The organism is Pseudoalteromonas sp. XMcav1-K (assembly GCF_044005875.1).
GTDB classification, from domain to species: domain Bacteria; phylum Pseudomonadota; class Gammaproteobacteria; order Enterobacterales; family Alteromonadaceae; genus Pseudoalteromonas; species Pseudoalteromonas spongiae.
Genome location: NZ_JBIPJE010000050.1, coordinates 288,357 through 403,699, shown reverse-complemented (window position 1 = coordinate 403,699; position 115,343 = coordinate 288,357). Strand labels below are relative to the sequence as shown.

At 40.9% G+C, this 115,343-nt stretch carries 123 protein-coding genes and 1 pseudogene (2 of these 124 cut by a window edge); 60 read left to right on the top strand and 64 right to left on the bottom strand.

Going from position 1 to position 115,343, the window contains the following annotated elements; genetic code table 11:
* Positions 1-834: the 5' portion of a flavin reductase family protein gene (locus ACHSBP_RS18715; protein WP_395390077.1), read on the bottom strand. The gene continues 219 nt to the left of window position 1, outside the view; only the first 834 of its 1,053 coding nucleotides appear in the window; its start codon is at positions 832-834; the stop codon falls past the left edge of the window.
* A gap of 958 nt (positions 835-1,792) precedes the next feature.
* Between ACHSBP_RS18715 and ACHSBP_RS18710 the strand changes: the two genes are divergently transcribed.
* From ACHSBP_RS18710 to ACHSBP_RS18695, 4 genes are all read left to right on the top strand, one after another.
* The gene (locus tag ACHSBP_RS18710; protein ID WP_010558569.1) at positions 1,793-2,104 is read left to right on the top strand and encodes a hypothetical protein; all 312 of its coding nucleotides are present in this window, start codon (positions 1,793-1,795) and stop codon (positions 2,102-2,104) included.
* A gap of 100 nt (positions 2,105-2,204) precedes the next feature.
* Positions 2,205-2,669 (top strand): GNAT family N-acetyltransferase, encoded by a 465-nt coding sequence (locus ACHSBP_RS18705; RefSeq protein WP_010558568.1) that lies wholly within the window; start codon positions 2,205-2,207, stop codon positions 2,667-2,669.
* Positions 2,670-2,849: 180 nt separating this feature from the next.
* A complete protein-coding gene (locus ACHSBP_RS18700) occupies positions 2,850-3,167 on the top strand; it encodes a hypothetical protein (RefSeq protein WP_010558567.1) in 318 nt (105 codons plus the stop codon).
* Positions 3,168-3,324: 157 nt separating this feature from the next.
* Positions 3,325-3,486, top strand: coding sequence for a hypothetical protein (locus tag ACHSBP_RS18695; RefSeq protein ID WP_158523477.1), 162 nt, complete (start codon positions 3,325-3,327; stop codon positions 3,484-3,486).
* A gap of 291 nt (positions 3,487-3,777) precedes the next feature.
* Here the strand turns inward: ACHSBP_RS18695 and ACHSBP_RS18690 are convergent, their stop codons facing one another.
* Positions 3,778-4,452 carry an ArsR/SmtB family transcription factor gene (locus ACHSBP_RS18690; protein WP_395390076.1) on the bottom strand — a complete coding sequence of 225 codons (675 nt, stop codon included), beginning with the start codon at positions 4,450-4,452 and terminating at the stop codon, positions 3,778-3,780.
* Positions 4,453-4,765: 313 nt separating this feature from the next.
* On the opposite strand from ACHSBP_RS18690, the gene ACHSBP_RS18685 reads away from it, so the two are divergent.
* The 12 genes from ACHSBP_RS18685 to ACHSBP_RS18630 all read left to right on the top strand — a co-directional run bounded on the left by ACHSBP_RS18685 (position 4,766) and on the right by ACHSBP_RS18630 (position 14,268).
* Positions 4,766-5,086: an antibiotic biosynthesis monooxygenase family protein gene (locus ACHSBP_RS18685; protein WP_395390075.1), complete on the top strand. Its 321-nt coding sequence runs from the start codon at positions 4,766-4,768 to the stop codon at positions 5,084-5,086.
* Between the two features lie 12 nt (positions 5,087-5,098).
* Positions 5,099-5,731, top strand: coding sequence for a LysE family translocator (locus ACHSBP_RS18680; RefSeq protein WP_395390074.1), 633 nt, complete (start codon positions 5,099-5,101; stop codon positions 5,729-5,731).
* Positions 5,732-6,189: 458 nt separating this feature from the next.
* On the top strand, positions 6,190-6,621 hold the full coding sequence (locus ACHSBP_RS18675) for a BLUF domain-containing protein (protein ID WP_010558562.1): 432 nt from the start codon (positions 6,190-6,192) through the stop codon (positions 6,619-6,621).
* A 330-nt stretch (positions 6,622-6,951) separates the two neighbouring features.
* Positions 6,952-8,841 (top strand): TonB-dependent receptor plug domain-containing protein, encoded by a 1,890-nt coding sequence (locus tag ACHSBP_RS18670; RefSeq protein WP_395390073.1) that lies wholly within the window; start codon positions 6,952-6,954, stop codon positions 8,839-8,841.
* A gap of 168 nt (positions 8,842-9,009) precedes the next feature.
* Positions 9,010-9,348, top strand: a complete 339-nt coding sequence (locus ACHSBP_RS18665; protein WP_010558560.1) for a multidrug efflux SMR transporter — start codon at positions 9,010-9,012, stop codon at positions 9,346-9,348.
* Positions 9,348-10,034: a hypothetical protein gene (locus ACHSBP_RS18660; RefSeq protein WP_395390072.1), complete on the top strand. Its 687-nt coding sequence runs from the start codon at positions 9,348-9,350 to the stop codon at positions 10,032-10,034. Before ACHSBP_RS18665 ends, ACHSBP_RS18660 begins: the two co-directional genes overlap by 1 nt.
* 161 nt (positions 10,035-10,195) lie before the next feature.
* Complete coding sequence (locus tag ACHSBP_RS18655; protein WP_395390071.1) at positions 10,196-10,600, top strand: DUF1801 domain-containing protein; 405 nt, start codon at positions 10,196-10,198, stop codon at positions 10,598-10,600.
* A gap of 85 nt (positions 10,601-10,685) precedes the next feature.
* The gene (locus ACHSBP_RS18650; protein WP_395390070.1) at positions 10,686-11,030 is read left to right on the top strand and encodes a hypothetical protein; all 345 of its coding nucleotides are present in this window, start codon (positions 10,686-10,688) and stop codon (positions 11,028-11,030) included.
* 78 nt (positions 11,031-11,108) lie between these two features.
* The gene (locus tag ACHSBP_RS18645; protein WP_395390069.1) at positions 11,109-11,915 is read left to right on the top strand and encodes an alpha/beta fold hydrolase; all 807 of its coding nucleotides are present in this window, start codon (positions 11,109-11,111) and stop codon (positions 11,913-11,915) included.
* Between the two features lie 23 nt (positions 11,916-11,938).
* A complete protein-coding gene (locus ACHSBP_RS18640; RefSeq protein WP_395390068.1) occupies positions 11,939-12,520 on the top strand; it encodes a class I SAM-dependent DNA methyltransferase in 582 nt (193 codons plus the stop codon).
* 60 nt (positions 12,521-12,580) lie between these two features.
* On the top strand, positions 12,581-12,868 hold the full coding sequence (locus ACHSBP_RS18635) for a YciI family protein (RefSeq protein ID WP_395390067.1): 288 nt from the start codon (positions 12,581-12,583) through the stop codon (positions 12,866-12,868).
* A 170-nt stretch (positions 12,869-13,038) separates the two neighbouring features.
* Positions 13,039-14,268 carry a glycerophosphodiester phosphodiesterase family protein gene (locus tag ACHSBP_RS18630; RefSeq protein ID WP_395390066.1) on the top strand — a complete coding sequence of 410 codons (1,230 nt, stop codon included), beginning with the start codon at positions 13,039-13,041 and terminating at the stop codon, positions 14,266-14,268.
* Positions 14,269-14,398: 130 nt separating this feature from the next.
* Here ACHSBP_RS18630 and ACHSBP_RS18625 read toward each other — a convergent pair whose 3' ends face one another.
* The 5 genes from ACHSBP_RS18625 to ACHSBP_RS18605 all read right to left on the bottom strand — a co-directional run bounded on the left by ACHSBP_RS18625 (position 14,399) and on the right by ACHSBP_RS18605 (position 18,467).
* Entirely contained in the window at positions 14,399-15,088 is a 690-nt protein-coding gene (locus ACHSBP_RS18625; protein WP_395390065.1) for a hypothetical protein, read from the bottom strand.
* Between the two features lie 235 nt (positions 15,089-15,323).
* Entirely contained in the window at positions 15,324-15,620 is a 297-nt protein-coding gene (locus tag ACHSBP_RS18620; protein ID WP_395390064.1) for a hypothetical protein, read from the bottom strand.
* Positions 15,621-15,706: 86 nt separating this feature from the next.
* A complete protein-coding gene (locus ACHSBP_RS18615; RefSeq protein WP_100915781.1) occupies positions 15,707-16,147 on the bottom strand; it encodes a GyrI-like domain-containing protein in 441 nt (146 codons plus the stop codon).
* Between the two features lie 95 nt (positions 16,148-16,242).
* Positions 16,243-17,571, bottom strand: coding sequence for an ATP-binding protein (locus ACHSBP_RS18610; protein WP_395390063.1), 1,329 nt, complete (start codon positions 17,569-17,571; stop codon positions 16,243-16,245).
* On the bottom strand, positions 17,571-18,467 hold the full coding sequence (locus tag ACHSBP_RS18605) for a DUF3369 domain-containing protein (protein ID WP_105172393.1): 897 nt from the start codon (positions 18,465-18,467) through the stop codon (positions 17,571-17,573). Before ACHSBP_RS18605 ends, ACHSBP_RS18610 begins: the two co-directional genes overlap by 1 nt.
* A gap of 355 nt (positions 18,468-18,822) precedes the next feature.
* On the opposite strand from ACHSBP_RS18605, the gene ACHSBP_RS18600 reads away from it, so the two are divergent.
* The 3 genes from ACHSBP_RS18600 (at position 18,823) to ACHSBP_RS18590 (ending at position 22,346) form a co-directional block, all read left to right on the top strand.
* The gene (locus ACHSBP_RS18600) at positions 18,823-19,800 is read left to right on the top strand and encodes a helix-turn-helix domain-containing protein (protein ID WP_395390062.1); all 978 of its coding nucleotides are present in this window, start codon (positions 18,823-18,825) and stop codon (positions 19,798-19,800) included.
* Positions 19,801-19,933: 133 nt separating this feature from the next.
* A complete protein-coding gene (locus ACHSBP_RS18595; protein WP_395390061.1) occupies positions 19,934-20,290 on the top strand; it encodes a hypothetical protein in 357 nt (118 codons plus the stop codon).
* A gap of 79 nt (positions 20,291-20,369) precedes the next feature.
* Positions 20,370-22,346 (top strand): TonB-dependent receptor plug domain-containing protein, encoded by a 1,977-nt coding sequence (locus tag ACHSBP_RS18590; protein ID WP_395390060.1) that lies wholly within the window; start codon positions 20,370-20,372, stop codon positions 22,344-22,346.
* 46 nt (positions 22,347-22,392) lie between these two features.
* On the opposite strand, the gene ACHSBP_RS18585 is transcribed toward ACHSBP_RS18590, so the two are convergent.
* The 7 genes and pseudogenes from ACHSBP_RS18585 to ACHSBP_RS18555 all read right to left on the bottom strand — a co-directional run bounded on the left by ACHSBP_RS18585 (position 22,393) and on the right by ACHSBP_RS18555 (position 26,191).
* Positions 22,393-22,806: a GNAT family N-acetyltransferase gene (locus tag ACHSBP_RS18585; RefSeq protein WP_395390059.1), complete on the bottom strand. Its 414-nt coding sequence runs from the start codon at positions 22,804-22,806 to the stop codon at positions 22,393-22,395.
* 11 nt (positions 22,807-22,817) lie between these two features.
* Positions 22,818-23,459 (bottom strand): glutathione S-transferase family protein, encoded by a 642-nt coding sequence (locus ACHSBP_RS18580; RefSeq protein ID WP_395390058.1) that lies wholly within the window; start codon positions 23,457-23,459, stop codon positions 22,818-22,820.
* Positions 23,460-23,502: 43 nt separating this feature from the next.
* Positions 23,503-23,775: a glutathione S-transferase family protein gene (locus tag ACHSBP_RS18575; protein WP_395390243.1), complete on the bottom strand. Its 273-nt coding sequence runs from the start codon at positions 23,773-23,775 to the stop codon at positions 23,503-23,505.
* Positions 23,776-23,919: 144 nt separating this feature from the next.
* Positions 23,920-24,123: pseudogene (locus ACHSBP_RS18570) on the bottom strand (glutathione S-transferase N-terminal domain-containing protein); the annotation flags it as partial.
* A 59-nt stretch (positions 24,124-24,182) separates the two neighbouring features.
* Positions 24,183-24,602, bottom strand: coding sequence for a hypothetical protein (locus ACHSBP_RS18565; protein ID WP_138632288.1), 420 nt, complete (start codon positions 24,600-24,602; stop codon positions 24,183-24,185).
* A 51-nt stretch (positions 24,603-24,653) separates the two neighbouring features.
* Positions 24,654-24,956 carry a hypothetical protein gene (locus ACHSBP_RS18560; RefSeq protein WP_395390242.1) on the bottom strand — a complete coding sequence of 101 codons (303 nt, stop codon included), beginning with the start codon at positions 24,954-24,956 and terminating at the stop codon, positions 24,654-24,656.
* 164 nt (positions 24,957-25,120) lie between these two features.
* Positions 25,121-26,191, bottom strand: coding sequence for a DUF1254 domain-containing protein (locus tag ACHSBP_RS18555; RefSeq protein WP_395390057.1), 1,071 nt, complete (start codon positions 26,189-26,191; stop codon positions 25,121-25,123).
* 191 nt (positions 26,192-26,382) lie between these two features.
* Here ACHSBP_RS18555 and ACHSBP_RS18550 point away from each other — a divergent pair, with 191 nt between their 5' ends.
* Positions 26,383-26,850 carry a hypothetical protein gene (locus ACHSBP_RS18550; protein ID WP_010558537.1) on the top strand — a complete coding sequence of 156 codons (468 nt, stop codon included), beginning with the start codon at positions 26,383-26,385 and terminating at the stop codon, positions 26,848-26,850.
* A gap of 470 nt (positions 26,851-27,320) precedes the next feature.
* Positions 27,321-28,940 (top strand): diguanylate cyclase, encoded by a 1,620-nt coding sequence (locus ACHSBP_RS18545; RefSeq protein ID WP_395390056.1) that lies wholly within the window; start codon positions 27,321-27,323, stop codon positions 28,938-28,940.
* 21 nt (positions 28,941-28,961) lie between these two features.
* Here the strand turns inward: ACHSBP_RS18545 and ACHSBP_RS18540 are convergent, their stop codons facing one another.
* Genes ACHSBP_RS18540 through ACHSBP_RS18530 form a run of 3 tightly spaced genes read right to left on the bottom strand, consistent with a single transcriptional unit; the run spans position 28,962 to position 30,830 of the window.
* Positions 28,962-29,627 (bottom strand): TVP38/TMEM64 family protein, encoded by a 666-nt coding sequence (locus ACHSBP_RS18540; protein WP_395390055.1) that lies wholly within the window; start codon positions 29,625-29,627, stop codon positions 28,962-28,964.
* An 8-nt stretch (positions 29,628-29,635) separates the two neighbouring features.
* Complete coding sequence (locus ACHSBP_RS18535; protein ID WP_395390054.1) at positions 29,636-30,094, bottom strand: DUF2141 domain-containing protein; 459 nt, start codon at positions 30,092-30,094, stop codon at positions 29,636-29,638.
* A gap of 1 nt (position 30,095) precedes the next feature.
* On the bottom strand, positions 30,096-30,830 hold the full coding sequence (locus ACHSBP_RS18530; RefSeq protein ID WP_395390053.1) for an SDR family oxidoreductase: 735 nt from the start codon (positions 30,828-30,830) through the stop codon (positions 30,096-30,098).
* A 198-nt stretch (positions 30,831-31,028) separates the two neighbouring features.
* On the opposite strand from ACHSBP_RS18530, the gene ACHSBP_RS18525 reads away from it, so the two are divergent.
* Positions 31,029-31,559 (top strand): Crp/Fnr family transcriptional regulator, encoded by a 531-nt coding sequence (locus ACHSBP_RS18525; protein WP_395390052.1) that lies wholly within the window; start codon positions 31,029-31,031, stop codon positions 31,557-31,559.
* A gap of 157 nt (positions 31,560-31,716) precedes the next feature.
* Here ACHSBP_RS18525 and ACHSBP_RS18520 read toward each other — a convergent pair whose 3' ends face one another.
* From ACHSBP_RS18520 to ACHSBP_RS18505, 4 genes are all read right to left on the bottom strand, one after another.
* Complete coding sequence (locus tag ACHSBP_RS18520; protein ID WP_395390051.1) at positions 31,717-32,619, bottom strand: DUF4350 domain-containing protein; 903 nt, start codon at positions 32,617-32,619, stop codon at positions 31,717-31,719.
* A 68-nt stretch (positions 32,620-32,687) separates the two neighbouring features.
* A complete protein-coding gene (locus ACHSBP_RS18515) occupies positions 32,688-33,407 on the bottom strand; it encodes a hypothetical protein (protein ID WP_395390050.1) in 720 nt (239 codons plus the stop codon).
* A gap of 425 nt (positions 33,408-33,832) precedes the next feature.
* The gene (locus ACHSBP_RS18510; RefSeq protein ID WP_395390049.1) at positions 33,833-34,411 is read right to left on the bottom strand and encodes a hypothetical protein; all 579 of its coding nucleotides are present in this window, start codon (positions 34,409-34,411) and stop codon (positions 33,833-33,835) included.
* Between the two features lie 113 nt (positions 34,412-34,524).
* Complete coding sequence (locus ACHSBP_RS18505; protein WP_395390048.1) at positions 34,525-34,842, bottom strand: hypothetical protein; 318 nt, start codon at positions 34,840-34,842, stop codon at positions 34,525-34,527.
* A gap of 123 nt (positions 34,843-34,965) precedes the next feature.
* Between ACHSBP_RS18505 and ACHSBP_RS18500 the strand changes: the two genes are divergently transcribed.
* Positions 34,966-36,120, top strand: coding sequence for an IS110 family transposase (locus ACHSBP_RS18500; RefSeq protein WP_395390047.1), 1,155 nt, complete (start codon positions 34,966-34,968; stop codon positions 36,118-36,120).
* Positions 36,121-36,519: 399 nt separating this feature from the next.
* On the opposite strand, the gene ACHSBP_RS18495 is transcribed toward ACHSBP_RS18500, so the two are convergent.
* From ACHSBP_RS18495 to ACHSBP_RS18475, 5 genes are all read right to left on the bottom strand, one after another.
* Positions 36,520-36,915: a cupin domain-containing protein gene (locus tag ACHSBP_RS18495; RefSeq protein WP_395390046.1), complete on the bottom strand. Its 396-nt coding sequence runs from the start codon at positions 36,913-36,915 to the stop codon at positions 36,520-36,522.
* A gap of 124 nt (positions 36,916-37,039) precedes the next feature.
* Positions 37,040-37,357 carry a hypothetical protein gene (locus ACHSBP_RS18490; protein ID WP_395390045.1) on the bottom strand — a complete coding sequence of 106 codons (318 nt, stop codon included), beginning with the start codon at positions 37,355-37,357 and terminating at the stop codon, positions 37,040-37,042.
* A gap of 70 nt (positions 37,358-37,427) precedes the next feature.
* Complete coding sequence (locus ACHSBP_RS18485; RefSeq protein ID WP_395390044.1) at positions 37,428-37,895, bottom strand: hypothetical protein; 468 nt, start codon at positions 37,893-37,895, stop codon at positions 37,428-37,430.
* A gap of 134 nt (positions 37,896-38,029) precedes the next feature.
* Positions 38,030-38,707, bottom strand: a complete 678-nt coding sequence (locus tag ACHSBP_RS18480) for a hypothetical protein (RefSeq protein WP_395390043.1) — start codon at positions 38,705-38,707, stop codon at positions 38,030-38,032.
* Between the two features lie 564 nt (positions 38,708-39,271).
* Positions 39,272-40,099, bottom strand: a complete 828-nt coding sequence (locus ACHSBP_RS18475; RefSeq protein WP_395390042.1) for a TIGR02285 family protein — start codon at positions 40,097-40,099, stop codon at positions 39,272-39,274.
* Positions 40,100-40,327: 228 nt separating this feature from the next.
* Between ACHSBP_RS18475 and ACHSBP_RS18470 the strand changes: the two genes are divergently transcribed.
* The 6 genes from ACHSBP_RS18470 to ACHSBP_RS18445 all read left to right on the top strand — a co-directional run bounded on the left by ACHSBP_RS18470 (position 40,328) and on the right by ACHSBP_RS18445 (position 43,720).
* The gene (locus ACHSBP_RS18470) at positions 40,328-40,765 is read left to right on the top strand and encodes a GNAT family N-acetyltransferase (protein ID WP_395390041.1); all 438 of its coding nucleotides are present in this window, start codon (positions 40,328-40,330) and stop codon (positions 40,763-40,765) included.
* 164 nt (positions 40,766-40,929) lie between these two features.
* Positions 40,930-41,451, top strand: a complete 522-nt coding sequence (locus ACHSBP_RS18465; RefSeq protein WP_395390040.1) for a GrpB family protein — start codon at positions 40,930-40,932, stop codon at positions 41,449-41,451.
* Between the two features lie 43 nt (positions 41,452-41,494).
* Positions 41,495-41,899 (top strand): MAPEG family protein, encoded by a 405-nt coding sequence (locus ACHSBP_RS18460; RefSeq protein WP_395390039.1) that lies wholly within the window; start codon positions 41,495-41,497, stop codon positions 41,897-41,899.
* Positions 41,900-41,907: 8 nt separating this feature from the next.
* The gene (locus ACHSBP_RS18455; protein WP_395390038.1) at positions 41,908-42,546 is read left to right on the top strand and encodes a class I SAM-dependent methyltransferase; all 639 of its coding nucleotides are present in this window, start codon (positions 41,908-41,910) and stop codon (positions 42,544-42,546) included.
* Positions 42,547-42,554: 8 nt separating this feature from the next.
* Positions 42,555-42,926: a hypothetical protein gene (locus tag ACHSBP_RS18450; protein WP_395390037.1), complete on the top strand. Its 372-nt coding sequence runs from the start codon at positions 42,555-42,557 to the stop codon at positions 42,924-42,926.
* The gene (locus tag ACHSBP_RS18445) at positions 42,923-43,720 is read left to right on the top strand and encodes a PhzF family phenazine biosynthesis protein (RefSeq protein WP_395390036.1); all 798 of its coding nucleotides are present in this window, start codon (positions 42,923-42,925) and stop codon (positions 43,718-43,720) included. The genes ACHSBP_RS18450 and ACHSBP_RS18445 overlap by 4 nt, the downstream gene beginning before the upstream one ends.
* An 18-nt stretch (positions 43,721-43,738) precedes the next feature.
* Here the strand turns inward: ACHSBP_RS18445 and ACHSBP_RS18440 are convergent, their stop codons facing one another.
* The gene (locus tag ACHSBP_RS18440) at positions 43,739-44,146 is read right to left on the bottom strand and encodes a helix-turn-helix domain-containing protein (protein ID WP_010558517.1); all 408 of its coding nucleotides are present in this window, start codon (positions 44,144-44,146) and stop codon (positions 43,739-43,741) included.
* A gap of 81 nt (positions 44,147-44,227) precedes the next feature.
* Between ACHSBP_RS18440 and ACHSBP_RS18435 the strand changes: the two genes are divergently transcribed.
* From ACHSBP_RS18435 to ACHSBP_RS18395, 9 genes are all read left to right on the top strand, one after another.
* Positions 44,228-44,833, top strand: coding sequence for a class I SAM-dependent methyltransferase (locus ACHSBP_RS18435; RefSeq protein WP_395390035.1), 606 nt, complete (start codon positions 44,228-44,230; stop codon positions 44,831-44,833).
* A gap of 73 nt (positions 44,834-44,906) precedes the next feature.
* Entirely contained in the window at positions 44,907-45,662 is a 756-nt protein-coding gene (locus ACHSBP_RS18430; RefSeq protein ID WP_395390034.1) for an alpha/beta hydrolase, read from the top strand.
* Between the two features lies 1 nt (position 45,663).
* Positions 45,664-46,158, top strand: a complete 495-nt coding sequence (locus ACHSBP_RS18425) for a GNAT family N-acetyltransferase (RefSeq protein ID WP_395390033.1) — start codon at positions 45,664-45,666, stop codon at positions 46,156-46,158.
* A gap of 7 nt (positions 46,159-46,165) precedes the next feature.
* Entirely contained in the window at positions 46,166-46,624 is a 459-nt protein-coding gene (locus ACHSBP_RS18420) for a DUF523 domain-containing protein (protein WP_395390032.1), read from the top strand.
* Between the two features lie 330 nt (positions 46,625-46,954).
* On the top strand, positions 46,955-47,497 hold the full coding sequence (locus ACHSBP_RS18415; RefSeq protein ID WP_395390031.1) for a GNAT family N-acetyltransferase: 543 nt from the start codon (positions 46,955-46,957) through the stop codon (positions 47,495-47,497).
* A gap of 142 nt (positions 47,498-47,639) precedes the next feature.
* Positions 47,640-48,125, top strand: coding sequence for a helix-turn-helix domain-containing protein (locus tag ACHSBP_RS18410; RefSeq protein WP_395390030.1), 486 nt, complete (start codon positions 47,640-47,642; stop codon positions 48,123-48,125).
* Positions 48,126-48,133: 8 nt separating this feature from the next.
* A complete protein-coding gene (locus ACHSBP_RS18405) occupies positions 48,134-48,544 on the top strand; it encodes a GFA family protein (RefSeq protein ID WP_395390029.1) in 411 nt (136 codons plus the stop codon).
* Positions 48,545-48,548: 4 nt separating this feature from the next.
* A complete protein-coding gene (locus tag ACHSBP_RS18400; RefSeq protein WP_395390028.1) occupies positions 48,549-49,295 on the top strand; it encodes an SDR family oxidoreductase in 747 nt (248 codons plus the stop codon).
* A gap of 2 nt (positions 49,296-49,297) precedes the next feature.
* Complete coding sequence (locus tag ACHSBP_RS18395) at positions 49,298-49,717, top strand: GNAT family N-acetyltransferase (protein ID WP_395390027.1); 420 nt, start codon at positions 49,298-49,300, stop codon at positions 49,715-49,717.
* Positions 49,718-49,753: 36 nt separating this feature from the next.
* Here ACHSBP_RS18395 and ACHSBP_RS18390 read toward each other — a convergent pair whose 3' ends face one another.
* Positions 49,754-50,365: a TetR/AcrR family transcriptional regulator C-terminal domain-containing protein gene (locus tag ACHSBP_RS18390; RefSeq protein WP_395390026.1), complete on the bottom strand. Its 612-nt coding sequence runs from the start codon at positions 50,363-50,365 to the stop codon at positions 49,754-49,756.
* A gap of 221 nt (positions 50,366-50,586) precedes the next feature.
* Here ACHSBP_RS18390 and ACHSBP_RS18385 point away from each other — a divergent pair, with 221 nt between their 5' ends.
* Both ACHSBP_RS18385 and ACHSBP_RS18380 read left to right on the top strand, forming a co-directional pair.
* Positions 50,587-51,669: an efflux RND transporter periplasmic adaptor subunit gene (locus ACHSBP_RS18385; protein WP_100915819.1), complete on the top strand. Its 1,083-nt coding sequence runs from the start codon at positions 50,587-50,589 to the stop codon at positions 51,667-51,669.
* A 2-nt stretch (positions 51,670-51,671) separates the two neighbouring features.
* Positions 51,672-54,722 (top strand): efflux RND transporter permease subunit, encoded by a 3,051-nt coding sequence (locus ACHSBP_RS18380; RefSeq protein WP_395390024.1) that lies wholly within the window; start codon positions 51,672-51,674, stop codon positions 54,720-54,722.
* A gap of 90 nt (positions 54,723-54,812) precedes the next feature.
* Here ACHSBP_RS18380 and ACHSBP_RS18375 read toward each other — a convergent pair whose 3' ends face one another.
* Together ACHSBP_RS18375 and ACHSBP_RS18370 are read right to left on the bottom strand one after the other, a co-directional pair.
* Entirely contained in the window at positions 54,813-55,331 is a 519-nt protein-coding gene (locus ACHSBP_RS18375) for a cytochrome b (protein WP_395390022.1), read from the bottom strand.
* Positions 55,328-56,296, bottom strand: a complete 969-nt coding sequence (locus ACHSBP_RS18370) for a catalase family peroxidase (protein ID WP_395390021.1) — start codon at positions 56,294-56,296, stop codon at positions 55,328-55,330. Before ACHSBP_RS18370 ends, ACHSBP_RS18375 begins: the two co-directional genes overlap by 4 nt.
* 353 nt (positions 56,297-56,649) lie before the next feature.
* Here ACHSBP_RS18370 and ACHSBP_RS18365 point away from each other — a divergent pair, with 353 nt between their 5' ends.
* The 3 genes from ACHSBP_RS18365 to proB are packed head-to-tail and all read left to right on the top strand — an operon-like array spanning position 56,650 to position 59,410.
* Positions 56,650-56,793: a hypothetical protein gene (locus ACHSBP_RS18365; RefSeq protein WP_161805647.1), complete on the top strand. Its 144-nt coding sequence runs from the start codon at positions 56,650-56,652 to the stop codon at positions 56,791-56,793.
* A 25-nt stretch (positions 56,794-56,818) separates the two neighbouring features.
* Positions 56,819-58,297 carry a sodium/proline symporter PutP gene (putP, locus tag ACHSBP_RS18360; protein ID WP_021033044.1) on the top strand — a complete coding sequence of 493 codons (1,479 nt, stop codon included), beginning with the start codon at positions 56,819-56,821 and terminating at the stop codon, positions 58,295-58,297.
* Between the two features lie 3 nt (positions 58,298-58,300).
* A complete protein-coding gene (gene proB, locus ACHSBP_RS18355) occupies positions 58,301-59,410 on the top strand; it encodes a glutamate 5-kinase (RefSeq protein ID WP_395390019.1) in 1,110 nt (369 codons plus the stop codon).
* 102 nt (positions 59,411-59,512) lie between these two features.
* Here the strand turns inward: proB and ACHSBP_RS18350 are convergent, their stop codons facing one another.
* From ACHSBP_RS18350 to ACHSBP_RS18330, 5 genes are read right to left on the bottom strand one after another with little or no spacing between them, the layout of a single operon-like run.
* Positions 59,513-60,748, bottom strand: coding sequence for an ABC transporter permease (locus tag ACHSBP_RS18350; protein WP_010558500.1), 1,236 nt, complete (start codon positions 60,746-60,748; stop codon positions 59,513-59,515).
* Entirely contained in the window at positions 60,745-61,935 is a 1,191-nt protein-coding gene (locus tag ACHSBP_RS18345) for an efflux RND transporter periplasmic adaptor subunit (protein ID WP_395390017.1), read from the bottom strand. The genes ACHSBP_RS18350 and ACHSBP_RS18345 overlap by 4 nt, the downstream gene beginning before the upstream one ends.
* Positions 61,932-63,098, bottom strand: a complete 1,167-nt coding sequence (locus ACHSBP_RS18340; protein WP_395390016.1) for an efflux RND transporter periplasmic adaptor subunit — start codon at positions 63,096-63,098, stop codon at positions 61,932-61,934. Before ACHSBP_RS18340 ends, ACHSBP_RS18345 begins: the two co-directional genes overlap by 4 nt.
* A complete protein-coding gene (locus tag ACHSBP_RS18335; protein ID WP_395390015.1) occupies positions 63,091-64,065 on the bottom strand; it encodes an HlyD family secretion protein in 975 nt (324 codons plus the stop codon). The genes ACHSBP_RS18340 and ACHSBP_RS18335 overlap by 8 nt, the downstream gene beginning before the upstream one ends.
* On the bottom strand, positions 64,062-64,736 hold the full coding sequence (locus ACHSBP_RS18330) for an ABC transporter ATP-binding protein (RefSeq protein ID WP_100915825.1): 675 nt from the start codon (positions 64,734-64,736) through the stop codon (positions 64,062-64,064). Before ACHSBP_RS18330 ends, ACHSBP_RS18335 begins: the two co-directional genes overlap by 4 nt.
* 1,081 nt (positions 64,737-65,817) lie before the next feature.
* Here ACHSBP_RS18330 and ACHSBP_RS18325 point away from each other — a divergent pair.
* Together ACHSBP_RS18325 and ACHSBP_RS18320 are read left to right on the top strand one after the other, a co-directional pair.
* Positions 65,818-66,237, top strand: coding sequence for a helix-turn-helix domain-containing protein (locus tag ACHSBP_RS18325; RefSeq protein ID WP_395390013.1), 420 nt, complete (start codon positions 65,818-65,820; stop codon positions 66,235-66,237).
* A 71-nt stretch (positions 66,238-66,308) separates the two neighbouring features.
* Positions 66,309-66,716, top strand: coding sequence for a VOC family protein (locus ACHSBP_RS18320; protein ID WP_100915829.1), 408 nt, complete (start codon positions 66,309-66,311; stop codon positions 66,714-66,716).
* Between the two features lie 149 nt (positions 66,717-66,865).
* On the opposite strand, the gene ACHSBP_RS18315 is transcribed toward ACHSBP_RS18320, so the two are convergent.
* Entirely contained in the window at positions 66,866-67,834 is a 969-nt protein-coding gene (locus ACHSBP_RS18315; RefSeq protein WP_395390012.1) for a dihydrodipicolinate synthase family protein, read from the bottom strand.
* A gap of 373 nt (positions 67,835-68,207) precedes the next feature.
* On the opposite strand from ACHSBP_RS18315, the gene ACHSBP_RS18310 reads away from it, so the two are divergent.
* The 5 genes from ACHSBP_RS18310 to ACHSBP_RS18290 all read left to right on the top strand — a co-directional run bounded on the left by ACHSBP_RS18310 (position 68,208) and on the right by ACHSBP_RS18290 (position 70,727).
* A complete protein-coding gene (locus ACHSBP_RS18310; RefSeq protein WP_010558490.1) occupies positions 68,208-68,552 on the top strand; it encodes a lactoylglutathione lyase in 345 nt (114 codons plus the stop codon).
* Between the two features lie 10 nt (positions 68,553-68,562).
* The gene (locus tag ACHSBP_RS18305; protein WP_395390010.1) at positions 68,563-69,012 is read left to right on the top strand and encodes a GNAT family N-acetyltransferase; all 450 of its coding nucleotides are present in this window, start codon (positions 68,563-68,565) and stop codon (positions 69,010-69,012) included.
* Positions 69,013-69,032: 20 nt separating this feature from the next.
* On the top strand, positions 69,033-69,521 hold the full coding sequence (locus ACHSBP_RS18300; protein ID WP_395390009.1) for a GNAT family N-acetyltransferase: 489 nt from the start codon (positions 69,033-69,035) through the stop codon (positions 69,519-69,521).
* Positions 69,522-69,622: 101 nt separating this feature from the next.
* On the top strand, positions 69,623-70,126 hold the full coding sequence (def, locus tag ACHSBP_RS18295; RefSeq protein WP_395390007.1) for a peptide deformylase: 504 nt from the start codon (positions 69,623-69,625) through the stop codon (positions 70,124-70,126).
* 139 nt (positions 70,127-70,265) lie between these two features.
* The gene (locus tag ACHSBP_RS18290; RefSeq protein ID WP_395390006.1) at positions 70,266-70,727 is read left to right on the top strand and encodes an SRPBCC family protein; all 462 of its coding nucleotides are present in this window, start codon (positions 70,266-70,268) and stop codon (positions 70,725-70,727) included.
* 51 nt (positions 70,728-70,778) lie between these two features.
* Here the strand turns inward: ACHSBP_RS18290 and iadA are convergent, their stop codons facing one another.
* Genes iadA through ACHSBP_RS18275 form a run of 3 tightly spaced genes read right to left on the bottom strand, consistent with a single transcriptional unit; the run spans position 70,779 to position 76,320 of the window.
* Positions 70,779-71,954, bottom strand: a complete 1,176-nt coding sequence (iadA, locus tag ACHSBP_RS18285; RefSeq protein WP_395390005.1) for a beta-aspartyl-peptidase — start codon at positions 71,952-71,954, stop codon at positions 70,779-70,781.
* Between the two features lie 6 nt (positions 71,955-71,960).
* Entirely contained in the window at positions 71,961-73,361 is a 1,401-nt protein-coding gene (yfcC, locus tag ACHSBP_RS18280; RefSeq protein ID WP_395390004.1) for a putative basic amino acid antiporter YfcC, read from the bottom strand.
* Between the two features lie 37 nt (positions 73,362-73,398).
* Positions 73,399-76,320 carry a TonB-dependent receptor gene (locus tag ACHSBP_RS18275; protein ID WP_395390003.1) on the bottom strand — a complete coding sequence of 974 codons (2,922 nt, stop codon included), beginning with the start codon at positions 76,318-76,320 and terminating at the stop codon, positions 73,399-73,401.
* A 431-nt stretch (positions 76,321-76,751) separates the two neighbouring features.
* Here ACHSBP_RS18275 and ACHSBP_RS18270 point away from each other — a divergent pair, with 431 nt between their 5' ends.
* Together ACHSBP_RS18270 and ACHSBP_RS18265 are read left to right on the top strand one after the other, a co-directional pair.
* The gene (locus ACHSBP_RS18270) at positions 76,752-78,371 is read left to right on the top strand and encodes a cyanophycinase (protein ID WP_010558482.1); all 1,620 of its coding nucleotides are present in this window, start codon (positions 76,752-76,754) and stop codon (positions 78,369-78,371) included.
* 132 nt (positions 78,372-78,503) lie between these two features.
* Positions 78,504-78,881 (top strand): hypothetical protein, encoded by a 378-nt coding sequence (locus tag ACHSBP_RS18265; RefSeq protein WP_010558481.1) that lies wholly within the window; start codon positions 78,504-78,506, stop codon positions 78,879-78,881.
* A 36-nt stretch (positions 78,882-78,917) separates the two neighbouring features.
* Here ACHSBP_RS18265 and ACHSBP_RS18260 read toward each other — a convergent pair whose 3' ends face one another.
* Positions 78,918-80,090 (bottom strand): benzoate/H(+) symporter BenE family transporter, encoded by a 1,173-nt coding sequence (locus tag ACHSBP_RS18260; RefSeq protein WP_395390001.1) that lies wholly within the window; start codon positions 80,088-80,090, stop codon positions 78,918-78,920.
* Between the two features lie 101 nt (positions 80,091-80,191).
* Here ACHSBP_RS18260 and ACHSBP_RS18255 point away from each other — a divergent pair, with 101 nt between their 5' ends.
* On the top strand, positions 80,192-80,731 hold the full coding sequence (locus tag ACHSBP_RS18255; RefSeq protein ID WP_395389999.1) for a helix-turn-helix domain-containing protein: 540 nt from the start codon (positions 80,192-80,194) through the stop codon (positions 80,729-80,731).
* Between the two features lie 62 nt (positions 80,732-80,793).
* On the opposite strand, the gene cueR is transcribed toward ACHSBP_RS18255, so the two are convergent.
* The gene (gene cueR / locus ACHSBP_RS18250) at positions 80,794-81,204 is read right to left on the bottom strand and encodes a Cu(I)-responsive transcriptional regulator (protein WP_395389998.1); all 411 of its coding nucleotides are present in this window, start codon (positions 81,202-81,204) and stop codon (positions 80,794-80,796) included.
* A gap of 5 nt (positions 81,205-81,209) precedes the next feature.
* On the bottom strand, positions 81,210-83,591 hold the full coding sequence (locus ACHSBP_RS18245) for a heavy metal translocating P-type ATPase (RefSeq protein ID WP_395389997.1): 2,382 nt from the start codon (positions 83,589-83,591) through the stop codon (positions 81,210-81,212).
* A 75-nt stretch (positions 83,592-83,666) separates the two neighbouring features.
* Here ACHSBP_RS18245 and ACHSBP_RS18240 point away from each other — a divergent pair, with 75 nt between their 5' ends.
* On the top strand, positions 83,667-83,975 hold the full coding sequence (locus ACHSBP_RS18240; RefSeq protein WP_395389995.1) for a heavy-metal-associated domain-containing protein: 309 nt from the start codon (positions 83,667-83,669) through the stop codon (positions 83,973-83,975).
* Positions 83,976-84,130: 155 nt separating this feature from the next.
* Here the strand turns inward: ACHSBP_RS18240 and ACHSBP_RS18235 are convergent, their stop codons facing one another.
* The 3 genes from ACHSBP_RS18235 to ACHSBP_RS18225 form a co-directional block, all read right to left on the bottom strand.
* The gene (locus tag ACHSBP_RS18235; RefSeq protein WP_395389994.1) at positions 84,131-86,431 is read right to left on the bottom strand and encodes a response regulator; all 2,301 of its coding nucleotides are present in this window, start codon (positions 86,429-86,431) and stop codon (positions 84,131-84,133) included.
* Positions 86,428-87,441, bottom strand: coding sequence for a cytochrome-c peroxidase (locus tag ACHSBP_RS18230; RefSeq protein WP_395389993.1), 1,014 nt, complete (start codon positions 87,439-87,441; stop codon positions 86,428-86,430). The genes ACHSBP_RS18235 and ACHSBP_RS18230 overlap by 4 nt, the downstream gene beginning before the upstream one ends.
* Before the next feature lie 316 nt (positions 87,442-87,757).
* Entirely contained in the window at positions 87,758-88,984 is a 1,227-nt protein-coding gene (locus ACHSBP_RS18225; protein WP_395389992.1) for an endonuclease/exonuclease/phosphatase family protein, read from the bottom strand.
* A 493-nt stretch (positions 88,985-89,477) separates the two neighbouring features.
* Between ACHSBP_RS18225 and ACHSBP_RS18220 the strand changes: the two genes are divergently transcribed.
* Both ACHSBP_RS18220 and ACHSBP_RS18215 read left to right on the top strand, forming a co-directional pair.
* Positions 89,478-89,930: a hypothetical protein gene (locus ACHSBP_RS18220; RefSeq protein ID WP_395389991.1), complete on the top strand. Its 453-nt coding sequence runs from the start codon at positions 89,478-89,480 to the stop codon at positions 89,928-89,930.
* Positions 89,931-89,941: 11 nt separating this feature from the next.
* Positions 89,942-90,265, top strand: coding sequence for a hypothetical protein (locus ACHSBP_RS18215; RefSeq protein ID WP_395389990.1), 324 nt, complete (start codon positions 89,942-89,944; stop codon positions 90,263-90,265).
* Positions 90,266-90,331: 66 nt separating this feature from the next.
* Here ACHSBP_RS18215 and ACHSBP_RS18210 read toward each other — a convergent pair whose 3' ends face one another.
* A complete protein-coding gene (locus tag ACHSBP_RS18210; RefSeq protein WP_395389988.1) occupies positions 90,332-91,438 on the bottom strand; it encodes an FAD-dependent oxidoreductase in 1,107 nt (368 codons plus the stop codon).
* A 101-nt stretch (positions 91,439-91,539) separates the two neighbouring features.
* On the opposite strand from ACHSBP_RS18210, the gene ACHSBP_RS18205 reads away from it, so the two are divergent.
* A complete protein-coding gene (locus ACHSBP_RS18205) occupies positions 91,540-92,439 on the top strand; it encodes a LysR family transcriptional regulator (RefSeq protein ID WP_395389987.1) in 900 nt (299 codons plus the stop codon).
* Between the two features lie 242 nt (positions 92,440-92,681).
* On the opposite strand, the gene ACHSBP_RS18200 is transcribed toward ACHSBP_RS18205, so the two are convergent.
* The 5 genes from ACHSBP_RS18200 to ACHSBP_RS18180 all read right to left on the bottom strand — a co-directional run bounded on the left by ACHSBP_RS18200 (position 92,682) and on the right by ACHSBP_RS18180 (position 96,834).
* Complete coding sequence (locus ACHSBP_RS18200) at positions 92,682-93,146, bottom strand: Sbal_3080 family lipoprotein (RefSeq protein WP_010558467.1); 465 nt, start codon at positions 93,144-93,146, stop codon at positions 92,682-92,684.
* 402 nt (positions 93,147-93,548) lie between these two features.
* On the bottom strand, positions 93,549-95,021 hold the full coding sequence (locus ACHSBP_RS18195) for a diguanylate cyclase (protein ID WP_395389986.1): 1,473 nt from the start codon (positions 95,019-95,021) through the stop codon (positions 93,549-93,551).
* Positions 95,022-95,193: 172 nt separating this feature from the next.
* Positions 95,194-95,412 carry a DUF6500 family protein gene (locus ACHSBP_RS18190; protein ID WP_395389983.1) on the bottom strand — a complete coding sequence of 73 codons (219 nt, stop codon included), beginning with the start codon at positions 95,410-95,412 and terminating at the stop codon, positions 95,194-95,196.
* Between the two features lie 62 nt (positions 95,413-95,474).
* Positions 95,475-96,455 (bottom strand): nucleotidyltransferase family protein, encoded by a 981-nt coding sequence (locus ACHSBP_RS18185; RefSeq protein ID WP_395389980.1) that lies wholly within the window; start codon positions 96,453-96,455, stop codon positions 95,475-95,477.
* The gene (locus ACHSBP_RS18180; RefSeq protein ID WP_395389978.1) at positions 96,448-96,834 is read right to left on the bottom strand and encodes a GFA family protein; all 387 of its coding nucleotides are present in this window, start codon (positions 96,832-96,834) and stop codon (positions 96,448-96,450) included. Before ACHSBP_RS18180 ends, ACHSBP_RS18185 begins: the two co-directional genes overlap by 8 nt.
* 169 nt (positions 96,835-97,003) lie before the next feature.
* Here ACHSBP_RS18180 and ACHSBP_RS18175 point away from each other — a divergent pair, with 169 nt between their 5' ends.
* Entirely contained in the window at positions 97,004-98,233 is a 1,230-nt protein-coding gene (locus ACHSBP_RS18175) for an alpha/beta hydrolase-fold protein (protein ID WP_395389976.1), read from the top strand.
* A 516-nt stretch (positions 98,234-98,749) separates the two neighbouring features.
* Here ACHSBP_RS18175 and ACHSBP_RS18170 read toward each other — a convergent pair.
* From ACHSBP_RS18170 to ACHSBP_RS18120, 11 genes are all read right to left on the bottom strand, one after another.
* Positions 98,750-100,048 (bottom strand): MFS transporter, encoded by a 1,299-nt coding sequence (locus ACHSBP_RS18170; protein WP_395389973.1) that lies wholly within the window; start codon positions 100,046-100,048, stop codon positions 98,750-98,752.
* A 203-nt stretch (positions 100,049-100,251) separates the two neighbouring features.
* Complete coding sequence (locus ACHSBP_RS18165) at positions 100,252-100,653, bottom strand: GFA family protein (protein ID WP_395389970.1); 402 nt, start codon at positions 100,651-100,653, stop codon at positions 100,252-100,254.
* A 36-nt stretch (positions 100,654-100,689) separates the two neighbouring features.
* Positions 100,690-101,112, bottom strand: a complete 423-nt coding sequence (locus ACHSBP_RS18160; protein WP_010558456.1) for a VOC family protein — start codon at positions 101,110-101,112, stop codon at positions 100,690-100,692.
* A 117-nt stretch (positions 101,113-101,229) separates the two neighbouring features.
* Positions 101,230-102,039, bottom strand: coding sequence for an arylamine N-acetyltransferase (locus ACHSBP_RS18155; protein ID WP_395389967.1), 810 nt, complete (start codon positions 102,037-102,039; stop codon positions 101,230-101,232).
* A 10-nt stretch (positions 102,040-102,049) separates the two neighbouring features.
* Positions 102,050-102,553, bottom strand: a complete 504-nt coding sequence (locus ACHSBP_RS18150) for a flavodoxin family protein (RefSeq protein WP_395389964.1) — start codon at positions 102,551-102,553, stop codon at positions 102,050-102,052.
* 103 nt (positions 102,554-102,656) lie between these two features.
* A complete protein-coding gene (locus ACHSBP_RS18145) occupies positions 102,657-105,344 on the bottom strand; it encodes a TonB-dependent receptor (RefSeq protein ID WP_395389962.1) in 2,688 nt (895 codons plus the stop codon).
* Positions 105,345-105,354: 10 nt separating this feature from the next.
* On the bottom strand, positions 105,355-106,362 hold the full coding sequence (locus ACHSBP_RS18140; protein ID WP_395389959.1) for a FecR family protein: 1,008 nt from the start codon (positions 106,360-106,362) through the stop codon (positions 105,355-105,357).
* A 12-nt stretch (positions 106,363-106,374) separates the two neighbouring features.
* Positions 106,375-106,914 (bottom strand): RNA polymerase sigma factor, encoded by a 540-nt coding sequence (locus ACHSBP_RS18135; RefSeq protein ID WP_336436363.1) that lies wholly within the window; start codon positions 106,912-106,914, stop codon positions 106,375-106,377.
* Between the two features lie 139 nt (positions 106,915-107,053).
* On the bottom strand, positions 107,054-109,327 hold the full coding sequence (locus ACHSBP_RS18130; protein WP_395389956.1) for a beta-N-acetylhexosaminidase: 2,274 nt from the start codon (positions 109,325-109,327) through the stop codon (positions 107,054-107,056).
* A 97-nt stretch (positions 109,328-109,424) separates the two neighbouring features.
* A complete protein-coding gene (locus tag ACHSBP_RS18125) occupies positions 109,425-111,926 on the bottom strand; it encodes a TonB-dependent receptor (protein ID WP_395389954.1) in 2,502 nt (833 codons plus the stop codon).
* A gap of 99 nt (positions 111,927-112,025) precedes the next feature.
* Positions 112,026-113,012 carry an AraC family transcriptional regulator ligand-binding domain-containing protein gene (locus ACHSBP_RS18120; RefSeq protein ID WP_395389952.1) on the bottom strand — a complete coding sequence of 329 codons (987 nt, stop codon included), beginning with the start codon at positions 113,010-113,012 and terminating at the stop codon, positions 112,026-112,028.
* A 100-nt stretch (positions 113,013-113,112) separates the two neighbouring features.
* Between ACHSBP_RS18120 and ACHSBP_RS18115 the strand changes: the two genes are divergently transcribed.
* Positions 113,113-113,541 carry an SRPBCC family protein gene (locus ACHSBP_RS18115; protein WP_395389949.1) on the top strand — a complete coding sequence of 143 codons (429 nt, stop codon included), beginning with the start codon at positions 113,113-113,115 and terminating at the stop codon, positions 113,539-113,541.
* Positions 113,528-114,337 (top strand): sterol desaturase family protein, encoded by an 810-nt coding sequence (locus tag ACHSBP_RS18110; protein WP_395389946.1) that lies wholly within the window; start codon positions 113,528-113,530, stop codon positions 114,335-114,337. Before ACHSBP_RS18115 ends, ACHSBP_RS18110 begins: the two co-directional genes overlap by 14 nt.
* On the opposite strand, the gene ACHSBP_RS18105 is transcribed toward ACHSBP_RS18110, so the two are convergent.
* On the bottom strand, positions 114,334-115,056 hold the full coding sequence (locus ACHSBP_RS18105; RefSeq protein WP_138629249.1) for an ABC transporter substrate-binding protein: 723 nt from the start codon (positions 115,054-115,056) through the stop codon (positions 114,334-114,336). The two genes, ACHSBP_RS18110 and ACHSBP_RS18105, sit on opposite strands and share 4 nt — an antisense overlap.
* Before the next feature lie 203 nt (positions 115,057-115,259).
* Positions 115,260-115,343 carry the 3' end of a class II 3-deoxy-7-phosphoheptulonate synthase gene (locus ACHSBP_RS18100; protein ID WP_010558449.1) on the bottom strand. Its footprint extends 1,266 nt past the window's final position, so the window shows 84 of its 1,350 coding nt (coding positions 1,267-1,350); its start codon lies beyond the right edge, outside the window; it ends in the stop codon at positions 115,260-115,262.

The window sequence follows — 115,343 nt, the reverse complement described above, 5'->3', positions numbered from 1 at the left end:
TTTAATGCCGCCATGATCCACCTGAAAATGCGCTTTTTCATCACCGTGTACATGCAAATCAACTAGGGAAAAATGCTCACTTGAAATTGATATCTGATAGGATTCTGCATAATTTTGAATAGTTTTATAAAAATCATTTGGACCACACACCAGCCATTTTGAATTATGAAACTCCGATAGCTTTTCAATAACATCGCCGTCACAACTTCGATTAAGTAAGGTAAAGGTAAAATTTGCTAAGCGATTGCTTAAGCTCTCAAGTTCCGCCACCAGTAGATGCTCATTTGCTTTTGCGTAGTACACTAAATGGATAGGATCCACCTGTTCGTGTAGGTTTTGATGCAGCATCCCAATAAATGGCGTAATGCCAGAGCCAGCAGCGAAAAAAGTAACCGCACCGCTTTGCGGTAATAAAAACGTTCCCTTGGGTTTTGAAATATTAACCCACGAATTAACCTGTAAGCGCGATAAAAAAGGGGTAAATGCCCCCGCATCTTGCTGCTTCACCACTAAACGGATCACCCCTTCGTGCATTGCCTGATTTGGGCTTGAAGCAATAGTAAATACACGCGTAACTAATCGGCCGTTAATTTCTAACGTTAGTTCAATATGCTGCCCCGCTTTATGCGTTGGCCAACGGGATTCTGTTTTTAACTCAATCGCAAGTGTTCGATTAGCAATAGCCTGAACCGCAACCACCTTGGCTCGATAATAACCATCGCGCCAACTTGGCTTAAATAATTGAATTACAGGCTCAATATATCCCGCCATCGATGTGTGATGGAAAAACTGTTTACTGAACCAGTTAGAAAGTGGGTTTAACAAAACATTCATAGTTTAGGCTTACACATGTACGCTCAATTAGCGCACAAGTGTAAGCTGAACAGGTGTTTTTTTTCAAGCCCCTTAATAGGTGAAAATAGAGTTTTTACTTTATAAACCTAAGCGAGCACTCTTTTAACCTAGCTGCTAACACATGCCTTTTATGAGTTTAAAACCAAATAAAACAATAAGTTAAAACTTTCACAGCTTAATAAATCAGCTCTTTCAAATAGCCTTTTTATTTAGGATTATTTTTTAAAAAATTTGATGGGTTTGGTTTGAAAAAAATCTTTAACGTGGGAGTTTAAGTAAATGATTTGAGTTCAATTTGTAATATCTGAGTATATAAAGTCACCTAATTCCAAAATTCCAATTTTAAGATTTGATCGAGTTTCAATAGCTTGAATAATGAACTTGTTTTTGTGGAAATCAGGTATGTATAAACTCAGCTAATTCCAGAATCTGAACTTAGATTAATTTCATTAAAACAGTTGGTTAGGCTAATTAAACCGAAAAAATGGCAGCTTTTTTTCTGAATTAGCGTTATTTTTATCGATTATTTTTTCTGTCCGTTAGTAATTTTTTGAGATTTCAATCTGGAGAAGGTGGGAGTTTTGAACATTCAAACGACTCTCAATGGTCGTCTAATCGCTATTAACCAAGTTCTCAAAAATAGACGTTCACCTATACACGTTTTTGCCCCAAGACGTGTTTATTCGAATGCCGCAAAAGAGCGAACAGCGGTCTTTAAAAATTACTTTTCTATTTCGTCAGAGTATATTGCTTGCATAGTCAGGAAAACAATCCAATCGCACGTTTTTGTCCTGAGATAAAAGCCATCATTGCTGCATTTTGTTAGTACTGGCAAATAGTTAAGAAGTTTGTTACAAATGAGTCATTCATAAAAACGAGCGACGCTGTGGTAGAAAAATGCGCGATTCGCTCGCTATAAACATGTTAAATGGCAATCATGGATATCGAAGCTATCAAACAAGTTCTGAGATCTTGGTTAGAGGAAGGCTACCTAGAAGGTGAACTATCAGTAGAGCCAGAATGGTATGTCTTGTGGCAGCCTGAAGAACTGAAAGAATTCAATCGCGACTATCAGATCGCCGAGTACGCTCCTGGCTTTTTAACATTCGGCGGTAATGGTGGCGGTGAGCTTTTGGTTGTGAATGAAGCCGAAGAGGTGTTTTACATGCCAAGCATTGGTATGGCACCAGAATCGGCCATTAAGATTGCAAATAGTCTGCAAGAATTTAAAGGCTACATGCAGCAATGAACAAGCCATTTAACAAGGCCAAGCAGCATCGCGCACTCCGTGCGCTGGACCTCGCTACGCTCGGCCGCTGTTGGCGGCGTTATGTGCTAGGAGAGTAAACGTGGACAAAATCGTTATTTCACAATTAGTTGATAGTGATCGAAGTGCTGTTTTTGACTTGCTTCAAAACGAGCAAACTATGAGGTTTTTGGGACCTAGAAGACCTTTGACTGATGCAGAAGCTGAAGTTTGGTTTGCTAATGAGCAACAGGCAAAAACTAGGTTTGCGTTCAGGTCTGTTGAAACTAACGAAATTGTTGGGTTTTGTGGAATTACGCTACTTGATGCTGAGCTCGACTTTGGGTATTTCATTCGACAGAAGTTTTGGGGGAAAGGGCTGGCGTGGCTAATGTGCAAGTCAGCAATATTCAAACTGGCTCAATCCATCGACTTAACCCAAGTTAAAGTTTTCATTGCTTCAGATAATGTGGGTAGCCAAAAAGTGGCGCATAAACTTGGTTGGCAAATAAAGTGCGTAGCTAAGAATGAATTTGAGTCAGGGCACTTATATCAAATACGTGCATAACAAAGCATTTCAGAGTGATTCGCAACGCTTAGCTGTATATGGAAGATTGGCATGTTAAGCATTTCGAGCATTTAACACCCACAGTAATAAGTGATTTTAATGGCAAGCCTGTAATTAAAATTAATGAACTAAAGGCATGGTATACAGATAACAAACCAACTAAAAGTACGGAGAAAATAAATGGACTTTAACCAAACTAAACAAATTCTTGAAACTGTCGCATCCCATGGTAAATCTGGATGCGGTATCATAACTTTGGCAAATCAAACTAATATTAGCCAATCACAACTGAGAGAGTTTCTCGATTCTAATAATGATTTTTTCTGCCAACTAAACAATAAACCCACTTATACACTTAACGCATTTGGTAAATACAAAGGCTCTGTTGAAGCTATGTTGCAATCTGTTTCAGAGCGCAATGAAAAAACAAAGTTAAATCAATTGATTTTGGTTGCATGTGTCGCTTTTGCTTTTGGGTATATTTTAGGCGGCATATAACCAGTTGCTACAGCATCATTTCGGCCAAAAATACTGCCGGACTAAGCTATGGCGACACTATTTAGCAAATCGGAATTGCATTTAATTAAACCAAACAAGAAAGTAAAACATGATTAAAAAGATAATCTCTATCTTAATAGCAATACTAGGTGCTTGGATGTACCTGCATGATGACCCCATTTTTGGCGTTATTCTTGTCTTTACCGCGCTTCTAATTTATCGACATGCTGACTTTGGAGTAAGTGTTTATTCCGAATTTGATTCGTCGACTGATTCTAGCTCTAGCTCGGGCAGCGATGGTGACTCAGGCGGAGATTAATTTCCGCCGCAACAAGCTGGATAAATGAGATAAATAATAGTTGGCTGTTGCTTAAATTTTGCGAATTTAAGCCAACTATTTTATTTCAGTAAAACACGGCGCAGCATTGGTAAAGAATCAGCATTAAACGTCTAACAAATATTCCAGCTTTAAGTGATTTTAAAGAAAAAATTCCAGAGTTAGGTGATTTTGAACATGCAAAGTGTGTGTTATATCCGTTTGAAAATAAGTGAAATTCTTAAATTGGAATTCTGGAATAAAGTGAGTTTGTACAATGCGTGCAGTTAACGTTCAAATACCATACCTTTTCGTAAAGGCGTTTAACCCTTGCGGTGTAAATTGAATCACTCTGGAATCTAAGTCTTGGCTTGCCCAATTACGATTCATCGCATCGTCTAACACCCATTTCCCAATACTACCCGCAAGGTGGCTTCTCCTTTCGCTCCAATCTAGACATGCTTTACACAACGGTCGGCGGCGCTTGCTAAGTACGTTAAAATCAACACCTATCTTGCAAAAAAAATCGTATCCTGCTTCTGTCAACGTAAGCTCTGAAGAATCCTCATTAAGCAAACCTTGATTCACTAACGCATCAAGTAACCTTACTCCTAGTTCTCCCGCTAAATGGTCGTAACAAATACGCGATTTTCTTAGCCTTTCGTTTGCGGGTCCCGTAATAGTTTTGCTCTTTGATAGCGTTGCGCTGATATTTAGCATTTGCTCAATCAGTTCAGCAACTTGCAAGTTTTTAAGCTGAAAATATTTATGACGCCCCTGCTTTCTTTCGATTAATAGCTCGCCTTCAACTAATTTCATCAAATGACTGCTGGCGGTTTGAGGGGTAATGTCGGCTTCAAGTGATAACTCTGTTGCAGTCAACGCTTTACCACTCATCAAAGCAGTCAACATTTTTGACCTGGCTTTATCGCCTATTAGACTTCCAATGTAAGCAATATTAGGTTCCACTTATTTATTCCTTCACAGTTCGACCACCGTCGAAGCATCACTATTTAAGACCGGTAGACTGCCAAAAAACAGACACGGAAACAATAAGTATGAAAATAATCAACTTTTACAAAATCTTTTTAAATTAGATGCACGTGTATTAATCAGCTTTAGCCGGCTGGCAAATGATGAAAACTCTCGGAGCAGGTTACATCTGTTAGAGCAAGATAAAAGCAATACTCACTTGGCTAAAACTAAAAAATTTATTGTTAATGAAAACGTACGTTTTTGTAGACCCCCGTAACGTACATGCGAGTTCCTAAGGAGAAAATATATGATCGCAGTAATATTTGAAGTAACTCCAAAAGCTAACGGAAAGGCACGTTATTTTGAAATGGCGCAGGAATTAAAAAGTTCGCTAAATCAAATTGATGGCTTTATTTCTGTCGAACGCTTTCAAAGCCTTTCAAACCCAGACACATTTTTATCGTTATCATTTTGGCAAAACGAAGCGGCGGTAACACAGTGGAAAGCACATTTTAAGCACCAAACCGCGCAGAAAAAAGGAAAAGAAGAGCTTTTTAGTCATTTCAGAATAAAAGTTGGCAATATAGTTCGCGATTATGGCAGTGACAACCAAACACCAAAGCAATAGTCAGAGAAGAAAATGAATCTAGATCAATATGCTACGTATACAATAATAGTTACGATGCTTTTGGCATCCCCAGGCCCATCCGTATTACTTTCAATTAATAACGGTTTAAACTTCGGCAAAAAGCTCGCAGCGTTCGGCGTTTTAGGGAATGTAATTGCATTTCAACTCTTATTACTTATCAGCGCTACAAGTTTAGCAACGATTATTTTGGCGTTTGAAGAATTATTAGCCGTAATAAAATTTTTTGGCGCTAGTTATTTATGTTATTTAGGAATTAAGATTTATCGCTCAGCTGTATTTCAACTAAGTACGGGTGTGTCTCTACCTTCTATACACTCCCAACCTTGGCTAATCTTCAAACAAGCTTTTTGGGTGACATCTTTAAACCCGAAAGCCCTAATTTTTGTATCAGCCTTATTACCTCAATTTATTTACTCAAAAACACCATTGATACCTCAAGTAACTGTGCTTTGTATTATCAGTGCATTGATTCATTTTACAATTTATTTCAGCTATGCCGCACTGGCTGATAAGGCAAAGCACCTAATTAGTGGTAATAAAAACCGTCAACGATTCAATAAAATAAGTGGTGTAACGTTTTTATTGTTTGGTATCGCGTTGATAATACCGAGCTTTAGTACTTAAACATATTAGTGTTACCCTTATTTTTACAACTCTTTTAATTTATCGACATGCTGACTTTGGAGTAAGTGTTTATTCCGAATTTGATTCGTCGACTGATTCTAGCTCTAGCTCGGGAAGTGACGGTGATTCGGGCGGAGATTAACTTCCGCAGCAACAAGCTGGATAAATGAGATAAATAATAGTTGGCTTATGCGCAAGCCATAGCAATTTAAGCCAACTATTTTATTTCATTAAAACACGGCGCAGCATTGGTAAAGAATCAGGCATAAAATGTCTAACAAATATTTCAGCTTTGAGTGATTTTAAAGAAAAAATTCCCTAGTTAGGTGAGTAAGTAGAGTTAAAAACAATAAATCCATTATTAATCAACATACTTTTGAGTAATAAATTCTTAGCTCTACATGGTAAAACATTAGAATTACGCTAAGCTCTGCTAATATAATAGGAAGGAGTTTAGCGTGATTACAGGATTAGTGTATCTCAGTGAAGCAACAACGTTTTTTGATGAATTGGACCTAAATTGTCTGTTAATCAATGCCGCAAATACCAATCAAAAACATTCAATTACCGGCTTTCTTTATTTTAAAAATAGCCAGTTTGTCCAATACATTGAGGGCCCAGCCAATACATTGGATGAATTATTTTTGAAAATAAAATCAGACAAACGCCATAGAGTTAAGATGGTTATTGACCAAATAGAACTTGATAGCAGATTATTCCCAGAATGGTCAATGGCGTATTTTGCTTCTCCTGATGATTGTGAGTCGTTTGGTGGTCAAATCTTTTTAAATATGACCCGCTTTATTAGCAATTACGACATGACCAAAGGCGCTAAGAAAAATGCACTAATAAATCTACTCGGAACGGTAAAACAGCTCAATCATGCGTAACCTTTTAAAGTCAATATGTGAAGTTTCAGTATGCTTTCCTGCTATTGCTATCTTAATTCATGTTGTTTGATCGACAAATTTAAAAGTATAACCTTGCCCGTTTAAATGCCAAATTAGCATAAAGCACTACTCTAATTAGTTGATAAAAAGAGCAATGCTTCTAAACTATAAATATGCCCTGCTCACCATTAATTTTGTATGATTTTCAAATACCTTATCACCTATATATTCTGTGCTTTGTTAATTTTTTTGAGTGGGTTTTCGTTTAAAACATCCGCACAAACACCGAGCTCTGAGACTGACCTTTTCTCCCTATCCATTCAAGAATTAATGGACATCGAAATTGATATCGCGTCCAACGATAAAAAAGGCGTTAATGAACAACCAAGTGTCATAACATTGATCACTCGCAGTGCCATTGAAAGCTCTGGTGCACGTTATTTAAAAGATTTATTAAAACAAGTACCTGGTTTTTGGATTGGCACCGATACCTTGGGCACATTCTCGGTAAGCTTTCGTGGCATTTGGGGCATGGAAGCTAAAATATTACTGATTATTGACGGCATTGAACAAAATGAAATGGCATTTGGCTCACTTGTTTTGGGAAACCGCTATCCTGTAAGTAATATCTCTCAGGTAGAGATCATTCGTGGTCCTGGGTCTGTTAAATATGGCGGCCAAGCTGCTTTAGCAGTAATTCGCGTCACCACACTCAACCAAGCTACCGGCGACAATAAACTCAACCTGATGACAGATATTGGTAAATCGGGTTTTCATAATGGCATTGTTGGTTTTACTCACTCAGGTGAAGTAACACTTAACTCTTCCCAATTGGAATATGGGCTATCTGGTAGTTTAGGCTATGGTGATTACAGTAATGCCACTTGGCAAGCACTGGACGGTTATCAATTTAACCTGCAAAACAATAGCAACTCGCAACCGACTAACCTAAGTATGAATCTGCGCTATAACGGTTGGGATTTAAATGCACAATATGAAAAGTTAAAACAAGAAGACCGCCTATTGTTTGGTGACTCGGGATTATTTTTTTCGCCAAACCAGCGTTATACGCAAGCCAATGAGTTAACTTTTTTACATCAAGCGATTAGTTTAGGTAAAGAGTGGCAGCTTAATGATAAGCTCGCGTTAAGCAGTAAATTAACTTACACCAATCAAAAACCATGGAATAGCCAAGGGCAATATGGTCATGATCTTTCACGTAAAATAAACCGCTCTCGTGTCGATGTACAAGGTTTGTATGCATTAGCTGATAACAGCAGCCTATTGATTGGCTCACATTATTATTATGAAAAAGCCGAAGTGAACCAATCTTACATTTTCGACCCAACAGTACGATATTTTGGCAGTAATAATGCGTCAAATAATGATTATTCCTTATACGCCCAATACGAATCTGATTGGGATTTTGCCAACGTACTTGCCGGTATCCGCTACGAAAACCACGACTTAGCTGGGCCTGAGCTGGTACCTAGGCTGTCACTTACCAAAACTTGGGATAAACTTCATACAAAATTAATCTACAACGAGGCATTTAAAATACCGCAATTTGATACTGTTGCCAGTGCACATAATGCAGGCACCCCCATATTAGATCCCGAAACCAGTAAAAGTTGGGAAATGGAAACCGGTTATCAATTAACCGAAACGGCGTCGCTCGTCGGTAATTTGTACCTATTACAAGTAGATAATTTTATTGGTTTTAATCCGCAATCAGCCAGTAATACAACACTCGGTGACTTTAGAACCATGGGTATGGAGCTGCAACTTAAGTGGCAATTAGATAAGCTCCACGTCAATGCTAATTATTCATACTTTACAGTTGAAAAAAGTAATATTGACTCCTTTACTATTCCATCAAATAAAGATGCGGTTTTGGGTATTCCAAACCATATGTTTAAGGCTGATTTACACTATCGTTTCACTGCCAATTCGCGCTTTCATCTGCTAGGTAGGATTGTATCGGGTCAATATGCTTGTACTAATGATCCAAACTTTATCTGCGGCGAGCCAGAAAAATTAGATACGATTTATGATGTTGATGCTTTCTATCAATATAGAACCACTCATACGTTATGGAATTTTGGCATCAAAAATCTCTTCAATAGCAATGTGTATGCGGTACAACCCTTTAAAGGGGGGCAATCACCTATAAACTACGAAAGTACACGCGTAATGTTGGATTTTCAGTATTCGTTTTAACAAAAGCGTACGAGTTACTAATATACACACGCGACTTGTTCAACCGTTAAAAGGGTGTTGCAGATGCGCTTTGCTTTTGCTATTTTTAGCATCCGTTAGGAAGTAAGGACGACCTTACCGCTCCATTTTCATCGGGGACGGCCCCACCCAATTTAATTAGGTGGCGTTATGTTTCTGAGTTATCTCGCCCTTTTTGGTGCATCACTTTTCGAAATTTTATGGGTTGCGCTACTCGGCGCTCACACATCCGCAAAATCTCATTTTTATGTTCTTATGCTATGCGCTTGCATGGGTTTGAGCTTGTATCTGCTTGGCGTTGCCAGTAAAACAATCCCAATAACGGTATCGTATGCTATTTGGGTTGGCCTTGGCATTTTAGGGCAAGCAATTATTCAACATTTCGTGTTTAAAAACACCCTGTCGATTACTGCTTGGGTATTTACATGCACCCTCACTATCAGTGTTTTCGGGTTACTTTTTTCACAAACAAAGCATGGAGTTATATAATGAAATTCATATTGCCACTCATTTTATCCATTTTACTTGGTGTTGCTAATGCAGCCTCTGCGAAAAACAGCAACCATCTGCACAACGCGCGAGTTGGTTTACATGGCATGCTGCTTTTTTCAGATGGGCAATCACTTTATGCGTCGCATTTACCTATGTTTCATGCTCCTCACGACATGCAGTTAATTGTGCGTTTTGAGCTCGCCAACAGTGTAAATCACAATAAGCTGCGAAATACGCTAGTAAATAACTCAAATTATTGGACGCTATCGCCAGAACGATTTGACCTAACCAAGCTAGCCCAAAATGAAAAAGGAATATGGCAGTTTAAGGCTGATCTATACTCAGATCATTTTGAACGCGGTGGAACGCTTGAATTACCTCAACAAAACATCATTGTGAAAGACGTTATTTTTAGGCAACAGCTTAATCCGGATATGCCAAAAACTGCGGAATACATTCGCCTCACTCCCAATGGCGTAGCAAGGCAATTCTATGCTCGTATTATTGAAGGTAAACCTGGAGTTGATCACTTGTTTTGGATTAACAGCGCATCATCGCTAATGCAAAAATTTAGCATAGAAGGTGCCAATACAAGCCTTAGTAATGAGGAAATTGCACACCAACTCAATGTTAATCCAATCAAAGTTAACGCATACTACCTAGAGCATGGCGATTTAAAATAGTGTTTAAGGTAGTTAATACCATTTTTAGCAAAGAGTGTAACTCGCCCGCGGTATAAATAAACTTGATTAAGTACCAGAGCGTATTAGCCTCTTTACTCTAATTATTTGTGACCAAAACATAAATAAGATTTATAGAACCCTAATCGATAGCAGGAAGCAACATGAACAATGAAGTACAACAGCGATTGCGCACTTACCCTCTTCACGTACAGCAACGTTTAGAAGAATTGCGCAGCCTAATATTTTCACTAGCAACAGAATTAAACTTAGGCGATGTTGACGAGTGTTTAAAATGGGGCGAGCCAAGTTACAGTGTGAAATCAGGTACGCCAATACGCATGGACTGGAAGCCCAAAACCCCTCAATACTATGCATTGTATTTTAACTGCCGCACCAAGCTTGTCGATACGTTTCGAGAACTCTATCGCGATACACTTGAATTTCAAGCAAACAGAGCAATTATATTGCCGCTCAATAAGCCTTTACCGCATCATGTTATTCGCCAATGTTTAACACTCGCATTAACCTATCAGCGGTGTAAACACCTGCCGTTACTAGGCGCTTAGCAATTTAATTAATACAGTTATTTACAATACATGTACCTAAAATTAAGTCATAATCGTGCAAATACGTTAATCAGAACATTGCCACATGAATAAGCTTAAGATTTTAAAATGGTGTATCGCAACGTCTCTTGTTGTTAGCGCATTAATTTTTGTGAACACCGCATTTTTTAATTATTGGACTATAAGCTTGCCCGATAAAAGCGAGTTTGCTTGGAATGAGCACAGTAAACACAATTTAATGTGGGCCGCATCGTGCACATTATTTGCTGTCATTATTATCAAAAAGTCACACAACAAATTTAAAGCCTGGCTAGCAGTTGCTGCAATCACCCTCTCTGTTACGCCGTTCTTAAACGAATTTTTACACTCAGACACCTGCTTAGATTCAGGTGGAAGTTGGAATTACAGTAAATACACCTGTGACTATTAGGCTTTTTGGCTAAGGGCAAACTGGTATTAGTTTTTGCCTTAAAATATTCACCTCCCACCACCATAACAAGGAGTTATTTTGAAATTTTGGTTGTTATTAGCAAGTTCACTGCTCACTTTTAATGTTTTCGCTACCGCTCAATTTACAAAAGTAAAAGGGATTACCGTCGAATACCAAATGGCTGGTAGCGGTGAGCATACCATTTTATTAGAAGCCGGAGGGTCGGCAGGTTTATCCGATTGGGACCCTATTTTCAATACGCTAACTCAGCATGCACGTGTTATTCGCTATTCGCGTATTGGCAATGGCGGTTCGCAAAAAATAACTAAAAACTACAGCTCTGAAGAATACGCAGAAGAAGCGCGCTTGCTACTTGCGGCACTAAAAATTAAAAAGCCCGTGGTGTTAATTGCCCATTCTTACGGCGCTTACATCGCAAGACGATTTGCAGCAACTTACCCAACACAAGTAAGCGCATTAATGCTGATTGAGCCAGCCTCAGAGCACGATGTCGATATCATGCGCCAAATTAACTTAGCACAGGCAGAAAAAGAAATTGCGCAAGTAAAACTCGACGACCAAGCAAATGGGCTTTCTAACCAATATTTAGATTTTTGGTCTAAGCGCCCGTTGCCCGACTACCCGCAAATTCCAGATATTCCTGTTACCGTCATTGCCTCAATAAAACACTACCCCGAGCCAGCACTCTTATTTTTTACCGACAAAGCCCGTGAACTGTGGGGTAAACTGCATACCGATTGGGCCAATGATTTTCCACGAGGAAAAGCTGTATTAACCGATAAAAGCTACCATTACCCACAAAACGATGAACCCGAAATGGTTGTAAGCGAAATACGTGCTCTACTTGCGCGCATTAAACCTTAAAAACTTTTTAAACAGGAACAAATATGAGCAACAGTTGGGATGAATATGCCGATGGTTGGGACAACAACCAAGATGTCGTCCTCTACGCCGAAAACGCGTTCAAATCACTTACACAATATACAGAACTAAATGGCCTGCGTGTACTCGATTTTGGCTGTGGCACGGGCTTGCTTACAGAAAAAATAGCGAAACAAGCCACAGAGGTCATAGCCATTGATACATCAGCAAAAATGATTGATGTGTTAAACGCCAAATCGCTTACCAATGTCAAAACACTTTGTTGTGAACTATCAGAACACGAAATTAAAAATAACCCATTGTTAACAGACGGTTTTGACTTAATTATTGCATCATCAGTGTGTGCGTTTGTGCCAAATTACCTGCAGTTATTAACCTTGTTTAAACGCTTGTTAAAACAAAACGGTACGTTTTTACAGTGGGATTGGCTGCGCAATGAGCACGATGATTTTGGTTTTACACCAGAGATGATCACCCAAGGCTATGAAAACGCAAACTTACTTGTTGAAAGTGTGACTAACGCATTTTCATTAACCAGCAACAATAGCACGATGCAGGTATTAATGGGCATCGCTAAAAACAACTAAAGCATATTGGCGTTTTCGCGCTAATAATCAGACTTTGCTTTTATAAATCAAGGACGACATATGTTTATTGTTTCACTCACCTATCAAGTGCCCCTTAACAAGGTTGATAAATTTATACCTGAGCACATTGAATACCTAAATGCCCAATATGAAAAAGGGCATTTCATTTTATCGGGCCGAAAAGAACCAAGAACAGGTGGCGTGATCATTTCAACCATTAACGATCGCAAAACACTTGAGCGCGAACTAGCACATGACCCTTTTTATCGTGAAAACATAGCTAGCTACGAGATAACAGAAGTTACACCGACTAAAGCAGCCACCGAGCTCAAGTTTTTGATTGATTAGCCAATGTCATTTAGGCAAGGCCGTAAAGTAACAAAATCACACTGCTAGTGCTCAAGTATTAAAACATCAACAGCAAGGTTAATATGCGCATCGCCAAAAATTATGTGTTGTTTCTCATTTTGTCATTTTATTGTGCTGTAATGGGTAAATCATAACCATAAGGGCGATGTATGCGCGCGATAATTTTCTTGATAATCTTGCTTCTTAGCGGCTGCCAAAGCATGTCACAAACACATAATGAAAAAGTTGAAGTGGGTGTGCGCCCATATTATCTCGTCTCGCAAATGGACAACTCACCACTTAAAACTCAGCTTGAAAGTTGTAATACAAAAACCTTTGAAAAATCCGATTTTTCAATAGGTCACCGCGGAGCGCCACTGCAATTTCCAGAACATACCAAAGAGTCTTACCTTGCTGCAGCAAAAATGGGCGCAGGTCTTTTAGAATGTGATGTTGCTTTTACTAAAGACCAAGCCCTAGTATGTCGCCATTCGCAATGTGATTTGCACCAAACAACAAACGTGTTAGCAAAGCCAAAGCTTGCTAAAAAATGCCGAATACCTTTTACTCCAGGCGATAAAGCGCTTGGCAAAAAAGTACAAGTAGAATGCTGCACATCAGATTTTACACTCGCAGAATTTTTGCAGTTATCAGGCAAAATGGACGGCGCTAATGTGTACGCTAAAACGCCGCAAGACTACCTAACTGGCACACCTAATTGGCGCACTGATTTATATGCTGCTAGCGGCACTTTAATGACTCACCGACAAAGCGTAGAACTGTTTAAAAGCCTAGGTGTAAAAATGACACCTGAGCTTAAAAAGCCCCAAGTAACAATGCCATTTGATGGGCTTTCTCAAAGTGCATACGCAAAAAAACTGATTAGCGAATATAAACAAGCGGGCATTTCTTCAAGTGATGTTTTTGTGCAATCGTTTGAGCTTGACGATTTACAGTATTGGATTAAACACTACCCCGATTTTGCCACGCAAGCTGTGTATTTAGACGATGGCTATGAACAAGATAATTTTGATCACAATAACCCCGCAACGTGGCAACACAGCATGAGCGAATTAAAAGCCATGGGTATCAATATTATTGCGCCACCACTTTGGGTGTTGGTAAGTTTAGATGAAAATAATCAACTGATTGAATCAGCCTATGCGCTAGAGGCAAAAAAAGCCGGACTAAAAATAATTACATGGACGTTAGAGCGTTCAGGGCTAATCACGCAAGGTGGCGGTTTTTATTATCAATCAGTTAAACCGGCAATTAAAAATGAAGGTTTTACCTTAGAGTTGCTCGACTTTCTCGCTAAAACAGTGGGTGTAATTGGAGTATTTAGTGATTGGCCCGCCACCACTACTTTTTACAGCAACTGCGCGCTATCGCGCAGTTGACGCATAGCTTAAAGTGTCATGACACAACACAGTAATTTTGGCAGTTATATACTGCCAACGCAGTGAAAAAGCACTACAAGTAATCACCAACCAAACAGTAATTAGGCTTAAATATCATACTGTTTTCAGTTTAAGCAGCCTTTACGCGACGTGCTTTTGCTATGGGGCTTAACTTAACCCAGCGAAACAAATACATAATAATGAGTTTGGTTATGCCGCTGGTGATTGCTAAAACAAGCAACGGCCACCCTTGTTTCAGTCCCATACTAAAGGCAAACGCAATGGTGGAGATATCCATCATCAAAATAAACTGGCTCATTTTTAAATCCACCGCACCTGTAGAACCAGAACGTATAATCACATAAATTTGATGTGCGTAACCCTGCGCAATTAACGCCGATACCAACAAAATAATCGCTGTCGAAATTAGCTTACCTTTATCAGCAAACGTTTCGCCCACAAACAACCCTAAAATTGAGCCCACTAAACACACGCATGCCAAACTCATGCTAATAAATGCTAAATGTGTTTTTCGGTCTCGCCATATTTCTATCAAAATGCCCAAAACAAGTAGCGATGCCACAAGCCTAGGCCATACAATGTAATGATTAAATGGCGCTATGGAATAGCCATAAATAAAAAACGATAAATACGCTAAAAAACTCACCGAAAATTGATTCAGCGACAAAAGTGCAGTTGGCGAATCGCTGCATTGCGCAGCCTGTTTACGTTCAAAAATGGTTTTAAGCTGTGAAAAAACACCATACAAACTAACGACAATAAACAGCGTATTAATAGTGCCAAACAGATTATAAAGCATGACTAGCAATCTTTCTTAAATTTAAATTGTCGACAAATATAAAGTAAAAATTCAAATTATGATCATTTTTTATATTTATAAGTGCAATATTGTCGACAATATTAAAAAGAAAACCAATGTGTCTTTGCATTTCAACGTAAAAAGATAGGGCTGAGGAAGGTAAAACGCCGCACAAAAAGCCGCACATAAAACACATAAATGTTCGCGCACAACCGCTTAAGGTGGCATAAATAACTTACTTATAAATCGCGATGTTTTCTTGTCTTAATAGGTAGTTAGCTAAGAAATAATAAAGCACAAATGCGCCAGCAATCATCACTGGCAGACCAAGGTTATGGTTATTAATAAACGGTGTATGAACCACAATTGGCAAAATAATGACGCTATAAAGCAAATAAGTAAGCCAAAAGGCCTTTACCCGTTTTAGCGTTAGCCGTGTTTTACAGCCATTACATTTAAAGTAAACAGGAAATGCAGCAAACGACAATGAAAATGGATTTAACTTTTGTTGACAGTGTGGGCATCTTTTCATGGCACTAACGATTGATATTAAAAAGTTTTTAATATTGTGGTGGCTGAACGTAAAATCAGCTCACCCACTTAAACACAGCTATCGTGTTATTTTACCGCAATGCATACGTCTATTTGATTGCCATTTGGGTAGTATTCAAAGTCAGTGGTAAATAAGCGTTGATGCTCACACGCATCACCTGCGAAATATTGCCAAACTTGCGTCCACGCATCTATTGCGATTTGCGGCATCTCACCTTTATGGCTAAACACCAAATACTTGCCTTCATTAATCGTAATTGCTTCTAGATTATCTGGGTAAGATGTACCGTCAAACCCCGCTAGCACATTAAACATGCCGGTGTGATCTGATTCATAATCGTAGTAAACGCCGTAAACTCGCTCACCACCTTGATAGTTTACCGGTACCTTTGCATCAAACGTTTGCCAAAGACCCGGAATTTTACCATTTGGCCCCATTTCAGCATCGTTATTAGTTCTTGTTGAGATACCATGAATAATCGTTTCACTAACGTGTCGTAATTCCATTACCAGCCTAATATTTGATTATTATTTGCCGCGCAGCATGACATAAATGCGCACGCTATAAAAGTCAGACATCAAAATTTTAGTTTGAAAATTAGTTACTTGCCCGCGAAATAAACACTTACTTTGGTGCCTTTATTTTGTTCGCTGTTAATAACCAAGCGCCCATTTAACGACCCCGTAACTAAATTATGCACTATGCTCATACCAAGCCCCATGCCGCCCGATTTACGGTCTGTTGTAAAAAATGGGTCAAGAATATGTGCTTGTGTGTCTTCATCCATACCAATGCCGTTATCGGCTATTTCCAGAGCATAATTAGTAGCATCGCCACTTAGCCTAATGGTAATGACCTTTTCGGCTTGTCTGTGCGTTTTTGGAAAGGCGTGTTTTATCGCGTTCGATACTAAATTAGTCACCACCTGAGCTAAACGCGACGGGTACGTATTTACAATTAAGGCGTAAGGTGGCAGTTCAAGTTTAAATTGAATACCCGCACTTTTTAGCATTGGTTTTAAGCTTGTAGAAATAGAAGAAATCCACTCAACCAAATTGACGTCGCTTTTCGGATCCGTATGAAAATCGGTCGCGATTTGCTTAAAGTTAACCACCAATTCACTGGCGCGGTTTAAATTAAACTCAACACTTTCGCCCGCCTCTTTAGCATCAATAAGAAAAGCGTCTAAATCATGTTTGCTGAGCGTATTGCTCGCTAACTTTTTAGCAAGCTGATTTACCCCAGCAAGTACCGTTGAATTACCTAGCATAGCAACACCTAATGGCGTATTTACTTCGTGTGCAACACCTGCCACTAAACGCCCTAGCGACGCCAGCTTTTCTTGTTCAATAAGCTGTTTTTGCGAACTTTTTAACTGCTTTAATGCGCTTTCTAATTCATGGGTGCGCGACGCTACTTTTTGCTCAAGTGATTGGTTTAATTCAAACAATGCGTGTTCTTTTTCAGCGCGCTCTAATTCAGCAGAAATACGTCCGGCAAATAGTTCAAATAACGACGCAACCTCTTCGGCGTTTTCGATTGGTTTACTGTAAAGCGCTACAACTAAGCCGAATACCGCGCCTTTTGAATCGTGCAACGGTGCGCCAATGTAACCATCGATGCCCATATCGATAAGCAGTTGATCTTTTGGGTATAAGTTACAAATTTTACTGGGGAAAATACATGTAGAATCGTCACTTACATCAGCACACGGGGTGAATTCCAGCGAGTATTCAAAATTTTCGGCAAATTCGTCACCTGCCACTAACGACATCGTTTGGGATACATTGCGTATCGCATCTAATTTGGCAATAAAGGTAAACTGCGCGCCAATTGATTTATGCAGCTGCATCGTAATGGTATCTAAAAAATCTTTACCATAAGACGATTTAAGCGAGGTTATGATTTTATCAATATTGAAATGTATCATCACTTTGCTCCATTCACTTTGCTGATCAGGGCACACACATGTTCAGTAAAAATTTCCACCAGCTCTATGGCATTGTTATCGAGCTCAGTATCCACTTCTAGCACAACCACAGCTTCAATTTCATTTTCGCTTTTATAATAAATTCCGGCGAAATTGCCTTGGTAAGTAAGCTGTTTGGCAGCGGTAACCGTGTTAATAAAATCAGGCACATCAATGGCTGAAGAACTATCACTTTGCGCGTTAATTACCGTGGTATTAGTGCTTTTTATATTGATAACCGACGCTTTGCGTTTATTGATCACTAGCTCGGCTTCATAGGCGTCTAGCACATCGCTCAAATAGGTGAGTAAATTTGTCGAAAACGATTCAATATCGGCGAGCTTATCGACTTTTAGCACCGAATTTAGCAAGGCTTTTAACGCATTTTTGTAGCTGCACAAACGGGAAATATCGCGAAACGAACGTAATGATGTATAGAACAAATGATGCAAGCTATCGACGGTAATCTCGGTTTTGGCTTTGTAACCGTCAATATCGTAGTTTTTAATCACTTCGCTCTCTGGTGCAAGTCCGGCTTGCCCTGTTCTTAACACAATACGCGTATCGCGATTATTTAACTCACCACGAATAAAGTTAACGAGCTTTAAACCCGCGTCATCAGTTTCCATTACAACATCGAGCAAAATAACGGCCACATCGAGATGTTCGCGCAAAAGCGCTCTTGCTTCGCTGCCACTATAGGCACTGTAAAATTCAAGACGACGCCCCATAAACTCGAACGTCTTCATTGCTAACTTTGTTGCTTTGTGTACTTCTAAATCGTCATCAACAATCACTACTTTCCATGGTTTACGGTTATTTGTAATTGTTTCTGATTCTTCGGCAAGCCAATCCATCTTTTATCCAGCAATCGTTATTTTGCATACCAATCTATCAACTAAAGTTATTTCACAAAAGGACTTAAATCAAAACTAAGTAAGAAAACTAAAAGCGCACAAATATAACTTTGCGTTTTTTGAAAATTGCCTATTGGGCTGCAACAAAAACGCGGTAAAAAAATTATAAAAACGCATAAATAATTTACTGGTCCATTAATCAATAAGCGGTATGCTAGAACGTAAAAAAATTGCCGCTTTTTAGCAAAAATAAGTAAATGCAACTGCCAGTTGACAAGATTCCAAGCCAGCTTGCTAGTGTGCAACCGTTGAAATTCCTAAGCTAGAGGCAATTTAACAAACAGAGTAACGAACAATGATCTTATCCGAGAAAATAATTACATTAAGAAAGCAACTGGGCTGGTCACAAGAAGAATTAGCCGAAAAAATGGGCGTATCGCGCCAATCGGTTTCAAAATGGGAGAGCACCAACAGCATTCCTGATTTAAATAAAATTATCAAATTGGCCGAACTGTTTAATGTCTCAACCGACTTTTTGTTAAAAGACGAAATCGAAACGGCTGAACACTTAGAAGAGCGCGACAATGACTTAACACAAATTAGCCTAGAGCAAGCTATCGACTACGTAAACACCAAAAAAGCCCAAGCCATTCTCACCGCCAAAGGCGTCGCATTTTTTGTATGCTCGGCTGTGCCGTTGTTTTTTCTGTTGGCATTAGCCAATAACAACAGCATTGGGTTAAATAAAAATACCGCAGTGGTATTTGGCATAATTTCAATTTTTATTCTAATTGCAGCAGGTGTACGTTTGATGATCCAAACCAATCAATATGAGCGTGCCATTGCTCCCATTGAAAAAGGTAAATTTGAATTGATGTATGGTGTGCATAGTGCTTTTAGTGAGAAAATCGACGCATTCACACCTAAGTACAACGGCAAAGTATCGCTCGCTGTTACCTTATTTATCACCAGTAGCATTCCATTATTGTTAGTTATTATGCTGATTGGTCGCACCGATTTAACCTTGCTGATGCTCGCCGCGTTATTGTTTATCGTTACCTTAGGTTTATGGGTGATTATTCCCGCATCAAGTGAATATGAAGCCTATAAACATGTATTAAACGAAGGGGATAAAAACCGCGAACTCACCCAAAGTGAACGCAACGCACTCAAACTGGCACCGTTTTATTGGCCTTTAGTAGTCGCTATTTTCCTAGCATGGAGCTTATGGACAATGAACTGGGGCGTTACTTGGATTATTTGGCCTGTAGCAGCCGTGCTATTTGCCGCGCTGGTGGGATTGATGGGTTTAATGAGCAAAGACTCTGATTAGTGTTCACAGCATGCAACCTGTTTAATCACCAAGCTGGTTGCATGCTTTAAAATATGCAGCAGTCATTTAAAGAGAAACTTCACATTCTTCATAAAGCCTTTTAGAATACCGCTGAATTTAATGTGAGAGTGATATGTTTAAGCCATTCGTACAATTGGTTTTATTAATAACATTGTTATTTGCCTTTACTGGTCAAGCAGTGGCAAACCACTTTGCGCTATCGGTAGAATCACTTAATGACACTCACACTATTAGCTCGCAAATTGATGCCACGTCCAACGGCAGCGAAGAGAGTGACGACTGTTGCGATGTTGAATGCTGCGAAAGCGACTGTATTTGTCCAGCCAATACCTGCGCATCATTTTTATATTTGTCACCGCTGGCACAGCATCCTGTGCAGCTCATTAATAACACGTTCAACCAACACTATATGAGCTCACCGCTCAGCCGAATAGAGTCCCCATTTAGACCTCCCATTTTTAGTGCCTAGGGTTAGTCCCTTTAAAATCCGTTACAAAAGGTTTTAATGCACACTTTTTAGGCGTGCACGGCATATATTTGAGGTAAAAATGTACACAAAAAAATCACGTTTAGCGCTCGTGCTAATGCTATCGCCATCACTTTTAGTTGCTGGTGAAGGCCATCATGATGAGCATCATCACGAGCATGGCGAAAAGACGATTGAAAAAATCCAAGTGACCGCATCCCGTTTAGGTCGCATCGTCACGGAATCTGCAACCCGTATTGAGCTAATTAACGGCGAAGAAATCCAAGAAAAAGCACTGATGCGACCAGGTAATATTTCGATGTTGGTGGCCGAAACAGGTGGCGTGCGAGTGCAAAATACATCGCCTGCGCTTAGCAGCGCAAATATTCGTTTACAAGGTTTATACGGCCGTTATACCCAGTTATTAAGCGATGGTTTACCGCTTTATGGTGGTCAAACTGCCTCTATTGGTTTATTACAGATCCCGCCCACCGATTTAGCTAATGTGGAAATTATAAAAGGCTCAGCGTCATCGCTTTACGGCGGTTCAGCGTTGGGCGGCGTTATCAATTTAATTTCGCGTACACCAAACGATGAATTTGAAGGCGAGGTATTACTGAACGCCACCTCAAAAGACGGGCAAGATATTACAGCCTATTTTGCCGCACCAGTTAACGATAAAACCCGTGTGTCAGTTACCGCTGGCGTGCACAATCAACACCAGCAAGACTTAGATAACGACGGCTGGTTAGATATGGCAGAGTATCAGCGTGCCACTGTCAGACCGCGCATGTATTGGGAGAGCGAGCACGGAGCTAACCTGTATGTAACTGTTGGTGCGATGCACGAAACCCGTGAAGGCGGTACAAAACAAGGCGCAGTGATGCCAGATGGTAATCCGTATGCACAAAACCAAGATACACAAAGACTCGACACCGGTTTTATCTTTGATAGCCCACTGAGTAATGAGATGAACCTCAATATTCGCGGTTCTGCAATGCAGCAAGATCATCAACATGTGTATGGCTCAGTATTGGAAGACGACAGTCACAAAAGCTATTTACTTGAATCAAGTGTCTCTGGCTACGCTGACTCTCTTGCATGGCTTATAGGCACAGCATATCAATCAGACCGATTTAAGTCTGATGACTTTGCTATGTTTAACTACAGCTATCATGTACCCGGGTTATTCTCTCAAATCGATTATGATGCAACAGATGATGTGTCGATGTCACTGAGTGCACGTAGTGATTGGCACAGCGAGTATGGCACCCAATTTAGCCCGCGCGCATCTATACTCTACCGCCCTGAAAACTGGACTATTCGCGGCTCATACGGAAAAGGTTTTTTTGCCCCTACGCCGTTTATTGAAGACATTGACGATACTGGTTTATCGCGTCTAGCACCGCTTGAAAACTTGCAAGAAGAAACCGCATCAACCGCATCCATTGATATTAGTTACACCCTTAATAACATTGAGTCGAGTATTACTTTATTTTCCTCTGAAATCGATAATGTCACTGAATTACAGCCTATCAACCCTGAAGAATTTGGTGGTAAAACAGTGCGCATCACTAATGCCGAAGGACAAACTGATATTCGTGGTGCGGAGTTATTACTGCGCTATCGCTGGCACGATATAAAACTGACCGGCAGCTATCTGTATCTTGATGCCAGTAAACAAAATAGCAATGGCATTGGTAGCACACCGCTTGATTTAACACCCAAGCATTCTGCAGGTGCAGTTATTATGTGGGAAGAGCATGGCAGTCATTTAGTAGGTTTTGAAGCTTACTATACAGGCACACAACACTTAGAAAATAACCCATACCGCGACAAGAGTGAGGCGTATTGGCACCTAGGTCTTTTAGGTCAAATTACCTTTGGCAGAGTAAGTTACTTTTTAAATGCAGAAAACTTACTCAATGTACGTCAAACAAAAACGGATTCGCTCGTGCTACCACAGCAAGACCCAAGCGGGCGTTGGACGACTGATATTTGGTCTCGCAATGATGGCTTTACGGTTAATGCGGGCATTCGAGTTAAATTTGGTCATTAATCGTTAACTTAGCGTTGCAAAGCAAGCATTGGGCTTGCTTTGCAACTTACTCTTTAATCGGAATAAATTTTTTTGTCATACCTTGGCTTTTCGGCGCAACTAATCGATAACCTAATTTTTCGTAAAAGGCTGGTTCATCAGCGATCATAGACACGTACGAGCCTTCAAGCGCGACCGATGCTAAATAGTTATCAATGTAATGCATCACCTCTCGGCCTAAGCCACGACCTTGATAGGCTGGGTCTACCGCAATATCCACCACTTCAAAATTGCACGCGCCATCTCCAACTACACGCCCCATTGCTATTAACTGCTTACCATCGCGTATCGAAATGCCGTACAAACTATTCGGTAATGCAATGCTTGCCGCTTTTAGCGATTTTGCAGAAAGCCCTGCTTTAATGCGCATCTCGCAAAATTCCTCGGGGTTTGGCACGGTTTCTTGATAAATTAACGCCATAATCACGCTCGCTACGATTGATAATCGAGAAGGCTTAACCCTTCTTTTTCACACACAGTTTTTATCGCACTGTGCTGTGCGAGGTTTTTTAAAAAACGCGCTAGGTTATTAAACGCAAGCGGTGGCTTTTTAAATTCATCAGCCCACACGCACAACATAAATAAGAAAAAATCACAGGCCGTAACACTTTGCCCAACCAAATAATTTTTATGTTTTAGTTCATTATCAAGCAGCGCGAGCATATCGGTAATGCGTGCTTCTTGCGCCTCAACAATCTGAGTTGCATGCTGTGCATCTAAGGTGTGTTTTTCAGGGTAAAAGTACACCATAAGTTCGGCTTGAATCGTATTGGTTAAATACATCATCCACTGGAAAAATACCGGGCGATTAATATCACCTAATGGCGGGATCAAATTCGCATCTGGATGATTTTCAGCTAAGTGAATGCAAATGGCAGGGCTTTCAAAAATGGCAGTGCCGTTGTCAATTAAGGTAGGAATACGTCCCGCAGGATTTATTGCCAAATACTCTATTGATTTTTGTTGGTTATTTTTTCTGTCGACTTTAATCAACTCATACTTTACGCCCAGCGCTTCAAGTATAAAATGCGGTGCCATACTGGCGTTAAGCGGATAATAATATAACTGATACACAAAACCTTCCTTTTAATGTGATTGCCATCGATGAATCATAGAGTTAGAAGTCTTCTCGGGCTTTTAGTTCGGTAAAATCACTCATCACCCAAGTTTTATAACCGGGGCGAGATTTAAGATCGTGATACCAATCACTTACATGTTCTGGCAAGGGTATCTCTAAACCTTGCGACGTTAATCGGTAAATCACCGCGCCAACAACAATATCTGCAAGTGAAAGTGTATTTCCTGCTAAGTAAGAGGTTTGCTGCAATTGCTTATTAATGGTTGCTAAACAATCGATGCAACTGTCTAAATGACGGTTGACAATCACCATATCGCGCTTGTTAGGCGGCATTCGGTAATATCCCCAAAAAGTACCCATAAAAGCACGCTGAAAAATGGTTTGCGACCAATCGAGCCAACGTTCATACAACGAACGCTCAAACGCATATACCGGATACCACGTTGGGCTACCGTATTGCGCGGCTAAATACCTAAATATAGTATGCGACTCCCAAACAGCTCGCCCGTTATCAACCAATACAGGTACTTTGCCCATCGGATTGAGCTGTTTAAACTCGCTATTGTCTAAACCACCAAAACGACCGCCTAGCTCATTATGCTGAAAGTCGAGATTAAGTTCAGTTAAAAGCCACAGTACTTTTTGCACATTAAACGAGGTATTACGACCATAATGCGCTAAACCTAACTCAAACGGCTTAGTTTAAATCTGTAAAATCACTATAAAGTTGCCCATGTTTGTTTAATGCCAATCAAATGCACCAGACCAAATACCAAGCAAATCAATGAGCTCCAAAGCCAAAATTCGGGGCTTCGTCCGATAGGGGATGAAATAAAGAAAAAGCCCGCAATGCCGCGCGCCAAATATATAAAGGTAATTAAAATCAGCGCCAAGCGCAGCAAAGGTAACTTTATAAATAGTCCTGCCGCAGAAAACGCATAGGCAGACCAGATTGCGAGCACCACAAAAATAACACTCGTAATAAGCGCAGGTTGATGACTGCCTTGCTCTGCAAGCCTTGCCATTTGTTCACCTGCGCCCAACATACGATACCAAGGCGCACCAAAGTAAATGCACGCCAAATGCAACAAGGCGGCGCAAGCGCTTAACCCGCCTGCAATTAACAAAAATACGTTCATATTTGCCTTATTTTGCTAACCTAATTGCCTGCTAAGTTAGCTCACTTTGTCTCAATATCCCCAAATAATGCATACCAGACTTAGCAACACGCCACTAATAATAAGGCTTTGCTGTATTTTTGAATTCACTAATGTGGGTAATTTATAAGACGCTGAAAACAGTTTACCAATCGGCGTAAAAAAGGTTTTTGGTGCTAAACCAAGGCCGACAAGAATAAGAAAAACAGCAACTATGTTTATCAGATCTCGAATATGTAGGTCGTAATGGAAAAAATCATAAATTCCGGTGGCTAAAACTAAACCACCAATTAAAAAACAAATTACCGTAGCAGTTTGTTCTTTTTCATCATCCACATTCAATGTGTATAACTCCTTTTTTGAAAAATTTTATAACACAATTGTTAACAAGTTGTCACTATAAAGAGTTTTTAAACACATTACCGAAACCCTAAAACGAGAAAAGAGCTATTAAAGCTCTTATCGGCGACCATCAACCTCAAAACCATAGAAGAATAGCGTTACTCTAACGATTCAATTTTTATATTAGCTTCCGCTTCTTTCATATAATTCATAATGTCATCAACACTTTTCGGTGCATACAAGCGAATTAAAATAGTCCAGTCCTTTACCACATCAATATTATTGGCTTTTTCGGGCGCGTTAAAATAAAAGGTGTAGGTCCCGACTTCGTTGGCTTGTGCTGTAGTATTATTAAGCGCGAAGTTTTCCTTAACAATCCAACCTTTTTTGTCGTATGTGGTAACTGAAAAGAACCCGCCTTTTTCATAATTTAATGGCGGTGGGGGCAATGTTAATTTACTTGGGGCCCCCTCTAGTGCCTTACCTGTTGGCTGAATCGTATTCAAATACGCTGCATCTTTAATAGGTAAACCAAAAATACCCACTGCCGATGCAATTAAAAACTGCTTGTCTTCAACCTCTTCTTTCTTACCAAAATAGAATTCGGGCTTATCTGCTTCTGCCATTCGAGCTTTAAGCCTTTTGCGCGTTTCATCTAAGCTGGTTTGATCAAAACCTTTCGCTTTATAGGGATTAGCAGAATTACTTTTTATCTCAACACTATTTTGATGTTTATGTGCCTCCAAATATCCCGCTTCATCAAGCGTTCGAACACCAGTTCGCATATTTAAAAATAAGTGGTTGCCAAGCGCTACATCTTTTGGTGTAAATGTTTTTTGCTCTCCAGGATAAATAGACGCAATGGTATATTGATTCTCATCAATAACTTGAATCACTGAAAACACATCCCAATCGGGGTTTATTAATGTTGCCCCTTTTGAAATATCTACAACCGCATGGCTGTACATAACATCGCGGTTTTCTCGCACAACAAACTGATTATCGATACTCGACATTGCCCGAGAATGTCTAAACGTGTTTACCTCATATTCGTTAGAGTGATTCAGCATGTATAGATCTGTTTCGGCAATGGTAAAGTTCCGTTCATCAACAATAATCTTCCCATCATCTGTATATTGAAATGCATATGAAGGCTTTGCTTTTCCCCCGTCGCAACCAAGTATATTTAGTAATGTAATAACCAAAACTAGTAACTGTAAAAATTTCAAAGCGCCTCCTTAACAAACAATCAAACTTTTCGCTATTTATCCAATCGTGGTGTCATTAATACAACCATATTATTTGTATAACACAGATGAATAAAAAACACACAACACACACTTAAATATATAATATTATTTAAAAATCTTTTTCTGATATACTCACGTAATTAACACGATTAAATATACGATGGCATAAAGTGAAGCTAAAACTGATCATATGCATTTTCTTTTTATCTACAGCTAACGTTGTATTTGCAAGTCAACTCAAACCCTTTACCAGTGATGGTTGCAGCGCCTTTCCCGACGGAACGTTTGAACAAAACAGTCTTTGGCTCAACTGCTGTGTTGCGCACGATTTAGCATATTGGCAAGGTGGCAGTTATCAGCAACGTAAAGATGCCGATATGGCACTTAAAATATGTGTTGCCGAAGTGGGTGAAAAACAAATAGCAAATTTAATGTTGGCAGGCGTACGCGTTGGCGGCACTCCATTTTTACCTACCACATTTCGCTGGGGCTATGGCTGGCCTTACCCTAGAATGTATGGCGAGCTAACCTTAGATGAACAAAAGCAAGTTGCCGAGAAACTTAAACAATTACCCAAAAACAAAGCCATGCTTACAACATCAAATAAAGCGGTGTTGTTACGCGATCTATTGAAGTAAGCTGTTTTTTGTTGGCTTTGCGTTATCAGCCAAAAATTGGCAGACAACGGCGCGAGTGAAATGCTTGAACAATCCAGCGTACATCTTAATGAGAACTCTCGTAAATTCATGGTATAACTCGAGTTTAAAATTGGCACTTAATGCAAAACTTCATTGAGTGCCAACCAATCTCCACTCACTCAGGTTAAATACAGCTTACCGTAAGTGTAAAGCCCCATTACACTTCCTGCACAGAAGTAAAACGACTAATCACCTTTGGTACCCCCTCCTCTTTTAGCCAAATATTAGAGTAAAAATTTAACGCAAAAAATCAGAGTAAATAGGCGCTAAAAGCGCGTTCGTTAATAACGCTTGAAATTGACGATTTACACTCGCTTGCTCGGCGCAAAGTTAAATACTTTCCTATACTCATAAATACGTGTGTTAAGCCACATCGCGCTACTCTCACATTTTTTGCTACAGGCTTGTATATGTTTAATTTTATCGCGCGAAGTTTGCGTATTAAGTTACTACTTGTATTCGTGATTATGCTACTTGCATTTTCAAGCGTGCACTTGGTGATCCGCCAGTATTGGACCATTCCGCAACTAGTCGCACTGGAAGTAGAAAAAGATAAAAAGGATATTTACAAACTCAATTCTGCACTGCTTAGAGTGTATAACGAACTTGAAATGCTGGTGTACGATAACGCCGTGTGGGATGAGCTTTACAACGTGATCCTGACGCGTGATTTAGACTATTTGGAAACTAACTTTTTTATTCCTAAATCGTTTGTTTCACTAAAAATAAATGGCATGAGTTTTTTTGATAAAAACCAAATGCTAATTGACGAATTAGCGATAGATCAAAACAACAATCCGCTATCAAGTTCCCCTTTTAAATCACTGCCGCCAAGCCTTAAAAAAAACTTGCTGATCAGCAAGCAAGAAGTGATAAACAACGGACAACAAACACTGTTTAAACAAGGGCTAATTACCCTTAATGACAGACTTATTTTGTTCGTAAGCGGGAGTGTTTTACCATCATCGGGCGTGGGTGACTTAGCCGGCACAATGTTAGTTTGGAGTTATTTTGATGGCAAAATTGCGCACCAACTTAGCGAAATAACCCAAACTACAATAACTGCCGCGCAAGCTGACACTTTCTCCGCCTCAACGCCTGTTATCGATTTTAACCAGCTGGATGCACAAACCCATATTCGCACCAAACTTTCGAATATTCATGTGAAATTTAATGACATATTCAATAAGCCAGCGTTGATCCTGAGTTATCCCACACCCAAGCGAATGTTTGATGACAGCCCATTTGAAATGTCAATGGTTATGGCGCTATTAATGTCGTTGGTCGTACTGCTTATTATCTATTTTATTCTTACCATTATGATTATTGAACCGCTCAATAAGCTCAAAGCCACCGTCAGGGAAGTAATGGATCGCGGTAATTTTCAACTCACAACAAACTTAGAACGCACCGACGAAATAGGCCGTTTAGCGCTGCTTATTGATGTGTTATTTAATAAAGTACATGTGCAACAACATGCACTAAAACATAACAACCGCCAATTAAAACGATTAAGTGATACCGATCCGCTCACTGGCATTGCTAACCGCCGCGCCATGATGCAAGTGTTAGAACAATTAACACCATCGGCTATGCCAATTAGTGTGATCATGCTAGATGTTGATTACTTTAAAAAATTCAACGATAGCTACGGCCACCAGCAAGGTGACTTGGCGTTAAAACACGTGGCTAAAACCTTAAAACACCATACTCGCCGACAAAATGATGTAATTGCTCGCTATGGCGGCGAAGAGTTTGTGGTTGTGCTGCTCAACACGTGCCAAAGTGATGCACGCAATATGGCATACGCCATACGCGAAGCAATAGAGGAACTTGCCATTGAGCATAAAACGTCTTTGATTTCGCAATTTTTAACCGCATCAATTGGCGTTAGCTGTTGTGATGAGTTTGATAATTTTTCTATTGAAACGCTATTTCACCAAGCTGATAGCGCACTATATAAAGCCAAAGAGCAAGGCCGAAACTGCGTAGTAGATTACAACAGCGAAATGCACAAACATGCAGTTTAGCCTCAACTCGGTTAACACTCTTTACGTTAATAGCTGGCGTTTCGCTTTCGTTACTTTGCTAAACACAAACCAACCACTCCAAAATAACGCGGTTAAACCAATTGCGGTAAAAATTGCAGGTTTGGGATTTTCAACCGAACTAATCGAACCGGCATAACAGGCAATAACAGCATAAGGTACCGTACTCACCAACCACAAAATGCAAAACTTCATAAAAGGCATTTTGGTCATACCCGCCATACACGCTGAAACTTCGGGCAAAATTGGCGTCGCTCTTGAAAGTAAAATCACTACTGCGCCATGTTGCTGAAACATAGTTACTGCATCAATTTGTTTTTGCTGATCGTTTACTAAAAAGTTCAAAAGAAAGTGACCGTAACGCCTACTTAAGCCATAACCACAACCTCCCGCAAGGCTCAAGCCTATTACAGCGCTTATCGACCCAACTAATGGGCCAAGAATAAACCCTGCTAGCAACATCACAGTTAACGTTGGAATAGCAATAAATAAGTCTGCAAACAGCAGTAATACAATAACAACACAAACATAAATTGCATCAACCGATTTGGCTATTTCAAACCACGCTTCTACTTTTGAGACGGTTACCAAGCCGGTTGATTTTAAAATAACGAAAGTCGAGGCAAAAAATATCGCTAATGTCAGCATAACCTTAACTAAAGAAGTCATATTTCCTCCTACGGATAAATAACCGGAATTGTCAGTGATAACGTTTGGCTATCACCCACTATCGCAGCGTTTTTAAACGTAGGTGCTCCCCGCCAACTTAACGTGGCACCATTTGAAAATCCAAGTCCTTCTGAAGGAATAATGCCAGTCCAATTCTTGGTGACTTTGCGGTCGCCAATTTCGTCGTGCAGCACTTTCACCGCAAACACTGGTAACTCAAGCTCAAGGTGAAAGCGTAATTGCGTGTTATCTGCAGGCGTTGCTAATGTGTAAATTGCTTTATCATGCTGTTTGGGAAAACCAGTCTCATTAAAAATCATCAATACAATGTCGCCAGGGCGTGCTGTATCAATGTTTGTCACGTGTACGGTTAGCTCGCTTTTATTTGCCTGTGCCACAGGCGCAAACGTTAATGCCGATGTTACGCTTGCTACTATGGCTTTTCGTTTTATAAATTGTTTTAACATATCAGTATCCTTTCATCATGTTGTAAGCCATTGAGGGAAAACACCGCAATAATCCACGCAATAACTTAACTTTACCGATATTGTTTTCTAATTGCTTGGTTTCTATACCGTGAATAATCTCACGAGCAGCGTGTTGTGCAGTTATTTTGCCGCTCCCCCGCCCTTTGGTCATAGGCGTATCCACTAATGGTAAAAATGCCTGCAACACCTCAACATTGGTGTTGGCTAATTGGTAGCCTAGGCTTTTTGAAAAGGTGTTAACCGCGGCTTTACTGGCACAATACACCGCCGAGTTTGTTTTTGGAGCAAGTGCCAATCCCGAGTTAATGTTAACGATAAAAGCAGGCGAAGTGCTTTTCTGTAATGCGGCTAAAAACAAATAACTAAACGCACACACCGCGGTAAAATTAACATCCACTTCGGTGCGTAACATGCCATAGTTGAACATTGGGTCGGTAAAACAGGCTATGTTTTGAATTGCCGCGTTATTAATCAATACATCAATTGCACCATGGCGCTGCGTAATGTTATTCACCACCGACACATAACTTTCAGGCTGTGCTAAATCACACTCGTAGGCCATAAGCGTTTTAAATTCGAGCGCTAATGGTTTTAGCCGCTCACTGTTTCGCGCTATCACCAATACGGTGTTGTGCGCAGCCAGTTGTTTAACCAATTGATAGCCAATTCCCGACGTGCCGCCCGTTACCACAATGGTTTTATTGATAAGCTTCATAGTTTCCCTTTTATGCCATTTGAAATTGGCATTAACACTATGAAAACAGGCAATCAGCGGCATTAACCTAGGTTAAAAATCACAAAAAACTGATCAAAAAAGGCAATTAGTTTGTAGAATAGCTAAAACGTGTTGACCGTTACGCGCTAAGTTGACCGTTACGCGCTAATAAGCAAAAGGATATGGGAATTAAAAAGGATGAATTTAGAAGAATTTATAGCAAAACATGGCGTAGCGCAGTCGCTCGAAAAAGGGCAACATGTGTTCTACCAAGGCGACTCAAGCAATTGCCTTTATTTTGTAAAAAGCGGCCTGCTCAAAGCCTATTACTTAAGTGATGATGGCAAAGAAACCATAAAGTCATTTATTCAATGTAATAACGTGATTGGCAGTATTAGTGCGGTTACGGCAAACACACATTGCACGTTTAACTTAATTGCACTCGCGCCAAGCGAATTAATCCGTTTTAATTTTAACGACCTACAACATTGTATCGCGCAATCCCATACGCTAGCGCAAAGCGTCATTGCCATGCTGTTAAATCACTCAATGAAAAAAGAGCAGCGCGAATTTGAGTTTTTAATGCTGCCAGCGGAGGAGCGCTATACGCGCTTTAAAGAAAAAGAACCTGAACTTGTAAACAAGCTTACACAAAACGATATCGCAAAATACCTTGGCATTACCCCAGTCGCCCTCAGCCGAATTAAACACCGCTCCACGAGGGTGTAATGGTTACTCAAATTTTTATTGTATGAAGTAAATACACAGCTAGAAAATGATTGTTAGTTAGCTTGCCGAAAAGAATTAAAGCTGGTTTGTCGCAAAGGCTACAGCCTGCAGTTTATCCTTTTAAACGGCATATTAGCATGCAGAGCACAAGCATCGGTTACATTAACCTTGACAGCCAGTGCATAACATTTAGTAAAAATTGTTCATTTTGTTCCGCGCCATTAGATTCTAAACCGTACTTTTTTCCTGTTGCAGCTACAAATTGTGACGAGAACATCATGCCCTCAGAAAACACCGCAACCCGCCCTTCACCAACTTCCAAAACAGCACATTGATGCCAACCATTCATTGATACCCTAGGAGTTTTCGCATTTATTTGAAAAGGAATTTCTGGAACGATAGACGTTGCCCTTTTACCCAAAGTTAAAAGAGGTTGTGCTTTCGCTGGTATTTGAAAAGCAGAACCACCAAACGACTTAACTTGAGTGATTCGCTCTGATTGAGAGTCACCTTGGGTAATCGAATGTTTCGCAAGGGATTGATCATCGATACGGAACAACGCATCACGAACATGACCATTACTAAATTCAAAGCCAAAAGCAGATGATAGGTTCTCTATCACTTTTGGAAAAGGGGTGTGATCGGCAACTAAAAAAAGAGAGCCTCCCTGTATTACCCACTGTTTAACGGCTTCAACTTCACTACTGTAAAATGCATTTGTGAACGGGGGAGTCCAGTCGCGTCTATTTTTATCTAGCGCATTGGCTACTACCAATATATTCGCTTGTTGCAAATACGCTAAAGTGAACTTTTCACTACTAGATTTTACCGTATAACCATCACTAGAAAGAACTTGTGCAAAAGGCTTGTATCGGCCATTTTTTGTCAGAAAATTATTATGAGCCTCATCAATAAATACCACAGAGCTATTAGATTGCGAAAACGTCTTTTTAATATTCTTAGGAACAAAATCAGGATCGGCTTGTTGATCACTATCAGAACAAGACATCACTGCCACTAAAGAAAGTCCTAAAAAGATTGTTTTACAGACAGATTTCATTTAAATATTCCATATCATTTAGTTCGCTGTAGGGTGAAGTGTGCTAACGCCTTTAACAGCTAATCGTGTTAGGTATTTTTGCGAAAAACCCGCTTAACAAGCTGATCTGGAGGTGACAGATTACAACTTCTCACACTTTGAGCACCCCCCCATGCTTTAAGCACTTTGTTTTCACCAGATAGACCACCAAGTAACAACTGAAAAGAAATTTGCTCTGCTAATACTTGACCTGAAGCTCGGTCATTTACCCAAAACATAAATGGCCTGATGTCATATTCATCAACTTCACCATATGCGTAAAGTATGTTGTATCGTGCTAGGTAATCGTCATCATGAACTCGAGTAATATCACAGTTCCCTAGAAACGTTTGATCAGCTTGTTCTACAGTTTTTACTGAGATCCGAGTATTTTCATAGCAACTTTGCGATTCTAGCTTTCCATTTTTTCTATTATATTTGTACCGCACTTCACTAATATTGGTTGGCTCCAATAGTAGCCGTTGCAATACATATGAAGGTCCGTATATCTGATCTAACACTGGAAGATCTGCAGAACCAATAGGCATATTAGAGTCATGCCCACCAGAAATTACTTTTTGGCTGGCTATGTTAGCCCGAATGGCAAATGAGTGTTCACCAAGATTTACTTCTCCAACAGCTGAGTTATCAATAATAAATTCAGATGAATACTGTAAGCACCGAGACTTAAATTCTTGGATCTTTTCTTCATCGGACATGCCACAGCCACTCAAGCAGACAAATGCCACAAGAGCTAATAACTTATTCATTAGATGCACTCCTTGTCTAACCGGCTAAAATCCTTAGTTAAAATTTGTTTGGTACGAACAAAGCCAAGCGTTACTAGCCCATGCGTTATTACATAGTTAGGTGCGATTTTGATCAATATCGTGACCACAGTTATAACAATTTGATGATGGTAAGCGATATTTGTAAAAAGCTTGCATAACCTGATTTCTATGACACTTTTGACAGGTATAACCTAAAGTTTTAACTACTGATAAAACACCAAGCACCACGCTACCAATATAAAACGGGTTAACAAAGAAATCATCAACGGTTGTATGTTGGAACTGGTAGCCTATGATGCATAAGATTAACAAAACCAAATATATTTTAAACTGAACACTACGCTTCAATTTAACCTCTCTTTCGTCGGAGCACTTAACGTCCGCATATGCGCTTGTTAGTAGTACTATTTACAAATACTATCAGGTTGAATTTTATCTAAAACTCCTGTTTTTAAGTTGAAGCGTAAGCTACCACCTAAAACATGAGGTACGTATAAGTAGCCATAACGTAAATCAGGCTCCAACTCTAAGCAACGCCATTGAATGGAAGATACGCTACGGCCCAACTTATCAAAATCGATCTTATTTGGAAAAAGCTCCGCTAGTTCGTATTCCTTAATTAACTCACCATTAGGTGCATAAATCACAATAACTTTTCCAGAACCAGTTGAATACCAATTGTCTATAGTTACTAATGTACCATCATCTGCTACCAGAACCTTAATTGGAGATGCAGGATTTTTTAACTTCACCTCTTGATAAAGATTATAAGCATCAATCCCATTCCACTTAAAATATAGAGCTTTCGCAAAAGCTTTTTCTGAACTATCTGGTTCATGATTAAGAAAGCCTTCACCGGGTGTGATTCTTACCACAACTGTAGAGTTTTCGCTTAAAGCAGATGTAACTTCTGGACTTCCCCATTTGTCTGCAGAGGAAAGATTTGAAAAGGTTATTAAGACAAACAATAGTAGATATTTCACTGCATTTCCTTGTACTGTTAACGCCTTACTAATGGACGCAGAAATGCTTGGCTAAAATTAGCGACGAAGGAGCACAAGCCTACTGTTTTGCGTCCCACTGTTTAATTAATTTGTTATATTTCACTTAGCACAAAAGCATTATTTTTATCTGGTGTTAGCTTGAACGAGGGAGGTTTGCCTGACTCCCAAGGTGCTAAGTTTTTGTCGATGAACCATTGACCGAACTTTTTGTTAATCAACTCTATACAGGTGTTATTCCAAAAAGAAGCTTTTTTAACATTGGCTTCTAATTTAACTCCATTGGGTAAAGTGACGAATACCGTTTCCCATTCTGGATCGAAAAAGGAGTCACGATCTTCTACTGATAATTTAACTCCGTATCCAGCGCCCGTAGCTTTATGTTCGCCATTATTCCATGCTTTAACTATCACCAGACTCTCCGTGAAATATAGACATAATGACTCCCACACGGTGCTAGCCTCCGCATTTTCGTGGGTTAGCTTAAAGCCAGAGCCATAATTAGTTTGTCAAATAACTAAATAGCAGAGGCTAGCATGACTAAACATAACATACTTTTCATTGGCTTAGATACTCATAAAGAGTTTGTGGAAGTAGCGTATATTGAAGACAATCGCGGGGCACAACCCATCCACTTTGGACGAATATCTTCAGCCAAATTAGCCATAAAGAAGCTCATTCGTCAGTTTGAGTCAAAATATCCTCATGCAACTCTGCATTTCGTTTATGAAGCTGGCCCCTGTGGATACTGGATTTATCGCTTAATCTCTTCTCTTGGGCATTGCTGCTACGTGGTTGCCCCTTCCCTTATTCCTAAAAAGCCAGGGGAGCGCGTAAAAACTGACAAGCGTGATGCACTTAAACTGGCTAAATTACTTAAGTCTGAGGACTTAACCCCTATTTATGTACCTGAGCCTGAAGACGAAGCCATTCGAGATTTGTCTCGTGCTCGAGAAGTCGCGATGAAGGATTTAAAAGATGCGAAGTACCAACTTAAGGCACTGCTTCTTCGCAACAATATTAACTACGCGGGTACTGCAAACTGGTCTCTCAAACACTTACGTTGGCTCACCGAACTGGTATTGCCACACCCTGCACAGCAAATCGTTTTACAAGAGTTTATTCAAACTATAAACGAGCGAATTGCACGATTAGAGCGACTTGATAACGAACTAACACACCATGTTTATCAATGGCGTTATTACCCCGTTGTTAAAGCAATCCAAGCGATGCGTGGTGTGCGTTTACTTGTGGCTGCAGGCGTTGTCGCTGAGCTTGGCGATTTAACCCGCTTCGACCATCCGCGTAAGCTGATGAGTTACCTCGGCCTTGTACCAAGTGAACACTCAAGTGGCGGTAAAAGGCATATTGGCGCAATTACTAAATGCGGCAATGGTCGAGCAAGACGATTGTTAGTCGAAGGTGCGCATAGTTACCGCCATGCTGCCAACATCTCGACTGAACTACAAAAGCGACAAGAAGGCTTACCAAAACAGATTATTGATATCGCCTGGAAAGCACAATTAAGACTGTGTAAACGTTGCAAAAAGCTCATTAACAAAGGTAAGCATTACAACCTTGCTGTCACCGCCATTGCCCGTGAAATGATTGCGTATATCTGGGCAATCGCAAAACAAATTGTACTCTCTCCGATAAATCCTAAATTAAGATTATCGAGAGTACCGGCTTAATATGAACGAATTAGAGTTAATGCATTGGGTCAAGCATCGGGTGTGGCACAACCACCGACGGCGTTAGGATGGCGATGCTGCTAACGCAGCATTGAACCACGAACATAGACTGAAGACAGGTGCCACGTCGAATTAAGTAAAGTCTGCTCTGTTACTATAAATAGTAATAATCAACGAATACCAGCATGAAAACCGACGAAATTACTTGCTTCATCCTATGCGTTAACTCGCTCTAATTCGAGTTCAAGATTATGGCTTAAAGTTAGGCAAGGATCAGTGTGTTTAACTTGACAGTGGGAGTCATACCAACGCCCCGTTCAGGGGCTTTTAATAGTTGACTAAAATAAAAAACGCAGTGAGGGAAGCCAACTGTTAAAAGCCCCTTCCTGCAACAGCTTGTTATGTACCGTTTGGTTTATCTATGCTGTGCTCCGTTGGTTGAGGCGTAATTGTCATTACTTTCACACCAATAGGTGATTCAAACCGATGCCATACACCTTTAGGGATAACCAGCATTTGACCAGATGATAATTCGTTGCGTAGCTCTTTTTCTCCACTTAAAAGAATCAATGTCGTTTCACCGTCCAAAACCTGAACGAATTCGTCACCATTTACATGCCTTTCCCATTCACTATAACCAGAATAGTGAGCCACGTATATTCCGCCATCTCTATATTCAGATAACAGTGCAAATGCATTTTTGGCTTCTTCATCTGTAGTTTCAGGTGTTCTATTTTTCAAGAACTCTACTCTAGTGAATTCGCTTTCAATGGTAATCGCAACAGATTTCGACACTTACTGGCTCCCTTTAGGTACATAACGCTTGCCGTAAACGGCACAAAATAGCAGGCTAAAATTAGCGACGAAGGAGCACAAGCCTGCTGTTTTACGTCCATTGTTTAATTAATATGTTATGTTTCTAGTATTCTTCGCCTTCGTCACCAACAACTTTGGCATCCAGAAGTTGCGCTAGCTGTTTAGCTTTTTTGATTTGAGCTTTATCACTACCCAAGGTAATACTGCCATTGGCGTAAGTAAAATGATACTTTCTTCGTAAGATTGGGCTCGTCCAAACGCAACTATTTGGTGTTTGAATTTCTATAGTCTCACCCGTTTGTGGGGTCGTTGCTTTGGCAGTATGTTGGACACGTAATGAAGAGTCACTGTCACAAATAGCTAACCATTCACTTTCGGAAATTCGATTTTCACGCTCAATATGCAAACTATACGAAGCCATAACATTCCAACTTGTTAAAATTAAGGTCCCAACTAAAAATTTACGCATACTTGCCTAGAAACATAACGCCCTAATCAGCCGTGCAGCTGTTTGGCGTCGGATGAATTTGTTTGTTAGCCATACTGGCCTCGATTTTTACTTTTACACCTGACATATAGTCTTGGTTGAACCAAAGTAACCTATCTACTGGAAAGTGACTAAACGTTAATTCAATATCTGAGGTCCAGACCACTTTTAAATTCTCAGGCTTACCGTCCAATCCGAAGAATCCGTTATACTCTTTACCTGATTCTACATCTACGATGTTTACTCCAGTTTGCCAGTTAGTTGTTGCTCCACAATCTGAATAACCAAGCTTCGCAATTTTTTTACCATTCGGCGAAGTAAATTCCGCGACGTCGGTATAAGAGCATAATGATGGGCCTTCAATTCCTAAAAGATCCATTCCGTATCCCAGGGCCTTAAATCCAAACCAAATAAAGAATAAAGCTGCACCAAGATTCCAGACTGATTTTTTAACCTTTGCAACAACGCTCATGCAGATCCTTATGTATGGCTAACGCCGCTGTAATGGGCATTTTTTGTGTAGTGGAGTTTTGCGGAAAAATGGCGTAGCCACCGCAAAACGGAGCGAAGCAAAAAATGTCCCATTGACAGCTTTGTTATACTATATCACTCAAAACAACATGATTTTTGGGTAACGCCTTCCATGGTGTTAATCCCGTCAAAAATTGAGTGAATTCGTAGGGAGTATGAATTACCGTTCAAAACTCCATCTTCAGTAGCTATACGGTACTCCGGTGCCTCTAAGGGATTAGGGAGTACAGATGGGGTGAGATTGTATTTGGTATTAATTGTAAGGGGAACATCTTCACCATTAGCCCTAAACAAAGAACCTTCCCCAACGCCAAACGCTTTGGATTTACACTCTGATGGGTACACTTTTTTTAAATACACCGAGTGGCCTATCAGATCATCCGGTAGGTCAATATTTCCTTCTATATCAATATCCAAAACAAGTGCCTCATTTGTATAGTAGGCTTTTCCATGCATATTGATTAGACCCCCTGCAAGCTCTAACCTCCTTTCAACTTCGTACTCAATGACTCCCATAGAAGTCATATTTTTTCCACCGTTTCTGGTGGATGCGCCGGCGCCACAACAATTGCTAACTATAAAAGTAGCTATAGCGCTTGGATGAAATTTTGGAGGTATTTTATTGAAATTTAATATTGACTCGTAAACTCCTAGAGTTCGAATCACTCCAGCACCATTAACAATAATATCAGTATTGTTAATATTACCTTGGGCTTTAATATTAATTGGCCACGGGAATTGTATGTTGTTCATAGTATCTCCTTTTGGTTTTAAAAAACCCTCTACTACTCACTACAGAAGGGATGTATCACTCTGGTATAACAATTTAATATCGACCCATTGGGTCGTTTTTCTACCGAGCCACGGGTCATTTTTATCATTGTACCAGTTCTAACACACTAACTAACGTGTTGCTACAGTTATACTTTTAATCAATATAAAAATTATGAAAAGGATAAAAACGACCTAATGGGTCGTTTTCCTGAATATAGGAGAAACGCATAGCAACTGAGCATAAAATCAGTGCTGAAAAATAATTTTTTATGGCCGCTTTTCGCGCATTGCCAACTTTGCAGACTGTTGCTAAAAGTCTTTTCCGCTCAACTAAACCCCAAAGCAAAGTTATGAACACGAGAATAAACTTCACGTAAAAGGGCTTACATGGATGACTAGCACGTTACTTGCTGACGTTTGTTTGAAAATTTAAATTGTACTTGAGCATTGAAACCGTAAACATGTATTGCTAACAATTAAAAAACACCACGCACCTAATACCGCTAATTACACCTAACACCACTAACAAAGCCTAACCAAACGCTAATATTCCCTTAAATACGGTTTTAATGTCGGAGCCATATGCTGTGGTAACCAACGCAGCATTACAGTTGTAAAATGCTTACTGTGGTTAAGCTTTGCAAGCGCTTCATCAATCGCTTTAATTGCAATGTCGCCTTTCGGGTTTTTGCTACAACCAATATACCCGGTTGCTACCGCTTTAGCTTCTTGCACGCTCAGTTGCGTTAGCTCATTATTGGCGTCCATCAATTTGCTTAAATAGGCGTGTTCGCTGGGGTAGCCCAAAATAATATCCACCCGCCCTTTTAATAACATATAGGTTAAGCTTTCAAGCGAGTCGCGGCCTGCGCGAGTTGATAGCTGTTCGCTAGGCGATGATTTTAGTATTGCATCTATTTCTTTACTGTATGACCGATTAAGTGTGGTGCCTACGGTTAAACCGTGATTTAAAATTAAATAACGCAACGACACATCAGTACTGTTGCCAAGTTCTAATTTATCAACCGATGATTTACGCATGGCAATAGCAGGCGATAACCCAAGTGTAGAATATTGCTCGGTAAAGCTAATAAACTGCTCGCGTTCTTGATTGCGATACAAAGACGCCATACAAAATACCTGGTCACTCCTGCCAAGCGCTTTCACCGCTCTACTTGCCGGCATAACATGACGTTTAAATTTATAACCCACTAATTTTTTAGAAACCAAATCAATTACTTGCTCGTCTCTTCCCTGACCCATGTATTCGCCTTTTAAAATATAGTAAGGAGGGTAATCAACCACAATCCAATTGATCACTTCAGCTAGGCAATACGTGGGGAGCAGCAATACAAGTAACAAAATGCGCACTTTTTTCGCCTCAAATTTAACCACGTTATAAGTCTAGGCTAACACGCTGAAATTTCTTCATAAGAACAAATTTAACTAATAAATAGAGTGTTTATACCAGAGTGTGTTGACCTTTACGCTCTAGCGCTTAAATATGAGCAAAACTTAAATACATCGCTTTATGCTGTTTCACGGGGTAAACTAATTTTTCGCGGCTGCACATCAATTTCAGTCACAAAGAGAAATACCATGATTGTAGAAAATGTGCTTCCTAACGACTACGCAGAATTGCTAGCTGTTTGGGAAAATTCAGTCCGAGCAACGCATGACTTTATTACAGAACAGGACATTGCGTATTTTAAACCCATTATTTTAACGCAGGCGTTTCCAGCGGTAACGCTAAAGCGTATTAAAAATGATTTGGGTGCAATATTAGGATTTATTGGCGTTCATCAAAACAAAATTGAAATGCTGTTTGTGCTTAATGCGGCACGCGGTAAAGGCATTGGTACATTATTGTTGAACTATGCCATTGATCAGTTAGCGGCAACAAAAGTGGATGTAAATGAGCAAAACCCTCAAGCTGTTGGTTTTTATCAACACAGGGGATTTCACATTAATGCCCGCTCGCCAATTGATGATTTGGGTAAGCCCTTTCCAATATTGCATATGACATTGCAGCCTTAAACAATAACCATGTAACACGGCTCGGTTGGTCGTCACCACATTGTTAGAACATAAGCCCAAAGCTAATAACTTTGGGCTTTTGCGTTTATGTAAAAGTCTAATTACCGTTGTTGATATGCCTATAAAAGACAGCGTTTTAATCAAATAACAATAAAGGAAGTAGCATGCGAAAAATCGAGGTCATGACTTACACACCACTATGGCGTGAACACTTCGAGCGTGAAGTCGCGTTAATTTCAGCGATACTTGTTGGTAACTTAATCGCAATTGAGCATATTGGCAGTACGTCGGTGCCTAATTTGGCGGCAAAGCCAGTGATTGATATTTTGCTAGAAGTAAAATCCCTCGATGTGCTCGACACATGCAACGCAGCCCTTCAACACATTGGCTACAAAGCCAAAGGGGAAAATGGCATTAGTGGTCGGCGCTACTTTCAAAAAGGTGGGAATAAACGCAGTCATCACATTCATGCCTTCGCAAAAGGGGATGAGCACCTCTTTAAGCATCGCGCTTTTCGCGACTACCTTATTGCAATGCCAAATATCGCTACTGAATACGCTAAAATCAAACAAGATGCAGCAATAAGTTGTAACAATAACAGTGCGTTATATTGTGAATTAAAATCAGATTTTATTGCCCAACATCTTGCTCTTGCAGTACAGTGGCATCACAAAAATAATCTTTAAACGGAACTGGCGTATTTAACCCAATTTTATACGCAACAATATCATGGTCGACCTAACTCAATATCACCTTACCCTGTTAGCCCTTGGCTTAACCGCAATGTTAATGATAGTGCAGCTGTTAATTGCCGATGTACTGGCAATTGTAAAAAAGCACCCTCCCGGATTTCCAGTTGAAAACAATCACGCAAATTTATTATTTCGTGCCAATCGCACTCATCTAAACAGTAATGAAAGCATTGCCATTTTTATGTTAAGCATAGCGTTTGCGATTGCCATGAATGCCAATAGCAATATGGTTAACGGAGCCGCGCTCAGTTACTTTGTTGCACGTGCCCTGTATGCAATTTGTTATTACTTAAATTTAAAATTATTGCGTAGCGCATTATTTGCCATCAGTTTAGTGGCGCTTATTGTGATAAATATCGCAGGTTTTATTGCGTGGTTTTAGAGGAAAACATGGATTATAACGCTCTCTCGGTCGATACATTTAATCGTTTAGCAAAGCAATACCAAGACAAATATATGGACTTCGACCATTATTTTGATAGCTACGATACCTTTTGCCAGCTATTAAAAACCAAAAATGCCAGTGTGCTCGAAATTGGCTGCGGTCCAGGTAATGTAACTAGGTACCTATTAAATAAACGAAATGATCTTCAGATCACAGGCATTGATCTGGCACCCAATATGATTGAACTTGCCAAAGCGAATAACCCAACAGCCGAGTTTAGGGTAATGGATTCACGTAATTTAAGTGATTTAAATCATCGCTTTGATGCTGTATTTAGCGGTTTTTGTACACCTTATTTAAACACCCAAGAAGTTGAAAGTCTTATTAAAAATGTGTCGAACTGTTTAACAGCAGGCGGGCTTTTGCATATCAGCACTATGGAAGGTGAAAATGCTCGTTCAGGCCTGCAAACATCCAGCAAGGGCGACCAAATGTACATTTACTATCATACCTTTAGCGACCTTACAGCCATGCTTGAAAAATACGCATTTGAAATAATTAAGGTTAACCGTAAAGTGATGAATTCAGATGCAACAACGCCTGATACAGATCTGTTTATTTACGCTAAAAAACGCGCGCAATAGGAAATACCATGTTTAACCAACACGTGCTTTACGTCACTATTAATAAAGACCACATTACTATCGATAACTTTGACGCTAACAAGCAGCAAGTGATCACAGGTACGTTTTCTAATGCACGATTAGCTATCGCACATTTTCAAGCTTGCGAAGCCAAACTCAAAGACGCTATCAGCCAAGTACAAACTAAATCGCTGCTGCAAACACTCACCTTAGTTATGCATCAACAAGCACTGAACGACGGTGGTTTGTGTGAAATTGAAGAACGTATTTTACTTGAACTTGGGTTAGGTGCTGGTGCAAGCAAAGTATTTATTTGGCAAGGGCAACCACTCACAAGCGAGCTAATCGCACAAAAAGTTTACGAGAAGGGGCAATCATGAAACTTGAAATGCAGGTGATTGATGCATTCACCAACGAGCGATTTAAAGGCAACTCTGCAGCAGTGATCATTACTGATGATTGGCTAAGTGACAGCCAAATGCAAAATATTGCCAGTGAAAACAACTTATCAGAAACCGCTTATTTAGTGAAAAATGAGGCTAATGTTTACCATATTCGCTGGTTTTCGCCACTTACCGAGATTGATTTTTGCGGCCACGCCACGCTTGCATCGGCCTTTGTTCTATTTTCTAAATACCCAGAAAAGTCAGAATTTACATTTTTCGCAAGCGCCGTCGGCGAAATGACCATAGTGAAAAACGCGCTCGGCCGTATTGAAATGGACTTTCCAAATCGCAAACCAACACCCGTTGAGCCACACCAAGTGCCCGCGGCATTGCTTGAAGGATTATCACACACGCCACTTGAAGTGCTTAAAAACGACCAAGCCTATTTCGCTATTTATGACAATGAAGCGACTATCAATGCAATCAGCACCGATTCTGACAAGCTCAAACAGCTGGCCCCTTTTGATGTCACAGTGAGTGCACCGAGCACACAATTTGATTGTGCATCACGCTATTTTTGGCCCGCCAATGGCGGTGATGAAGATCCGGTAACCGGCTCTATTCACACAGGACTTGCGCCCTACTGGGCTGAAAAATTGAATAAACAGCAAATTGTGGCGCTGCAAGCATCAAAACGCAGTGGCATTTTATATTGTGAAGTAACAGACAGCCGCGTCAAAATCTCTGGCGATGCAGTGCAATACCTAACAGGCACCATTACAATTTAAGCAAAATCCGCAATGATATTACTTCAGCTTGTTCGGTTTCGCTTTTAGGCGTTTACCCGCAAGATTTAAAAAACGCTGAAACGTTGGGCAAGCTAAATGATGTGGCGCGCTGCACTCAGCAGCGTGGCGCAAGCCATCTCGTATCGCCGTCATCGATTTAATTTGTTTATCGAGCTCGTCGGCTTTTTCAAGCAATAACGAGCGATTCACCTCAACGCCTTTCGGCAGCAGCATTTCAGCAATTTCATCGAGCGATAAACCAACGTAGCGCCCCAAGTTAATTAGCGCCAACTTCTCTAACACCTGTTTATCGTAATAACGGCGTAACCCATTGCGGCCAGCAGAGCGGATCAGCCCTTTTTCTTCGTAATAACGTAATGTTGATGGTTTTAAACCCGATTGTTTAGCAACTTGCGCAATATCCATAATTTTTCTCGCGTGCACTTGACTTAAAGTCGACTTGAAGTAATACCCTTATTCTATTGTTTAAATTAACAGGCGTAAATCATGACCTTTGACAGCATGTGGGACACACGATTTTCAAACAGCGAATATGCTTACGGTACGCAAGCAAATGACTTTTTAAAGCAACACGTTTCATCACTTAAAGCAAACAAAGTGCTCACGCTTGCAGAAGGTGAAGGACGCAATGCAGTATTTCTTGCTCAGCAAGGATTTGAGGTCTGTGCCGTCGACGCATCAATCAAAGGGTTAGAAAAAGCAGCGCGATTAGCTGACAAGCACAAGGTAAACATTGAGTTTATTCACGCTGATTTAACCAACTTTGATTTAGGTGAAAATAAATGGGATAGCATCATCTCAATTTTTGCCCCGTTTTCACAAGCGCATAGGCGTTTACTTCACGCCAATGTAGTTAAAAGTTTAAAACCAAATGGGGTATTTTTACTTGAAGCCTACACCCCCGAGCAAATTCATTTAGGCACAGGCGGCGGCAACGACATCAGTACAATGATCACAACAACACAGCTTAAAAATGAATTAGCCGGGCTAGATTTCGCATTGCTACAAAGCCTTAAGCGCACTGTTATTGAAGGTACATTTCATACCGGTGAGGCAGCTGTGATCCAAGCAATCGCACGGAAATCACTATAAATCATATAGCTAAAATGTTAAAAAGGCGCTCAATCAAACGTTTAAAAACAATAATTTATAAAAAGGAAGATTCATGCGTTTTTCTCTTGCGTTAAGCCTGCTGTTAGGCCTTGCGAGTTATGCGGTTAATGCCAAAAATAGTGACCTGAGCGTGTTTGATAAGTCACGCGACCGTCATATTCCAGTGACAGTCTCAAAGCCTATAAATTCAGCAAGTTGCACGCAAAAAAATCAATGTCCGGTCGCCATAATTAGCGCGGGATATGGGATTAAACACACTGAATACCAGTTTATTGAAACTTTACTCAATAAAAATGGGTTTTTAACTATCGCTGTTGGGCATGAACTGCCCAATGATCCGCCGCTCTCAGTCAGCGGTGACTTATACCAAACGCGCAGCGAAAACTGGCAGCGTGGCGCACAAACACTGCGCTTTGTAAAATCGCACTATGCCAACAAATACACACACTATAACTTTAATGCACTCACGTTAATCGGCCATTCAAACGGTGGCGATATTTCGACGTGGCTTGCCAATGAAAACGTCGATTATATCGAGCGCGTGATCACTATCGATCATCGCCGTGTACCGCTTCCTCGAAATCCAAATATTAAGGTGCTGTCAATTCGTGGCAGCGACTTCCCAGCCGATAAAGGTGTGCTTTATAGCGAAAGCGAAACTCAGCAGCTACCTGTATGTGTTGTTAAAATTGCAAAATCTCGTCATAACGATATGTACGACGGTGGCCCTAACTGGTTAAAACAGGCAATAAACGCACACATCACGCAGTTTTTAAATAACCAACCTTGTCATTCTAAAAGCGAGTAATATGAAAGATCTGTGCTTGTTCAATAGCCAACGACTCACGGTGTCGGCGTTAAAGCAAACCCTAAACCATGTTGAACTTAACCAGCTGATTGCAATTTTAAGTCCCGAGGTAACACGTTACTTACCACCTAGTTTTCACGGGATTACAACACCTGTTGATGCAAAGGTTTGGTTAAATGAACAAGCACACACATGCCAAGTTTATGGCATCTATCACAATGCCGAGTTAACACTGATTGGCTTACTAATAATTTATGAAGACAAGGGCCATGCATATATTGGTTATTTATTTAACGCGCAATATTGGGGCAAAGGTTACGCCAGTGAACTACTAAAAGCACTCATTCACTATGGCAGAGCAAAAACACAGTGGCGCGTAATACACGGTGGCGTAAGCATTGATAATCCAGCATCGGCGCACGTGCTAAGCAAAATGGGGTTTACCAAAACGCCTTCTAACACCAGCGATATGCTGCAGTTTGAATTAGCGCTTTAATAAACTGATGCAAAAATTACTAATAAGCAGCTGTTTGTTTGGCAATCCTGTTCGATACAACGGCAAAGCGCTCGCCCTTGAGTTACAAACGCTGAAACAGCATTTTGAACTTTTGCCTTTTTGCCCCGAAGTAAGCGCAGGTTTGCCAATACCAAGGCCGCCCGCCGAAATTATCTATCGCCAAAAACACGATACCACACGTGTGATACAAGATGACGGACTTGATGTGACCGACGCATTTATGCACGGCGCAAAACTCACCTTAAAATTTTGCCAAACACACCACATTAAATTGGCGTTATTAACCGAATTTAGCCCTAGCTGTGGCAGCACTGAAATATATGACGGCACCTTTTCAGGCAGTAAAGTAAGTGGACAAGGCGTCACTGTACAGCTGCTAAGCCAGCACGGCGTAAAAGTATTTAATCAGTTCAATATTAATGCTTTAATTGAACTGGGTAGCTAGGGCCTGATGACCTTTCAAGTTCGTTTTTGCAGCAGTTTGATTGGGTTTTATACAAGGCAGAGGCTGCGTGGCATAGTTATTCTATGTGAGTCAGCCGATAACACAGTAGAAAACCCAACCAAGCGCTGCCGAACGGTTCTTTTGAGCGCACTTTTCTCATTGTTGCCTATATGGATGTAGGTAAGGGGCGTGAGCAGGACGCGGAAGCTTTGCTCGATATTCGCTTAGATTACTAGGCCACACGTCGAGCGCCGCGATAAAAGCACGCTCAAAGAGAACAAAAATAGAACGGCAAAGATCAACAGGCCCTAACTACAAGGAACACCAAACATGGACATCAACTACCGCGTTGCCAATCAAAGCGATGCCTCAGCAATTGCGTCTCTTCACACACAAAGTTGGCAAAACACCTACCATACTATGTTAAAAGCCGAATACTTAAGCCAAGTTGCCCCAAACGAGCGTTTAGCGCTGTGGCAATCTCGTTTTGCTACTGAAAATAGCAAGCAGCATGTAATTATTGCGAGCCACCAAAGCAAACTCGTTGGCTTTATTTGTGTTTACGCCGATCACAATGCAGAGCTTGGCAGCTTGCTCGATAACTTACATGTCGATGGTCATTATCACGGTAATGGCATCGCCAAGCAGCTAATGTCTATGGCAACACAATGGCTGCAAGTAAACGCCCAACATCCAAGCATCTACTTAGAAGTGCTATCAGGAAATCATCACGCCATTAAAGTGTATGAAAAGTTGGGCGCTAAACGCGTTAAGGCAGGTGTATGGCATGCGCCATGTGGTTCAGTGGTCGATGAATTTGTTTACCAATGGTCGGATAAAACTCAATTAAGTGAGTACCAACACTCAGTATAACCGCCATATTATTGAGGTGTCGCTAAATTGTCAGATAGATGACAGGTGAATGTCATTAAGATGTCTGGTATTTGTCAGTGCAGTCGGTACACTAAATTTTTATGCTGTTCCTTATCAACTTACATCGATAAGGAAATACATCATGAGTTTATTTGTGAAACTAGATAATAAGAAAATACAACAATTGCGCTTACAACACTGTTGGAGTCAAGAAGAGCTGGCAGTCACGGCGGGATTAAGTATTCGCACCATTCAGCGTGTTGAAAAAAATGGCAACGCCTCGCTCGAAACCAGTAAAGCATTGGCCGCGGTTTTTGAGCTAACACCCGCGCAACTGCAACAACAATCAAATATTGAGCATATTACCTTTGCCTTTTTAATTAATTACGGTTGGATTGCCGCGTTTGCCATTTCAAGTGTGATGTTTGGTTTGTGGATTGTTGATATTCTGATCCCTACGCTAAAAGGCGCCAATTTTGATGCCCAATATGAATTACACGGAAATTTTCGTTATTTGGATTTTGGTGGCATCAGCTTTGTGATAGGGTTTGTGTGGTTAAGCATTAACATTTGTGTTGATTTTCAAGCGCGTAAAAAGCAGCTATCAAATTCAACTTCCTCAGTTTAAGGACAAATATGTATTCTGCCACTTGCCTATGCGGCGAAGTTCACATGACAATTAACGGCCCAATTAGCGATATTATTCATTGCCACTGCTCACTTTGCAGAAAATCAAGCGGTACCGCCTTTGCGACCAATGGCTTTATTGACTCGCAGTCGCTAACAATCGAAAAAGGGCAAGAATTCATTAACTCGTTTGAAGTAAAACCGGGTAGAAAACGTCATTTTTGCAAGCAATGCGCGTCACCACTTTATAGCTCAAATGCGGATGACCCAACACGTTTACGCCTGCGCTTAGGTGTACTTGACTGCGATATTGCTGAACGCCCAATGTCCCATAATTTTGTTGATTCAAAAGCCAATTGGGATAGTTTAAATATTGACTTACCGCACTACAGCGAGTTCGAGCCAAGTCGCTCAAAATAGCATTATGAATAAAGACACAATAAACAAAGTTGTTTTAGTTACCGGCGCTTCTCGCGGTATTGGCGCCGCTACGGCAAAACTGCTCGCTAAGCGCGGTTATCGTGTTGCCATTAACTATGTAAAAAATGCCGATGCCGCAACAGATGTTGCAAATGAGATCAAACAAAACGGCGGAATGTGTGATACATTTTGTGCGGATGTTACAAACGAAAACGCAGTTACTCACCTTTTTGATAACATTGAAGCGAATTTAGGCAAAGTTAATTATCTCGTTAATAACGCAGGCATTTTATTTAAACAAAGCACACTTTCAGATATTTCCCTTGAGCGCTTTTTAAATACCGTTAACGGTAACCTTACCAGCACGTTTTTATGTGCCAAAGAGTTTATAAAACGTTGCCCGAGTGATGGCGCAATTGTGAATGTGTCTTCGGGTGCATCGCAATCAGGCGCGCCCTTTGAATACGTTGACTATGCCGCAGCAAAAGGCGCGGTAGATTCACTTACCCGTGGCCTTGCCCTAGAAGTTGCCGAGCACGGTATTCGTGTTAACGCTATACGCCCAGGGCTTATTTATACTGATATTCATAGCGACGGTGGCGAACCAACGCGCGTTGACCGACTCAAAGAAAAAATCCCACTTAAGCGTGGCGGGCAACCTATAGAAGTAGCAAATAGCATCGCTTATTTATTATCAGACGACGCCTCGTTTATTACCGGAAAAATACTTGATGTTACAGGTGGCATCTAATAATGCCTTCACCCTTTCAAGTACAACAAATTACCGCCGCTGAAACGATTAGCGTGCGTCATCACGTACTGTGGCCAGACAAGCCAATGGATTTTTGCCAATTACCGGAAGACCAAAACGCCGTCCACTTTGGCATTAAGGTTAAGCGAGAACTAGTGTGTGTAGCATCGTTATTTATCAATAAAAACGAAGCGCGTTTGCGCAAATTTGCCACCTTGCCAAGTTACCAAAACCAAGGTCTCGGCAGCGAACTTTTACAGCATATTATAAGCGATGTTAAAAAGCGCAATATTGAAAAGTTTTGGCTTGATGCCCGCGAAACAGCCGTACCGTTTTATCGTCGGTTTGGCTTAACTGTTGAGGGTGAGCCTTTTTTAAAACACTACCTAACTTACGTCAAAATGGCACTGCGCCTTAGCTAACGCGGTTGCATTTACGCCAAAACCGCGTTTACTCAATTAAATTTCGTAGTAGCTTAAAAACAAGTCCAGAGTATCATTTGTTAGCTCGCGCATTTGCGCTTCAGTCAATCGCTCATCAAAATGTAACACCTGCGGCCAAAAAGCTTGCCCTTTTAACAAACCTAGTAATTGCTCAGATACTAGATACGGGTCTTTTTTACGAAATTTTCCATCTTCCATAGCATGTCTAAGCCAACGAATAAGCGTTGTTTCTTGTTCAAAGAACTCACGTAACTCACCATTAGACATCCCTGGGTTAAATAAGCAGTAACCCATTGCCACGCGAATTAAATCAAGTGTGCCTTGATCGCACATAAACTGAAGCTCGTTGGCAATCAACTCGCTCAGCTGACTGCGCAAATCTCGATTCTTATCGTATTCAAACTCATACGTCAGAATATTCTGACTCCAAATATCACGAATAATGTGAGTTACCAAAATCTCTTTACTTTCAAAGTGATTGTAAACAGTACGCTTTGATACTTGCGCAGTTTCGGCAATTTTATCCATGCTGGTGTCGCTTACACCATATTGCTGGAATGCCGTTTTTGCGCCATCAATAATCGCTTGGCGTTTTTGCATACTGCGGCTGATTTTGGCTTCGCTCATGATTTGGTCTCTTAGAAAAGTTGGAAATTATTTTTACACTAATTGGTTTACTTTTCAATTGCGACCAGTAAACTACACCGTACAGTTTACTTGATCAATGATTATACTGAAGCGTCTTTAACCGTTAGCGGTTTTCTATTTTAGGTTTTAAATGCTTTAAAAATCATAAAGATAAAATCAAGTTCGTTTTATTAAACTTTGACAACTAAGCAACAATGACTATGAAAACTCACTTTTTTACCTCTGCGACCCGTGTAAAATTAGTCGCACTTTCGCTGTTAACTTTGTTTTTGCAAGCGTGTTCCGACGCCCCTGCCGAACAACTTACTGTAGAAAAAGTACAAGCCGTTAAGCTAGTACCTGCTGTAAGCAACGCCAAATTGGTTAACCGTACTTTCCCTGCAGAAGTGTCGGCAGTAAAAACCGTCGATTTAAGTTTTGAAGTATCTGGTCGTTTAATCCAAACACAATTAATGACAGGTACGCTGGCAAACCAAGGCCAACTGCTAGCACAAATTGACCCGACACCGTTTAAACAACGTGTACAAGAAGCCGAAGCTCGCTTAAGCCAAGCAACACGAGATTTAGAACGTATTGAAGCAACGGCAAAAAACGGTTTGGTATCTCAAAGTCAGTTAGATAACGCAAAAACCAACTTTGAACTGGCCGACATCGCACTTAAACGCGCTGAAAAAGATCTCAGTTACACCACCTTACTCGCGCCATTTAACGCGCAGATCTCAGAACGTTTCGCTGAAAAAGGAAACTATGTACAAGCCGGCGATATTGTGGCTCGCCTACAAGATGTTTCGCGCTATTACTTTAATGTGAATGTACCGGAGCGTTTGGTAAGTAAATACAAAGAGGGTTCGTTAGTTGGCGCTAATGCACATATTATTTCGGCGCCCGATAAAGTTTACCAATTAGAATACATTGAGCATGCCACTCAGCCCGACCCTATTACACAAACATACAAGGTGGTTTTTGCCGCACAAGCCAATGACACCAATTTAACCCCAGGTGCGCGTGCGGTTGTACAAGTAAGCCTTGAAAGTCAAAGCGACGAGCAACATTTGCTAGTGCCATTTAACGCTTTACAAGGTAACGATAGCGAGGGATTTCATGTTTGGAAATTCAATCGCGATACGGCACAAGTAAGCAAGGCAAACGTCGATGTGTTATCGGTTAAAACCCGTTTTGCAGCCATTAAAAGTGGTATTACCGAAGGTGATTTAATAGTTGCCGCAGGCGCCGCGCAAATGCGCGAAGGCATGACTGTAAAACCCTATAAAGCGGAGCTATAACTGTGGATATCGCTCGTTATTCAATTAAAAACCCAGTCAATATATGGCTGTTGGTGATTGTATTATTAATTGGTGGCACCCTTGGTTTAAGTAACATTGGTCGCTTAGAAGACCCAGCATTTACCATTAAGCAGGTGCAAGTTGTAACCCAGTTTCCGGGCGCTAGTGCACAAAAAGTTGAGCGCGAAGTCACCGAACAACTTGAAATTGCGCTGCAACAAATGCCGCAACTTAAACAGTTAACGTCTATTTCAAAACCGGGTTTGTCGGAAATCACTGTTGAAGTAAAACCTAACTTCGACTCAAACGAGTTACCGCAAATATGGGATGAACTAAGAAAACGACTGCGCGATGTCACCAGTATTTTACCATCAGGTAGCCATGCGCCAACGGTTTACGATGACTTTGGTGATGTTTACGGCATGTATTACGCGCTGAGCGCGCCTGAGTTTAGCCCGCAAGAGTTACGTGAATTTGCGCGCATTATTCGCCGCGATTTACTCATCACCGAAGGCGTTGCCAAAGTGCAAGTCAGTGGTGTGCAGCAAGAGCAATTAGTGGCTTACATTAACCCATATCAGTTGTCGGGCTTAGGTATTTCATTTCCAGAAATCACTGCACTACTTGAAGAAAATTTAAAGCCATTTAATGGCGGTCGTATTCAACTAGAAGGCCGAACCCTACGTTTAATTGTTGAAAACCCGCTAGATCAAATTGAAGAAATTTATAACCTAACAATTGTTGTACCGGGTACTAACCAATCATTTAAAATTCGTGATATTGCTGAGCTTAAATTTGAACCGCTCGATATCCAGCCTACGCTTATTCGCTACCAAGGCAACGAAGCAATTACCCTTGCCGTATCGGCGCTAAACGATGTCAACATTGTTGAAGTAGGTAAGCGCGTGAATGCTAAAGTGGCCGATTTGTTAAGCGAGCTGCCAGCAGGCATCACACTTACCCCAATCTACGACCAAGCCAATATTGTTGATGTATCTGTAAAAGGGTTTATTAATAACCTGATCATGTCAGTGATTGTTGTAACCTTAACGCTAATGGTTTTTATGGGCTGGCGCTCAGGCGTGGTGGTTGGCTCGGTACTGTTAATTACCGTAATGGGCACCGTATTAATTATGTGGCTAATGGGTTTGCAGCTACAGCGTATTTCTCTGGGCGCTATGGTAATTGCTATGGGGATGCTGGTTGATAATGCCATTGTAGTTGCCGAAGGTATGATGCTGCGCATGAAACAAGGCAAAAAAGCGCTTGAAGCCGCAAGCTTTATTGTAAAACGTACGCAATGGCCATTATTAGGAGCAACAGTAATCGGCATTGCGGCCTTCTCGGGCATTGGTTTATCAGACGACGCAACGGGTGAGTTTCTTTACTCGCTATTTGCGGTGGTGTTAATTTCGCTCATGCTCAGCTGGGTATTAGCAATCACCGTAGTGCCGCTATTTGGTAAATACTTTTATAAAGTGGAGCAGCAATCAAATACACAATCTGGCCACAGTGCATTTTATCGTGGTTATATCGCCCTACTACACAGTGCACTTAAATTAAGATGGATTACGGTTGCGGTGCTTTTTGCCATCACCTTTATTGCCTACGCCAGTTTTGGTTTAGTGAAACAAGGTTTCTTCCCACCTTCAAATGCGCCTATTTTCTTTGTGCATTACTGGGGACCGCAAGGGCAAGATATTCGCGAAACCACCAAAAAAGTAGCCGATACCGAAAAAATGCTACTGCACTTTGATGAAATAAAGTCAGTAACCAGCTTTGTTGGCCGTGGTGCAGATCGCTTTACCTTAACTTATGCGCCGCAACAACCAAACGAAAGCTACGGCTTTTTCTTGGTACGCACCCACCAGCGCGATGAAATTGACGGGGTGATTCAGCAGTTAACTAAGCTGATGCCAGACATCGATCTCAACGCAGACTTTTATACCGAACGCATGCAGTTTGGCCCAGGTGGCGGTGCTAAATTAGCAGCGCGATTCTCAGGCCCAGATTCTGAAGTACTACGCAAGTTAGCCCGTGAAGCAGAAAACATTATGCTAAACGATGGCAAAATTCGCGATATTCGCCACGATTGGCGTGAAAAAGGCTTAGTGTTAAACACCCATTATGATTCGGTAAACGCAGGCATTGCGGCGGTTTCACGTAATGATTTTGCACAAACGATTCAATATGCATCAACGGGGCTGGAACTTGGCCGCTTGCAAGATGGTGATTACAGCTATGCCATTACCGCCAAAGTTGCAAGCTCGGGCCAATCAGAAATAGAAGCAATTGAAAACAGCTTAGTGTGGAGTTCATCACAGCGTAAATACATTCCATTTAGGCAAGTATCAACGGGCTTAAAACTGGAAAATGAAGAGACTCAAATTCACCGCCGCGACCGCGTAAGAACCATTACGGTACTTGCCGACCCGGGCTTTGATGAAACCGCAGGTAAGGCATTTGCACGTATCAAACCACAAATTGAAGCAATGCAACTGCCTGCTGGCTATAGCCTAGAATGGGGTGGTGAATACGAGTCATCACGCGATGCACAAAAAGCACTTGGTACAGGCTTGCCCGCAGGCTTTTTAGTGATGCTGTTGATTTCTATTGTGTTATTTGGCCGCGTGCGTCAACCACTGATTATTTGGTTAGTTGTGCCAATGGCTGCGGTAGGCGTTGTAACTGGTTTACTTGTTACCGATATGCCGTTTGGCTTTATGTCACTGCTGGGTTTCTTAAGTTTATTTGGCATGTTAATTAAAAATGCCATTGTTTTACTTGAAGAAATTGATCTGCAAATCAAAGAAGGCAGCGTACCAAACGAAGCTATTTTATCGGCCAGCGCGTCACGTTTACGCCCTGTTGCACTCGCTGCGATTACCACTATTTTAGGTATGGCGCCGCTTTTAAGCGATGCGTTCTTCGCCGATATGTCGGTAACCATTATGGGTGGTTTAGCATTTGCAACCTTGCTCACATTGATTGCCGTGCCTGTGTTCTATAGCATTTTTTACCGCTTAAGCTATCGCAAAGTGAAAGTAAGTTAACACTTTGCTAGCCGATTAAAAAAGCGAGTTAGGGTTTCCCTACTCGCTTTTTTGTTATCAATAAACCGCCGTGTAAAAAAACAATAAACATTAAAGCATGCGTTTTAACTTATCGTCTTTTTTAATAAAGTGATGGTAAAGCGCACCCGCAACATGCATCAAAATTAGCGAGGCAAACACAGCAATAAATAAGCTGTGTAATTCGCGAAACAAGCCATAAAGCACAATATTTGGTTCGCTTTTGACGCCAATGCTCACTATGCCAAAAAACGAGATTGGCTTACTGGCAAAATACTGCGACATCATGCCCGTTAGTGGCACAGCACACATAAAACAATAAAGTAGAAAATGCACACTGCTTGCTGCCATTTTCTGCAACTTAGATTCATCACTACTCGAAGTAAGCGGCTTTGAGCTAAATTTAGCCCACACACGCAGCACAAATAACACTAAAGCAACTAAGCCAAACGCCTTATGCAGTGCCAGTAAACTGGGTTGCCATGGTTCAAGTGAACTAACCATAGTTAAACCTGCTGCAAACAGCGATACAAACATCATCGCCATTACCCAGTGTAATAATCTTAAACTTAAGCTGTGTTTGGCGATCATTGCAGCGCCTCCAGCAGTTTTTCTTTCGCTCTGCGACGATAAGACTCCGCATATGCAGCAGAGCGCGCATTCAAAATGGGATCTTGAGTCGCGACAATGCCTGTTGGTAAGGTTAGCGGATCAAAGTTTATGTCGTGGCAGCGCGCATCTTCGCTGGTATTAATAGTTTTAATCTTGAGCACTCCTGCAGATACCTGTTCGCGTGAGCTTGGCCAAATTACCGCAGGATTAGTTTCATCATCGTCATTACTGGCTAAAGTAAACACCCAATTAAATGATACAGGCCCACTTGCTAAACGGCTTGCTAACTCATCAAACAGCGCATTATCGCTATTTGTAAGGGTATTTGGTGTGTTATCGCGAGGCATAACATGCCACCTAACCGCCTGTTTATTGCTTTGATTATCAATCAAATAGAACGCATTTATGCTGTTGTATTGCTCAAGAGCAAAACTCGAAGACGGGGTGTAGCTGGCTTTCCAACTTAAAAAGTCTTTGCTTTCAGAGTGCTCGTTAAAAAACGCTTTAATCGCATTAGGCCCTTGCTTAATTGCCACAATTTGCTGATAAAAATCATGTGCGTTAGTGACCGCCATCGCTGGTGGTGTATTCATGGCAATACGCCATTGCTCAGTGCTGCTTAAATTAAAACTCAACGCTAGGCTGCGCACTGGCGCTTTTAAATCTGGCGCTGTTGGATTACTACCCGCAATTGAAAAGCGACCAACAAAGGCAGTCGTTCCAGCTTCAAACAAAGTTGCTTTTGTGTAGGGTGCAAGTGCGCCATTAGCGACAAACTCACCTGTTATACATGCACCTTTTGCATGCGCACGGCGAAAACCAGCAAACGGCTTATTGCCTTCTTGCAAGTCGACAAATTGCTGCGCAGTGACTTTTTCCTGTGCAACTAAATTGGCAGACAACACCAAACCCGACCAAGATAAAAATTGAATAAGTGTTTTCAAATGTGCCCCTTAACTTTAATAAACCACGATAAAGTTCACATCCATACCAATCGCTGAAAATGCAAACATAACTAAAAGAGTGTAGCCGATTGGCATAAATGCACGGTCTATACGGTATAAACCGGAAAACAGGCCAATTTATTTCACCTATTTAGCCTTATTTATTTCGAATTCAAATTAATATTTGTTTATCCAACTAAATCTAAATAAATCATAAAAACGTTAAAAATAAATTAAATCAATATAAACAAACACTTAAATGCACTTTTAGTGTTGATCAAGTTTTATTCACTTGAAATTAGAACTCAAATAATTAGAATTGTAATCAATTTTAACCATATGAGGTAAATATCATGAGTACTAAGACGGATCTTTTTGGGTACCTTTCTTTTAAATTTATCGCCGCTGTAAGTTACTTATTAGCCGCGGGTTCTCTTGCTAAAAAGCGAATCTCAGGTGACTCACAAGGGCGCTACGCAAATTCTCAAAGCAAATAACATAATTAATTAGTACTGAAATAAAATGTTCGATTACGCGACTTTTTCTATTTTATTATATTTCGCCCTGCTAATTTTCATTGGCGTTTATGCCATGAAAAAATCCACATCAGATAACGGTGAATATTTACTCGGTGGGCGCAATGTCAGCGCCAAAGTAACCGCATTATCAGCTGGAGCATCAGATATGAGCGGCTGGATGCTGATGGGTCTACCAGGTGCCGCTTATGTTAGTGGATTAGGCAGTATTTGGCTTGCAGTTGGCCTAGTGTTAGGTGCCTATGTGAACTATCACATTGTTGCGCCTAAGCTTCGAGTATTCACAGAACTTGCAGATGATGCACTGACCATTCCCGAGTTCTTTTCGAAGCGCTTCGCCCTTGAAAAAGGCAGTGTAAGACTCATTGCGTCGATTGTTATTATTGTATTTTTCACGGTTTATACCGCATCAGGCCTAGTCGCCGGCGGTAAACTGTTTGAATCGGCATTTAATATTGATTACACCATTGGCATTGTGGCTACCGTTAGCATAGTCGTAATTTACACGGTACTTGGCGGGTTCCTTGCGGTCAGTTTAAGTGACTTTATTCAGGGCGTAATCATGCTCATTGCGCTGATTGCCGTACCTATGGTGACCTTCAGTAACTTTGATGCTGAAGCTGCCAGTAACTTCACCCAATCAATGTCGTTTGATTTTGGCAATGTTGAATTGCTTGCCGCAATTAGCTTAATGACATGGGGCCTTGGTTACTTTGGTCAGCCACACATTATTGTGCGCTTTATGGCAATTGATAGCCATGAAAACTTAGCCAAAGCACGCAAAATCGGTTTATCGTGGATGACAATTTCGATTATTGGTGCGCTAGTAACAGGCCTTGTTGGTGCAAGCTTTATTGCCAACAGCGAGCAATCAGTATCTGATCCCGAAACCATTTTTATCTTTCTATCACAGTTTTTGTTCCACCCATTTGTGGCAGGTTGGCTGCTTGCAGCAATTTTAGCTGCCATTATGAGCACCATTTCGTCACAGCTATTAGTGTCGTCGAGCTCGCTGGTTGAAGATATCTATAAGAGCTATGCAAAGCGTCAGCCAAGCAGTAACGAACTGCTGATGATTAGCCGCGTATGCGTGCTCGTGGTGGCCGTTGTGGCATCACTGATTGCCCTAGACAGCAATAGCAGCGTACTTAATTTAGTATCAAACGCATGGGCCGGTTTTGGCGCAGCATTTGGCCCACTGGTAATCTTTAGTTTATGGTGGAAAAAGCTAACGCACAGCGGCGCAGTAGCCGGTGTGGTTGTGGGTTCACTCACCGTACTACTTTGGGCATACGTACCGCTACTCGAAAATGGCGAAACCTTAAGTGTTTACTTTTACGAGTTACTACCAGGTTTTGTAGCGAGTTCACTGGCAATCGTACTCGTTAGCTTGAACACACAGCAGCCAGATCAGCAAGCTATCAAATGGTTTAACGCAACAAACGCCAAGCTCCAAGAGGCTTAATTTATGCAACAAAATCTTAAAAATATCGGCTGGAAACGGATTGTGATTAAAGTGGGAAGCGCATTAATTGCGCCTCACCGCGACGGATGCAGTAGCCAGTATTTATTAAGTATCGCAAATTTTATCGTACGTTGCCGTGCATCGGGTATTCAGGTGGTATTAGTATCATCGGGCTCAGTTGCCGCAGGCGCGCACTTATTTAATAGCGTCGACAATTCGTCGATGACAGTGAAAAAAGCCATGGCGGCAGCAGGCCAGTCTGAGATGATGGCAACTTGGGATAGGTTATTTGATTTTAATACTGCCCAAGTACTGCTTACGCATGCCGATTTACGCAATCGCGACCGCTTTGAAAGTGTGCGCGACACGCTGACCGCGTTACTACAAAACGATATTCTGCCTATCGTAAATGAAAACGATACGGTAACCACCGACAAGCTAAAAGTGGGTGATAACGACAATTTATCAGCAATGGTGGCCAGTGCCGCTTACGCCGATGCATTGATTATCTGTTCTGATATCGACGGGCTTTATACCGCCAATCCTCATGAGGACAAAAGCGCAACGCTGATTCCTGATGTAATGCGTATTGACCCTGAAATTTATGCGATGGCAGGCGGTGCAACCAGCGATGTTGGTACTGGCGGTATGAAAACCAAAGTACAAGCCGCTGAAAAAGCAGTTTCACACGGTATTAATACATACATTGTTAACGGCTTTAGCGAAGCGACGTTTAATACGCTGTTACAAGGCGGTAACCCGGGCACCTTGTTCCACGCTATTGAAACGCCAATGCAAGACCAAAGTCACTGGATGAAACACACCACCAAAGCACAAGGTGAACTGGTTGTTGAAGACACATTTGCAATGCAAAAACAAAGCGACAATCTTATTACGCCGCAAGATTTGGTGAATGTGATTGGTGACTTTTCTGCAGGCGAAGTGGTATTACTTCGTAAAGAAAACGGCGACAAACTTGCCAAAGTAAAAAGTAATTACAGCAGTTGCTTACTTAATTTTGTGGCCGAACAAGACAACGATGACTTGTCTGAGAAGCTGCATGACTCAGCAGCGCCTATTCTCTCTGAGCAATATGTATCTTTAAGTAATTAGCAACTAACTTGCACCGTAATTGTTTGACCCTATCAAACATAATTACAACCCAACAAAGGGGTTAGCATAGCGCTAACCCTTTTTATATTTACCTCACTAATATTAGTCACTTTGCAGTGCATCAATCGGATCAAGCTTAGATGCCTTAATTGCGGGGTAAACGCCAAAAACAAGGCCTACCAACGCACAAATGCTAAACGATAATACAATCGCGCTTAGCGACCACGACACCGCCCACTGGGAGTAAAAAGCAATCAGCTCTGACAGTGCAATACCAAAGAATACACCCAGTAAGCCACCTAAAATGGAAATGGTGAAACTCTCGGTAATAAACTGCACTTGAATGTTCTTTTGCGTTGCGCCAATGGCGCGCAATAAACCGATTTCCTTGGTGCGCTCAAGCACAGTGGCTAGCATAATGTTCATAATGCCAATGCCGCCCACCAGCAGCGAAATCCCCGCTACACACGACATTACAATATTAAAAATTTGCTGGGTTTGCTTTTGCTGTGCCAATAACGCGGCAGGCACAATCAGCTTGTAATCATCAATATCGTTATGACGCCCTTTCACTAAGGCATCAATCGCTTGCGCGGCCATCACAGGGCTAAAACCCGGTTCGGTAGCAAGTTTAATGCGAGTAATTTCGGGGTCGAGTAATTCGCTTTTAAAGCGGTGGATCGCAGTTTTAAGAGGAATAAAGATCTGGTTTTGTTCATCGCCTAATTTAACGCCCTGAAACTCTTTTTTCTTTAAAAATGGCGCTTCAAGAATACCCACTACTTCAAACCACAAATGGTTAATTTTGACTGATTTTCCCACCGCATCGCCAAGCGGGAACAAAGTACGCGCGGTATTTGCTCCTAGCAGCGCCACTTGCGAAAAATGTTGCCCATCTTGCTGATTAAGCAATCGCCCGGCACTTAAATCAAAATGTGCAAGCTCAAAGTAGTTTTCACTTACACCTACCGCTTGACCATCAAATTTGGCGTATTCACTAAACACATGGTAGGTTTCAACCACTTTTTCAGCGGCAAAATCAGTAATAAACGGCAAGGCTTCAACTGCAACTTTGCCATCGTTAAGCGATAACCCGTCCGAGTGCTTACGCTGCTCTCTAAGTTCATCCTCTTCAAAGTCTTTAGCTTCTACAATTACGTTATTTAGGCCCATTGAATCAATCATTTTCAGTGCTTCACGCTGTGCACCTTCACCAATGTTCAACATGGCAATTACCGCACCTACACCAAAGATCATACCGAGCAAGGTTAAAAAAGTGCGCATTTTATGCTGTTGCAATTGCACTGCGGCATCTTTAAATAATCCGACTAAATTCATAGTTTGCCCTCCTGCTCAACTAGCGCAATTACATCGCCTTTGGAAAGGCCCTTTACAATTTCAACATGGCTTAAATTACTTGCGCCTAAGGTAACTGGCGCTTTGCTGTAACCCGATGCCGTTTTAAGTTGCACATACGCACCTTCTTCGTCAGCAAATACGCTAAATTTTGGTACGATTAGTTTTTCGGCTGGCTGATCTGCAACTATGTTTGCCACCACTTTTAAGCCCGGTCGTAAGTAGTCGCCTTGCTCATCAATACTGGCGGTGATCTCGTAATACTTTTGCGGATCTTGTCGCTTGATTGATTTAGGAAACGGTGCAAGCTTACTTATTTTGCCAGTAAAGGTTTTATTAGGTGTTGAAATAAGCGAAAACTCAATTGCTTGATCTTGCTTTAAATTAATCGCTTCGCGCTCTTTTACAAACAACTTGATTTGCATAACCGAGGTATCAGGCAAGCCTGCAATTTTTTGGCCCGGCCACAAGGTTTGCCCTGCTCTTGGTTTTTCACCATGCCAATCTACGCTATGGGTTAACAAACCATCGTGCGGGGCAACCACCTCTAACGACGACAAATTGCCATCGAGCATATTAATTTTGCTTTGATGCTGCTGGCTCTGCATGTTTAACAGGTCTAACTCGCCTTGCGCGCTGCTATTAAACTGATCAGACTGCCAATTAAAATAGGCCGTTTTGGCATTTAAATAGTCGACTTTTTGTGCTTGCTCTAAAATCTCAAGTTTCGAGATAATACGGTCATCGTCGATAGAGAAATTTTCAGCAAATTGCTTTTCTTCTTCAACAATTTCCATATCAAACCCTAAGTGTTTTCTGCGCGTGTCGATTTCGGTATTTTTACCGGATAAATCTTGCGACACTTTTTGGTTTGAAAAATCACTCTCGCGCTTTTGCTTAGTCATTACACGACCATCAAACCGTGCAATCACTTCACCTTTTTTAACTTGAGAATATTCAGGCATTAACCACGCCAACGTTTGCGGCCCGCGCGATGATGCAGGAGTGCTAATTACGGTTTCATTAGCGGCAATCAGTTCGCCTTTTGCCTCTACATAGTTTTTAAACGGGGCTTTTTGCACGGTAAACGTAAGCTCGGCGGCTACATCATCGGGTTTTGAGCACGCGGTTAATAAAATCACGCTTACAACAATAGCTAAATACTTCATAAACGCACTACCTCTCCTTGCTCAATGCCACTTTTTATTACCGCAAAACCATTACTAATATTACCTACCGTAACTGGGGTTTTATCACCATTCTTTTCAATTACATACGCGCTTGATTGGTCGCTATGCAATGCGCTTACAGGCACTATCAATACATCATCAATTTTATCGGTCGCTATTTCTACGCGGGCCGTTAACCCTGGGCGCATCGCAGCTGCATTGATGTTATCGAGTTTAATTAAGGTGTCGACGATTCGGCGTTTATCTTGCGGCGATTTTTCACGAAACGCACTGCCAATACTGGTTATTTTGCCCGATGTAATAATCGGCTCAGAGCCATCAATGGTCACTTTAACCTTCTGATTAAGTGCAATGCGGCCAAAGTCAGCTTCGTCAATTTGCGCTTTTACCTGCATATCTTCGATTACCGCTAATTCAATTACTGGTTGGCCAAATTGCACACTTTCACCTACCGTTGGCTTTTCACCACTGGCGTCGGTGTAATACATTACAATGCCATCCATAGGAGCTTTTACTTTGAGCTTTTCAATGTCGTGTTCTAGGGCATCAACTTCTGCTTTTAAGCGCTCGGCTTTACCTTTAGCTAAACGAATGTTGAGCGCTTTAGTTTCATCTTGAAAGGTCAGCTTTTTCTTAGCCAGCTCAAGGTCATTTTGCGCAATGGTAAAATCAATCTGTGCCTTGCGTTTATCGTTATCCGACATTGAATCATCGTTAATATCGGCCTTACGCTTGGCAATATCGTAATTCATTTGTGCTTCGGCAAGGGCGAGTTTTAACTCTTCTTGGTTTTTAATCTCTTGCGCTTTTTGGTTTTCGAGCTCTTTTACCGCGCGGTCATATTCGCTGGTTTTTTCAATTAAACGGTCGCGCACGGGTTTATCATCAAAAGAGGCAACCATCTCGCCTTTTTTCACTTGTTTATTCTCAGGCGCTAAAAACTTCACTTTGTATTGCCACATACGCGAAATAGACGGCGGTGCAATAAGCGATTGCTGTGCCGACTCTAATTCGCCATTGGCTTGCACAGCCAATTGTAAGCTGGTTTTTTCAATGGTGTGATAATCAAATTCATCATCGCCACAACCGGCTAGCGAGAACGCGATTAGGCTTGCAACTAAGCCAAATTTAAACTTATTCATTACTGCCTCCTTGCACCACAACGCGCCCCGTCATTCCCGGTAAAATTTTTAGCTGCTGTGTATCGTCAAACTCAAACTTAGCGCGATAATAGGCATCTTTACCCCACTCTTTACGCTCTTCCGGTTGTGTTGAAATATCGCTTAATTTTGCAGTAAGTGGCGTATCTTGATACGCATCAAGCGTAAGCGACATTGTTTGCTCTTGCTTTAAGTGCTTATAATCAATTTCGTGCACCCAAGCTTCTAAATAAAGACCGGTCATTGCTGGAATTTCAGCAATTTTCCAACCCGGTTGTGCAGTAACCCCTGAAAACAATTTAGTGCCATACCAAGGGTGATTACCATACAAAATGGGGCCTTGATTGGTAGCTTTGTGGGTAAGCTTTTGCAAACGTTCGCGGTTTTCTTTTAAGTTAATTTGCAAATGTTCTATTTCGATTTCTTGCTTGCGAATGTTTACCTGCGCCGTAGTTTTGGCCTCTGCTAGGCTTGCTTTGGCTTTGTGCTTTTGAATCACTGCTTGCTCAAGCTTTAGCTGGTTTTCTTCATAATCAAACGCACTCACATGGCTTTTCGGCACAGCCGCATCAATTTTGGCTTTTTCAAGTAACAAATCAGCACGGGCAAGCGCAAATTCAGCTTCTAAAATGGCTTGTTTGCCCTTGTTTTGTTGGCGTTTTAATTCATCTTGTGCGGTATTAAGGCTCACTTCGTCTTGTTCAATGGTGCTGGCAATTGAGCCGCCCTCAAATACCACAACCACATCACCGGGTTTGGCAACTTCGCCCTCGGGTAACATCCATTCAACTTGAATGCGCCATGTATCGCTTTGCGGTGCAAAAAAGGTTTGGCTGTCGCTCGCTTTTATTTCCCCAGTAATAAAAATGTTTTGCGATGCAAACACCTGCGTTGTAAAAAGCGCGCTTGCAAGCATCAATGGCAGCGCGCTAAGTTTAAGTGTTTTCATTGAACGCTGTCCTCTATTTTCACACCGTCTTTCATTCGAATAATGCGCTTGGCGTATTCAGCAATATCTTCTTCGTGAGTCACCATTACAATGGTGTGGCCTTGGGCGTGCAGGTCACATAACAGTGACATAATTTCGTGGGATGTTTTGCTATCTAAGTTACCGGTTGGTTCATCGGCAAAAATCACTTTAGGCTCATTAACTAAGGCTCTGGCTATTGCCACACGTTGCCTTTGTCCACCGGACATTTCATTTGGCTTATGCCCAGCCCTGTGATCAAGCCCCACCTTGGCAAGCATGGCTAACCCTTTTTGTTTTGCTTGTTCTGGCGATATATCACTGTACCTAAGCGGCAAGGTAACATTTTCAAGCGCGGTTAAACGGGTTAACAAATGAAAGGTTTGAAAAATAAAGCCAATACGCTGATTACGGATTTTTGATAAGTCTTCATCGCACATATCTTGAATTGATTGTTTAGACAAAAAATACTCGCCTTTAGTTGGCGTATCTAAACAACCCAAAATATTCATTAACGTTGATTTACCTGAGCCCGACGAGCCCATAATAGCGACAAACTCCCCTTCGTCGATGGTGATAGAGACATCGTTTAACGCGGTAACGCGCGTTTCTCCACTGCCGTACTCGCGATACAGATTCTTCACTTCAAGCACTGCACACATTCCTTGATTATAGTTTTTAGCCGTTAACGGTATACAATCTGAACAGTTCAGTCAACTGATATAACCAACTGATTTAAATAGATAAAAATGCATTTAAATGAGAATTAATCGCGTTAACCATTTGTAACAAAACGTGTATTTGGAAAGGTGGGAGTTTTGTACGCCAGGGGGGCGAATGACAGCACTCTTTAAATCGAAAATTTCAAGTACTCGTGACCGCCTCTTAACATCAGAAGATCTCTAAAAAAGGTAAATTAGGCGCTATTCACCAATATGAAAAATTATGGGAATGGTGGGAAACAATTAAACCCAAATGGCCAAAAAATAGATAAATATCAATAGAAAATCTATCAAACACGTTTTGTACATGTGAAGAGTAAGAAGTTTAAAAATCATTGATAACAAAATTGGTATTAGCTGGTCACAATTCATACTAATACCAATTTATGTTAATTCGAGAATTTGTTGATGGTTGATAAGCGAGAACAAATATCATTCCAAACAATCTTAAGCGAGAGCGCAAACATCACGTTTAATTTAAGTGATAAAATCTAATTTTTATATTTCTTGAATTGCCAATAGCTTAGTATTGTTAAGAAGGTGAAGACTGGATGAAAAACTGAAAATAATCAAGATAGAGCAAAACGAAAAATACCAAGTTCCTTTACACTTTACCTAAAGGGAGCAAAACAGGACAAGCAGCCTAGACCTTTTATGGCATATTATTAAATAAATCCAATCCCCCTAAACATAAATAGTGAGATGTAGAATTATTATTCTAAAACTTTTCTTTCGCTCCTAGCGCTTAGCTGAAGTAACCCAATGGATTTCTATATGTAACCGACTGCTATGAGCGAATAACGAGCGAGGGATAATTTCCCCCTATGAGTGACTTATTGTCCCTAAATATTATCATTACGCGAGGTGCCTATTTTCTACAATTTCTCTGATTAATTACAACTTATTACTAGTGTTATAAATTGCCTTAGTATATAAACAGATGATGTTACGATGTAAAAGTGACAAATTACCTCTTAACAAACTATTTTACGTCAAACACTAAGCATGTTTTATGGCTACGGACTATAAGTTAAAAAAACTGAATGCGGGCAGAGATTTTATTGCTAACAATTATCATGCTCCGTTAAGCTTATCTGATATGGCAAAGTACTCGTACATGTCTCCATATCATTTTTTGCGTACATTCAAAGATACTTATGGGGAAACGCCTAACGAGTACTTAATTCGTCTTAGAGTCGAACAAGCTAAGAAAATGCTCATAACAGAGAATTTTAGTATCTCAGAAGTCTGTGAAAAAGTTGGTTACGCAAGTCTTGGCAGTTTTTCTTCTTTGTTTTGTAAACATACAGGTATGGCACCTACTTTGTATCGTCGCAAGCTATGGGCTTTGTCTACTGACGCATACAGTTTTCCGTTACAAGTCATACCAGCATGTTATGCCTACCATTTCTTAGGTAAAGTAGCCAAGTGAGCAATATTGAAGAAATATCATTTTTGTTATTTCTGTAAAATAAAGATGAATTATCAACAAGGAATATATAGATGATCACATCCATTGCACACACAACAATATATGTACTTAATCAGGAAGAGGCGCTTGATTTTTATAAAAACAAGCTCGGTTTTGAAGTCGGTGACGACATGAAAATGGAGGGAGGTTTTCGATGGCTAACGGTATACCCGAAATCTAAACCACAAACTCAGCTAGTATTGGCTGAGCCAAAAGAAGGACCAATGTTTACCAAAGACTCTGCCGAAAAAATTCGAAGTTTAATCGAAGAAGGCGCATTTGGAGCAGGCGTTTTCGAAACAGAGAATTGCCAGAAAACGTATGAAGACCTAGTAGCTAAAGGCGTGGAATTTATTCAGCCTCCCACAAAGCAGTTATATGGCGTCGAAGCTATGGGTATTGACAACTCAGGTAACTGGTTTAGTTTGGTTCAAAGATAAAATGTAACACGTTGATTACGGGACATAAAGCAGCTTGTTCTGGCCTTACATTACTCTCACTCATTACCCTTGAAATAAAAAGTGAGTATCTAACACCCACAAAAAAGCTCCTAAAAAGGAGCTTTGATCTTTTCAAAAAACTAAAAGTGTTATTCAGCTAAACCAAGTGCTTCAAGGCGCGCTTTTGCAAGTTGGTAACGTGCGCGAACATCATCAATTTGCGCTTCAGTAAGTTTTTTGCCTAATGTGCGCAGGCCGCCTTGTTCGTCATTGTGGTGAATACCAAATGCAAACTTTAGGTATTCTAATAATAGTGGCTGAGCATCAAGGTATGAAATTGAGTTCATTGCTTGCGAGATTTTATTCGCTTCAGCCCAATTACCGTCATTTACATACTCTTGCATGGTTACGCTTGCTTTCGGGAAGATACACCCTACACCTGTAATGCCGCCACATGCGCCAGCTAGGCCTGCGTGAACAGTTACTGTGTCTACACCTGCTAAGATTTTTGCATCTTTGTTTTCTAGCATCAGCGTTTCAATAACTGATACGTCAGTTGTTGAAATTTTAAGAGCTGTTACTTCAGGTAGTGCTGCAAGCTTTCTTAAAATATCGGTTGAAAGCGCATGGTAACCCGCTGCATCTGGGTTGTTGTAAGGCATAATTGTAATGCCAGCTTCACGTGCTGCATCTGCGGCAAGCGCGTAATAAGCATACATTTCTTCATCAGAAGGCGCTTCTTTGGTTTTTGGTGGCATTACCATAACTGTATCTACACCGACTGTTGCCAGCTCTTTTACAATAGTTGCAAGGGCTTCTTTAGTTTCTGCCGCAGCGCCACTAATTAAAGGCACGTTAAATTCTTTAGCAACCTCAGAAAGCGCACTTAGTAGAGAAAGACGCTGCTCAGCGCTTAGGTAGCTGTTTTCACCTAGCGTGCCTGAACCAACAAGGCCACCCATGCGTGTGCCAGCTTTACCTTCAACACGTAAAATATCTGCTGCGTACTTTTGTGTTGCAACTAGGTCAATTTCAAGTGCGCCTGTTTCAGTCTCTTTTAACCATGTAAACACGGCAGGCATAACCGTATAACGCCAATCTGTACTATTTGTTTGCATCGTATTACCTTTTGTATAAAATCTTTATTGCCTGACTATATCGTATAAAATATACAAAATAAACATTTGTGTGAAATTGTCTTTAATAAATGCTTAAAATTAGTGAGCTGTATTGCGTTTAGCACGCATACAATTTAGGTTAACGTAAAGCCTATTTGCCTTAAGACATCTACAAAACCAACCATTTATAAACCTTAACCTCCGTTTTTAAATGCGTTTAGTTATCTTTAGTTATTGAAAGGTTTACTAATGCACCTGCGCTATTTATAGTTTTGTAAAATTGTAGGCGCATTCACTTTGCCCTTAGCCATTTCACTAATGCCCTTTTGCACTTTTTAAGTGTTAATACGTGCTGCTTATTTATGGAAATATCATGGATGTTATCGATATAAAAACATTTATCCCGAGTAAGGACTACGAGGTCTCTTTATCTTTTTATGCTGAAATTGGCTTTAATTCTGAATATGTGAGCGATGATCTTACGCTTTTTGAAAATGGCGATTGTCTTTTCTTCTTGCAGCGCTTTTACAACGAAGATTTAGCAAAAAACTTTATGTTGCAAATTTGCGTTGCAGATATCTATGATGCGTTTGAGTTATGTAGCAACTCAAAATACAAAACTAAAATCTCACCAATCCAACAAATGCCTTGGGGCAAAGTATTTTATCTTTGGGGACCTTCGGGCGAACTTTTGCATATTACCCAGTTAGGCAGTTAATTAACAAAATATGATAGCTCAACTTACCCATTCAAATAGCGATATTGCTTCGCACATTTACGCTGTGTTTCAAACTTCTTATAAAATTGAAGCTGCACTAATTGGCACTGATAATTTTCCACCGCTATCGCGCACGCCACAGGATATAGCAAACTCCAACACCTTGTTTTATGGTTTTTATGAAGGTGACAGCCTTGCAGGTGTTATCGAAATCACATACCAAGACAACCTATTAGAAATAGACAGTTTAACCGTAGCGCCTCTGCATTTTCGTAAAGGCATTGCCGGAAAACTGATGGAATATGTGTTAAAGGCGTTTGATTTTACCAAAGCTATTGTTGAAACCGCGCTAGTCAACGCGCCTGCTATTCGTTTATACCAAAAACACGGTTTTAACGAGTTTAAGCGTTTTACACCCAGCCATGGCATTAAAAAAGTGGCGTTAGTAAAACAACAATAATAGAAGACATTTACAACACTATGATTCGACATGCATGCAAGGATGATTGCTTACAATTAGCCGCCCTTTCAATAAAAGTGTGGCTCGACACCTATGCCGCTGAAGGCATAAAGCGCGAATACGCGCAGTATGCCCTTGCTACATTTACTGAAAGCTATTTTAGCTCGTTACTTGATTCGCCAGATTACAACTTATTAGTGATTGAAAAAGACCAAGTAATACAAGGCTATGCCCTGCTTAATATGACATCTAACTTTCAATCGGCAAATAATGGTTTTGAGCTTGAAAAACTGTATATCGATACTCGATTTAAAGGACAAGGTTTAGGTAAACAACTTTTAACCGCGGTAGAACACGAGTTTGGTAACGTGTATTGGCTGTACACTTGGGTTGAAAACGAGTCTAACGGGTTTTATTTGCATTTAGGATTTCGCAAAATTGGCCAACTCAATTTTGAATTTGCTGGCTCACAAATCGAAAATAACGTTTATCAATCGGCGCTTATCTAACATACAATTGCGCCATAATAACACTTAGCTTGTTTATCTATTTTATCAGCAAGCACTCCAAAGCCCCAAAAGGGCGATTAGCCAAAAATAATTGAGGTAAAATGGCCGTTTTAGAAATATTAAAAGCTCCAAACGAGAAATTAAAAGTTAACACCGAAAAGGTAACCGATGTTGCAAGCGTGCAAACATTAATTGATGACATGCTAGATACCATGTATCACACCGACGATGGTATTGGACTTGCCGCGACACAAGTAGGCAGAAGCGAAGCCATTATCGTTATTGATATTTCTGAGCAACGAGATGCACCACTCATTCTAATTAACCCAGAGGTTGTAAGTGGCAACCACAAAGAAATGGGGCAAGAAGGCTGTTTATCTGTTCCTGGTTACTACGCAGACGTAGAGCGTTACACCGAAGTAACCGTTAAAGCTTTAGACCGCACAGGCAAAGAAATAACCATTGAAAGTGATGATTTTCTTGCCATTGTATTGCAACATGAAATCGATCATTTGAAAGGTAAGTTGTTTATTGATTACCTTTCGCCTTTAAAGCAAAAAATGGCACTTAAAAAGGTTAAAAAAACAATTAAGTCAGTTGCTTGATTAGGCTTGTTTTTAAAAAATGATTAGCGAAATAACGATGTAATTAATAAAAAAGCCGCTATGTTTATTAGATTAATAAACAGCGGAATTTTTTATGAATTACTATGTTAAATCAATCTCACATACTTGAAGGTGCAATATGGAAATTAATGTTTCAACAGAGGTAAATTGTGCAAAAGAGCAAGTATGGCAAGCAATCACCGACATCGACAACTGTAAAAATATGATTGATGCAATCATTGACTTAACAGTATTAGAGCGACCAGAAACAGGGTTAGTAGGCTTAAAGTGGACAGAAACCCGCGAGATGTTTGGCAAAGAAGCAAGCGAAACCATGTGGATAACCGAAGCAGTAGAAGGCCAATATTATTGCACCCGCGCCGAAAACTGTGGTGCGGTATACCTGACTAAAATGGCAGTAACAGAAACTGACGGGATCACCCGTTTGTCCATGTCGTTTTCTGGTCAATCAATGACATTTATTGGTAAGCTAATCTCGGGAATTATGGGTTTATTAATGAAAAAATCGTTAGTAAAAATGCTCGAGAAAGACCTGCAAGATATAAAACAACACCTCGAAAATAAAAACAAAAAGGGTTAGCTTACGCTAACCCTTGGGATTATATCATCAAGTCGGTTTATTAACCTGAATTCAGGTTGCGCTATTAAAAAATCCATTCGCAACAATTTGGCTGTCTTCAATCATTTTTTTGCCATTGCACCATACGCTGTGCACGGTTAAATCTGATTGACGAAGCAGCACCACATCGGCACCCCCATTTTGTTTGAGCTCGCCTTTGTTAAGGCCAAGAATGCGCGCTGGGTTTATCGTAATCGCACTTAATGCTTTTTCAAGAGGCACATTAAATTGCTTTACCGCCTGCTGAAATGAACTTAGCAATGACAGCTCAGTACCCACTTCAAATCCTACTAGCTCATTTTGCTGATTATAAATTGGCAAACTCGCGTGACCGTCTGAACTCATGGTGAGCTGCGCAACATTCACCCCTTTATCTAAGCAATACGCAAGGGCTTCGGCCGCGGCAAGCTCGCCATTAGCCAAATCGTATTCGGTCGTGCTGGTAGTAAAGTCGATGGTGCCACCTGCACGGCAAAATTCAATGCCCGCCGTTAATAGCTCAGCGTTACGGTTCATATGTGTTGGGTAAAACTGTGAGATCGGAATATCCGTGTTATTGGCCACATCATGAAGCAAATTAACATGCGCTTTGCCTGAGCCAACATGAATCGATACGGTGCCGCGTTTACCACTTAAAAGGCCTGCGGTTCTGGCTTCGGCGGCAACTTCAGCGAGTTGCTGCGCAGTAATTTGGCGACCGCGATGATCGCTAATGGCCACTTCACCCAAACCTATCACTTCATCCACATACATAATGTCGTGGCTAATGCTTTCGCCCAGTGTTTTTGCGGGTAAATGATACGAACCCGTATGACAAAAGGCGTTTAAGCCTTCTTGCTTTAACCCTTTTGCTTTGGCGATTAAGTCGCTGTGAGTTCGGCTAACATCATCGGTACCAAGCGCGCCAACCACAGTGGTAATGCCTGCAATAGTGGCATCCGTTAAGTTCATTTCTGGTGTGCGGCTGGCAAAACCCGCTTCACCACCGCCGCCACTAATGTGCACCAATGAATCAACAAAGCCAGGCGCTACAATTAAGTCGCTGCCATCAATCACCTCACACGCAACATTGGTATCGAGGTTAATGTCAGCTTCGATTGCAATAATTTTTGTGCCTGCAATAAGCACGTCTTGTTTGCCGAGTCTTTTAGGGGAATAACACTCGGCCTGCTTAATTAGAGTTAACATAATGTTTTATTGATAATTTATAAGATGCGCAACAATGACCACTGCGCTTGCTAAAGAGAATAAAAACAACATAAAGCGCCAAATGAATTGCGCCCATTCGTTCCATGAAAGTTTTACAACGCCTAAACAGCCAATCAAACTAGCTGACGTTGGGATAATTATATTCGTTAGGCCATCACCTAGCTGAAATGCCAGCACCGCTGTTTGACGCGATACGCCAATTAAGTCAGCAAGTGGCGCCATAATTGGCATCGTAATCGCGGCTTGACCTGAACCCGATGAGACAAAAAAATTAAACACTGATTGGAATAAATACATAAACCAAGCAGCTATCACATCGGGTACATGCGAAATAAACGACGCCGCATAATAAAGTAGCGTATTGAGTAACGAATACTCGGCCAAGTCGCCACCGCCTAGCAATAGCACTAAACCTTTTGCAAGACCAACTAATAGCGCTGCTGGCAGTAGTTCGGCACTACCATGTTTAAACGCGGCGACCGACTCTTCAATGCTCTGCCTGTTACCAAGCTTGGCAATAATCGCCACAACTAAACCTAAAACAAAAAACTGGGTAGCAAGTTCAGGAATGTAATAGCCTTTTGCCGTTACACCATAAATCACCCAAACAATCACCGCTAAAAAGCTAATTAACAGCAGCCTGTCGGTATTGGTGAACGCAGCTTGCGCAGTATTTTCAGGCAGTTTTTCAATGTTACGAATGCTCGCTGCGTAGCGCACAGTAAATACCATGCCAACAAAAATAAACACTGCCGCAATAGCAGTACGCAACTCTGCACCTGAAAAGACAGGTAAGCCTGCAATACTTTGCGCAATGGCAATACTAAACGGGTTCATAGGTGATGCCGCAAAACCAATTTGCGTTGCCACATACGTCACCAGCACAGTTACTTGCGCGTTATAACCAAGCTTTTTCATGATCGGAAAGAGCACAATACAAAATGCAATGGCTTCTTCACCCATTCCAAAAATAGCGCCGCCTAACGCAAAGGTGATAAACAAACTAGGTATAAACAGCCAATCAATACGCGTAGTTGAGCTAATAAGCGCCATAATGCCGTTATCAATGGCTTTAGTATGCATTAGCACACCAAATGCACCACCAGTAATTAAAATAAACGCAATTACGCCAATTGCTGCGCCATTTCTATCACCGCTGACTAGGCCTTCAAAAAGAATATTAAGTAGGCCTGCATCACCGTTCGTTGCAAACAGCGCCGCTGGCTGAGGGCTTACCGCTTGGCTAAATTGCGCCAGTGATACGGTAGCACCTTGGTTGATACCGTCGAATTTACCCGGCAATACAAAGAAAGACACGAGATAGCAAAGCCCTGCGATCACTAACAAAATAACGAACGCATCAGGCATTTTAAATTGTTGTTTCATGTGTGTTTTTAAAAGTGGGGTTACCCCCACTAGCCCATTAGAAACGGTAAGTTACACCAAGGTTATACGTTGTACCGTAAGCATCGTGATTAATTGAGTCAAAACCACGTGATGAGCCGTAAACGCTCGGTGGCTTTTTATCGAATAAGTTATCGATACTGGCGCGGATCATCACTGAATCTGATACTTCATAACCCGCACTTAAGTCCACCACAGTCCAGCTTTTCACATCGCGCTGTTCATTGTCATCTAATTCGCCAAGTTCAATTAACTCGTCGATTTCACGGTCGCGTAAACCTTCTATATCATCTTGATAACTATCAGTATAGTTTGCACCAAACGAGATGTAATAACGCTCTGCATCAAATGAAATTGAAAAACGACCGATATTTTCAGGGTAGCGGAATGTGCCAACAAGTTGCTCAATGTCGTCTGAGCCCGGCTTATTACGGTCGTAATCAAGGTAGTGAGTGGCGTCGAGTTTTAACGTTAAATCACCCGCATCAAAACGAAAACGCTGATCAATTTTAATGTCTAAACCACGAATATCTTGGCTACCAGTGTTTTCTAATTGAATCACATGGTCGCGATAGAACTCTAGGCTTGCTGAACGTGGACTATCCCCTCTGACATACTTATCCAAAATTTCATATAAGTTTGCACCCGCCTCATCAATGCGCAGGCCGCTATCATCCCAGTAACGACACACGTTTTCACCGTATGAAATACCCATTTCACCATTAGGAACTAAACCACAGTGGCGCAATGATTCATCGCTAATAGCACGAGCAAGTACCCCCGTCATATTGGTATCAATGACATCGTCGTAATTAAATTGCCAGTAATCTAATGTGATGGTGGTATCGCGGCTTGGGCTCCATGCAAAACCTAGTGACAGTGACTCAGATTCCTCTGCATTTAATTCGCTGTTACCAAGCTCTAGGCTATTTACCGTCACTTGTGTGCCGTCACCTTCACAGTATAAATCAGCTACCGCTTGGTTTGCGCCACAATCAAAGGTTGATGTGGTTGTTCTGAGTTTTACACCTGCTTGGGTAAGCGAAGGTGCTCTAAACGAGGTTGCCCACGCTGCGCGTAACATTACTGAATCAACTGGGCGATAGCTTATGCTCACTTTAGGATTAAAAGTTGAGCCAAAGTCATCAAAATGGTCATAACGCCCTGCAAGTTGCATTTCAATTTTGTCACCTACTGGTACATAAAGCTCGGCAAATGCACCAAGTTGTGTGCGCTCAGCTTCGGCAATGCTCGAACCATAACCAAATACATCAACAAGGTAGCTATTGTTTGCATTTGCTACCGCGTTCGCTGACGGAAAATCTGAAAGTTCTTCTTTGCGGGCTTCAAGGCCAAATGACGATTGAATGTCGCTATCACCAATTGTCATTAGTTCGCCAGAAAGCGTGAAATCCCAACCGTAAACACGGCTTTTACCGTTACGCGTTGGCGTTTCTTGCGTAAGCGCTAAGGTCGCATCGTTAGTGCCATCCCCCACTAAAAATGGGTTATAAAAATCAAGTAATGAGCCTGCACCACAGCTAATATCACCATTGTTTTGCTGTGCAATGGTGCCATCTGAACACAGCTCACCTGCTATTGCTGCATGGAATTTATAACGGTTGTAAACGCCCTTTACAGCTACTTGATCTGAACGTGATTCAGAAAACATGATGCCTGTTTCCCAATCCCAATCTGCTAATTTCCCTTCAAGGCTAGAAACAAAACGCATATTTTCAGATTCAACCTCTACTGTGCGTGGGTCGTTAAAGCGTGCACTAAATCTGAAGCCAAATTGCTCTTGTCCAAGCAAAGTATCAAACGGCTCAATATACAGCGAATCAAGTAATGGGTTATCACCGTTAGCACCGTTATAAATAAACAAGGCATCTTCTTTAATCCAAGGACCTTCGCTGTCATCATCTCGGTTGATTGCCGCAGGCGTTGAATACGCGGTAGATTTAGTTTTGCTGTAGAACATTTCGGTATTCCAAACAAAGTCGCCCACAGCTTGGTTAAACATAAAACCGCCCGACATACTTTCAAACGGTGCGCGTAATACATCGTCTTGATTACCGTAGTAAGCACAAATTTGCTCGCCGTATTCGGTTGTAACCAGCTCAGTTAAGCAGCCAGGTGCAGGCTGTTCATTACCATCACGGCTGCTGTAGTAATAAATATTTGGCGTGTTTTCAAGCTTTGGTAAGTATGAATAGCTGTTAACTAAATTAGGCGATGCAAGGTAATCGCGGTCACTTGCATTAAACTGGTTACGGTCATAATAATCGGCAAATACGGTTAAGTTACCTTCGCCAATTTTGGTGCCCCAAATAAGATTAATTTGTTTTTTACTTTCATCTGAATCTTCAAAGCTATCACCGTAACTCACTTCAACTTCACCGCCATCAAAGTCTTTTTTCAAGATGTAGTTAATCACACCCGCCACCGCATCTGCACCATAAATTGCCGACGCACCTGTCGCTAAGATTTCAACGCGCTCGATTGCTGCCAGTGGAATAGAGTTTACATCGACAAAGTTTTGCGTGCCTGCGGCAAATGAACTTGGCGCAACGCGACGACCATTAATCAGCGTAAGAGTTGCTGATGGGCCCATACCACGTAAGCTTGCTGCGGCTTGCCCTGCTGGTGTAGAGGTTGATGTACTACCACTTTCACTGGTTGAGAATGTGCCTGCGCCACCTTTTAGCTGAGGAATATCTTGCAGTAATTCGTATATGGATGAAGCGCCTGAACGCTCGATGTCTTCGGCACTTAAAATTGTGATTGGTTGGGTGCCTTCAAGGTCAACGCCTTTAATGCGTGAACCGGTTATTTCAATGCGCTCAACTGATACTTCTTCTGAGTTTTTGGATTCTTGCTCTGCAGCCTGTGCTGACACTGACAGTGCCGCAAAAATGGCTAGGGTTAACTTGTTATACATACTTCACCTGTTTCTGATTAGGTGCGATTCAACAAGACACGCAGATTCACAAACGATAGACGGATCTATCATGCAATTTGGGCGTAAAAATGCTGTGTTTTAGTTGTTATGATTATGGCAAATCACATGCAACTTAATTGTTTAATCGACAAATTTATTGTTTTTGTAATTTTTGGGGGTGGGTTGCATACCAATAGACAACACCACGGTTAAAAACCGTGTGTCTACTCGTCGAACCACTCAGAAAGGTAGTGTGGTGAGTAGAAGTAGCAAACAAGCTGATTCGCTTTTTTTAACATTTCTTCATCTCGTGTATTTTGACATTACAAACTGGCGTGTGCTAGTTTGCATCCCGCAAAGTTCATAATTTTTATATCACAGCTTTTTTTGTGATGACAAGCCATTTTTTAAAACTTGATTGGAAATTAATCATGAACCTTGTGTCTTTTGTAAAAAATTTCACCCTCGCGTTTTCGCTTTTTTATAGCCTAACATCCTCTGCGAAAACACTTTATTTAGCGGGCGGCGCACTTAAAACGTGTTCGAGTTTAGCGCCAAAAAACTGCATTGAAAAAACTTCATTTTCATCCCATGCAAAAACCCATTCACTCTATTTAATTAACGAAACAGCCATCACTGCGATTAACTCAAATTGGCCAAATACCAACACACAGCACAAAATTGCCACGCGAAAATTGCTCAACAAAATAAAAAGCAAAAACGCCATTACCAAAGCAGAGCTTATTGAAAAATTTAAAGGCGAAAATGCCGCTTTATACCGCGCTTTAAGCAATCAAGAGTATTACTTTGTATTTGATATGCTTGAACTACCACTCATTGTGAAAAATAAGCGTATTAGCGAGCAAGTACTCACAAACAAAAACAAAGTTAAAGGCACAACTGAGATTTTAAACGCCATTAGTTTAGACATTAAAAACGCGCCAAATAAAACCCTGTTTTTAGTCACAGCGTCTTCTCGTGACCCTTATGAATCCGCCGATTTTTATAACGGCCTATTTAGTCAATATAAGATAAATGCAAAGTGGTTAGCACTGACACCAGCGCTTGCTAAAGCCATTTCAAAACAAGATTGCGAAAACCTTGATCACTACCGCAACAAAATTAATTTAGCCTATAACCGCGGCACGGTTTACCCCGATTTAACAGCGCAAGAAAAAGCCTTGTGTGATGCTGGCATCGACAATTTAATCACTACCCTTAACAGCGCCGATGGCCTGTTTTTTAATGGCGGGGATCAATCGCTTACTAAGCAGGTGTTTATTAATGCTGAGACAAAAGAAGCTTACCCTTGGTTTGAAGTTATTCAAAGCCGAGAAATTTTAGTAGGCACAAGTGCTGGCACGGCTATGCAATCGGGTGGCCAAAATAATTATGGTTATGTGCCTATGATCACTAACGGCAGTAGCCTAAACGCACTGAAAAATGGCGCGTTTGATGCGCCGCCGCCAGCTGAAAATTGTCATAACCAAGGTGGCTGCCAGCACCTTGAGTTTGATGCGCTCACCTTTGATAAACACGGTGGTTTAAGCAGTTTTGATTTCGGTATTTTGGATACCCATTTTAGCGAGCGTGGCCGTACCCCTCGCTTAGCCGTTTTAATGCAAGCAACCAAACAACAATTTGGCTTTGGTGTAGATGAAACAACCGCGTTAAAAGTGGAAAAAAACACAGGGAAGATGTCGGTCATCGGTAAAGAAGGCGTTGTAGTATTAGAGCACACAGCAAAGAACACTTTTCGTTATCACTTTATGCCTAGCGGTGAAAAATTTACGCTCTCAAGTCTAAAACAAGAAAAAAGTGATAATAAAAAAGCGCTTTCAAGTGAAGAAAACGTTTTTGAAAATGCCATTTCAAACGGGCAAATTCGACGCGCACTGCAAGACTTTTGTAACAGCGAAAAACAAGCAATGACACTCGTTGAAACCACGCAAAAAGATACACCCGTTACATTTGAAAAAGATGCAAACACCACATGTGTAAGAGCGCATGCTGGTACTTACCGCATTGAAAATATGCTAATGCGTTTGTAGCGCATCTTATCGGTAATCTTGCGATACAAGTATCTGCAAGATTGCCGATGTTAGACGGTATTAAACGATTTTAGTGTTCAATTACTGACTTTCAACATATACTGACCCTAATTTGAAAACACAGATGTAATCATGTTTGCGCACGGAAAAGTTAACTACTCTTGGCATGGCAATATTCTTCAGTTAGATGTATTTGGCCCTTTTAATGTTATTGGTATCAATAGCGCATTTGAAGAGCTCAAAAAGCAAGTTAGCGCTAACTTTCTTGAAAAGTGGTATCGCATAGATGTAATTGATGACGAAACCTTGGGCTGCCCTGAAGTAATGAAAACCATCGGGCAAACCTACATGTGGAGCCTTGAAAACAACTGTCAAATGATTGCTATTGTGTGTGCCAATCGCGTGCAATTAAGTTTACTAAACGCGTTTATTGAAAAATCGGGCTTAAATGTTCGTGCCTTCACCAATCAAGAAGATGCCTTGGCTATCATTAACGCTTTATCCGGCTAATACTATTTTAGTAACACCAATATAACGTTAATTTAGTTACGAATTTTCCGCCTTTTTGTTCATTAAGCTGGCATAGAACCAACCAAGTAATAAACCCCAAATAATTGCATTTAACCCCAAAAAGCTAATGCCTGAAAGCGTGACCAAAAATGTAAGTAACGACGCTTCACGGTAGCGCAGATTTGAAAATGCACTTTGCAAACACATTAACAAGGTACCCAATAATGCAAAACCAGCAAGCATTTGGGTCACTTCGCTTGGAAACGCAACAAAAATAGAGACAACACTTGTCGCTAATAACCCTGCCAAAATATAAAACAAACCAGCCCAAATTACCGCACGATAACGATTGCCCTTGTTGCTATCAACCTCTTCAGTCATACACATTGCAGCAGAAATAGCAGCAAGATTTAAACTAAAACCACCAAACGGCGCAGCCAGCATATTTATAAGCCCTGTACCTACTAAAATAGGTTTAACCGGTGCGGTGTATCCATAGCTTTGCATCATTGCTATGCCTGATAAATTCTGCGACAGCATAGTGACAATATAAAGCGGCACTGCAACGTTAAAAATCGCCATCACATCAAACTCAGGTGTAAGCCAAGCGGGGTTAGCAACGGCAAAGTGTGCTGTGCTTACTAAATCATTATCAAGGTAAAACGCCGCAGCTAAACCAACAATAAGCAGCATTAACATGGTGTACTTTGCGGCAAACCGTTTACTTAACGCATAAGCAATGAACATCAACAAAAACACACCCGGCATACTCATAATAGGTTCAAACGCTTTTACGCAAAACGGCAATAAAATAGCGGCAAGCATGGCGGTTGCCAGCGGTGAAGGAATGCGTTTTAGGGCATTTGATAGTGGTGTAACAAGCCCCGTAGTGAAAATGAGCGCACCAGTAACAACAAACGCACCAACTAACGTAGGCAAATCATGTTGCGGGGCAATACTTACTAGCATCGCAGCCCCCGGGGTGGACCAGGCCGTTAAAATAGGTATTTTGTAATACCAAGAATAACCTATTGAGCTCAGTCCCATCATTAAGCCGAGGGCGAGCAACCAACTTTCAATTTGCGCCGCAGAGGCACCCGCCGCCGTTGCCGCTTGTAAAATAATAACAATAGAGCTGGTGTAACCGATTAGTACAGCGCTAAACCCCGCTGTGATATGACTTACAGATAGGTATGTGGTGTTCATCATTCGTTATTCTCTGTGTTATATTTTTAACAACTTGTGCGCAATAACGCACAACAAACAAAACAATAACACCGTGCGCTATAACGCACAACCGAGAAGTTACTATGAAAGATGCGATTTTTAGAGCCGAAATTGCCCAACATTTAAAAAGTGAACGTCAAAAGAAAGGATTAAGCTTAGATAAAACCGCTAAGCTAACCGGTGTATCAAAAGCCATGCTGGGCCAAATTGAACGAGAAGAATCTAGCCCAACCATTGCCACGCTATGGAAAATTGCCAGTGGGTTAGAAACGTCATTTTCAGCATTTTTCGCAGATAAACCAGACTTGCGCGAAAGTGAGCGGATATTTCCTGAAGATCCGCGTATGAAAATAAATACCTTATTTCCATTTCAGTCGGATACTGGTTTGGAGGTGTTTGAAATCACCTTATCTGAGCGCCACCAGCAACTATCAAGTGCGCATAGTGTAGGCGTTATTGAGCATATTCACGTGATTGAAGGTGAATTACAGGTGTTTTTTGACCAACAATGGCACCCCTTAAAACAAGGCGACAGCATTCGTTTTTATAGCGATCAACCGCACGGTTATGAAGCACTAAGCGAAACCGCGGTTTTTCACAATATTATTAGTTACCCTAAGTAAACTTAGTGTGTGTATGTCGCTAAACGTCATAAATAAGCACACTTTTAGCGACATTTAACACCTTATTGCTCGCTTGATTGACACAAGCCATCAAGAATTGGGCAATCGGCACTTTCGTCACCACTACAGTTATCTGCAAGTTGTTTTAGGGTTTCTTGCATTTGTTGCAGTTCGTTAATTTTCTGCTCGATATCGTCTAAATGATGCTGTGTTATCGCTTTCACCTCTCGGCTAGTGCGACCCGGGTTTTGCATTAAGTCGAGCAGCGATTGTATTTGCGCAAGCGAAAAACCTAACTTGCGCGCTCGTTTAATTACCGTCAACTGCTGCAATTGCTGTGCGTTATACAAGCGATAACCTGCCTCACTTCGCGTCGTTGAACTTAATAAGCCGCTGGCTTCGTAATAACGGATCATTTTAGCGGTTAGTCCGCTGCGCTTTGCTGCTTCACCTATGGTGATTAAGGTGCTCATTTTATTTATGCCTTTGGTTGCCAACGCTGCAACAGCAGCGCATTACTAATTACCAACAAACTACTGGCCGCCATCGCGCCACCAGCAATAATAGGATTGAGATAACCCAATGCTGCCAATGGAATACCAATCACATTAAAAACAAACGCCCAAAATAAGTTTTGTTTAATTTTGCGATAAGTGAGTTTTGACATGGTTAATGCCGACGCCACTAAGATCGGCTCACCGCGCATTAATGTGATAGCCGAGGCACTGACTGCCACATCGGTGCCTGTCGCCATAGCAATACCAAGATCGGACTGTGCCAGCGCCGGTGCGTCATTAATACCATCACCCACCATAGCAACCGTATAACCCTGCTGCTGTGATTTAGCTATGTACTGGGCTTTATGTTCAGGCAATACCTGCGCTTGATATTCGTCCAACCCTAACCGCTCGGCAATATATTCCGCGCTGGTTTGACTATCGCCAGTTAACATTGCCACTTTAATGCCTTGTTGTTTTAACTGAGTTACCGCGCTGGCCGCATGTACTTTCGGCGCATCGCTAAAATAAAACAGCGCGAGTACTTTTGCTTGTTCGTTCGGCGATTGACTTACCAACCAAGATAACGATGCACCCGGTATTTGAGTCGGTAAATCAGGCAATGAGATTGCAAGCTCTTGCATCCAAAACGTGCTACCAAGGTAAACCGTATTTTGCTGATAACTCGCTTTAACCCCTCGCCCTGCAACAACTTTAAAATCAGATACTGGTAAATAGTCGAGTTGCTGCGCAGCCGCTTTATCAACAATCGCTTTTGCTAACGGGTGTTCGCTATATTGCTGAAGTGATGCGGCTAATTGCAAAGCATCTTGTTGCGTGGCATTAAAAGCATGCATTTCACTTAGTTCTGGTTTACCGACTGTGAGCGTGCCAGTTTTATCAAAAATCACCATATCGATACTGGTTGCTTGTTCCAGCGCCCGGGCATCTTTCACTAAAATGCCAAATCGTGCAGCCGTGCCAGTACCCGCCATAATTGCCGCAGGCGTTGCTAAACCTAAGGCACACGGGCAAGCAATAACCAAAACTGCTACGGCGTTCAAAATACCCGTTGTCCAATCACCTGTGCCGATTCCAAAGGCAAGCAAGGTGATCAGTGCAACCACCAGCACAACAGGCACAAATATCGCACTTACTTTATCAACTAAGGCTTGAACCGGCGCTTTTGCGCCCTGTGCTTGTTCAACTAAACGAATAATTTTGGCCAGTGTTGATTCTGCGCCAACGCTCGTGGCGTTAACTTCCAAAACACCATCTAAATTAACCGAGCCACCGGTTACTTTGTCTGATTCGGTTTTATAAACGGGCACGCTTTCACCGCTGATAAGCGCTTCATCAATTTGTGACTGGCCACTTAGCACCACACCATCTACCGGCACGCGTTCGCCTGGCTTAATTTTAATGCGCTCACCGCTTTTTACATGTGATACAGCGACACTTTGCCAAGTATTGTTACGCCAAACGGTTGCTGTAGTTGGTTTTAGATTTTCTAATGCCTTTAATGCACTGGTTGTACGGCGCTTAGCGCGATGTTCAAGGTACTTACCGAGCAATACTAAACTCAGCACCGCACTGCTGCTTTCAAAATACAAATGGGGCTGACCGTGCTCAGCGCTGAATGTCCACCACAAGTAAAGCGATAATCCATAGGCGGCGCTGGTGCCAATAGCAACAAGCAAGTCCATATTGCCAACACCCGCTTTTAATGCGCCCCATCCTGCACGATAAAAACGGGCACCAAAGTAAAACTGAATAGGCGTTGCTAACGCCCATTGCACCCAAGCGGGTGGCATCCAATGAAAATTAAATAACAAGCCAAACATTGGCAATAGCATGGGTAGCGTTAATGCCATCGAGGCGGCAGGTGCAAACCACTCTCTACGATAAATTGGCAGATTTTCACTGGTATTTTGCTGCTCGTTTGGCGTTACTGACTCTGGCTCAACCAGCGCATAACCAGCTTCACTTATAACATGTGAAAGTTCGTCAAAAGCAGGTTCAGATAATACGGTAAGCGTGAGCTTTTCTGTTGCTAAATTAACATTGGCGTTAATAACTTGCGGTAATGAATATGCAGCCTTTTCAATGCGACCGATACAAGAAGCGCACCCCATACCTGTAACTTGGTAGTGAACTTCACGTGTCTCTACGCCGTAGCCCGCATCTTTTACGGCTTGCACAACGTCAGCTAAATCAGCATCACCTTCAACGTTAACACTTTCGCTTGCTAGGTTAACGCTCACCTTTGTCACTCCGGTTATTTTATTTAGCGCGTTTTCTACGCGACCAACACAGGAAGCGCATGACATACCAGACACACTAAATTGTATGCGTTTATCCATTTTAATCTCCGCTTTGACGTTTTTGTCGAGATATCACTTTAATCCTTACCACGATGGTAAGGTCAAATAGTAATTTTGTTAACCTTAAAAAGTACCAGTGCCATTGTTGACCTTGCCACCAGCGTAACCTTTAAAGTAGTTGGCATGTTAAAAATAAAGGAAACAGCTATGTTGAAAATCACTATTAATGAAATGACCTGTAATCATTGCGCAAACACAATAAAAAGTGCAATTAAAGCGCTGGATAGATGCGCTTTAATCGACATAAATTTGGCTGATAATGAAATTAAAATCGCGAGTATGCGGACAAAACACGATCTAATCACAACAGTGGAAAGAATTGGCTATCGTATAAATAAGGTTAATGGGGAAGTTGTAACCTAAATAACTTGAAATCAAATTAAACAGCTAACGCCAAGCGCTTGGCCGCATAAATTCGAACTTGTTATCTAGCTGACTTATCTTGTTGCTGATGCGCTTACGATAGTACGTATATTTAAATTTAAAACAATTACATATTGTCATCAACAAATAGCATATCATGGCAATTTTGATTCTCGATATTGTTCAATCAATGTGATTTGTGAGCCGATAACCTCTTGCATCTGTTCTTTTACATACGGCTTAGATAAGTGCGCATTCATGCCGATAGCTAAATACTTTTCAACTTCAGCCTCCGTTACATTTGCAGTAAGCGCTATAATTGGTAGGGCTTCCTTACTGTAAGAGTTACGTAAAATTTTAGTTGCCTCGATGCCATCCAAAATAGGCATTTGAATATCCATTAATATGATATCAAAAGAATTATTACTAATAATATCAATCGCCTGCTGACCGTTTTCAGCAATCTCAAAATAATAACCAAACCCTTTTAGAATTGTACTCGCAATCGTTTGATTAATTTTATTATCTTCAACTAATAGCACTCGAATATTTGAATTATTTCTGCAAGGTAATTTAGCTTTATTATCGACCTCGGATTGTAATTTAGTTGATATTAACTTGTACAAACGACGACGCGTAATCGGTTTTGCAATGAAATCTAAATCTAGTGGTACATCGTGTAGTTGCTTTTGTAAAAAGACAGTGTCAAACGCACTGAAAACAATAATTTTTGAAGGACAAGCTTCAAGTTTACTTAAGTAGTTAAGCAGCGGTATGCAGGTTTCTTTGCCCAACTGATAGTCTACCATAGCGAATTCAAAGGCTTGCTCGTTAACAATCGTCATAGCTTCAGTAAGCGAAGTAACAACTGTTACGTGTAGATTCCAGCTTGCAAGCATATCCTTGATAATTGAACCAGTCGTTTCATTGTCTTCAACACATAGCACCCGCTGTCCACCAAAATCTGAAGAGGGCTTTTCTACTTCATCGGCAGATTGAATTATTAGCGGTAGCTCAACCGAAAACGTACTGCCCTTGGAGATTCGACTTTCTACACTGATTGTGCCTCCCATCAATTCAACTAAGAGTTTACTAATTGATAGTCCAAGTCCTGTACCGCCGTATTTTCGTGTTGTTGAAGTGTCGGCTTGAGAAAATCGCTGAAACAAACGTGACATTTGTTCCTCAGATAAGCCAATGCCTGTATCGATAACCTGATAGCAAAACCATGTTTTGTCCCCCTTTTGTTGATGGCGTACCCGCAAAATAACATGGCCTTGCTCTGTGAACTTTAAAGCATTTGATAACAGGTTAATTAACACCTGACTTATGCGCACGGGGTCTCCTTTTAAGTTGGCGGGAAGTGATGGCGAAATATCAAATATAAGCTCAACTTGTTTTTTACTGTCGCCCTGACTCAACAAAGCATCAATATTGGCAATTAAACTGTCATGGCAAAAGCTAACTTGCTCTATCGTAAGTTTACCTGACTCTATTTTTGAAAAGTCCAAAATGTCATTAATGATTGTAAGCAGTGACTGAGCCGAAAAATGAAGTTTCTCAAGGTAGTCTTTTTGTGTATGTGTTAAGTTCGTTGCTAAACAGAGCTCTGTTAAACCAATAATGCCAGTCATCGGCGTTCGGATCTCATGTGACATATTTGCCAAAAACTGTGCTTTTACATTAGCCGCATGTTGATGCTTTTCAGACTCAATAATGATTTGTTTTTTTTGTCTTACTAAAACGATAATTAGTAAACCGATTAACGCTGCAAATGCGCTAAAAGAGAAATACAAAAATTGTAATTCACTAAGATTCAATAAGCTTGTTTGCTCTCTGAAGCTGCTAGATAGTTTTTCATTAATTTTTAAATCAGTAACATTACGTTTTAATTGAGTCGCTTTTACAACGTTATCCACTATAAAGCTTAAGTGCTGCTCCACTAAGTACCAATCAGATGAAGACTCTGCCAACTGATTAATTTTATTTTTCAAGTCAGATAGTTGCGACAAAACCTGCGGGTTACTTTCAACAAGAAAATTTAAAAACGTTTTCGTGAGTTTTAGTTGTATCTCTGTTGCTTGTCCATTCCCAATAAAGTTACTACGAACAATCGTTCGCTTTGATGTTTTTAACATACTAACAAGCTGCACATACTGACTACTTTGGACTAAATATTCTTGCAATTCTTGCTTTATAGACACATTGCTTTGAATTAACGCCATTAGCATTTCAACTTTTTGCTGCAACTGAGCATATTTATCGTAATGTAAGGTCGAGGTTAAATTAGTTGCAACAACTTCATTTTGGTACTGTGGCACGTATGTCTCTAACGACTGCAACACCTCTACTTCATGCACTAACTCTTTAGAAACAAAAGATTGATTAACCGCTAATAAACTAAAAAACAAACACGTAAATAAAGCGATAGATTCAGGAACAAAACTCGATTTCATAGTGTGCTTTCCGTTGCCAATTGACCACTAAAACTTTCCAGTAACGCCTTAATATCTTCTATATCTTGTTGTGATATTTTTCGGCCTAGTTGAGTTTCAGCCATAATTGAAATTGCCTCTTCAATTGTCTCTACTGAGCCATCATGAAAATACGGAGCAGTGTGCATTACATTGCGCAAACTAGGCACTTTAAAAACATGTTTATCTGCCTCATTATGCGTAACTAAGTATCGACCGAAATCCAGTGACAAATTTTTGGGCATATGTTTAATACGACCCAGTTTTTGAAATACATTTCCACCAATGTTTTTCCCCTGATGACAAGTTATGCACCCAAAATCAACAAATTTAGAAAGTCCTCTTACTTGTTGAGTGCTGAGCGCAGACTGATCTCCAAGAAGGTAGCGATCGATCGGACTATTTGGCGTGACCAAGCTTTTTTCATATAGAACGATGGCCTTTTTAACATGCTCAGGTGTGATTGCAGTGATCGCTAACTCTTCAAACGCATACTGAAACATTTCATCGCGAGATAGTTTTTCAATGATGTCAGCCCAGTTTGTGCCCATTTCAACCGGATTATGAATTGGCCCATCAATTTGTTCTTCAAGAGTAATTGAGCGGCCATCCCAAAACTGACGGAAATTAAAAGCCGAATTTAGAACTGTTGGGGAGTTTCGTATGCCAACTTTGCTCCCAACACCTGAAGAAACAGAGAAACCATCGTCTCCACCATAGTCAACCATATGACAAGATGCACAAGAGACAGTATTGTCTTTCGACAATAAAGGACTATGAAATAACGCTTTACCTAAACTAACCCAACGTTTATCGATGTATTTTATCGAAGGGATCGGTTGCAATGGGTGGTTAACACTATATGTTTCATAAACCACCTCATCTTCTTGTGTAGTAGCCGTTTTAGCTCGACTCTTATAAAAATAAAAGCCTGCTGTAGTCAACGCTACGCATAAAACCCCAGTGATAATTTTGGTGTAGTAGTAGCTCACCGTTCCCTATCCTCCTGATAGTTAGCATCATAAGTATAGACAACATTTAATAACGGTAAGTAAAACACAAACTTGTGACTGAAATATTTTAATTAAGCCCCGCTCAAATTGAGTCATTTGAGTGTTTCTTTTCACTTCAAGGAAATTGCTAAATAAACCTCCTTATTAGGATTTGTTGAAATTTAAAACGCAATTTTTGTTTTTTGAGCTTTTTGGTGGCGTGACCGAAAAATCACCGAATAATCGATATCGCCCACCCGCTCACCTTTGCACCAAAGCTAGTATGGAAACCAACACATAAGGGAGTAAGTTCTGGCTAATTCTTACAGCCAGGCAAATCCCTTATTTTAACATCAACCCAAACTAAACGATGATCTGACGAGGCACTTCTATTGGCAACTAAATGTGCACCTTGTTTACCTTTAGCGGGCCAAAACACGGCGCTGTTTAACACCTTTAAATTTGCTGACGGCAACACATAGTCGGCACGCATTCCCCACCCTGCGGTATGTGTTGCAGCATGTGTGTTTTCAGGTTTATTTTGCAAACCACCTTCAGATTTTGGCGCGTTATAGTGATTAACTCGCGGATGAGACAATAATTGATTAATCGCATTTGGGTGCGCATCACCATCCACTGCGCTGGCGTTTAAATCGCCTAAAATCACAAATGACTCTGGACTAACGCCGCCATGGCGACCGTTATCATCATAAATATAGTGATTGCTTGATGGGCTAATGTAATCTCGCCAAAAGCGGATTTCATCGTGATTGCGTTTTCCATTACGGTCTTCTTCGCCGTCAAATACCGGTGGTGTTGGGTGGCTTGCCAGCACATGAATCGTGTTATCACAAACATTTACCGGCACATCCCAATGAGACTTAGACGACAAACGCATTATCGCGCGCTCGTCGCTTGAGTACCATTGGCTGCCATTTGGGTTAACTGGCATCAAGTTATTCGGCATATCTTGCCAAAGAAAATGCTGAAAAGTGCGGACTTGCTCTGAAACGATGGGGTATTTCGACAACAGCACCATGCCATACTGCCCAGCGTAACGGCCAAAACCAAAATGAGTAAGCTTAACAGCATCACCTTTTAATTCGGTTTTTACCCCTGTATTTACGGGAGCAAGATACACATATGGGTAAGTAATTGGCGCTAACCCATTTTGCGATACTTCAAGGTATGCCGTCTTAAATAAATCGATGCCTTTTTCCCGCTTTGCAATGTAATCAAACTCGTTAAGTAAAATAATATCTGGGCGAGTGCGTTGAATAATTTCAGCAATATTATTAATTTGCTGTACGTCACCACTTGCTAATGCTTGCGTAAGCGCATTTGCATTTAGGGTTGATTTTGTATCTGATTGCTCGCTTGATTGGTAATTCGTGGCTTCCATACTGACATTAAATGTTGCAATGCGAAGCAGTTTGTTCTTGTTGGTATTTTTAACATCTTGCTGCGGTGTTGGCACAGTATTGCAGCCCAACAGCATACCTAACACAGCAGCGTAACTAATGGCACGTAAATTAATATTCATACACTTTAACAATGGCTTAATTTTGGCTTGGAAAATAGCTTAGTTCCTAGTTAAGCGCAAACAAAGACGCTCAGCCACCAATAAACACCTCATCCGTTAAAACAAACTTAAATTAAGCCTTGCGTAACTTTCTGTTACATCTATAAAAATATAACAATGGCAATAAGTTATACAATTTGATGCTAGAGCGTGTTGACCTTTACTGTCTATTTATGCAGCAGTTTGTTTGGCATGTAGACAAGACAGAGCGATTGTGGTGTAGTTATTCTACATAAATGAGTGGGAATACAGTATAAATGCCAAACAAGCGCTGCCTGTAGGGTTCAACCCAAACCATTGTGCTCTTTGTTGTCGCTTTTTGACTTAGCCCACTAGGCCTACAAAGCGACGCCGCGATCAAAACGGTTTGGATTTGAACAGAATTTAGACCATAAAAGTCAACACGCTCTAATAATAAAAATAAGCTTTGCACAAATAAATTGTCACTCTACATATGAAAAAATTAATCCTCTGTTTATCCCTTGTTTTACCCAATATTGCGATGAGTTGCCCTACGTTGACCGGAACATGGACATCATCCAGCGAAAAGTTCGAATCATTCAATAAAAAGTGGGCCAATGTTAACGGTAATGCGTGGGCTTTTATGACCCAAACTCAAGGTAAAGAAGTCATAACATTCAATAACAAACAGGAAATGCGCATCAATACCCCTGACATTGAGATCACAATGGGCGAAAAAACCATGACGATGCCAGCGAAAGAAGAACGCATAAACTACTCAATTTTAGGATGTACCGATAGCAGCATTGTTTTACAGTTTGAGCGATACGGTAAAACACAGATATCACAGCTCCATTTCGAAAACGAAACCACTTACTGGGAATATATGGGAAACTCACAAAATGATGGCAATAGCCACATACGCGAGTATTACACTAAACGTTAACGTTGCAACCCATGAAAAAAATCGCCACTTACACCGACACACAAAGAAAAGAAGTGCTTTACTTTGCAATTAACCAAAGCAATGTGGCAAAACCTTTTGTGCTTGGCGGCTATACTAACGATCCCAACTTGCCTCCGATTGCACAAACCGGAGGCGCCAGGTCATTTGGTTTAAGTGAGTTAGATAGTGCTATTGGCCCTGGAGGACTAAGCTGGCGCGATTTTTTAAGCAAAATAGGATGCAGTTGGGGCATACCTATTATTGAAAAAGCGAAACAGGAACAAAGCACACACTATGCTTTGGAAACCTTTATTAAACAAGCTTTAATACCTTAATATCTTTATTAATACGCTACAAAGTATACCTAAACACTTTAAAACCTTACTTTTTAAAAACCTCAATCAAAGCCCTTGCATCCAAAATTGACTTAACTGCGTAGCTGAAATATTTGAGGGTGATTGCGGCTCTGTCTGCTCAACAAATATTTTTTGAGCGACTTGCCGACCAACGGTTTGAGCAGCTGTAGTTTTAGTGAACCTTTGTTGATAAAAGCGTGTAAGGGCATCATTCAACTCAACTTCTGGGTGCAAAAGTTGAATAAGATGCCATGCATCTTCTAGCGCCTGACATGCGCCTTGCCCTGAAGTGGGTAGAGGTGCATGAGCGGCATCGCCTATAATCACAACGTTATCACGATGCCAATATGGTAATGGCTCAAGATCATGAACAAAAATACGGTTTAACGTTGCTTTATCAGTTGCGTTTAGCACACTTCGAACCAGCTTTGGCCAGTTTTTAAAACGGGCATTAACCTCTTTTTGCCAATCTGCCAAAGTCCGCTCTCTAGCTATTTCTGTATTCCACGCCGCAGCCCAATAACACCAACCTTGTTTAACGGGCACAATGCCGAATCGCTCTGCGTTATCACGAAAATCACAAATAGTATTAGATACAGAATCTTTGCTTAGCTTGCTAACACCAATAATATTAATAAAACCATGGTAACTAGGCGTTACAGTTTTTGGGTATAAAAACTGGCGCACCGCTGAGCTCATACGTCCATCAGCACCTACTACCAAATCAAATTTTTGTTTAAGGTTAACAATATCTTGCGCTTTAATGGAACAACTCAAGCGAATAGTACCGCCTAAATCAGTAAATGCTTTTACCAAAATCTTCATAAGATCGCGGCGTAATATGGTTACACTTGGAAAGCCACACAACAGGTTCACTTCTTCAATATCAAATTCACCTTGTTGTACACCATAATGATTAAAATGCCGCATATAAGCGGGTTTTCCCCCTGCATGCGTTACTTCACTTTCTAGTCCTAGCTGCTGCAATACAAACATGGCATTTGGCCACAGGGTTACCCCCGCACCAATTGAGCACACTGAACTAGCGCGCTCGTATACTGTGACCTTGTAACCTCGTTTTGTGGCAAGTATCGCCAGTGCCAATCCCGCCACGCCTGCACCAACAATCGCAATTCGATTAATGTTATTCATTTTTCAATCTCTATAGTTAAATCGGAAACGATAATTACAAAATCAATAAATAGGATAAACATGCTAATATTGATTTGTTAATCCCATTATTTGAGTTAATAGTGATAGAAAAAATAGAGCTGCAATGGTTACTTAGCTTTCAGGCTGTTTATGAACAACTCAGTTTTAAGTTAGCGGCAGAACAACTAGAAATACCGACCTCGAATGTCAGTCGGCATGTCGCGTTATTGGAGCAAAACCTCGGGCTACGATTGCTGGAGCGCACAACGCGAAAAATGATTTCAACTGCCGCTGGAAAACAGCTTTATCAGTCAATTACACCGCTTACCTGTGCGATAAATGATGCGTTGGAAGAAGTGTCTCAATTTGGCGATTCATTATCTGGGCACCTAAAGGTCGTGATGCCAGATCTTCCCTTTCTAGCTGAGATTATTGCGGATTTCTGTTTCGAGCATGCACAAATTAATCTCAGCTGCGATACCCATTTAAACCCGCAAGAAGGCTTGTTAGATGGTTACGATTTGGTGTTGCGCTTTGGTCGTGGCGCATTAGAGGATTCCGGCTGGGTAGCTAAAGAAATTATTCGCTGGTCTAGCTGTGTGGTGGCGTCTCCCCGTTTGCTTGAGCATACCGCATTACCAAAGTCATTAAGCGATATGAACAAAGTGCCGTGCATTACGTCGCTATCCGTACTGCAAGGCATGCCTTGGCGATTTAAAGGCGAGCAAACCATTCAGGTGCAATCAGATTACAAGGTCAATAGTGGCCATATGGCAAAAGCGGCTGCATTAAAAGGACTTGGCTTTGCGATATTGCCGATGCATGCGTGCCAAACAGAAATTGATAACGGTAGTCTTATCAAAATAGCGCTAAACTGCGAGCCTGAAGATCTTGTTTTATATGCATTATACTCGGGAAGAAAGTACCCACTTGCAAAAGTAAAAGCATTTTTGGATCACCTAATCTCAGGGCTAAAAAAGCTCAATATAACCACGATCTAGTAGTCATAAACAGTGTATTGGTTTAGATAAAATATCAAATGCAATAAAGACTAGCGAAAATAAAAAAGCGCTGAATTATCAGCGCTTTTTAAGAGCTTCTTGTTAAACATTACCCACTTTAACTACAGGAAGCGTACATTTATTTAAGCTAAAGCTGTTATATAACTAGCGCAATAAACAACAGCTATAGCCTAGTTTTTATTTACAACACAGACGATGCGTTATTGTATTTGTTTTTATAATTACGCTTTACAAATTAGCTTTTCAGCTTGCTTTGTATCGATTTTCTTAAACAGTAAATCCATTGATAGCGAAATACGTTCAGCAGCGTTACCGAACTTACCAAAACCACCACAACCAACAGTATCTACTCTTACGTTACCGATACGATTGTTTTTGTTGTATAAACTAATATCTGCATAACGCATGTAAGTTGTAATATCCCACGCCCAATTTGCTTGATATACAATTGCTTGGTCATACTCAAGTACATAATTTGGCGTTTCTACAACTTCAAATTGGTAACCTTGTTTTGTTAACCAACCAGTAATTGAGTCACGCACGCCATCACGTGTGCGTGTGTCGTCAATTACAGTAACGGTTTTATTGGTTTCAAGTGAAGCTTGCTGTGAGTTTTGAACTACTGTCATACAACCAGAAAGTAGTAACGTAGAAGTAATAGCGACTGCTGATGCTAACTTTTTCATGAATTCAAAATCCTTTGAAATATTGAGGGGGTGTTTATGCGCTTTTGAATTTTTGCGGGATTAAGTGAGTATTTACTACAAAGCGATGCTAAGTCAGTTTTGTATAAACCTCAGTTTAACCACTACAAAAACTACCAAGAAAGCCGTAAAGACCCTAAAGATTGTTTTTAAAAACACTTTATCAAGATAAAGTAACAGCATGATTTATATCATATTTAACACTACTAATCCCAATAAATTATTAGCTTTATCTCAACAAACGTTAAACAAACTAAAATATCAAAGAGGCGAGAAAACTAAATTGCTAGATAGGCTCTAACCAAATTGATACTAAAATCCTGAAATATCTGCCACATCACATAGTAATGTCTTACCAAATGAGGTTTTCAGTAGGCGCAATTATCAGCAATATTGTACTTGATTACGACCTTGCTTTTTTGCGATATAAAGCGCTTTATCTGCACGTTTAAGCATGGTTTCTAGCGTTTTATCATTTTGATCAAACGTACTCACGCCAATACTTAGAGTGTATTGCACGGTTACATTATCCAATGTTACTTGCTGCTCTGACACGGCTTGGCGTATACGCTCTGCGAGCGAAATTGCATCATCTTGCGTTGACATAGGCAAAAACACAACTAGTTCTTCGCCGCCAATTCGCCCAGTAATATCAGATTCACGGGTAAATTGCCGCAGTACATCTGCCGTGTTTTTTATCACTTCATCGCCCATCGCATGGCCGTAGTTGTCATTGATTAGTTTAAATTTATCTAAATCTAATAACAGCAGCGCACATGATCCCGGATGACGCAAATATTGGCTAAATAAGTGATGGGCAGTTTTAAAAAAGCCTCTGCGATTGTATAGTTCAGTAAGTGGATCGGTCACCGCCAGCTTAAGCGCCTTTTGTTTTTGATATTCTAATTGGCATGTGCGCTCTTCAACCCGTTGTTCTAATAATCGGGTTAATTCTTCTTGCTCATCTTGCCTTTGATTAAACACAGCTTGCACCAAAAGCACCACCGCAAAAATAAACAAAAAGAAAAACTGTAAAGTGATTTCCGCATCGCCAGCATGATGTTGATAAAAATAACCCCAACCTTGGTTACTACCAATCCAAGCAAGACAAAACACCAACATATTCATGCAGCTAGTTAAGGTAGATGACAATCGCATGGCACAGTATAAAAGCGGGAATAGTATTAGAGACGGCTGTAAAATAGGTAAATCGAAATGAGTATAACTAGGGCCAAAAATTAAATAACAGCATAACACTGTAATGGCGGTTATTAGCAAAGACTGCATAACATTTTGGGTCGTCATTTTATGCGGCCAGCGTCGCCATAAAAAATAAAGTGCAGGGCTTATCGCAATAGCAGCAAGCGCGTTACTAATGCTCCAATTCAAAATGCCAAAAAATAAACCATCAAACCACTCAAGCCCAAGCACATAATAAATGCCTACACCAAAAATAGCCGAAACCATGCCCATTGCCACGCAGGCAAAAATAAACGTGCCAGCGACATTTTCGACTCTTTTTAATGGATTATGTAACACAATTTGCTTGTACATAATATTAAATGCACACAGTGCCGCTAGCGTATTTCCGGTTGATGTAGCTAGGTTTATAACAAGATGATTAAACGAGAATGGATCTAAATTATTGAGATAAAAATGATAAAACACCGCCAGCATAGACCCCGCAGCAACACCTAGCCATGCTTTACGCCCAAATAAAGTGACCGCAGCAAGCGCGACTCCCGCAGGCGGCCACGTAGAGAGAGTATGCAGTGCTTGCATCGTAAAAATAGCAAACAGCAAGTATATGCAGCAGGTAATTAGATTAAATTGCCAAGGCTTTAATACTGTTTTCATATTCTTGTTATTTAGCTCAAGTGGGCTGAACTAAATGCATCTCCCCTTGGACAACATAGAGCGTGTTGACCTTTACGATCTAAGTTCTGTTCAAATGTTTAAAATCCATAATGAGTATTACGCTTGCGGGTTTCCAAAATACGTGTGTTAGCCTTACAGAAAAGTTTTGTGCTTATTGCTCAGCTAATACCATATTCTTAATTTTTGTCGCTTTTTCAAAATGATCAAGTTTATGTGTTTCAATCCACCACGTAGCGGCTTCCATTAAACGTTCAGGGTCGTCGTTTTTATTGGCAAAAAACGCGTAAAATGACACGCCTACGTTGTCGCCTTTCGCTACAATTTTTTTATCACATACTGAAATTATTTTTTGCCTAAGTTCCGCTCTCATTAATACATCTTCCTATTTATAATTTAAAAACCAAGTTAAGCTGCACAAGCTGTAAACCCCGTTTACAGCTCTAATGTTAATTTTGGCCATTTTTCTAGCCACTTTTTGTTATTAAGCCGTGATAAAAAAATAGCTTTTTCACGTTTAGGGTTATACCGCAGAGTTAAATTAAATAACGACTCAAAGCCAAACCCCGAGATAAAGGTAAGCTGATTTACATGGTTTAATTTTACCGCAACGGCAGTTTCTTTCTCAGGCCAGTAACGCATTGCATCTACCAAACAACAATAAGGGTTATCGTGATTTTTTATGTGCATTAACGCCTGATTTTTTACTTGCCAATTTACGTTTGGCATTAACTTAACTAAGCTTGCTTGATAATGTTTTGCAATATTGTGCTCTGTCTCGTTTTGATCAAAGTAAATAACATCAACGTCATTTAAACCGCTTAATTTAGATTTCCCATGAAGTTTGTCCCACACCAAGTTACGTAAAAAACCAGCCGCAATATACGCACTCGGTATATTAAGTTGGCGTACTGCTTTAAGTGCTGACATCCGAAGTGGGTCGTTTAACACATCGCGTTCAAGCACGTGCTGATAACTATGATCACGAGGCCTTCGCATCAAATACTCAGCACAGTCTTCACCTACAACTTGAAAACCCAACTTCAAATACAACCCATATGCCGGGTTTTGTTTGATTACACTCAGCGCTACATCGAGCTGCTGCACTTTGGCGTTTTCAATCATTAACGCTATAACTTGGCTACCAAGTTGCTTATTTTGAAAATCAGGGTGGATTTGTAATTGATAAATGTAACAACACCCAGTTTCAAGCTGATTAGCAAATTTGACCATACCAACAATGTTGCCATCGAAAACAATTAAGTGCGTTGCAGCAAATTGATAATTAACACGCGCTAAATGATCTTGCTCCGAACGCGGCATACCCGCCTCAAGCAAATAGTTGTGCATGGTTAATTTTCGCAGCGATACTAAATAGTCAACATCGCTCTGTGTTGCTTTTTGTAGGCTAATCATTTGAATTTGCTGTGCCGTAGGCGTTTGGATGCTGCAACCCATCATCGCCAATCTCATCCCACGACGCTTTTGAATCAACCCAAATATGATGGCGTACTTTAAGCTGCTCAGAACCATGAGTGATTAGCCCTACCGGAATAAACTTTCGTTCACTGTCGTTATCGCCCGGTAATTTAGAGCCACACACAGCGCAAAACCACGTTTGCCAGTCGCTGTTTGGTTTTTTCCACGTTGCGATATGTTCTGCTCCGCTTTGCCATTTAAAATCGGCATTTGCAACCACCAGCACACCAATACCATTAATGCCTGTCGCCTTGCGACAAATCGAACAGTGACACATGTAAATGTCTTTTACATCACGGGTTATTTCAAACTGCACCGAATTGCAATTACACGCCCCTTTAATCATCGCAACGACCTCAATCTGTGTTTTATCTTAATTATTTTCACTTTAAAGTAATTTAGGTAATGATCCTAGGGTCTGTTAATTTTTCAAATTAAGCAGGCCCAAAGCATACGGATAGAAACAACATAAAACAGGAACCCAGATGAAGCGCTTTTTTCAGCTATTTTTTATATGTGTCGTATTTTTCGCGGCGACCATTGAGGCACAAGCTCAACGTATCACTACCGCGTCTAGCACGCTAAATGAAGACAGAACAATTCAAGTATTACTGCCTGAAAGCTACGCGGCAAACCCCAATGCTACTTACCCCGTAATTTACTTGCTTGATGGCGACTACAATTTTAACGCGGTATCTGGCATGTTAGATATGCTCGCCAATAAAGGCGAACTGATTCCAAATGTGATTTTGGTGGCAATTGCTGATAAAGGCACTCAGTCATACCGTAGCTATATGACACCTAGCTTTAACGAGCAAAAAACGCCCGACAATGCGACAAAATTTGCCACCTATTTAGCCGAAGAAGTAAAACCTTATATTAGTAAACACTACCGCACTGCAAATAATCATATTTTGGTGGGTCAGTCGATTGGCGGGCTGTTTGTGCTCAATACGTTAATTGAAAAGCACAATAGTTTTAATCATTATATTGCGATTAGCCCGTCTGTTTGGGTTGGCGATAACGCCATCGTTAAAAAAGCCAACGACCAATTAAAGCAACAAATCGATACGCCGATTTCGCTTCATTTAGCCCTTGGCGATGAAACCCGCATGGGGCAATATGATTTTATTAATTATTTGGACTTAAACCCTAGCGCTAATCTAACGTGGCAATTTACCCATTACCCAGATGAAAACCATAACTCAGTCGGTTTAATTGCGTTACGAAATAGTTTAAAAACGATTTTCAAAGGTTGGCACATCAATGAGCGTGAACTTGCAACAAAAGCGCCGCAGTCAATCATCGAGCATTATGCTGCTTTACAAGACTCGTGGCAGCTAAAACAAGCAATGCCCAATAGTGTCGCGCAAAGTTTAATACGCTATCACTACCGCAATCAATTAGTTGATAAGGTGCCCGAGTTTATCGCATCAGCAATTAATATTTTGCCACAATCAAGCCAAGTTTTAGTGGCGAAGCAAGCAAGTTACGCCGGTCATTTTGATTCGCCAAAGGCAGCGTTAACTATTCTAAAAGAAAGTGAAAGTCAGCATGGTGAATCGATTAACCATTTAAAAGCAATTGCTGGCGTTTACGAACAACTCGGCGATAGTAAAAATGCGCAGCAATATTACAAAAAGGCCCTCTCGGTTGCGAAAAATCAAAACGCACAGCAATGGCAACTTAATATTTTGGCTGCAAAAATTAACTAGCCAGGCCTTTTGCTTAAAGGTTCGTTAACGATTTAAACTTGATAGATAAAATAGCCTCGTCACATTTCGCATATTGAGATTGGAAAAGTGACAACCTTATTAAGCGCCAAATTGGCGCTTTTTATTTGCGCTTTTATTGGTGCCCAGTCAATAACTAGATTTCACGTTAATTTGAATTACACTCAAAGAATGAAACTTAGCCAACTCCAATAAAATGGCAATTGAACACGGAACTTTCTCACTTACATTATTACCCAACAATATCATCGTGGCCGATGCAAAAGGGCCTTGGAATATTGAAGCCGTTGATCATTAAAAATAAGTAACCACGCATATTCTATCGCGTTTACACCAAGCCGAGGGCAAAAAACCGGAATAAAACAGCTAGGTCTATTTATCAACTTAGAGCAAAGGTAAATAGGCCTGTTGAATCTTTGTGAAAAGTAAAACTAGCTTCACTATTACGCCAATACAAACTTAAATCCAAGGAATAACGTACCTTTAAATCACACATAATTAGTCTTTTTTAGATACATTTTTCAAGTTAAAGCTCAGCGCAAATGCAATGCCACTAAAAAGCGCAAACGCTAACATCACCGCAAAAATTGAAAACTGCGCTAATGCCCCGCTTAATAGGCCAATTAGTAACAGCACCACGCCAATTAAACTATTACTGACCGATACATAGTCAGTTCGTTTATTACCACCGGCCATATCGACTAAATATGTTTTTCGTGCTTGGCGCACACCTTCATGCACTACAAGTAGTACAAGAAACAATGCAAGGTAAGGGTAAATACTGTCAACTTCAAACCAAATAAACAGTGCACTAAGTAAACAAATAATCGTATTTAAACTTGCCGTAAATGCCATCAGCCCTTTACTGTTTTTATCTGCCAATTTACCCCAGATTCGACCACTAATAAGGCTTGCTATACCACCAAGTACAATTAAACTGGCTAGCGAAACATAAGAAGAACTGGCTTGCTGCTCTGCCATTAAAACCAAGTAAGGAGCCGCTAAACCAGAGCTTATCATCAGGCTTCGTACCCACACAAAATGAGCAAAATCAATATCTTGCTTAAGTAGTTTTAAGTTATTTTTTGCAACATCGAGCGCACTTTTGTCGTCGCTCTTATCACCATCATATTCTTTAATAAGCGCACAACTAAATGCACTTAATAAAAAACATATAGCGGCCAGCGCAAGTAAAATAATCGACCCATCTTGTTCGCTTGAGCGCAGATATAACGCACCACCAAACACAATTGTAATTGCACCCGCAATGCTGGCGGCGGTACCACTTAATTTGCCACGTTTACTTTTATCAATGGTTTTACCCATCACATCTTTATTTGCGATAGAGGAAATAGCGCGTGCCAAACTAAATAGAATGGTTAAAACAACAATAGCGATACCAGCCACAGTGCCACTCAAACTTATTGCCGCAAACAGCAAAGCAAGTACCGCAATAGCCTGTAATACCGCGCCATAAACAAGATATTGCTTACGCGTTGCTTGGCGGCGAATATGCGCACCCAATACAATTTGTGGCAACATCGCGCCCGATTCACGTATTGGCACAAGCAGTGAGGTTAGAAAGATTGGCGCACCTGTGGTTGCCATTAACCAAGGCAACACCACTTTAGCACTGGCGAGTGAATCGGCGATTTTGCTTAATACCAGCGACACAACAAACAACAGGTAATTACCGCTTTGCGCCTGACAGGCGTTATCGTCAAGTTCGTTACACTTAGACGAATTGCTGCCGATGCGATTATGAAAACGCGCTACCCATTTTGAAAAATGTGTCATAAATCCTTAGAAATTCCGTTTTAATTAAGCTTATTACTACGAAAATATATACTATTTAGATCAGATACTTAACCTTTAGACTAGTTATAAAGCAAAGCAGCTGATGCAATTAATTAAAACGGCAATCGCAAAACCTTTGCAAACACATTAACTAATTCTGTCGCTAAAAGTCGTTTATAACGGCAAGTTCAAGTTACCTAATATTATTTAGGCAAGCCGTTAAAACAAGGTGTGTGCGCAATATCATTAAACCAAGGCGCGCGGCTTTTAACAAAAATTTGCGCACTCGGAGACATGGACACATCTGTATCTAAACTGCCAGCAGGGACCACAACACAATTTAAATCGTGATCGTGCGTTGGCAATGGCGAACCGCAATCGGTGCAAAAACTTTTCACATGCCGAGTGTTTAAATGTTGATAACGTTTTACCTTTTCCAGCCCTTGCAGCCAGTCTATCTGCGCATTAAATGCAAATAAATTGGCACCATGAGCGGTACCGGTTCCCTTTTTACAGCGCGCACAGTGACACAAATAAAATGCATTAAAACTACCGGTTACCGCATACTTAGCTGCGCCACATAAACATGAACCTTGATGCTGCATACGCGTTTCTCCTAGCCGCTCTCTTTAGACTTACAATCAGCGTTCTCTATTTGCCATTGGGTGATCAGCGTTTAATTGTAGTAAATCCCAACGATTTCCGTACAAGTCCTCAAATACGGCTACGGTACCATAAGGCTGCTGTTGTGGCTCACGAATAAACGACACCCCAACCGATTTCATATGCTCATAATCGCGCCAAAAATCATCGGTATTCAAAAATAGAAAAACGCGCCCACCCGCTTGATTACCAATAAACGCGTGCTGCTCAGGTTTTGATGCCTTTGCTAATAACAGTGCCGTACCGGTAGAGTTTGGTGGTGCCACTACAACCCAGCGTTTATCTTGTTCTGCCTGATAAGTGTCTTCTATCAATTCAAACTTAAGCTTATTTACATAAAAATCAATTGCTTCATCATAGTCTTTTACGACCAGTGCAATATTTACAATATTCTGTTTCATCACTTTTCACTTTTGCGGCTTTAGCTCAGATTATTTAGTTTAACGACAAAGCGCCAACCAGTTAACCTAAAACAACAAAAGCGGCTAAAAGGCCGCTTTTGTTTGCTAAATGTCTTATCACCTTTCTCGATTAATAAACTCAAACAAGGTTTGCGTTTGTGCAAATGTTAGCTCCACTAAACACTGCTCTGTCAGTAGCGAATGTAATTGTTTCGCCGAGGTAATGGTAAATACCTCTTGCTGGTTATGTGCATCGTCAAAAAAGGTAACTTGGTTATTCCTTATTAAAATGCGCTCGTTATCCATTATTCGTGATACCACTAGATTATTCACAAATGCCGCATTTTCGTGCTGCGAGCTATAAAAATGGCCAATATTGCAATCCATCTCGGTGAATTCACTTAAATCAAAACGATAAAGTGTGATCGGTTGGTCATTATTAGGCGCTAACGCCAAGCGATACGCTTGATCGCCAGTTTGTTCAAGGCTATACCGACCATTTGGCGCATCAATCGTTGTAGTTTTTAATGGCACAATAAAGCGCGGGTTAAGCACGCCAAAGCCCACATCTACAATGTATTGTTTCCCTTGATACTCTAATAAAGTAACACGGTGCGAGCGGCCATTTTGCTCATTACCATCAAGTAAAACCCGTGTTATAAGTGGCCTAACCGTAAAACCAAGCGCTTTTAAGGCGAGGTAAAATACCTTGTTGTGTTCAAAACAATATCCGCCTCGTCGATTTGTTACTACACGGTCAAACAATGCCTCAGGTTCAAGTGATAAGTTTTCTTTTAAAATGACATTGGCGCTATTAAAAGGGAATGTCGCTATATGCGCTTTATAAAGCGCCGAAATAAGCGCTAGTCCTTGCAGTTGTGGTGCCACATTGAGCTGATTTAAATAATCTTGTACGTATTGTTCCATCAATGTACTCCTACTTATTTAGTGCCACGTTAAATTGCGCTAACACGGTGTTATCTAGCGAAAAACCGTCACGACAACTAGCATGTAGTTTCGCTGTGTACTGAATATCAAAATAATTAAACACTTTTGCGAAAAAGCCATCAAAAATAGGGCATAGCTCATCACTTGCCGATGTGGCCAAAACAAAGGCCTTTTTATTAGCAAACGCACGGGCTTTTGGTTTGAGTGATTGTACGTCTGTTAGCTCTGTGATCCGATCGATCAATTGTTTAATTGGGGCGGTAGGTGCATGCCAATACACAGGCGATGCAAAAATTAATTTATCGGCCGCTAGAATTCGCTCAACCAAGGCATAAAAATCGTCTTCAGGGTATTCATTTTGATAGTTGTATGGCGAAATCTGTAACGAGTCGATATCGATCACATCCAATTGGTGGTGTTTCGCAACGTGCTCAATTAGTTTTGCTGTATTGCCTTGTTTATTTGCACTTGAAAATAACACTAACTTTTTCATCAGTTTAAAGTCCTTTTGCCAAAATTGTGAAGGTACTTTAAAAGCTCAAGTTGGGTTGAGGTAAAGCCTTTTTTTAAACTTTTTTATAAAACTGACTTAGCTGCTAAAAAGTCAGATGCAGCGACATATTCAAATGCCGACCAAAAATAGGCCTCGCATAGTAGTACTCATCCGTTTGGCTGAAACTACCGCGAGGATTTCCTTCAGTGAGGCCTTTCGAATTAAGGGCATTTTCAATGCTAAAATTCAATTTAATCTGGTTACTAAGCGCAAATGCAAGGTTAACATCGAGTCGCGTATACGCTGGCAATGAAAAATGATTGGCTATATCTGAATAACGCTTACCTATATAAGCTAGGGTAACAGTGCTTTCAAATGCTTTATATGTGAAAGTTGGCATAATTCGAAATTGTGCTTTGGGTGTGCGCGTTATTTGGTTGCCATTGTATTGGGATTCACTATAACTTTGCGGAATACCAGCAAACTCACCATGTTGCCAAACACCTACACCAGCAACAGAAAAATAGTCATTCACTTCATATAAAAACTCGAGTTCTAACCCTTGAGTTTTCGTATCAATAAAAATTGCTTTGTGCTGGTCATTCAATCCTTGATAAACGGTAAAGGGAAGCGGATCAAAACGCGTTTCAAATAAACTAGCAGAGATACTGGCTACATCTGTAGCACCGCGCCAACCGATTTCAAAAAACGTTAAATCAACGGGCTCTGCAAAATCCACGTCACTAGGGACATCGTCATAGTAGTCACCGTAGCCAATGCGATTACCAAGGTTAAGCAAACGCGGCATCTCAAACGCACTGGCATAACGTAAAAACAGCGCATTATTATGCTTAAACTGCCAATTTAAACCTGCGCTATAGGCCCACTCTTTTTCTGTTTGGCTGCGTGAAAAAGCAAACTCACTGGCGGTTTTGTGTTTAAGATTGGTAACCGGCTCTATGGTTTCAACATCGCTAAATACGCTGCCATTTAGGGTTAAGTGCTCGTAACGTGTGGCAATATCAAGCTGCAAAGTATCACTAATATCATAATCGAAATTAACATAATGAGAGTACGATTTAAGGCTGCCATCACCACGAATGTATGCGGGTCCTGAAAAATTCAAAAAGCCATTGTGACTAAGTCTATCAACAACACGATTATGACTATCAAGTGCAACCACGTCATAGCGCTGCGGCCGATGTTTTACGTCAATTAAAATTTCGCCAAGCCAGCGATCGTAGGGCAAACTTTGATAATCAGAAAATGCTATCAATTGACCTAATTGCAATTGCCAACGTTCACTTAACCACTGCGCAGAAAAATGGTTAATCCATTGAGTTTGCGAATAATTCGCCGCGAGTGGATAGGCAAAGGTCATTAATCCATTACCATTTAGCGATTGCGTTAGGGAAACAGGCTCGTCACTATTTGCATACGTGAGCGCGGGTCGCGCTGTCGGGTATTGCGCCATAAACGCCGTAATATCCTCTCGTGCCAACAGTGTTTGCACCGACATCAGGGTTTCATTACCCTGATTGACCAAGGTATAAAAATCATTCTTTAAGTGGCTAATGCTCAGCTTGTTGTCGATAAAAATATGTGGATTAAGCTGCTTAGCAAAAAATAGCTTGAGGGAATTAAGCGAGGTTTCTTGGCTATCGGCCAGATCACGCGTTTTAAAGCCGTTTTCACTCGGATATGATAAAAAACGCAGCTCATTGCTTAATAAAGTGCTTCGGCCCGCATCAATAGGTGAAATGCCAGTTGGATTACTTGGGTTTTGCATCGGGATCGGTGCATAAAATCCGGTGGTATCTCGCAAATGTTTCAGTTCAACAGCTAAGTCAAATTCAGCGGATAGATAATCAACTCGTGTCTTAACTTGGCCACCGTGATCTGTGGTATATCCCGGCGCACGCAGTCCATTACTCGTGCGATAAAAGCCGCCGGTACTATAGTACATGTTTTTTGTAAGTGGCCCAGATGCAAATAGGTCAATGCGCTGATAACCGTAATCTAACCCTTGGGTCCATTTCGCTTCAAATAGTGCTGTATCACCGCCTTTTCGCGTATTAAAATTCACCATCGCGGCAGGGCCATTGGTGGTAAAAATACCGCTAGAACCCCCTTTTACAATTTGCACCGACTCTGTCGTTAGGTCTTGGCGCAAAAAGAAATCAGGCCAAATACCATCGTAAACCACCGGAAGCCCGTCTTCCATTAATGATATAAAACGGTATCCCTCACCGCCCCTCAGCCCACGAGGCGCAACATTATTATTCGTTTCACCGCCCGAGTCCTCAACCCAAAAGCCACTGGCAAGATTAAATAATTCGGCAGTGCTGTAGGGTACATGTTGGTTTAATTGCTGTTGTGATAAATGTGAAATTGAAACCGAAGAATTTAAAATTGACCGATGATTCGCACCGTGGCCGGTAATCGTTACCCGCTCCCATGTTTTGTCATTTTCCACGTCAGCATTTCGTTTAAACACCACTAAACTTTGTAGTTCTGGATAAATTGCAAAGCTATACTGCGTATTTTTAAGTAACTTTTCGAGTTGCTGGCGAAGCGGTAATTGGTGGGCAGGTAAAACAACATTGGGTTCATCAACTAGAGGCATCATGGTGAGTTGGTAATCGGCACGATTTGCTATTCGGATCAATGCTTGACTAAGTTTAAACGAGGCATTTTCAGATCCATAAACAGGGCACAGCCAGACACCTATTAGTAGCTGACCAATAACTAATAAAATTCCAAGCTGATGTTTAATCTGTATTCGCCCCATACAATTTAGGTTATTGCTTCATATTCAGCACTCGCACATCGCCATTTTTCTGTACTTCTAAATCGTAAAGCAATGCAACACTTTGCAACCACTGCTCTACTTTGTCGAAATGCACTGTGCCGGTGAAGCGAAGATCTGAAATGGAGTCGTTAGCCAAGTAAATTGTCAGTGGCGAATATCGGGTTAAATCAAAAATGATGTCGGCTAAGCGTGCATCAATAAACTGTGCTTGTTGATTTTGCCAATCTGCTGTGTGCATTTTTAGCGGCTGTTGTTTAACACTAAGCGCATTGTTGTTCGTTGCCTCAATTGCGGCATATTGCCCTGCGTTTAAAAGAGCATTATGCGATTGATTATTAACACGAACTTTACCCTCCAGCACGCTCACAACTAACTCTCTAAGACCTAATTTAACATTAAAAACCGTACCCACAGCAGTTGCTTCGCGATTACCATCCGTTACTGTAAATGGCCTATTTTTATCGCTTGCGACGTTAAAAACGGCTTCACCTTTAATTAAATGGATCACCCGTTTATCAACCTGATATTGCACTAAGAGTTCAGAGCTTGGCGCGAGATCAATTACACTACTGTCATTAAGCGTTATGGTGCGTGGCTGGTTAAACAGCGTTTTAAAACGTGTTACCTCAGCTGGTTTTTCAGCAGCCAAGGTACTGTTTGTGGGAGCGACTTCATTTTGCCAAAAACGCGACGAAATAAGCGCGATACATACAAAACTCGCAGCCCATGCAAAATAGCGCCATTTACTTTGCCTTTTAACATTGCTTACTGGTTGCGTATGCTCTAATTCACTAGGCATGGGGATCTCGTCTGCTAATAGCCACATTGAAGACATTTTTTCAAACGTTACGCGATGCTCTTCACTTGTTGCAAGCCAATCTGACAGCGCTGTGTTTAATGCCTCTAAATCATCAATATCTGTTGTTTCGTCCAGCGCAACTAACCATTCAGCGGCTTGCGCTTCTATTAATTCGTTACTTACGTTCGCATCTTGCATTTCAATTCCTTACTACAACTCATCTTTTAAGTTAGCGAAACAAAAGCGCACGGCTTTTAGTACATGTTTACGTACCATACTGCTTGATATATCCAGTTCTTGAGCAATTTCTTCATATTCTTTTCCTTTTATCTTGTATAGATAAAAACTACGGCGGCACTTGTATGGCAGAGATTCCACCAGCGCAGCCATCTTGGTAAGTAATTGAGTGTGTTGGGTGTTATCTTCAGGTTTTAAGTGCGAGGCATAGTGTGCGATATCAAATGAAGCATCACCGCTTACCTCAGGACTGCGCGCTCGGCGACGCAATTTGTCTATGGTTAAATTGGTCGCAATGCGATACAAATACGCATTGATATAACTGGCAATATTTGGGTTATCTAAACCGAGTAATTTGACAAAGGCCTCGTGTGCAATATCTTCAGCTTCAGCCTTTGTCATGCCCTTTTTCATAATATGGATCAGCAATTTACTGTGATGTTCAGCATAAAGCTTTTTCATCTCACCATGTTGAGTGACATCGGTTATATTTTTAACGTTACTGGCGCGCAAATCGGATCCCCAAAAAACTCCCTTTCAATTAGTAAACGAATTAGCGTTACTATTTGGGAATCCAATGCTGCAATTTTTTTTGCTAGTCAACAATAAGCCAATAGCCTTATAGCAAGCTTTACTGTTAGCGCTTCCTTCATTAAAAAACCGCAATTTCGTCAATATACAGAGGTAACTTAGGTATTTGCGGATCTTGTGAGTTATCGGCATTGATGACCGTTACACGTAGGTATTTGGCCTTTTGCGGCTCAAAACTAAGGGTGAGCAATGGCCCTGTTATTTGCTCTTGTGATAGTGTTATCACCTCTTGCCAATCACTTGCATTGTTACTAACACTGACTGATACCGACAACGGTGGATGGAGCTGACGATGTCGTCCGGTGTCAACCCCCATTACAATTTTTGAAAACGCTGTTGGTTCAATAAAATCAATAGTGGCATCCATGTTGTTACCATAAAACACCGCAAATTTATTTACATCGTAAAACTGATCATATGCAAAACGTCCATCAAGAATCGTCTTTGCTCCGCCCTTTGCAGGCGCATCGACAAAGCTAATTTTTTTGTTTAATGCTTTATGTTGCGCAAAGGTCAAATGACTTCGCTTTGAAAACTCGCCGAGCGAATTCAATTGTTGTTTCGCGCTAACTGTGTAAATTTTATTGGTTGCGAATACCGATAGCGATTTTTGATATTCTGCTGAATTAAAATCAATAAATTTATTGTCTAGCGTGTAACGTAACGCGCCATCATACCCATCTGCGTTAAGTGTTACTCGCGGTGTGGCATTAAACGAAAGGTCAATATGCGGATTATAGTGTGACGTTGAAACATTAATACCTTGGTGGCGGTAACGCGATATTAACTGAGGCAGTGCACTGCTAAACGCTTGCCAATCTTTTTGCTTACTCCACAGTACTTCACTAAGTGCGGCAAGCCTTGGAAACAGCATATATTCGGCGTGGCGTGGAGTTTTGATATACTCAGTCCACAGTGCGCCTTGAGCACCTAATACAAGTGATTGTTGGCCTTTTGTTAGCTGTTTAGGAATAGGCTCATAATGATACACCTGCTTTAACCTAGTTAGCCCATGAATCGCTTTTGGTTCCTCACTTGATTCGGACTGATACGCGTCGAAATAAATATACTGATATGGGCTCATAATGACATTGTGACCAAGTTTTGCAGCTTTTATTCCTCCTTCTTCGCCGCGCCAACTTGTCACAAGCGCGTCTTGCGCTAAGCCGCCCTCTAAAATCTCATCCCAGCCAATCATTTTCTTATCTAACTGTTTAATAATTTGGCTAACACGCTTAATAAAGTAGCTTTGTACTTGCTCACCTGATGACAGTCCGTGTTCAGTCATTAATTGTTTCACAAAGGCACTTTCTAACCACTGCGTTTTTATCACTTCATCGCCACCAATGTGAATGTACTGAGAGGGAAATAGCGCTGCCACTTCACTGTATACATTTTTCAAAAACGCAAACGTTTGTTCGGTAGGACATAATACCGGCCCGAAAATACCGAATTTATCTTCCACTGCTAGAGTTTGATTTTTGCAGCCAAATTCAGGATAGGCCGCAAGCAAGGCTGTGCTATGTCCTGGAATATCAATTTCAGGGATCACCTCAATATGACGTGCTTTGGCGTATTCAATTACCTCTTTAATTTGCGCTTGGCTATAAAAACCAGATACCGTTTTACCATCAAATAAAGGTTGATAATCGTATGTATGACCAACCACTGTTTGCGAACGCCTAGCACCAACACTGGTTAATTTAGGGTATTTTTTTATTTCAATGCGCCAACCTTGATCGTCGGTTAAATGCCACTGAAACACATTAAATTTATGTGCAGCAAGCCAATCGATGTAGTTCTTTATAAATTCAATATCAAAAAAGTGCCGGCTCACATCTAAATGCATGCCGCGATAAGTGAAGCGCGGTTGATCGCTAATTTGCACAGTAGGAATTACCCACTGTGATTGGTTTACCGGTGCATTGGCAAAAAAGCTATGATCAAATAACTGTTTAAATGTTTCAACCGCATAAAAAAGTCCGGCTTTACTGGCACCAATCAGTCTTGCCTGTTGGCGCGATACTTCGATGCGATATGATTCATCTTGACTAAAGTTTGTGCTATCGATTTGCAGCACAATGCCCGACTGCATGTCATTTTTTCGCGACGCGGCTGTCGCCGGAAACCCTGACGTTTTATTTAGCCAAAAGTGTAATGCTTCAGCACTGGCTTGGCTTGCATCATCAAGATAAACCAAAGTGGTATTTTTATTGAGTGTAAACTGGTCATTTTGCCAAACAAGGTGATTAGGTTTTGGCACGATAACGGGATTGGCAAGCACTTGGCCACAACCCAAAAATGCTAAAAATAAAAGGCGTAATACTATTTTCATAACATATCCAAAGAAAAAATAGCCTAAGCGATTCACCGCAAAGGCCATTTGGGGGAAGTATAGGGGCGGCAGAACATCAACCCCTACGGTTAGCTAACTAAAAATCGAGTGTGATCGATGCCGATGCAGTACGTCCTAAAATAGGGCGGGCGTAGTAGTATTCAAATCCCGCTTGCTGATCATTAATCGCGCGAGGGTTACCCTCTGTTAAACCAATTTCATTGGTCAGATTTGTGGCTTTAACGTGCAGCTTTAAATGGTCGGTAAAATGGTAGTTAATACCCGCATCAACTGTCATATACGCAGGTAATTCAAACTTGTTTTCACCATCAGAAAAGCGGTCGCCAAGATAATGTGCGGTTAGGTACACATCACCATTGTCAAAGTAATAAGTCGGTGTTAAACGCAGTTGCACTTTGGGTGTACGCTTTACCTGATTACCTTCCCAATGACTGTAATTTTGATCAAACCCTTCCATTTCAGGGTTTTGCGCCACGCCGGTTAAGTCAAAGCGCAGGTCACTAATTGGTTGCCACACCGCTTCAAACTCAATGCCTGTGGTAACTGTATCGATAGTTTGATTTGCAACAGCGCCATCATCACCTGTGAAGTTGCGCTCTGTGAGATCTTTAAATTTCGTTTGGAATAACGTTGCTGATGTACTGAAAGTATCACCACTGAAGCGTGCGCCGAATTCACTAAAGGTTAAATTGACCGTCTCGTTAAATGTCGCATTTTCGCCGCTATGAATAGTCTGGCCATGACTCAATAGTCGAGGCATTTCAAAAGCATCGGCATAGCGTGCAAAAAACGCAGTCGTGTCATTTAAGGTATAATTAAAACCAAGCGTCCATGCGAGTTCCGACTCATCACTTTGCTTGTTGTAAAATTTATGCGATGGCATATCAACGTAGTTGTTAGCAAGATTATTGTCGATATCATTGCCGTTTTCATCAAATGCCCCATTCACAGGTTGGGCGAATAACGTGCCTGATGCCGTGCTATCTAGACTTAAAATTTCGTAACGTAAGCCGCCATCAAGTCGTAAATCGTCGGTGACTTGAAACTCTTCGTTAATGAAAAATGAATGTGACGTAGTGGTACCAAACGCAGTAGCTTGACCCCAACCAGGTGCATAGCCCGTTGAGCCACGGTCAGTCAATTGCCCAACTACATTGTTGTTATTGTCAACCGCCACAATATCAAGGCGTCGTGCATTGTCACGCACTTCAGTTAAAAACTGCGATTCCCATTTATCAACTGGTAATGAATCAGCGTCAACATAAGCAAATAACCAACCCATGGTTAAACTATGTTGCTCTCCCTCATAGGTAACACTTAATTTATTAACGAACTGCTCAGCATCGTAGCGTGAATAAAGTGGATAGCTGGTGGTAACTAAACCATTGCCATTAAGCGTTTCTGGGTTTTGTAACAGTTGTTCGGAACCAACGAAGCGATACATCGCTTTTACAGCGCCGTCATCGGCAAATGTGGTTAGCATGTTTTGTACATCTTGATATTCGAGTCTGCTATTTGCATCAACTAACGTAGAATTATCAAAGTTAAGCAAAATATACATATCATTTTCAAATGATGAATAACGTCCTGCGGCGTTTAGTAACCAATTATCGTTAAGTTCCCAATCAAGGTTATAGCCTAGGGTAGAAAACTGTGTGTGTTGTCCATCTTTTAAATCACGGGTTAAATAACTGCCGTCCTTTTGTAAATAATCTAAGCGACGTTGGTCGTTGCCAATTAGCGTGCCAAATTTCGGATCTACACCGGGGATCCCTTTTGGATTTTGCTGATCTTGCAAGGGGATAGGTACAAAAAAGGTGGTATGGTCATTTAAATGTTTCGCTGATAACGTCAAACTGCCTTTATCAAACTCACGCATCAAGGTTACACGAAGCTGACCACCTTGGTCGGCGGTAAATTCGGTATTACGCACCCCATCTGATACGCGATAGTAACCACCCACAGCCATTTTCCAATCATCACCTATTGGCGTGCCATAGTATAAGTCAGTGCGATACAAACCATAATCAGCAGCTGTAAAGCGAAGCGTCGCTTCTTCCATATCATCTGGTTTGCGCGTTATAAAGTTAACCATAGCGGCAGGGCCATTAGTTGTGAGCAAACCACTCGTTCCGCCGCGCACCGCTTCCATATGCTCTATTGTGATATCTTGACGTTGGTAAAAGTCTACCCAAACTCCATCGTAGACCACAGGCAAGCCATCTTCTTGTACACCAATGTAACGAAAACCCTCACCGCCACGTAATCCTCGTGGAGCAACGTTATTGTTGGTTTCACCGCCAGAATCTTCAACCCAAAAGCCGGGAACAACTTCGAGCAAATCAGCAGTACCTAAGGCTTGTTCTCGCGATAGTTGATCCGCATTAAGTGTAGTGATTGAGACCGACGATTCTAGCTTGGTTAAGCCTCGTCCTGTGCCACCCGTAACAATAATTCGTTCCATATCAAGTAAGTCATTGGCTTTTTCTTCACTTGATTGTTGGTTTGCATTTACGCCTGTTGATAAGCATGCTGCAATCGCAGCAGCAAGCGATGTGTATCTAATAGCCTTCGCCATAGTATTCCCTCATTCCAGGTTATTTTTGTTATTGCCAGCAACGCTGACCCTATAGCTAAATAACGAAGCAAGATGAAATATTGGGAATAAAAAAGAAAATTATTTTTTTAACAGTAACTTTTGATAGCGCAGCGGTGTTGTCGAAAACCACTTTTTAAACGCATGCGTAAACGAAGATTGCTCTTGAAAACCAAGCTCGTAGGCGGTTTCAGCAATAGTGTGCTGAGTTAGTAAAAAATCGACTCGCGATTTTCGCTCATCTGTTAATAATTCAATAAAATAGGTATTTTGCTGTTTTAGTTTGCGCTGCAAGGTTCTTGGACTCATAAACAACGCGGCTGCGATCCGATTTTGATCGCAATGTTTTAAGCTGCTTTTTGCTTTTAGCAGCAATATTACCTGCTCTTTTATATTTTCATTGGGTTGGCGTGCTTGTAGCTCTTTTTCAGATACCTGTATTAAGGCCTGAAACATTGCCTTGTTTTCACTTGTAAAGGGGATTGACAGTAACGCTTTAGAAAAAACGATACTGTTTTTAAGTGCGTTTGTTGTCACGTCACAATTAAACCAATTGCTCAGTGTAAGCCGTTCATTTTGGCTTAAATTAAAGGTAAATGTTATTTCATCAGGTTGGTAGTGTTCACCAAGAATCTTACGTACAGTGGCAACCCAAGCAGTGGTGTTTCTTAGCACCATTTGCTTACAATCGTCACTTTTAACATGCCAGTCTAGCTGAATTTGTTGATCTAAATGGCTCACTTCAGTTTCGCCAATATCCGCAACTAACGAATCAAAACGAATAAGTGCCTCAATCGCTTGTTCTAGATTTTCACAGCTTTCAACCAAATAGCCAAGTACACCATAATCTTTGGCTTGAATCCGTTTACCTAGTTCAAAACCGAATAAGCTTTGCTCACTTAAAAGCGCGCCGATATTGAGCAAATCAACATAGTGCTCCATTGTTACTTGGTGCGCGCTATCGCTATTACTCAGCGCAATATTTGCGTTATACGCTGGTGGTTCTATGCCTAAATCATGTAAATAGTGTAAAACGCTTTGCAAATACGCAATTGAAACCGATGCCATAATATTGTCGTAAAATAACAAAAACTATGACGTATTAGCGCAAGATAAACAGCTAAAGTCAAATTATGCTGCTAACAGGTGTTCATTAGCGTCATTTTTTATGATTTCTGTTCAATATCAAAAAACAATACTGGCCTCGCCAGATCAAATTTTTACTAAGTTGATTGATCACGAAAACCTTAATCAGTTTTTCAATGCGTCGTTCAAGGTTGTAAAGCCACAAGATAATAACGAGCCAATAGGTGGAAAAGGCTGCGTAAGGCAAATAAGCCTGTTGGGTATTACGTTTTTAGAAGAAATTATCCATGCCAGTGAACGTGAGATCCGTTATCGCGTATTAAACAACTTTCCTGTGAAAGATCATTTGGGCGTTATTACCTTGCTACCACATGGTAAGCACACAACCGTAACTTACACCATACAATGTAATTCACCTTGGTATTTACCTAGTGTTTTATTGCGCCGCATTTTGGCCAACGACATTCGCAATTGCCTTGATAAATTAGGAGCATATTATGATCCCAGTTGAACTTATTTTACTGGGGTTGAGCCCCGTTTTTATTATTTGTGTCGCGTTAGAGTTTAAAAAAGCGCGACAACACTACAATATAAAAGACAGCATTAATAACACCTTGCTGGCGCTGTTACACCAAGCATCAGATGCCGTTATATTACTGTTGTTAATGCCAATATTTTTATGGCTACATCAGTATGCTTTATTCGACATTAAACTCACCTTCACGTCCTTGTTATTTGGTTTTATTTTACAGGACTTTTTGTACTACTGGTTTCATCGTGCATCCCACAATATTCATTGGTTTTGGTTGGCTCATGTTGTACATCACAGTTCAACCCACATGAATTTTACTACGGCATTTAGACAAAGCATTTTATATCCGATTGTTGGCATGTGGCTATTCTGGTTGCCGATGATTTTAATTGGCTTTTCACCGAGTTTAGTGTTCGCAATTGTGGCAATTAATTTGGCATATCAGTTTTTTGTTCATACTCAAGTGATAGGTAATTTAGGCTGGTTTGAAAAGGTATTTAATACACCGACACATCATCGTATTCACCACGCCACTAATAGGCCGTACATCGACAAAAATTACGCTGGTGTATTAATTGTTTGGGATAAACTATTTGGCACATTTGCACCAGAAGATAAGGCAATTACCATTAAATATGGCATTGTTGGTGAATTACCAAAAGACAACCCACTGAGCGCGAACTTTAAACAATTAGGTGTTTTAAGAAAGCAGTTAAAGCAAGCTAACACCCTGCGAGCAAAGCTCAGCGTGTTATTTGGGTATCCTAGTCACTAGTTAAGGTTAGTCGAATAAAGGCGGGTGTATTTTGATACAATACGCGCTATCACACCACGCTCTGTAAGCGCATCAATAGCGGCATTGAGTTTGGGTAACAAATGCTGCTTTTGTTTATTAAGGCGTAATCTCAATAACCCTTCAGTATGTAGCTTTTGGAAATCAAGATTAACATCGTAACGTTTACCCCAATAACTTGCCGTTAAATCGCCAATAAGAATGCGCGAAACACGCGCTTTTTTAAGTGCTAACACCAATTCTCTTTCTGATTTAAAATCAATGCGATTAAACAAGCTATCATCGTAGTAATAGTAACCCAGAACGGTGCCGATATTGTCGTGATTTAAGTGCGCAGTTTTATCCGCATCTTTTAACCCAACAAAATATTCTTTTACGGTAAACAAGGGCTTTGATAATACAAATTCAGGGCCAACTTCTTGGTTTGGAAACCATTCAGCACACACAGTATCAAAGTCGAGTTTGCCTTCTAATAATGCTTGGTTGGTACGCTTGGGCGGTAAATTAAGCTGCACGCCTTCGATTTTTGCCTCTACGAGAATAAGCGGAATAAGCTCACCAAGAATGCCTGGCGTTGCTTTATCGGGCATGTAGTAAGGCACCCAGTTGTTAGAACCAGACATGTTGTAACGCAAGCTGTTTTGCTCCGCAAACGCTGAAAACGTAAGCAAACTCAATGTAAGCAGTAAAATCCGTATCAAAATACCTCCAATCTCCTTACCATCGATAACTCAAAACAACAAAAGCGATAAATATTAACAACCTATCGTTAAGCTTAGCGTAAATAAGCCTAACTGCGTAAATAAAATTAAACGATAATGAATATAAAATCGATCCATTTAGCCATAAAAAAAGGCCCATATTTAGGCCTTTAATGTATTTCTATGGTGATAAAAAACACCGCTTATTTGCGAGCGTCTTTTAATAAATCAGCCACTAAGAAACCAAGCTCAAGTACCTGATCGGCGTTTAGACGCGGATCACACTG

Bases quoted from the DNA above. Each gene is read 5' to 3' on its own strand.
- ACHSBP_RS18140 (WP_395389959.1), bottom strand. From the start codon at position 106,362: ATGCAAGATGCGAACGTAAGTAACGAATTAATAGAAGCGCAAGCCGCT.
- ACHSBP_RS18265 (WP_010558481.1), top strand. From the start codon at position 78,504: ATGTTTGCGCACGGAAAAGTTAACTACTCTTGGCATGGCAATATTCTT.
- ACHSBP_RS18185 (WP_395389980.1), bottom strand. From the start codon at position 96,455: ATGATTAGCCTACAAAAAGCAACACAGAGCGATGTTGACTATTTAGTA.
- ACHSBP_RS18260 (WP_395390001.1), bottom strand. From the start codon at position 80,090: ATGATGAACACCACATACCTATCTGTAAGTCATATCACAGCGGGGTTT.
- ACHSBP_RS18115 (WP_395389949.1), top strand. From the start codon at position 113,113: ATGATTTCTGTTCAATATCAAAAAACAATACTGGCCTCGCCAGATCAA.
- ACHSBP_RS18195 (WP_395389986.1), bottom strand. From the start codon at position 95,021: ATGAAAACAGTATTAAAGCCTTGGCAATTTAATCTAATTACCTGCTGC.
- ACHSBP_RS18305 (WP_395390010.1), top strand. From the start codon at position 68,563: ATGATAGCTCAACTTACCCATTCAAATAGCGATATTGCTTCGCACATT.
- ACHSBP_RS18630 (WP_395390066.1), top strand. From the start codon at position 13,039: ATGCGCGCGATAATTTTCTTGATAATCTTGCTTCTTAGCGGCTGCCAA.
- ACHSBP_RS18530 (WP_395390053.1), bottom strand. From the start codon at position 30,830: ATGAAGCTTATCAATAAAACCATTGTGGTAACGGGCGGCACGTCGGGA.
- ACHSBP_RS18610 (WP_395390063.1), bottom strand. From the start codon at position 17,571: ATGATACATTTCAATATTGATAAAATCATAACCTCGCTTAAATCGTCT.
- ACHSBP_RS18520 (WP_395390051.1), bottom strand. From the start codon at position 32,619: ATGAAATCTGTCTGTAAAACAATCTTTTTAGGACTTTCTTTAGTGGCA.
- ACHSBP_RS18160 (WP_010558456.1), bottom strand. From the start codon at position 101,112: ATGAAACAGAATATTGTAAATATTGCACTGGTCGTAAAAGACTATGAT.
- ACHSBP_RS18500 (WP_395390047.1), top strand. From the start codon at position 34,966: ATGACTAAACATAACATACTTTTCATTGGCTTAGATACTCATAAAGAG.
- ACHSBP_RS18235 (WP_395389994.1), bottom strand. From the start codon at position 86,431: ATGAAATCGAGTTTTGTTCCTGAATCTATCGCTTTATTTACGTGTTTG.
- ACHSBP_RS18210 (WP_395389988.1), bottom strand. From the start codon at position 91,438: ATGAATAACATTAATCGAATTGCGATTGTTGGTGCAGGCGTGGCGGGA.
- ACHSBP_RS18315 (WP_395390012.1), bottom strand. From the start codon at position 67,834: ATGCAAACAAATAGTACAGATTGGCGTTATACGGTTATGCCTGCCGTG.
- ACHSBP_RS18145 (WP_395389962.1), bottom strand. From the start codon at position 105,344: ATGGGGCGAATACAGATTAAACATCAGCTTGGAATTTTATTAGTTATT.
- ACHSBP_RS18365 (WP_161805647.1), top strand. From the start codon at position 56,650: ATGAGTACTAAGACGGATCTTTTTGGGTACCTTTCTTTTAAATTTATC.
- ACHSBP_RS18290 (WP_395390006.1), top strand. From the start codon at position 70,266: ATGGAAATTAATGTTTCAACAGAGGTAAATTGTGCAAAAGAGCAAGTA.
- ACHSBP_RS18590 (WP_395390060.1), top strand. From the start codon at position 20,370: ATGTACACAAAAAAATCACGTTTAGCGCTCGTGCTAATGCTATCGCCA.
- ACHSBP_RS18150 (WP_395389964.1), bottom strand. From the start codon at position 102,553: ATGAAAAAGTTAGTGTTATTTTCAAGTGCAAATAAACAAGGCAATACA.
- ACHSBP_RS18350 (WP_010558500.1), bottom strand. From the start codon at position 60,748: ATGAATTTAGTCGGATTATTTAAAGATGCCGCAGTGCAATTGCAACAG.
- ACHSBP_RS18340 (WP_395390016.1), bottom strand. From the start codon at position 63,098: ATGAATAAGTTTAAATTTGGCTTAGTTGCAAGCCTAATCGCGTTCTCG.
- ACHSBP_RS18660 (WP_395390072.1), top strand. From the start codon at position 9,348: ATGAAATTCATATTGCCACTCATTTTATCCATTTTACTTGGTGTTGCT.
- ACHSBP_RS18415 (WP_395390031.1), top strand. From the start codon at position 46,955: ATGGACATCAACTACCGCGTTGCCAATCAAAGCGATGCCTCAGCAATT.
- ACHSBP_RS18130 (WP_395389956.1), bottom strand. From the start codon at position 109,327: ATGAAAATAGTATTACGCCTTTTATTTTTAGCATTTTTGGGTTGTGGC.
- ACHSBP_RS18450 (WP_395390037.1), top strand. From the start codon at position 42,555: ATGTTTAACCAACACGTGCTTTACGTCACTATTAATAAAGACCACATT.
- ACHSBP_RS18345 (WP_395390017.1), bottom strand. From the start codon at position 61,935: ATGAAGTATTTAGCTATTGTTGTAAGCGTGATTTTATTAACCGCGTGC.
- ACHSBP_RS18430 (WP_395390034.1), top strand. From the start codon at position 44,907: ATGCGTTTTTCTCTTGCGTTAAGCCTGCTGTTAGGCCTTGCGAGTTAT.
- ACHSBP_RS18600 (WP_395390062.1), top strand. From the start codon at position 18,823: ATGATCTTATCCGAGAAAATAATTACATTAAGAAAGCAACTGGGCTGG.
- ACHSBP_RS18695 (WP_158523477.1), top strand. From the start codon at position 3,325: ATGTACCTGCATGATGACCCCATTTTTGGCGTTATTCTTGTCTTTACC.
- ACHSBP_RS18385 (WP_100915819.1), top strand. From the start codon at position 50,587: ATGAAAACTCACTTTTTTACCTCTGCGACCCGTGTAAAATTAGTCGCA.
- ACHSBP_RS18110 (WP_395389946.1), top strand. From the start codon at position 113,528: ATGATCCCAGTTGAACTTATTTTACTGGGGTTGAGCCCCGTTTTTATT.
- ACHSBP_RS18640 (WP_395390068.1), top strand. From the start codon at position 11,939: ATGAGCAACAGTTGGGATGAATATGCCGATGGTTGGGACAACAACCAA.
- ACHSBP_RS18665 (WP_010558560.1), top strand. From the start codon at position 9,010: ATGTTTCTGAGTTATCTCGCCCTTTTTGGTGCATCACTTTTCGAAATT.
- ACHSBP_RS18635 (WP_395390067.1), top strand. From the start codon at position 12,581: ATGTTTATTGTTTCACTCACCTATCAAGTGCCCCTTAACAAGGTTGAT.
- ACHSBP_RS18170 (WP_395389973.1), bottom strand. From the start codon at position 100,048: ATGACACATTTTTCAAAATGGGTAGCGCGTTTTCATAATCGCATCGGC.
- ACHSBP_RS18565 (WP_138632288.1), bottom strand. From the start codon at position 24,602: ATGAACGTATTTTTGTTAATTGCAGGCGGGTTAAGCGCTTGCGCCGCC.
- ACHSBP_RS18405 (WP_395390029.1), top strand. From the start codon at position 48,134: ATGTATTCTGCCACTTGCCTATGCGGCGAAGTTCACATGACAATTAAC.
- ACHSBP_RS18445 (WP_395390036.1), top strand. From the start codon at position 42,923: ATGAAACTTGAAATGCAGGTGATTGATGCATTCACCAACGAGCGATTT.
- ACHSBP_RS18320 (WP_100915829.1), top strand. From the start codon at position 66,309: ATGATCACATCCATTGCACACACAACAATATATGTACTTAATCAGGAA.
- ACHSBP_RS18470 (WP_395390041.1), top strand. From the start codon at position 40,328: ATGATTGTAGAAAATGTGCTTCCTAACGACTACGCAGAATTGCTAGCT.
- ACHSBP_RS18595 (WP_395390061.1), top strand. From the start codon at position 19,934: ATGTTTAAGCCATTCGTACAATTGGTTTTATTAATAACATTGTTATTT.
- ACHSBP_RS18605 (WP_105172393.1), bottom strand. From the start codon at position 18,467: ATGGATTGGCTTGCCGAAGAATCAGAAACAATTACAAATAACCGTAAA.
- cueR (WP_395389998.1), bottom strand. From the start codon at position 81,204: ATGAGCACCTTAATCACCATAGGTGAAGCAGCAAAGCGCAGCGGACTA.
- ACHSBP_RS18575 (WP_395390243.1), bottom strand. From the start codon at position 23,775: ATGGTGATTGTCAACCGTCATTTAGACAGTTGCATCGATTGTTTAGCA.
- ACHSBP_RS18175 (WP_395389976.1), top strand. From the start codon at position 97,004: ATGAAGCGCTTTTTTCAGCTATTTTTTATATGTGTCGTATTTTTCGCG.
- ACHSBP_RS18540 (WP_395390055.1), bottom strand. From the start codon at position 29,627: ATGACTTCTTTAGTTAAGGTTATGCTGACATTAGCGATATTTTTTGCC.
- ACHSBP_RS18395 (WP_395390027.1), top strand. From the start codon at position 49,298: ATGCCTTCACCCTTTCAAGTACAACAAATTACCGCCGCTGAAACGATT.
- ACHSBP_RS18375 (WP_395390022.1), bottom strand. From the start codon at position 55,331: ATGATCGCCAAACACAGCTTAAGTTTAAGATTATTACACTGGGTAATG.
- ACHSBP_RS18300 (WP_395390009.1), top strand. From the start codon at position 69,033: ATGATTCGACATGCATGCAAGGATGATTGCTTACAATTAGCCGCCCTT.
- ACHSBP_RS18215 (WP_395389990.1), top strand. From the start codon at position 89,942: ATGAAAAAAATCGCCACTTACACCGACACACAAAGAAAAGAAGTGCTT.
- ACHSBP_RS18710 (WP_010558569.1), top strand. From the start codon at position 1,793: ATGGATATCGAAGCTATCAAACAAGTTCTGAGATCTTGGTTAGAGGAA.
- putP (WP_021033044.1), top strand. From the start codon at position 56,819: ATGTTCGATTACGCGACTTTTTCTATTTTATTATATTTCGCCCTGCTA.
- ACHSBP_RS18620 (WP_395390064.1), bottom strand. From the start codon at position 15,620: ATGAAAAGATGCCCACACTGTCAACAAAAGTTAAATCCATTTTCATTG.
- ACHSBP_RS18670 (WP_395390073.1), top strand. From the start codon at position 6,952: ATGGACATCGAAATTGATATCGCGTCCAACGATAAAAAAGGCGTTAAT.
- ACHSBP_RS18465 (WP_395390040.1), top strand. From the start codon at position 40,930: ATGCGAAAAATCGAGGTCATGACTTACACACCACTATGGCGTGAACAC.
- ACHSBP_RS18625 (WP_395390065.1), bottom strand. From the start codon at position 15,088: ATGCTTTATAATCTGTTTGGCACTATTAATACGCTGTTTATTGTCGTT.
- ACHSBP_RS18425 (WP_395390033.1), top strand. From the start codon at position 45,664: ATGAAAGATCTGTGCTTGTTCAATAGCCAACGACTCACGGTGTCGGCG.
- ACHSBP_RS18420 (WP_395390032.1), top strand. From the start codon at position 46,166: ATGCAAAAATTACTAATAAGCAGCTGTTTGTTTGGCAATCCTGTTCGA.
- ACHSBP_RS18155 (WP_395389967.1), bottom strand. From the start codon at position 102,039: ATGGAACAATACGTACAAGATTATTTAAATCAGCTCAATGTGGCACCA.
- ACHSBP_RS18325 (WP_395390013.1), top strand. From the start codon at position 65,818: ATGGCTACGGACTATAAGTTAAAAAAACTGAATGCGGGCAGAGATTTT.
- ACHSBP_RS18220 (WP_395389991.1), top strand. From the start codon at position 89,478: ATGAAAAAATTAATCCTCTGTTTATCCCTTGTTTTACCCAATATTGCG.
- ACHSBP_RS18655 (WP_395390071.1), top strand. From the start codon at position 10,196: ATGAACAATGAAGTACAACAGCGATTGCGCACTTACCCTCTTCACGTA.
- ACHSBP_RS18120 (WP_395389952.1), bottom strand. From the start codon at position 113,012: ATGGCATCGGTTTCAATTGCGTATTTGCAAAGCGTTTTACACTATTTA.
- ACHSBP_RS18525 (WP_395390052.1), top strand. From the start codon at position 31,029: ATGAATTTAGAAGAATTTATAGCAAAACATGGCGTAGCGCAGTCGCTC.
- ACHSBP_RS18545 (WP_395390056.1), top strand. From the start codon at position 27,321: ATGTTTAATTTTATCGCGCGAAGTTTGCGTATTAAGTTACTACTTGTA.
- ACHSBP_RS18480 (WP_395390043.1), bottom strand. From the start codon at position 38,707: ATGAACAACATACAATTCCCGTGGCCAATTAATATTAAAGCCCAAGGT.
- ACHSBP_RS18455 (WP_395390038.1), top strand. From the start codon at position 41,908: ATGGATTATAACGCTCTCTCGGTCGATACATTTAATCGTTTAGCAAAG.
- ACHSBP_RS18165 (WP_395389970.1), bottom strand. From the start codon at position 100,653: ATGCAGCATCAAGGTTCATGTTTATGTGGCGCAGCTAAGTATGCGGTA.
- ACHSBP_RS18685 (WP_395390075.1), top strand. From the start codon at position 4,766: ATGATCGCAGTAATATTTGAAGTAACTCCAAAAGCTAACGGAAAGGCA.
- ACHSBP_RS18585 (WP_395390059.1), bottom strand. From the start codon at position 22,806: ATGGCGTTAATTTATCAAGAAACCGTGCCAAACCCCGAGGAATTTTGC.
- iadA (WP_395390005.1), bottom strand. From the start codon at position 71,954: ATGTTAACTCTAATTAAGCAGGCCGAGTGTTATTCCCCTAAAAGACTC.
- ACHSBP_RS18225 (WP_395389992.1), bottom strand. From the start codon at position 88,984: ATGAATATTAATTTACGTGCCATTAGTTACGCTGCTGTGTTAGGTATG.
- ACHSBP_RS18310 (WP_010558490.1), top strand. From the start codon at position 68,208: ATGGATGTTATCGATATAAAAACATTTATCCCGAGTAAGGACTACGAG.
- def (WP_395390007.1), top strand. From the start codon at position 69,623: ATGGCCGTTTTAGAAATATTAAAAGCTCCAAACGAGAAATTAAAAGTT.
- ACHSBP_RS18535 (WP_395390054.1), bottom strand. From the start codon at position 30,094: ATGTTAAAACAATTTATAAAACGAAAAGCCATAGTAGCAAGCGTAACA.
- ACHSBP_RS18680 (WP_395390074.1), top strand. From the start codon at position 5,099: ATGAATCTAGATCAATATGCTACGTATACAATAATAGTTACGATGCTT.
- ACHSBP_RS18650 (WP_395390070.1), top strand. From the start codon at position 10,686: ATGAATAAGCTTAAGATTTTAAAATGGTGTATCGCAACGTCTCTTGTT.
- ACHSBP_RS18440 (WP_010558517.1), bottom strand. From the start codon at position 44,146: ATGGATATTGCGCAAGTTGCTAAACAATCGGGTTTAAAACCATCAACA.
- ACHSBP_RS18200 (WP_010558467.1), bottom strand. From the start codon at position 93,146: ATGAAAAAGTTAGCATCAGCAGTCGCTATTACTTCTACGTTACTACTT.
- ACHSBP_RS18245 (WP_395389997.1), bottom strand. From the start codon at position 83,591: ATGGATAAACGCATACAATTTAGTGTGTCTGGTATGTCATGCGCTTCC.
- ACHSBP_RS18515 (WP_395390050.1), bottom strand. From the start codon at position 33,407: ATGAATAAGTTATTAGCTCTTGTGGCATTTGTCTGCTTGAGTGGCTGT.
- ACHSBP_RS18390 (WP_395390026.1), bottom strand. From the start codon at position 50,365: ATGAGCGAAGCCAAAATCAGCCGCAGTATGCAAAAACGCCAAGCGATT.
- yfcC (WP_395390004.1), bottom strand. From the start codon at position 73,361: ATGAAACAACAATTTAAAATGCCTGATGCGTTCGTTATTTTGTTAGTG.
- proB (WP_395390019.1), top strand. From the start codon at position 58,301: ATGCAACAAAATCTTAAAAATATCGGCTGGAAACGGATTGTGATTAAA.
- ACHSBP_RS18125 (WP_395389954.1), bottom strand. From the start codon at position 111,926: ATGGCGAAGGCTATTAGATACACATCGCTTGCTGCTGCGATTGCAGCA.
- ACHSBP_RS18400 (WP_395390028.1), top strand. From the start codon at position 48,549: ATGAATAAAGACACAATAAACAAAGTTGTTTTAGTTACCGGCGCTTCT.
- ACHSBP_RS18190 (WP_395389983.1), bottom strand. From the start codon at position 95,412: ATGAGAGCGGAACTTAGGCAAAAAATAATTTCAGTATGTGATAAAAAA.
- ACHSBP_RS18490 (WP_395390045.1), bottom strand. From the start codon at position 37,357: ATGGCTTCGTATAGTTTGCATATTGAGCGTGAAAATCGAATTTCCGAA.
- ACHSBP_RS18255 (WP_395389999.1), top strand. From the start codon at position 80,192: ATGAAAGATGCGATTTTTAGAGCCGAAATTGCCCAACATTTAAAAAGT.
- ACHSBP_RS18270 (WP_010558482.1), top strand. From the start codon at position 76,752: ATGAACCTTGTGTCTTTTGTAAAAAATTTCACCCTCGCGTTTTCGCTT.
- ACHSBP_RS18460 (WP_395390039.1), top strand. From the start codon at position 41,495: ATGGTCGACCTAACTCAATATCACCTTACCCTGTTAGCCCTTGGCTTA.
- ACHSBP_RS18435 (WP_395390035.1), top strand. From the start codon at position 44,228: ATGACCTTTGACAGCATGTGGGACACACGATTTTCAAACAGCGAATAT.
- ACHSBP_RS18615 (WP_100915781.1), bottom strand. From the start codon at position 16,147: ATGGAATTACGACACGTTAGTGAAACGATTATTCATGGTATCTCAACA.
- ACHSBP_RS18485 (WP_395390044.1), bottom strand. From the start codon at position 37,895: ATGAGCGTTGTTGCAAAGGTTAAAAAATCAGTCTGGAATCTTGGTGCA.
- ACHSBP_RS18275 (WP_395390003.1), bottom strand. From the start codon at position 76,320: ATGTATAACAAGTTAACCCTAGCCATTTTTGCGGCACTGTCAGTGTCA.
- ACHSBP_RS18700 (WP_010558567.1), top strand. From the start codon at position 2,850: ATGGACTTTAACCAAACTAAACAAATTCTTGAAACTGTCGCATCCCAT.
- ACHSBP_RS18410 (WP_395390030.1), top strand. From the start codon at position 47,640: ATGAGTTTATTTGTGAAACTAGATAATAAGAAAATACAACAATTGCGC.
- ACHSBP_RS18335 (WP_395390015.1), bottom strand. From the start codon at position 64,065: ATGAAAACACTTAAACTTAGCGCGCTGCCATTGATGCTTGCAAGCGCG.